The sequence below is a fragment of the Gemmatimonadaceae bacterium genome (assembly GCA_016720905.1).
Lineage (GTDB): Bacteria > Gemmatimonadota > Gemmatimonadetes > Gemmatimonadales > Gemmatimonadaceae > Gemmatimonas.
This window is the reverse complement of sequence record JADKJT010000012.1, coordinates 1-115343: the sequence shown is the minus strand read 5'-3', so window position 1 is coordinate 115343 and position 115343 is coordinate 1. Positions and strand designations below refer to the sequence as shown.

General features: G+C 65.0%; 111 protein-coding genes, 1 other RNA gene and 1 pseudogene (1 of these 113 running past the window's edge). 69 read left to right on the top strand and 44 right to left on the bottom strand.

Annotated elements, in window-relative coordinates:
* Positions 1-603, bottom strand: partial view of a hypothetical protein gene (locus IPP90_11900; GenBank protein MBL0171416.1) — the beginning only. 885 nt of this gene lie to the left of the window's left edge; 603 of the gene's 1488 nt are visible here — the first part of the coding sequence; its start codon is at positions 601-603; its stop codon lies off the left edge, out of view.
* A 242-nt stretch (positions 604-845) separates the two neighbouring features.
* Between IPP90_11900 and tal the strand changes: the two genes are divergently transcribed.
* The 20 genes from tal to IPP90_11800 all read left to right on the top strand — a co-directional run bounded on the left by tal (position 846) and on the right by IPP90_11800 (position 20437).
* Entirely contained in the window at positions 846-2003 is a 1158-nt protein-coding gene (tal, locus tag IPP90_11895; protein MBL0171415.1) for a transaldolase, read from the top strand.
* Positions 2004-2010: 7 nt separating this feature from the next.
* Positions 2011-3498, top strand: coding sequence for a pyruvate kinase (gene pyk / locus IPP90_11890; GenBank protein ID MBL0171414.1), 1488 nt, complete (start codon positions 2011-2013; stop codon positions 3496-3498).
* Positions 3499-3524: 26 nt separating this feature from the next.
* On the top strand, positions 3525-4319 hold the full coding sequence (locus tag IPP90_11885; GenBank protein MBL0171413.1) for an MBL fold metallo-hydrolase: 795 nt from the start codon (positions 3525-3527) through the stop codon (positions 4317-4319).
* Positions 4316-5704 (top strand): glucose-6-phosphate isomerase, encoded by a 1389-nt coding sequence (locus IPP90_11880; GenBank protein ID MBL0171412.1) that lies wholly within the window; start codon positions 4316-4318, stop codon positions 5702-5704. The genes IPP90_11885 and IPP90_11880 overlap by 4 nt, the downstream gene beginning before the upstream one ends.
* A 123-nt stretch (positions 5705-5827) precedes the next feature.
* Complete coding sequence (locus IPP90_11875; GenBank protein MBL0171411.1) at positions 5828-7246, top strand: class II fructose-bisphosphate aldolase; 1419 nt, start codon at positions 5828-5830, stop codon at positions 7244-7246.
* A gap of 172 nt (positions 7247-7418) precedes the next feature.
* Positions 7419-7955 carry a YtxH domain-containing protein gene (locus IPP90_11870; protein MBL0171410.1) on the top strand — a complete coding sequence of 179 codons (537 nt, stop codon included), beginning with the start codon at positions 7419-7421 and terminating at the stop codon, positions 7953-7955.
* Positions 7930-8907: a YihY/virulence factor BrkB family protein gene (locus IPP90_11865; protein ID MBL0171409.1), complete on the top strand. Its 978-nt coding sequence runs from the start codon at positions 7930-7932 to the stop codon at positions 8905-8907. Before IPP90_11870 ends, IPP90_11865 begins: the two co-directional genes overlap by 26 nt.
* A 56-nt stretch (positions 8908-8963) precedes the next feature.
* Positions 8964-10004 carry a threonine aldolase family protein gene (locus IPP90_11860; GenBank protein MBL0171408.1) on the top strand — a complete coding sequence of 347 codons (1041 nt, stop codon included), beginning with the start codon at positions 8964-8966 and terminating at the stop codon, positions 10002-10004.
* A 96-nt stretch (positions 10005-10100) separates the two neighbouring features.
* Positions 10101-10197, top strand: an RNA gene (gene ffs, locus IPP90_11855) — signal recognition particle sRNA small type.
* A 123-nt stretch (positions 10198-10320) separates the two neighbouring features.
* Entirely contained in the window at positions 10321-12114 is a 1794-nt protein-coding gene (gene dnaX / locus IPP90_11850; GenBank protein ID MBL0171407.1) for a DNA polymerase III subunit gamma/tau, read from the top strand.
* A gap of 127 nt (positions 12115-12241) precedes the next feature.
* Complete coding sequence (locus IPP90_11845; GenBank protein ID MBL0171406.1) at positions 12242-12556, top strand: YbaB/EbfC family nucleoid-associated protein; 315 nt, start codon at positions 12242-12244, stop codon at positions 12554-12556.
* Positions 12557-12576: 20 nt separating this feature from the next.
* Entirely contained in the window at positions 12577-13167 is a 591-nt protein-coding gene (recR, locus tag IPP90_11840) for a recombination protein RecR (GenBank protein ID MBL0171405.1), read from the top strand.
* Positions 13168-13565: 398 nt separating this feature from the next.
* Positions 13566-14054, top strand: coding sequence for a roadblock/LC7 domain-containing protein (locus IPP90_11835; GenBank protein ID MBL0171404.1), 489 nt, complete (start codon positions 13566-13568; stop codon positions 14052-14054).
* A gap of 12 nt (positions 14055-14066) precedes the next feature.
* The gene (locus tag IPP90_11830) at positions 14067-14744 is read left to right on the top strand and encodes a gliding-motility protein MglA (protein MBL0171403.1); all 678 of its coding nucleotides are present in this window, start codon (positions 14067-14069) and stop codon (positions 14742-14744) included.
* Between the two features lie 37 nt (positions 14745-14781).
* The gene (locus IPP90_11825) at positions 14782-15468 is read left to right on the top strand and encodes a CDP-alcohol phosphatidyltransferase family protein (GenBank protein ID MBL0171402.1); all 687 of its coding nucleotides are present in this window, start codon (positions 14782-14784) and stop codon (positions 15466-15468) included.
* A 37-nt stretch (positions 15469-15505) separates the two neighbouring features.
* A complete protein-coding gene (locus IPP90_11820) occupies positions 15506-16786 on the top strand; it encodes a competence/damage-inducible protein A (protein ID MBL0171401.1) in 1281 nt (426 codons plus the stop codon).
* 121 nt (positions 16787-16907) lie between these two features.
* Complete coding sequence (locus IPP90_11815; protein MBL0171400.1) at positions 16908-17465, top strand: nucleotide exchange factor GrpE; 558 nt, start codon at positions 16908-16910, stop codon at positions 17463-17465.
* Positions 17465-18598 carry a J domain-containing protein gene (locus tag IPP90_11810; GenBank protein ID MBL0171399.1) on the top strand — a complete coding sequence of 378 codons (1134 nt, stop codon included), beginning with the start codon at positions 17465-17467 and terminating at the stop codon, positions 18596-18598. Before IPP90_11815 ends, IPP90_11810 begins: the two co-directional genes overlap by 1 nt.
* Positions 18598-19137 carry a hypothetical protein gene (locus tag IPP90_11805; GenBank protein ID MBL0171398.1) on the top strand — a complete coding sequence of 180 codons (540 nt, stop codon included), beginning with the start codon at positions 18598-18600 and terminating at the stop codon, positions 19135-19137. The genes IPP90_11810 and IPP90_11805 overlap by 1 nt, the downstream gene beginning before the upstream one ends.
* 19 nt (positions 19138-19156) lie before the next feature.
* Entirely contained in the window at positions 19157-20437 is a 1281-nt protein-coding gene (locus IPP90_11800; GenBank protein MBL0171397.1) for a dicarboxylate/amino acid:cation symporter, read from the top strand.
* Positions 20438-20454: 17 nt separating this feature from the next.
* Here the strand turns inward: IPP90_11800 and mnmA are convergent, their stop codons facing one another.
* Positions 20455-21567 (bottom strand): tRNA 2-thiouridine(34) synthase MnmA, encoded by a 1113-nt coding sequence (gene mnmA / locus IPP90_11795; GenBank protein ID MBL0171396.1) that lies wholly within the window; start codon positions 21565-21567, stop codon positions 20455-20457.
* A 7-nt stretch (positions 21568-21574) separates the two neighbouring features.
* A complete protein-coding gene (locus IPP90_11790) occupies positions 21575-22738 on the bottom strand; it encodes a cysteine desulfurase (GenBank protein MBL0171395.1) in 1164 nt (387 codons plus the stop codon).
* A 61-nt stretch (positions 22739-22799) separates the two neighbouring features.
* Between IPP90_11790 and IPP90_11785 the strand changes: the two genes are divergently transcribed.
* Entirely contained in the window at positions 22800-23876 is a 1077-nt protein-coding gene (locus IPP90_11785) for a hypothetical protein (protein MBL0171394.1), read from the top strand.
* A 19-nt stretch (positions 23877-23895) separates the two neighbouring features.
* Here IPP90_11785 and IPP90_11780 read toward each other — a convergent pair whose 3' ends face one another.
* The 16 genes from IPP90_11780 to IPP90_11705 all read right to left on the bottom strand — a co-directional run bounded on the left by IPP90_11780 (position 23896) and on the right by IPP90_11705 (position 40776).
* A complete protein-coding gene (locus IPP90_11780) occupies positions 23896-24552 on the bottom strand; it encodes a cyclase family protein (GenBank protein MBL0171393.1) in 657 nt (218 codons plus the stop codon).
* Between the two features lie 61 nt (positions 24553-24613).
* Complete coding sequence (locus IPP90_11775; protein MBL0171392.1) at positions 24614-25390, bottom strand: tryptophan 2,3-dioxygenase; 777 nt, start codon at positions 25388-25390, stop codon at positions 24614-24616.
* 25 nt (positions 25391-25415) lie between these two features.
* Positions 25416-26138 (bottom strand): bacillithiol biosynthesis deacetylase BshB1, encoded by a 723-nt coding sequence (gene bshB1 / locus IPP90_11770; GenBank protein ID MBL0171391.1) that lies wholly within the window; start codon positions 26136-26138, stop codon positions 25416-25418.
* 63 nt (positions 26139-26201) lie between these two features.
* Positions 26202-26789, bottom strand: coding sequence for an FtsX-like permease family protein (locus IPP90_11765; GenBank protein ID MBL0171390.1), 588 nt, complete (start codon positions 26787-26789; stop codon positions 26202-26204).
* The gene (locus IPP90_11760; GenBank protein ID MBL0171389.1) at positions 26789-27454 is read right to left on the bottom strand and encodes an ABC transporter permease; all 666 of its coding nucleotides are present in this window, start codon (positions 27452-27454) and stop codon (positions 26789-26791) included. Before IPP90_11760 ends, IPP90_11765 begins: the two co-directional genes overlap by 1 nt.
* A gap of 1 nt (position 27455) precedes the next feature.
* Entirely contained in the window at positions 27456-28700 is a 1245-nt protein-coding gene (locus IPP90_11755; GenBank protein MBL0171388.1) for an ABC transporter permease, read from the bottom strand.
* A 10-nt stretch (positions 28701-28710) separates the two neighbouring features.
* Positions 28711-29955, bottom strand: a complete 1245-nt coding sequence (locus IPP90_11750; protein ID MBL0171387.1) for an ABC transporter permease — start codon at positions 29953-29955, stop codon at positions 28711-28713.
* An 18-nt stretch (positions 29956-29973) separates the two neighbouring features.
* Positions 29974-31215 carry an ABC transporter permease gene (locus IPP90_11745; protein ID MBL0171386.1) on the bottom strand — a complete coding sequence of 414 codons (1242 nt, stop codon included), beginning with the start codon at positions 31213-31215 and terminating at the stop codon, positions 29974-29976.
* 24 nt (positions 31216-31239) lie between these two features.
* Positions 31240-32487 (bottom strand): ABC transporter permease, encoded by a 1248-nt coding sequence (locus IPP90_11740; protein ID MBL0171385.1) that lies wholly within the window; start codon positions 32485-32487, stop codon positions 31240-31242.
* 27 nt (positions 32488-32514) lie between these two features.
* Positions 32515-33750 carry an ABC transporter permease gene (locus IPP90_11735; GenBank protein ID MBL0171384.1) on the bottom strand — a complete coding sequence of 412 codons (1236 nt, stop codon included), beginning with the start codon at positions 33748-33750 and terminating at the stop codon, positions 32515-32517.
* A gap of 1 nt (position 33751) precedes the next feature.
* Positions 33752-35005 (bottom strand): ABC transporter permease, encoded by a 1254-nt coding sequence (locus tag IPP90_11730; GenBank protein ID MBL0171383.1) that lies wholly within the window; start codon positions 35003-35005, stop codon positions 33752-33754.
* Between the two features lie 3 nt (positions 35006-35008).
* Positions 35009-36256: an ABC transporter permease gene (locus IPP90_11725; protein ID MBL0171382.1), complete on the bottom strand. Its 1248-nt coding sequence runs from the start codon at positions 36254-36256 to the stop codon at positions 35009-35011.
* 88 nt (positions 36257-36344) lie between these two features.
* Positions 36345-37022: an ABC transporter ATP-binding protein gene (locus IPP90_11720; GenBank protein ID MBL0171381.1), complete on the bottom strand. Its 678-nt coding sequence runs from the start codon at positions 37020-37022 to the stop codon at positions 36345-36347.
* A 125-nt stretch (positions 37023-37147) separates the two neighbouring features.
* On the bottom strand, positions 37148-38437 hold the full coding sequence (locus IPP90_11715; GenBank protein ID MBL0171380.1) for an efflux RND transporter periplasmic adaptor subunit: 1290 nt from the start codon (positions 38435-38437) through the stop codon (positions 37148-37150).
* A gap of 12 nt (positions 38438-38449) precedes the next feature.
* Entirely contained in the window at positions 38450-39961 is a 1512-nt protein-coding gene (locus tag IPP90_11710; GenBank protein MBL0171379.1) for a TolC family protein, read from the bottom strand.
* 53 nt (positions 39962-40014) lie between these two features.
* Positions 40015-40776, bottom strand: coding sequence for a hypothetical protein (locus IPP90_11705; GenBank protein ID MBL0171378.1), 762 nt, complete (start codon positions 40774-40776; stop codon positions 40015-40017).
* 68 nt (positions 40777-40844) lie between these two features.
* Between IPP90_11705 and IPP90_11700 the strand changes: the two genes are divergently transcribed.
* On the top strand, positions 40845-44930 hold the full coding sequence (locus IPP90_11700; protein MBL0171377.1) for a HAMP domain-containing protein: 4086 nt from the start codon (positions 40845-40847) through the stop codon (positions 44928-44930).
* Between the two features lie 89 nt (positions 44931-45019).
* Entirely contained in the window at positions 45020-46759 is a 1740-nt protein-coding gene (locus IPP90_11695) for a protein kinase (protein ID MBL0171376.1), read from the top strand.
* 19 nt (positions 46760-46778) lie between these two features.
* Here the strand turns inward: IPP90_11695 and IPP90_11690 are convergent, their stop codons facing one another.
* The 3 genes from IPP90_11690 to IPP90_11680 all read right to left on the bottom strand — a co-directional run bounded on the left by IPP90_11690 (position 46779) and on the right by IPP90_11680 (position 50269).
* The gene (locus IPP90_11690) at positions 46779-48116 is read right to left on the bottom strand and encodes a diguanylate cyclase (GenBank protein MBL0171375.1); all 1338 of its coding nucleotides are present in this window, start codon (positions 48114-48116) and stop codon (positions 46779-46781) included.
* A gap of 285 nt (positions 48117-48401) precedes the next feature.
* The gene (actP, locus tag IPP90_11685) at positions 48402-49940 is read right to left on the bottom strand and encodes a cation/acetate symporter ActP (protein ID MBL0171374.1); all 1539 of its coding nucleotides are present in this window, start codon (positions 49938-49940) and stop codon (positions 48402-48404) included.
* Positions 49940-50269: a DUF485 domain-containing protein gene (locus IPP90_11680; GenBank protein MBL0171373.1), complete on the bottom strand. Its 330-nt coding sequence runs from the start codon at positions 50267-50269 to the stop codon at positions 49940-49942. Before IPP90_11680 ends, actP begins: the two co-directional genes overlap by 1 nt.
* 103 nt (positions 50270-50372) lie before the next feature.
* Between IPP90_11680 and IPP90_11675 the strand changes: the two genes are divergently transcribed.
* Positions 50373-50816: a vitamin K epoxide reductase family protein gene (locus tag IPP90_11675; GenBank protein MBL0171372.1), complete on the top strand. Its 444-nt coding sequence runs from the start codon at positions 50373-50375 to the stop codon at positions 50814-50816.
* Between the two features lie 17 nt (positions 50817-50833).
* Here IPP90_11675 and IPP90_11670 read toward each other — a convergent pair whose 3' ends face one another.
* Positions 50834-51418, bottom strand: coding sequence for a hypothetical protein (locus tag IPP90_11670; protein MBL0171371.1), 585 nt, complete (start codon positions 51416-51418; stop codon positions 50834-50836).
* 59 nt (positions 51419-51477) lie between these two features.
* Between IPP90_11670 and IPP90_11665 the strand changes: the two genes are divergently transcribed.
* Positions 51478-52287, top strand: coding sequence for a ubiquinone/menaquinone biosynthesis methyltransferase (locus IPP90_11665; protein ID MBL0171370.1), 810 nt, complete (start codon positions 51478-51480; stop codon positions 52285-52287).
* Between the two features lie 7 nt (positions 52288-52294).
* Here the strand turns inward: IPP90_11665 and IPP90_11660 are convergent, their stop codons facing one another.
* On the bottom strand, positions 52295-53059 hold the full coding sequence (locus tag IPP90_11660) for a 4'-phosphopantetheinyl transferase superfamily protein (protein ID MBL0171369.1): 765 nt from the start codon (positions 53057-53059) through the stop codon (positions 52295-52297).
* Between the two features lie 106 nt (positions 53060-53165).
* On the opposite strand from IPP90_11660, the gene IPP90_11655 reads away from it, so the two are divergent.
* The gene (locus tag IPP90_11655; protein ID MBL0171368.1) at positions 53166-54557 is read left to right on the top strand and encodes an MFS transporter; all 1392 of its coding nucleotides are present in this window, start codon (positions 53166-53168) and stop codon (positions 54555-54557) included.
* Positions 54558-54564: 7 nt separating this feature from the next.
* Here the strand turns inward: IPP90_11655 and IPP90_11650 are convergent, their stop codons facing one another.
* Positions 54565-55905 (bottom strand): threonine/serine exporter family protein, encoded by a 1341-nt coding sequence (locus IPP90_11650; protein ID MBL0171367.1) that lies wholly within the window; start codon positions 55903-55905, stop codon positions 54565-54567.
* Between the two features lie 155 nt (positions 55906-56060).
* Here IPP90_11650 and IPP90_11645 point away from each other — a divergent pair, with 155 nt between their 5' ends.
* The 20 genes from IPP90_11645 (at position 56061) to IPP90_11550 (ending at position 77128) form a co-directional block, all read left to right on the top strand.
* Complete coding sequence (locus tag IPP90_11645) at positions 56061-56561, top strand: FKBP-type peptidyl-prolyl cis-trans isomerase (GenBank protein ID MBL0171366.1); 501 nt, start codon at positions 56061-56063, stop codon at positions 56559-56561.
* A 5-nt stretch (positions 56562-56566) separates the two neighbouring features.
* Positions 56567-58210, top strand: a complete 1644-nt coding sequence (locus tag IPP90_11640) for a D-aminoacylase (protein MBL0171365.1) — start codon at positions 56567-56569, stop codon at positions 58208-58210.
* Between the two features lie 147 nt (positions 58211-58357).
* Entirely contained in the window at positions 58358-58621 is a 264-nt protein-coding gene (locus IPP90_11635; GenBank protein ID MBL0171364.1) for an AbrB/MazE/SpoVT family DNA-binding domain-containing protein, read from the top strand.
* Positions 58608-58994, top strand: a complete 387-nt coding sequence (locus IPP90_11630) for a type II toxin-antitoxin system VapC family toxin (protein ID MBL0171363.1) — start codon at positions 58608-58610, stop codon at positions 58992-58994. Before IPP90_11635 ends, IPP90_11630 begins: the two co-directional genes overlap by 14 nt.
* 102 nt (positions 58995-59096) lie before the next feature.
* On the top strand, positions 59097-60674 hold the full coding sequence (locus tag IPP90_11625; protein ID MBL0171362.1) for a YifB family Mg chelatase-like AAA ATPase: 1578 nt from the start codon (positions 59097-59099) through the stop codon (positions 60672-60674).
* A 198-nt stretch (positions 60675-60872) separates the two neighbouring features.
* Positions 60873-61613 (top strand): hypothetical protein, encoded by a 741-nt coding sequence (locus IPP90_11620; protein MBL0171361.1) that lies wholly within the window; start codon positions 60873-60875, stop codon positions 61611-61613.
* Positions 61610-63004 carry a sigma-54-dependent Fis family transcriptional regulator gene (locus IPP90_11615; GenBank protein ID MBL0171360.1) on the top strand — a complete coding sequence of 465 codons (1395 nt, stop codon included), beginning with the start codon at positions 61610-61612 and terminating at the stop codon, positions 63002-63004. The genes IPP90_11620 and IPP90_11615 overlap by 4 nt, the downstream gene beginning before the upstream one ends.
* Positions 63001-63552, top strand: coding sequence for a hypothetical protein (locus IPP90_11610; GenBank protein MBL0171359.1), 552 nt, complete (start codon positions 63001-63003; stop codon positions 63550-63552). Before IPP90_11615 ends, IPP90_11610 begins: the two co-directional genes overlap by 4 nt.
* A gap of 18 nt (positions 63553-63570) precedes the next feature.
* Positions 63571-65058 carry an aldehyde dehydrogenase family protein gene (locus IPP90_11605; GenBank protein ID MBL0171358.1) on the top strand — a complete coding sequence of 496 codons (1488 nt, stop codon included), beginning with the start codon at positions 63571-63573 and terminating at the stop codon, positions 65056-65058.
* A 35-nt stretch (positions 65059-65093) separates the two neighbouring features.
* Positions 65094-65894 carry a signal peptidase I gene (lepB, locus tag IPP90_11600; protein MBL0171357.1) on the top strand — a complete coding sequence of 267 codons (801 nt, stop codon included), beginning with the start codon at positions 65094-65096 and terminating at the stop codon, positions 65892-65894.
* 87 nt (positions 65895-65981) lie between these two features.
* On the top strand, positions 65982-66842 hold the full coding sequence (locus tag IPP90_11595; GenBank protein ID MBL0171356.1) for an RNA polymerase sigma factor RpoD/SigA: 861 nt from the start codon (positions 65982-65984) through the stop codon (positions 66840-66842).
* Positions 66843-66844: 2 nt separating this feature from the next.
* Positions 66845-67345, top strand: a complete 501-nt coding sequence (locus IPP90_11590; GenBank protein MBL0171355.1) for a YajQ family cyclic di-GMP-binding protein — start codon at positions 66845-66847, stop codon at positions 67343-67345.
* Positions 67346-67368: 23 nt separating this feature from the next.
* Positions 67369-67818 carry an SET domain-containing protein-lysine N-methyltransferase gene (locus IPP90_11585; GenBank protein ID MBL0171354.1) on the top strand — a complete coding sequence of 150 codons (450 nt, stop codon included), beginning with the start codon at positions 67369-67371 and terminating at the stop codon, positions 67816-67818.
* 28 nt (positions 67819-67846) lie between these two features.
* On the top strand, positions 67847-69244 hold the full coding sequence (rimO, locus tag IPP90_11580; GenBank protein MBL0171353.1) for a 30S ribosomal protein S12 methylthiotransferase RimO: 1398 nt from the start codon (positions 67847-67849) through the stop codon (positions 69242-69244).
* A gap of 50 nt (positions 69245-69294) precedes the next feature.
* Positions 69295-70569, top strand: coding sequence for a SpoIID/LytB domain-containing protein (locus IPP90_11575; protein ID MBL0171352.1), 1275 nt, complete (start codon positions 69295-69297; stop codon positions 70567-70569).
* Between the two features lie 45 nt (positions 70570-70614).
* Positions 70615-71619, top strand: a complete 1005-nt coding sequence (locus IPP90_11570; GenBank protein MBL0171351.1) for a Gfo/Idh/MocA family oxidoreductase — start codon at positions 70615-70617, stop codon at positions 71617-71619.
* Positions 71619-72938, top strand: a complete 1320-nt coding sequence (locus IPP90_11565) for a DUF4105 domain-containing protein (protein ID MBL0171350.1) — start codon at positions 71619-71621, stop codon at positions 72936-72938. The genes IPP90_11570 and IPP90_11565 overlap by 1 nt, the downstream gene beginning before the upstream one ends.
* Positions 72935-74899, top strand: coding sequence for a hydantoinase/oxoprolinase family protein (locus IPP90_11560; GenBank protein MBL0171349.1), 1965 nt, complete (start codon positions 72935-72937; stop codon positions 74897-74899). The genes IPP90_11565 and IPP90_11560 overlap by 4 nt, the downstream gene beginning before the upstream one ends.
* Entirely contained in the window at positions 74896-75570 is a 675-nt protein-coding gene (locus IPP90_11555) for a hypothetical protein (GenBank protein ID MBL0171348.1), read from the top strand. Before IPP90_11560 ends, IPP90_11555 begins: the two co-directional genes overlap by 4 nt.
* Complete coding sequence (locus tag IPP90_11550) at positions 75563-77128, top strand: hydantoinase B/oxoprolinase family protein (GenBank protein MBL0171347.1); 1566 nt, start codon at positions 75563-75565, stop codon at positions 77126-77128. Before IPP90_11555 ends, IPP90_11550 begins: the two co-directional genes overlap by 8 nt.
* Positions 77129-77131: 3 nt before the next feature.
* Here the strand turns inward: IPP90_11550 and IPP90_11545 are convergent, their stop codons facing one another.
* Positions 77132-78280 (bottom strand): S9 family peptidase, encoded by a 1149-nt coding sequence (locus IPP90_11545; GenBank protein MBL0171346.1) that lies wholly within the window; start codon positions 78278-78280, stop codon positions 77132-77134.
* Between the two features lie 75 nt (positions 78281-78355).
* Positions 78356-78829: a tRNA (cytidine(34)-2'-O)-methyltransferase gene (locus tag IPP90_11540; protein MBL0171345.1), complete on the bottom strand. Its 474-nt coding sequence runs from the start codon at positions 78827-78829 to the stop codon at positions 78356-78358.
* Positions 78830-78953: 124 nt separating this feature from the next.
* Between IPP90_11540 and IPP90_11535 the strand changes: the two genes are divergently transcribed.
* The 4 genes and pseudogenes from IPP90_11535 (at position 78954) to IPP90_11520 (ending at position 83562) form a co-directional block, all read left to right on the top strand.
* Positions 78954-79922: an MBL fold metallo-hydrolase gene (locus IPP90_11535; protein MBL0171344.1), complete on the top strand. Its 969-nt coding sequence runs from the start codon at positions 78954-78956 to the stop codon at positions 79920-79922.
* A 119-nt stretch (positions 79923-80041) separates the two neighbouring features.
* Positions 80042-80433, top strand: a pseudogene (locus tag IPP90_11530) (RidA family protein).
* Between the two features lie 60 nt (positions 80434-80493).
* Positions 80494-82155: an FAD-dependent oxidoreductase gene (locus IPP90_11525; protein ID MBL0171343.1), complete on the top strand. Its 1662-nt coding sequence runs from the start codon at positions 80494-80496 to the stop codon at positions 82153-82155.
* Positions 82156-82158: 3 nt separating this feature from the next.
* Positions 82159-83562 carry a hypothetical protein gene (locus IPP90_11520; protein ID MBL0171342.1) on the top strand — a complete coding sequence of 468 codons (1404 nt, stop codon included), beginning with the start codon at positions 82159-82161 and terminating at the stop codon, positions 83560-83562.
* A gap of 30 nt (positions 83563-83592) precedes the next feature.
* On the opposite strand, the gene IPP90_11515 is transcribed toward IPP90_11520, so the two are convergent.
* Entirely contained in the window at positions 83593-85827 is a 2235-nt protein-coding gene (locus IPP90_11515; protein MBL0171341.1) for a hypothetical protein, read from the bottom strand.
* A 186-nt stretch (positions 85828-86013) separates the two neighbouring features.
* Here IPP90_11515 and IPP90_11510 point away from each other — a divergent pair, with 186 nt between their 5' ends.
* The gene (locus IPP90_11510; protein ID MBL0171340.1) at positions 86014-86463 is read left to right on the top strand and encodes a response regulator transcription factor; all 450 of its coding nucleotides are present in this window, start codon (positions 86014-86016) and stop codon (positions 86461-86463) included.
* Between the two features lie 113 nt (positions 86464-86576).
* Entirely contained in the window at positions 86577-87116 is a 540-nt protein-coding gene (locus tag IPP90_11505) for a DUF4199 domain-containing protein (protein MBL0171339.1), read from the top strand.
* Positions 87117-87139: 23 nt separating this feature from the next.
* Here the strand turns inward: IPP90_11505 and IPP90_11500 are convergent, their stop codons facing one another.
* From IPP90_11500 to IPP90_11470, 7 genes are all read right to left on the bottom strand, one after another.
* A complete protein-coding gene (locus IPP90_11500; protein ID MBL0171338.1) occupies positions 87140-88243 on the bottom strand; it encodes a hypothetical protein in 1104 nt (367 codons plus the stop codon).
* 139 nt (positions 88244-88382) lie between these two features.
* Complete coding sequence (locus IPP90_11495) at positions 88383-89111, bottom strand: hypothetical protein (protein MBL0171337.1); 729 nt, start codon at positions 89109-89111, stop codon at positions 88383-88385.
* Positions 89111-89326 carry a hypothetical protein gene (locus IPP90_11490; protein ID MBL0171336.1) on the bottom strand — a complete coding sequence of 72 codons (216 nt, stop codon included), beginning with the start codon at positions 89324-89326 and terminating at the stop codon, positions 89111-89113. Before IPP90_11490 ends, IPP90_11495 begins: the two co-directional genes overlap by 1 nt.
* Positions 89327-89331: 5 nt before the next feature.
* Positions 89332-90936, bottom strand: coding sequence for a hypothetical protein (locus IPP90_11485; GenBank protein MBL0171335.1), 1605 nt, complete (start codon positions 90934-90936; stop codon positions 89332-89334).
* A gap of 55 nt (positions 90937-90991) precedes the next feature.
* Entirely contained in the window at positions 90992-91210 is a 219-nt protein-coding gene (locus tag IPP90_11480; protein MBL0171334.1) for a hypothetical protein, read from the bottom strand.
* A gap of 120 nt (positions 91211-91330) precedes the next feature.
* Positions 91331-91921 carry a TetR family transcriptional regulator C-terminal domain-containing protein gene (locus IPP90_11475; GenBank protein ID MBL0171333.1) on the bottom strand — a complete coding sequence of 197 codons (591 nt, stop codon included), beginning with the start codon at positions 91919-91921 and terminating at the stop codon, positions 91331-91333.
* Positions 91918-92304 (bottom strand): cupin domain-containing protein, encoded by a 387-nt coding sequence (locus IPP90_11470; protein MBL0171332.1) that lies wholly within the window; start codon positions 92302-92304, stop codon positions 91918-91920. The genes IPP90_11475 and IPP90_11470 overlap by 4 nt, the downstream gene beginning before the upstream one ends.
* Positions 92305-92624: 320 nt before the next feature.
* Here IPP90_11470 and IPP90_11465 point away from each other — a divergent pair, with 320 nt between their 5' ends.
* The 9 genes from IPP90_11465 (at position 92625) to IPP90_11425 (ending at position 99737) form a co-directional block, all read left to right on the top strand.
* Positions 92625-93032: a VOC family protein gene (locus IPP90_11465; protein ID MBL0171331.1), complete on the top strand. Its 408-nt coding sequence runs from the start codon at positions 92625-92627 to the stop codon at positions 93030-93032.
* A gap of 138 nt (positions 93033-93170) precedes the next feature.
* Positions 93171-94976, top strand: coding sequence for an Ig-like domain-containing protein (locus IPP90_11460; GenBank protein MBL0171330.1), 1806 nt, complete (start codon positions 93171-93173; stop codon positions 94974-94976).
* 568 nt (positions 94977-95544) lie between these two features.
* Positions 95545-96618 (top strand): Ig-like domain-containing protein, encoded by a 1074-nt coding sequence (locus IPP90_11455; protein ID MBL0171329.1) that lies wholly within the window; start codon positions 95545-95547, stop codon positions 96616-96618.
* 6 nt (positions 96619-96624) lie between these two features.
* A complete protein-coding gene (locus tag IPP90_11450) occupies positions 96625-96900 on the top strand; it encodes a hypothetical protein (protein ID MBL0171328.1) in 276 nt (91 codons plus the stop codon).
* A gap of 567 nt (positions 96901-97467) precedes the next feature.
* Entirely contained in the window at positions 97468-97698 is a 231-nt protein-coding gene (locus IPP90_11445) for a hypothetical protein (GenBank protein MBL0171327.1), read from the top strand.
* A complete protein-coding gene (locus tag IPP90_11440; GenBank protein ID MBL0171326.1) occupies positions 97626-98351 on the top strand; it encodes a hypothetical protein in 726 nt (241 codons plus the stop codon). The genes IPP90_11445 and IPP90_11440 overlap by 73 nt, the downstream gene beginning before the upstream one ends.
* A complete protein-coding gene (locus IPP90_11435; GenBank protein ID MBL0171325.1) occupies positions 98348-98950 on the top strand; it encodes a DVUA0089 family protein in 603 nt (200 codons plus the stop codon). Before IPP90_11440 ends, IPP90_11435 begins: the two co-directional genes overlap by 4 nt.
* Before the next feature lie 63 nt (positions 98951-99013).
* Positions 99014-99349: a hypothetical protein gene (locus tag IPP90_11430; GenBank protein ID MBL0171324.1), complete on the top strand. Its 336-nt coding sequence runs from the start codon at positions 99014-99016 to the stop codon at positions 99347-99349.
* A 40-nt stretch (positions 99350-99389) separates the two neighbouring features.
* Positions 99390-99737 (top strand): hypothetical protein, encoded by a 348-nt coding sequence (locus IPP90_11425; GenBank protein ID MBL0171323.1) that lies wholly within the window; start codon positions 99390-99392, stop codon positions 99735-99737.
* Positions 99738-99748: 11 nt separating this feature from the next.
* Here the strand turns inward: IPP90_11425 and IPP90_11420 are convergent, their stop codons facing one another.
* The gene (locus tag IPP90_11420) at positions 99749-100165 is read right to left on the bottom strand and encodes a hypothetical protein (GenBank protein ID MBL0171322.1); all 417 of its coding nucleotides are present in this window, start codon (positions 100163-100165) and stop codon (positions 99749-99751) included.
* A gap of 48 nt (positions 100166-100213) precedes the next feature.
* Here IPP90_11420 and IPP90_11415 point away from each other — a divergent pair, with 48 nt between their 5' ends.
* The 5 genes from IPP90_11415 (at position 100214) to IPP90_11395 (ending at position 106494) form a co-directional block, all read left to right on the top strand.
* Positions 100214-102751, top strand: coding sequence for a glycoside hydrolase family 127 protein (locus tag IPP90_11415; protein MBL0171321.1), 2538 nt, complete (start codon positions 100214-100216; stop codon positions 102749-102751).
* A gap of 77 nt (positions 102752-102828) precedes the next feature.
* The gene (locus IPP90_11410; protein MBL0171320.1) at positions 102829-103287 is read left to right on the top strand and encodes a hypothetical protein; all 459 of its coding nucleotides are present in this window, start codon (positions 102829-102831) and stop codon (positions 103285-103287) included.
* Between the two features lie 166 nt (positions 103288-103453).
* On the top strand, positions 103454-103819 hold the full coding sequence (locus IPP90_11405; GenBank protein MBL0171319.1) for a BlaI/MecI/CopY family transcriptional regulator: 366 nt from the start codon (positions 103454-103456) through the stop codon (positions 103817-103819).
* The gene (locus IPP90_11400) at positions 103816-105477 is read left to right on the top strand and encodes a TonB family protein (GenBank protein MBL0171318.1); all 1662 of its coding nucleotides are present in this window, start codon (positions 103816-103818) and stop codon (positions 105475-105477) included. Before IPP90_11405 ends, IPP90_11400 begins: the two co-directional genes overlap by 4 nt.
* Before the next feature lie 27 nt (positions 105478-105504).
* Entirely contained in the window at positions 105505-106494 is a 990-nt protein-coding gene (locus tag IPP90_11395; protein ID MBL0171317.1) for an ankyrin repeat domain-containing protein, read from the top strand.
* Positions 106495-106516: 22 nt separating this feature from the next.
* Here the strand turns inward: IPP90_11395 and IPP90_11390 are convergent, their stop codons facing one another.
* Positions 106517-107059, bottom strand: coding sequence for a hypothetical protein (locus IPP90_11390; protein ID MBL0171316.1), 543 nt, complete (start codon positions 107057-107059; stop codon positions 106517-106519).
* Between the two features lie 27 nt (positions 107060-107086).
* Positions 107087-107527 carry a hypothetical protein gene (locus tag IPP90_11385; protein ID MBL0171315.1) on the bottom strand — a complete coding sequence of 147 codons (441 nt, stop codon included), beginning with the start codon at positions 107525-107527 and terminating at the stop codon, positions 107087-107089.
* Between the two features lie 39 nt (positions 107528-107566).
* Here IPP90_11385 and IPP90_11380 point away from each other — a divergent pair, with 39 nt between their 5' ends.
* Positions 107567-107713 carry a hypothetical protein gene (locus tag IPP90_11380; protein ID MBL0171314.1) on the top strand — a complete coding sequence of 49 codons (147 nt, stop codon included), beginning with the start codon at positions 107567-107569 and terminating at the stop codon, positions 107711-107713.
* 5 nt (positions 107714-107718) lie between these two features.
* Here the strand turns inward: IPP90_11380 and IPP90_11375 are convergent, their stop codons facing one another.
* The 6 genes from IPP90_11375 to IPP90_11350 all read right to left on the bottom strand — a co-directional run bounded on the left by IPP90_11375 (position 107719) and on the right by IPP90_11350 (position 114142).
* Positions 107719-109245 (bottom strand): hypothetical protein, encoded by a 1527-nt coding sequence (locus tag IPP90_11375; GenBank protein ID MBL0171313.1) that lies wholly within the window; start codon positions 109243-109245, stop codon positions 107719-107721.
* A gap of 386 nt (positions 109246-109631) precedes the next feature.
* Positions 109632-110072, bottom strand: coding sequence for a hypothetical protein (locus tag IPP90_11370; protein ID MBL0171312.1), 441 nt, complete (start codon positions 110070-110072; stop codon positions 109632-109634).
* 87 nt (positions 110073-110159) lie between these two features.
* Positions 110160-110777 carry a hypothetical protein gene (locus IPP90_11365; GenBank protein MBL0171311.1) on the bottom strand — a complete coding sequence of 206 codons (618 nt, stop codon included), beginning with the start codon at positions 110775-110777 and terminating at the stop codon, positions 110160-110162.
* A 579-nt stretch (positions 110778-111356) separates the two neighbouring features.
* Entirely contained in the window at positions 111357-111698 is a 342-nt protein-coding gene (locus IPP90_11360; protein ID MBL0171310.1) for a VOC family protein, read from the bottom strand.
* Between the two features lie 79 nt (positions 111699-111777).
* A complete protein-coding gene (locus IPP90_11355) occupies positions 111778-113049 on the bottom strand; it encodes a hypothetical protein (GenBank protein MBL0171309.1) in 1272 nt (423 codons plus the stop codon).
* A gap of 436 nt (positions 113050-113485) precedes the next feature.
* Positions 113486-114142, bottom strand: coding sequence for a membrane integrity-associated transporter subunit PqiC (locus IPP90_11350; GenBank protein ID MBL0171308.1), 657 nt, complete (start codon positions 114140-114142; stop codon positions 113486-113488).
* A 3-nt stretch (positions 114143-114145) separates the two neighbouring features.
* Here IPP90_11350 and IPP90_11345 point away from each other — a divergent pair, with 3 nt between their 5' ends.
* Both IPP90_11345 and IPP90_11340 read left to right on the top strand, forming a co-directional pair.
* Positions 114146-114352, top strand: coding sequence for a hypothetical protein (locus tag IPP90_11345; protein ID MBL0171307.1), 207 nt, complete (start codon positions 114146-114148; stop codon positions 114350-114352).
* Positions 114353-114592: 240 nt separating this feature from the next.
* Positions 114593-115343: Ig domain-containing protein (locus tag IPP90_11340; GenBank protein ID MBL0171306.1), on the top strand; the 751-nt coding region annotated here is incomplete at its 3' end.

Here is a 115343-nt window from a genome sequence, read left to right as displayed (position 1 = left end):
AACGGCCTCCAGGAGCCAACCCGGTCGGACGCCGGCCCGTGCGGCCGCGCTGGTGGCCGGTACCTGCGTTACCACGATCGAGCCGTCCAAGTAGCGCAAGACCGCCCCGGTGGTGCCATTCTGGTCGGTCGCCGGTCCGCTGGAACTGCCGGAGGAGGTGGCGTCGCTCACTTCACGGGGAATAATGGAGAAGTGCGACTGCTTGAGACTGCCCACCATTTCCGAGAGCACCCCGCGCAACTCGCCGGTGGTTTTCGCCGCGGCGGCCCGCGGGCGGAGCGAGTCGCGCAGGGCCTGCCAGTTCACCCCGTTGTAGGTGGTGTCCCAGTGGCTCCTGGCGATGATCGCCCACGCGGTATCAAAGGTGACCAGCGGTTCGGTGACCGTCGCACTGGCCAGAGACGTGCCTGGCGCGGCGGCCGGCACCGTGCAGGCCCCGGGAATCGAGCCTCCGACGACACCATGCGACGCAGAGGCCGGTTCGGCAGGGGTCGGACGCGCAACGGGTGATACCCGGACGCAGGCGGCCAGCCCCGACAGGCCCAATGCCAGCAGGGGCACGCGCCGACCAGCAGCCGAGAAAAACGACAATCCGATGCACATGCGCCAGGAACCCGAAAAAGGGGGGGGAACCGACAGCCCACAATCTACGGGCTTCACAGTAACCGGTTTCGAGACGCACGCGATGCCTGATTCGGAACAATTCGCCCACCGCAACCGGTTACGCCAACGTGCCAAGGACCGCGCGACGAATTACCATCCATCGTTGCGCCCGCAAGGCAGTTCCAACCCGGGCACGGCCATTCCGGTCCGCAGCGGCCGCGACCATCACGCTCTCTATCGCCATGTCCACGCGTCTTCATACCCTGCACGCCGCCGGCCAGTCGCTCTGGCTCGACTACATCGACCGCACCATGCTGGGCAACGGCGATCTGACCCGCCGCATCCGCGACGACGCGCTCACCGGCATGACGTCCAACCCCACCATCTTCGAGAAGGCGCTGGCCGACGGCGCCGCGTACGATGCGCAGCTGCGCACCGTGCCGGCCTCGGCCAGCGATCGCGAGGCCTTCGAAGCGGTGGCCACCACGGACGTGCGTGCCGCCTGTGACGCGTTTCGCGTGGTCTACAACGCCACTCAGGGTGCTGACGGCTTTGTGTCGCTGGAGGTTTCCCCCGACCTGGCGCGCGACACCGCCGGCACGGTGGCAGAGGCGCGCAGTCTGTGGAAACTGGTCGATCGGCCGAACCTGATGATCAAGGTGCCCGGCACCGTGGAAGGGGCCGACGCGGTGCGCCAGCTGGTCGCGGACGGCATCAACGTCAACGTGACGCTGCTGTTCGCCATCGACGCGCATGCGCGGGTCATCGAGGCGTACCTCGCCGGCCTTGAACAGCGTGCCGCGGCGGGGCTGCCCATCGATCGCATTGGATCAGTGGCCAGCTTCTTTGTCAGTCGGGTCGATTCGGCCATCGACAAGCAGTTGGAAACCATGGCCATCGCTGACGAGACGCACGCCAACAGGTATCGCGCCTTGCAGGGCAAGGCGGCGATCGCCAACGCCAAACTCGCCTATCAGCTGTTCCTGCAGTCCTTCAGCGGTGCCCGTTGGGCGGCGTTGGCCGGACGCGGCGCGCGCGTGCAGCGCCCGCTCTGGGCCAGCACGAGCACCAAAAACCCCGCGTATCGCGATGTCATTTACGTCGAGGAGCTGGTGGGGGCGGATACGGTCAACACCCTGCCGCCCGCGACCCTCGAGGCGTTCCGTGATCATGGCGAAGTGCGCCAGTCGGTCACGGCGGGCATCGACGACGCACAGCGCGCGTTGTCCGATCTCGAGTCTGCTGGCATTTCGCTGCGTGCCGTCACCGACCGCCTGCTCGAAGAAGGGCTGACGTCGTTCGAACAGTCGTTTGTGACGTTGCTGGCCGGTCTCGCGCGCAAGCGAGCGGCCCTCGCGTCCGCATCTCACGCCGGAGCACCCGTTGTTGTCAGCCAGTAATCCCGTCATGACGATTCCCCGCACCGGACCGGAGCGCGCCGCCGCCGCCGTCGACACCCTCGACAGCGGTGCGGCGGTCTTCCGTCGCGCCCATGTGCCGCGCACCAAGATCGTCGGCACGCTTGGCCCCGCCAGCAATACCGCGGACGCCATCCGTTCGTTGGTGGAAGCCGGTCTCGACGTGGCCCGCATCAACTTCTCGCACGGCACGCACGAACAGCATGCCCGAACCATCGCGACAGTTCGCGAAGTGTCGAGCGCGGTGGGCCGCCCCGTGGCGATCATGGGCGATCTGCAGGGACCGCGTATTCGCATCGGCGACCTGCCGGCCAAGCTGGAGCTTGAGGCGGGCGCGTCGCTGGTGCTGGTGCCCGAGCATCTGGCTGGCGAGGGCGAGATCCCCGTGACCTACGACGAGCTGTCGCATGACGTCGCGCCGGGCAATCGCATACTCATCAACGACGGACTGATCGAACTGCTGGTGACCGCGGTCAACGAGCCGCGGGTGACGGCCACCGTGGTGCATGGCGGCACGCTGTCCAGTCACAAGGGCATGAACCTGCCCGGGATCGCCGTGTCCGCGCCGTCGATCACCGACAAGGACAAGGCGGACATCGTCTTCGCGGTCGAGCACGATCTGGATGCGCTGGCATTGAGTTTCGTGCGACGCGCCGAGGATATCGAATCGCTGCGCGCCCTCATTCCGAAGTCCATCATCATCGTCGCTAAGATCGAGAAGGACGTGGCGCTGCAGAACATCGAGGAGATTCTGCGCGCATCCGACGCGGTCATGGTGGCGCGCGGCGACCTCGGGGTGGAATTGCCGTTCGAGGAAGTGCCCATCGCCCAGAAGAACATCATCGCGCTGGCCAACCGCATGGGGCGTCCGGTCATCACGGCCACGCAGATGTTGGAGTCGATGATCGAGAATCCGCGACCCACACGCGCGGAAGCCAGCGACGTGGCCAACGCCATCCTCGATGGCACCGACTGTGTGATGCTGTCAGCGGAGACGGCGGCGGGCGCCTACCCGCGCCTCGCCGTGGAAGCGATGCGACGGATCATCCATGAGATCGAGACGCATCCGTTGCCGCACTACTCGCTGCGCCCCGAACGGCGCATCCTGAGCGGGGTGAACACGGAAGAGGCCATCGCGGCCGCCACGGTGGCCGCAGTGCGCATGCTCGAGGCCCCGTTGGTGGTGGTGTTCACCAAGAGCGGATTCACGGCGCGCATTGTGGCGTCGCATCGTCCGTCGGTGCCGATACTCGCGCTCACCGACGAACCGCGCGTCTGTCGGCAGCTCTCGTTGGTATGGGGGGTGGTGCCACGTCTGGTGCCCACCGCACGCGGCTACGATCACATGGTGGCCATGGCGCTGCGCGAGGCCCTCGATCTCGGACTGGTCACCAAGGGCGATCGTGTGCTGGTGACGGCCGGCGTGCCCTTCGATGTGCCAGGCACCACCAATCTGCTGAAGGTCGAGACCGTGTGACACGAGGCGCAGCACGGAACGCGGCGGTGCGACTGCGATTTCTCGGGACGGGCACCAGCTTTGGTGTCCCCCAGATCGGCTGTTCGTGTGCGGTGTGCCGGTCACTCGACCCGCGCGACAAACGGACGCGCTGTGGGGCCGTCATCGAAACGGAAGACGGCACGCGGCTGCTCATCGACACGCCCCCGGAACTGCGGCTGCAACTGGTGGCGGCGGGCGTGACGGATGTCGATGCGGTGCTCTTCACGCACGAGCACGCCGATCACATTCACGGGATTGATGATTTGCGGGCGTTCACCATGCGGCGGCAGGAGCCGTTGATGCTGTACGGGGAAGCGCCGACCCTCGAGATCCTGCGCCAGCGGTTCCCCTATATCGTCGATGATCGGTTGCGCCCGCTGCCGGGAACCACCAAGCCGGAAGGGCGCCTCGTTCCGGTACAGGCGGGGGTCGCGTTTGCCGTGCGCGGTGTGTCCATCATGCCGATTGCCATACCACACGGACGCACGCCGGTGCTGGCGTATCGCGTGGGCGACATCGGCTACGTCACCGATGCGAAGTCCATCCCGGCGATGGCCCGCGAGGCCTTGAGCGGCGTGCGCGTGCTGGTCATCAACGCGCTGTTGCGGGGGCAGCACCCCACGCACTTGTCCATCGCGGAGGCGGTGCGCGTCGCGCAGGACATTGGCGCCGAGCGGACGTACCTGACGCACCTGACTCATGAAAACTCACACGCCGAACTGGCAGCCGAGCTGCCCGCCGGCATCACGCCCGCCTACGACGGATTGGTCGTGACACTCGACCCGGACCCTTCACCATGACACTGTCGATCGATTTCACGAACATGATGGCGGGCACGCTGCCTGACGGCCTCGGGATCACCGAGACCGAATGGGGCGATGCGCGCACCGCGTTCTCGGCCGCCCATGCATCGGTCGAGGCGCAGCGGGAGGGGCTGGGATTCCTCACGCTGCCCACCAACGAGGCGCTGCTGGCCGACACGCTGGCCGTGGCGGAGCAACTTCGCGGGCGCTTCACCGACGTCCTCCTGCTGGGCATCGGTGGATCAGCCCTGGGACCCATCGCGCTGCGCACGGCGTTGCGACCGCTGGCCTGGAACACCCTCGACTTGGCCGCGCGCGAGGGATATCCGCGCCTCCACGTGTTGGACAATGTCGATCCCGGAACCATCACCACGGTGCTCGCGCGGCTTGATCTCGCGCAAACCGTCGTGCTGGTGGTCTCCAAGTCGGGTGGCACGGTCGAGACGATGGCCCAGTACCTCATCGTGCGCGACGCGTTGGCGGGCGCGGTGGGGGAGGAACGCGCGCGCGAGCACCTGGTGTTTGTAACCGATCCTGACGTAGGGGCGTTGCGACGCATCGCGCGCGCCGAGGGCATCACGACGCTGGACATCCCGCCGAATGTCGGCGGCCGGTTCTCGGTGTTCTCGCCAGTGGGCATTCTCCCCGCCGCGCTGATCGGTATCGATGTGCGCGCATTGCTGGCGGGTGCGGCGGAGATCACGGCGCGGGCCGCCAGCAACGACCCGGCGGTCAATCCGGCGGGGGCATTCGCCGTGTTGCAGTGGCTTGCCGATACGCGCCACGGCCGTCACATCCAGGTGCTGATGCCCTACGCCGATCCGTTGCGCGACATCGCGCTGTGGTTCGTGCAGCTGTGGGCGGAGTCGTTGGGGAAGACCCGCGCCGACGGCGCATTCACGGGGCCGACCCCGCTGCCCGCGCTGGGGGCGACCGACCAGCATTCACAGGTGCAGCTGTTCATGGAGGGGCCGCGCGACAAGACGGTCACGTTCGTCACCGTCCGCGGCCGCGAAGCGGATGGGCCGATACCCGAACGACACGGCGACATTCCGGAGCTGTCGTACCTGCGCGGACACACGCTGGGCGAGTTGCTGGACATCGAACGACGGGCAACGGCCGGGGCGTTGGCCGTGCGCGGTCGGTTCAATGCCAACATCGGTATCGACGCCGTGGACGCCTGGCATGTCGGCGCGCTCCTGCAACTGTTCGCACTGGCAACCGCATATGCAGGTGCGCTGTACGGCGTGAACGCCTTCAATCAACCCGGGGTCGAACTGGGCAAGAACTTCGCCTACGCCATGCTCGGCAAGCCCGGCAGTGACGCCGCGCGTGCCGAATGGGAGGCGTTACCCAATCCCGATCCGCGCTGGACGGTTTGATTCGCGCTTTGTGGCCGTTCCCCTTGCCGGGAATGACCCGGTCATGGGAAGTTTGAATCAGGTTCGGAACTCCGTATTTGCTCGCGTCCAGTGTCGCGTCACCGTCCGCCATCCACATCGCCGATGACTCCTGAATCCTCGTCCACGACATTCCTTCTTGGTGGTGCCGTTACGGTCGAAGCCGGCCACGTGCATCTGCACGACGCCACCGCGCTGACGACCACCCACATGGACTCGCTCGTCTGGCAGGCGGTTTTCGCCGACGAAGCGGAACGCAATGCGGCACGCTGGTTATTGTGGGAGTTGGGGCAGATTGCGGGGGTGCGTCCCGCGTCCATCCATGATCTGTACATCGCGCGCGGCCAGGGGAAGTGCGGCGGATTCACGGTGCCGGCCATCAACGTGCGCGGCATGAGCTACGACACGGCGCGTTCGATCTTCCGCACCGCGAAGGCGATGGACGCCGGAGCCTTCATCCTCGAGATTGCCAGGTCGGAGATTGCCTATACCGAACAACGCCCGGCGGAGTACGTGTCGGTGATGCTGGCGGCGGCCATGCGTGAGGGATTCCGTGGGCCGCTGTTCATCCAGGGTGATCATTTCCAGGTCAACCACAAGAAATACGCCGTCGATCCGGGGCCCGAGGTGAACGCGGTCAAGGCCATCGTGAAGGAGGCGGTGGCGGCGGGCTTCTACAACATTGACGTCGACACGTCGACGCTGGTGGATCTGGCCAAGCCCACCCTCAGCGAGCAGCAGCGCCTCAACTATGAGGTCTGCGTGGATATCACGCGCGCGGTGCGTGCCGAAGAGCCGGCCGGTGTCACCATTTCAATTGGTGGCGAGATTGGCGAGGTGGGCACGGAAAACAGCACGCCGGCGGAACTTGAGGCCTTCATGGAGGGTTTCAACAGGACATTGGCGGCGCAAGCACCGGGTATGGCTGGTTTGTCAAAAATTTCCGTACAGTCGGGCACGTCCCATGGCGGCATCGTGCTCGCCGATGGATCGATTGCCGACGTCAAGCTCGATCTCGATACGTTGGCGACGCTCTCGAAGATCGCGCGCGATCGATATGCCATGTCGGGCGCCGTGCAGCATGGAGCCTCCACACTGCCGGACGGGGCCTTCAACAATTTTCCACGTACCGAGACGGCCGAGATTCATCTCGCGACGAACTTCCAGAACATGATGTACGATCACCTGCCGGCCGATCTCAAGGCCGACATCTATGCGTGGCTGACGGAGAACGCCAAGGACGAGCGCAAGGCTACCGACAGCGACGAGCAGTTCTTCTACAAGACGCGCAAGAAAGCGATCGGGCCGTTCAAGCGGCGGCTGTGGTCCCTACCCGCCGACATGCGCGCGAAGCTGGGAGCGGCGTACGACGAGAAGTTCACGTTTCTCTTCACGCAGCTCGCTATTGGTGGTACGCGGGAAACGGTGGCCACCTTCGTGAAGCCACCGGTGCAACATCGGTCGGCGCCGGACGGCGCGACGAAATTCGTCGCGGCACCGGACGACGCCGATCTGTCCGACTGACGGGAGGAGCTGAGTACTAGGTACCAAGTACCAAGTACCAAGTACCAAGTACCAAGTACTAAGTACCAAGTACTAAGTACCAAGTACTACGTACTAAGTACTACGTACTACGTACTACGTACTATGTCCTGAGTACTGGCTCCCCCTCCTACCTACTGATCCTGAGGTCCAAATGTCCCGACGTGACGAATACGACGACGAGCGCATTGTGGTGGTGGAGCAGGGCGGTGGCAACGGCATCGCCATGCTTTTGGTGGGCTTGGCCATTGGCGCCGGCGCCGCATTGCTGTTCGCACCGGCCAGCGGCGCGGAGACGCGCGAGCGCATTCAGCGGGAGGCGCGCCGGGCCGGTAAACGCGTGAAGGACCTCACTGGTGAGGCCAGCGAGGAACTGGCCGGTCGCGTCGGGCGCACGCGTGCGCGCTTTGACGAACGCGTCGATCGCGCGCGTGATGCCGTGCGATCGCGAACGCAGGCCGTGAGCGACGCGGTGGACGCGGGTCGTGAGGCGGCGGCGCAGGCGCGGGCGGAACTTGAGCGCGCCGTGGCCGATTCCAAGCGGGCCTACGCCGACAGCCGTCGAGCGTACCGTGAGGCGCGTCGGCACGAGAGCACCGAAGGGGATGTGCCGATGGCCGATGTTCCTCGCGGGGTCGCCTCTTCGGAGGCAGGACTGACGTCCGCTGACGGCACTGCGCGGGACGGCTGACGCCTGGTGGGACGTTGTCCGTCGCATCTGGAAACAGAGCGAAGAGGACAACGTCCTGTTTCTCGCGGGCGGGCTGGCCTTCAATGTCCTGCTCGCCCTTGTGCCGTTCGTGTTGCTGTTGATCTCCGGCATTGCGTTGCTGCTGGGGCGTGCACCCGACGACGCCGTGCACACGGTCACTGGGCTGCTGCAGGCGTTCCTGCCCAACAACACGCCGTCGGCCATCGATCTGCTCAACAGCATTGTGTCCGACGTGCTGCGCACCCGCGGCGCCGTCACGTTGTATGCCGCCATCGGCTTCGCCTGGTTTTCGACGCGGCTGTTCGGGTCGTTACGCAGCGTATTGGCGCTCATCTTCGATGGCACCGATCGCGGCATCGTGGTCGGCAAGCTGTTCGATTTCGGCGCCACCATCGTGGCCACCATGGCCGTGGTGGTGTACATCGCCATGTCGGCCTATCTCGACCTGGCCACCACCCAGGGCGTGCAGTTGCTCATGCGCATGGGGCTCCGTGAGTCGGCCATGGGCGAACTCACGTACGTGACGGGGCGGCTGATCGCGATCTCCATCGTCTTCAGCCTGTTCTATGCGATGTACCATGGATTGCCGCGCCGCCGACCGTTGGTGCGCACGGCGCTGACGGCCGCGGCAGCGGCCTCCCTGCTGTTTGAAATTGCGCGTCATGTGTTTGCCATTCTGGTGCGACAGTTCGATCCCAGTTCCCTGTACACGGGCACCATCGCCGTGATTGTCGCGGTTGTGTTCTGGACGTACTATGGCGCGCTGCTCTTTCTCATCGGCGGCGAGATTGCGCAGGCCGTTGAGCTGCGCCGCGTCGAATTGATCGCGCTCGACCGGAACGTCCCGCTGCCGACGGCGGGGAAGACGCCGGTCGCCAAGACCGCATCGTCGCGCACCCCGACACCACCACCGTCGCGCAAGTCGTCCTGACGCCACCTCGTCCCGACGCAACCGCCCTGACTGACGACGATTCTCCGACACCATATATGTCAGCCCCTGCCGAACGCCTGATCGATCTGCGCAGTGATACGGTGACCCGTCCAACGGCCGCGATGCGTCGGGCCATGGCGGACGCCGACGTTGGTGACGATGTGCTGGAGGGCGACCCCACCACCGGACTTCTGGAAGCGGTCGTTGCCGAAATGCTGGGCAAGGAGCGCGCGCTGTTCTTTCCTACCGGCACGATGGCCAATCAGGCGGCCATCTGGCTGCTCTCGAGGCCAGGAACCGACATCCTCGTGGACGGTGATGCCCACATCGTCACGTCGGAGATGTCGGCTGCCGCCGCGTTCTCGGGCGTGCAGGTGCGCGTGGTGCGCGCCGCCGGGAAGGTGATGAATGCCGCCGACGTCACGGTCGCGTTGCCGACAGCAGGCGACGCGCCGGAACAGGTGTTGCTATGCATCGAGAACACCCACAACAGCGCGGGTGGAGCCGTCACCACACTGGACGCGGTGCGCGCGATGCGGGAGGTGGCCGACCGCGCGGGGCTTGCCGTGCATCTCGACGGCGCCCGATTGTGGAATGCGTCCGCGGCCACCGGCACATCACTGGCCGATTTTGCCGCGTGCGCCGACACCGTCATGGTGTCGTTTTCCAAGGGACTTGGCGCCCCCGTCGGCGCGGCACTGGCCGGACCTGCGGATGTCATCGCGCGCGCCGTGCGCGTGCGTCGCCGTTTGGGCGGGGGCATGCGGCAGAGCGGCATTATTGCCGCCGGCGCGTTGCACGGTGTCCGGCATCACCTGTCGCGACTCGTCGACGATCATGCATCGGCCCGCTATCTGGCCCAGGCAATTGACGGCGTCGGTGGCGTCCGGGTCGTCCAGCCGGACACCAACATCGTCATGATCGACCTGCCGACGCCAAACGCCACCGCGGTGGTGGCGCGCGCGCGCGCGCATGGTGTCCTGATCTCACACTGGCACGCGTCGCGTGTCCGCGCCGTGACCCACCTGGATGCACCCGCTGAGGTGGTCGCCGACGCCGCGCAACGATTGATACGGGCATTGTCCGGCAATTCGTAAAATCTCCCGTCTCCTCTCCCGTCTCCCGTCTCCCGTCTCCCGTCTCCCGTCTGTAGTTCCCCCCCCCCCCCACCCCCCGATTAGACTTCCCCTCGCTCCGGGTCCCGGAGGGCGACAGCCCGCTAACTCCGTCAGGACCCCGAAGGTAGCAGCGGCATGTGGAATCTGACGTCGCTTCGTCAGGCCCGGAGCACTGCGCGCGGGAGGATTCGCTCCGATTCGGAGACGGACCTCCCGCGCGTTTTTTGTCCACCGGAGTGACGCACAACCGTCGGTTGCTCATCCCTCACGCAGTTCCGTAGATTGCCTTCCCTCTATGTCCCTCGCCCTCGCCCGCAAATATCGCCCGCGCAACTTCGCCTCGGTTGCGGTGCAGTCGCACGTGGCGAACACGCTCAAGGGTGCGATTGCGCGCGGACGGGTCGCTCACGGATATCTGTTGTGCGGCCCTCGCGGCACCGGCAAAACCACGCTGGCCCGCGTTTTGGCCATGGCGCTCAATTGCGAGCGACGCGGCGAGCCGGAACTGCAGGGGGAGCCCTGCGGATCGTGCACCAGTTGCCAGCGCATCTGGAGCGGGAGTGCCTCGCTGGATGTCGTGGAGATCGACGCGGCGTCCAACCGCGGGGTGGATGATGCCCGCGAACTCCGTGAGCGCGCGATGTACGCGCCGTCGGGTGACGATCGCTACAAGGTGTATATCGTCGACGAAGCGCACATGCTCACGCGCGAGGCCTGGAACGCGCTGCTCAAGATCCTCGAGGAACCGCCACCACGCGTCGTGTTCGTCTTTGCCACCACCGAGCCCCAGAAGATCGCGCAGATGGCGGCGCCGGTGCTGTCACGCCTGCAGCGCTTTGATCTCAAGCGCATCGGGCCCGCCGAGATTCGTGAACGGCTGGCCATCGTGCTGCTTGAAGAGGGCGTGGCATTCGAGGATGATGCGCTGGCGATGATCGCGCGTGCCGCTGATGGCGGGTTGCGCGATGCGCTGTCGCTCACCGACCAGGTGTTGTCACTGGGGGAAGCTGGCGCGGTGACGGCCGAACGCGTGCGGGTCGCGCTGGGGCTCATCCCTGACGACGAGTATCTGGCGTTGCTTGACCTCATTGCCGAACGCCGTGCGGCCGACCTGTTTCCCGCCGTACAACGTCTGGCCGATGCCGGCGTCGATTTCACGTTGGTGTTGTCGGGGCTGGGTGAACTCCTGCGCGCGCAACTGGCCATCGCGCTGGGCGGCACACCGGCCGATCTGCCTGAACGGCTGCGCACGGAGCTTGTCGCGCGCGCCGGTCGCGTGACCTCGGGCGATCTGCTGCGCATGCTGCACGCGCTGCTTGAGATGGAACCGGTGTTCCGCAAGAGTGGTCAGCCGCAGTTGCTGCTGGAAACGCTGCTGATTCGGTTCGCGCTGCTCGACCGCACGGTGGAACTGGAGGAAGTCCTCAAGGGTTTTGGCGACGGTGGCCGCGAGGATCCGCCGGTCCGTCGTGTGGCGGTCGATTCCCGCGTCGCGTCCGCCCATGCACTGCCGCCCACGCCGCCCGCCGTGAGTGCGCCCGCACTGGCGGTGCCGTCGCCAATGGTGCCGCCGATCCCGCGACCGGCCACGCAGCAGGTGGCGCAAGCCGCCGCAGCGGCACAGATGGCACCCCCGTCCCACGTCCCCCCTCGCGCCGAGCGATCTCATCGTGTCGCGGCACCTCCGTCGCTGGATACCGTGTTGGAGCGATGGAGCGATGTCGCGGAAATGATCAAGCGCAACGGCCGCGGCGCGGTGGCCCACGCCGTGCAATGGCTGCGCCCCATCGATGTCACGGCGGAAGGATCACTGGTGCTGGGATATGCGCCAACCGACGACACCTGGGCGCGTGCCGCCGAAAGCGCGCGCGGTGATGTGCTCGCGGCGGTCCAGGGTTGCTTTGAAGGCGTCACCAATTTCACCCTGCGCGCCCAGCATCCATCGGCCAATGCCACACCACCGGACACGAAGTCGTCGCGACGCATCACGGCGCACGACGTGAAGAAGGAACGAATGGAGTCACTCACCGCGCGCGACCCGGTGCTTGACGCCGCCGTGCGCGCGCTCGACCTGGAACTCAGAGATTAGTACTCAGTACCTAGTACTCAGTACTCAGTACCTAGTACTTAGTACTTGGTACTTGGTACTTGGTACTTGGTACTTGGTACTTGGTACTAGGTACTAGGTACTGAGTCCCCCCCTTCTACTTCCCACCATGGACATGTTCAAGATGCTCGACACCTTCCGGCAGATGCAGAGCCGGTTACAGGAGTCGCAGGATGCCCTCGCGCGTCAAACCTTCACCGGTGCGGCGGGTGGTGGCATGGTGACCGTCGAATGCGACGGCAAGTTGCAGCTCAAGCGCGTGAAGATCGAGCGCACGGTCGTGAACCCCGATGACATCGAAATGTTGGAAGACCTCATTGTCGTCGCCTCCGCGGAAGCGCAGAAAAAAGCGGCCGACGCCATGCAGGCCGAGATGGGCAAGGTGACCGGCGGCGTGGACCTGCCGTTCAAGCTGCCCTTCTAAGTCAGCGCGGGACGTCTCTCGTGTCGGTTATCGACGAACTCACCGGCGAACTCGCGCGGCTTCCCGGCATTGGCCGCAAGACGGCGCAGCGTCTGGTCTTTCATTTGCTGCGTCAGCCTCCCGACCAGAGTCGGCGACTGGCCGAATCGCTGGTCTCGCTCATCGAGCGGGTGCGGACCTGCGAGCGGTGTCGCAACCTCACCGAATCGCCGCTGTGCGCCATCTGCGCCGATCCCCGGCGCGATGGGCAGCTCATGTGCGTGGTCGAAGAGGCCTCGGACATTGCGTCGATCGAGCGCTCCAGCGAATTCCGCGGCGTGTATCATGTGCTGGGTGGTCGGCTGTCGCCGCTGGACGGAGTCGGTCCGGGTGACCTGGCCATCGGCGCCCTGATGGCGCGAATGGTCCCTGAGGGGATTCGCGAGGTGATCCTGGCCACCAACCCGTCGCTGGAAGGGGAGGCCACCGCCCTCTACCTCCAGCGACAACTGGAGACCTACGAGGTGCGCATCACCCGCATCGCCCGGGGTCTGCCGGTGGGGGGAGATCTCGAGTATGCCGATGGCGTGACGATCGCCCAGGCCCTCTCGGCCCGTCGGGAGATGCCCTGACGATGCCGCACGATCGGCCGTGGGTGCGGCGCGTACGGTCCGGGCCGAGGGTGGGCTGGGGCGACCTCGGCGTGGTCGTGCTGGGGGTGGCGGCAGGCCTCGTGGCCGGCTTTGCCACCTGGACCCAGCAGCAGTCCAGCCACCGTCAGTCGCTCTTCCATGCCAGCCCCCGCCGCCGGCTGGCCGCGCTCGGTTACCTTCGGGCGCATCCAAGCGTTGATAGTGCGCGACTCCTTCGCGACTATTTGCGCTGGGAGCCGTTGCCGTTACTGCGCCGCAGGGCCCGAGGGGTTCTGCGCCGGACCGAACGGCTGTTACGTTCGTAGAATCCCCCCGCGTGCCAGCCGCGTGACACCGCGCGCCGGACACGGGTGCCTCAGTCCCTCGTCCCCACGTTCATGCCTGTCGGCGCCGCCACCTGGTCGTTTACCGAGGACGACTTCGGGGCCATCACGATTACGCTGCAGCGCTTCCTCTACGACGCGAAAGCGCGCTGCGCGCTCCTCGTTGATCGCAGTGGCCAGTTGGTGGCCACGGTGGGTGAGCCACCCAACTTCGACGCCACCGCGTTTGCCACGCTGACGGCGGCCGACTTCAGCGCCAACGACCAGTTGGCGCGGCTCATCGGCGAAAGCGATTTCAACGTGCTGTTCCATCAGGGCGAACGCGAGTCGATGTATCTGGCCGACATTGCGCGTCGCGTCATCCTGGTCGTGTTATTCGACAACCGCACCACCCTTGGCCTGGTGCGCTTGCGCATGAAGGCGGCGGTGGACGAACTCACCCGCATCTTCGAAGGCGTCTTCTCGCGCGCCAGCTCGGAACATTCGGCGCCGCCGGGATTCCTCGCCGGGGCGGAAGACGAGATCGATCGGCTCTTTCAGTAACGGACGTACACGATGTCGATGATCAACTATGCGTCCCGTGAGATCAACTGCAAGATCGTGTATTACGGTCCGGGACTTGGCGGCAAGACGACGAATCTCGAATACGTCTACGGCAAGGTCTCGCCCAGCACGCGCGGCAAGCTGATTTCCCTGGCCACCGAAACCGAACGCACACTGTTCTTCGATTTCCTCCCGGTCGATCTGGGGACGATTCGCGGATTCCGCACGCGCTTCCATCTCTACACCGTCCCCGGACAGGTGTACTACAACGCCAGCCGGAAGCTCATTCTCAAAGGCGTCGACGGGGTCGTGTTCGTGGCCGATTCGCAGGCAGATCGTGCCGAGGCCAATATCGAATCGATGCAGAATCTGTACGACAACATGGCGGCGTACGGGTATGACCTGACGCGCATGCCGTTCATCGTGCAGTACAACAAGCGTGATTTGCCCAACGCGGCGCCGGTGGCCGAACTGCAGGAAATGCTCAATCCGGGGTGGGAAGTCACCGATCCGGCCCGGATGCGTCCACTGGCGGATCCCTTCCGCGCTGGCGAACTTCTGGTGACGCAGTTGCCCACCGGTGAGTGGGTTGAGCGAGCGCCGTACTTTGAGGCGGTGGGTGTTACCGGTGACGGCGTGTTCGATACCCTGAAAGCCGTGTCCAAACTGGTCCTCAAGACGCTCGCCTGACCTGAGTTCACCGTCCTCCCACCGGAGTCGTGTCCACGTGAACCTGCCCAACGCGATCACCGTCGGACGCATCGCCCTGACGCCGTTGATTGCCTGGCTGCCGTTCACGACGTCGTGGACGGCCAGACTCATCGCCTTCACGCTCTTTCTGGTCGCGGCCGTGAGCGACTACTGGGACGGCCATTTTGCCCGCCGCCGCAACCTGGTGACCGACATGGGCCGGTTGCTGGATCCGCTGGCCGACAAGCTGTTGCTGTTGGCCACGCTCGTTCCCATGTATTTCCTCCAACGCCACTACGCCTTTGTCGTAACCGAAGGGGGGATGCCCGACACCTCGCCGTTCCTGTTTGTCACGCCCTTCGGGCGCATTTCCCTGCCGCTCTGGATCGTGCTCGTGGTCTTGGGGCGTGAAGCATTCATGACGGTGTTCCGGCAGGTGGCCGTCCGTCGTGGCCTTGTCATTTCCGCCATTGGACCGGCCAAGTGGAAGACCGCGTTCCAGGGCATCTGGATGGGAGCCGCGTACTTCTGGTTCTTTGCCGCCACCCTGGCCGCTCGGCAAGGATGGCAGAATGAGTCGCTCTGGCGCGGCTGGGCCTACTTCAACGGGGCCGTTGGCGTGCTGGCCATGACCGGCGCCGTCGGACTGACGTTGTGGACCTTGTTCTTGTATATGCGGCGATATGGCTCGCGGGTGCTGTGGGGCTCGCTGTCCGCCGGATAGCAAGCCACACCGCGATGCAGCGGTGTAATCTTCCCGCATGAACATCGAAATCGTCACCATCGGCGACGAACTCCTGCTCGGCTTCACCATCGACACGAACGCCGCGCACCTCGCCCGTGAACTCGCGGCGTTGGGTATTCGCATCGCCCGCCGCACCACCGTTGGCGACGAGCCCGGTGGCATCACCACGGCCATTCGCGAGGCCCTGGAGCGCACCGGCGCGGTCATCACCACCGGCGGCCTCGGCCCCACGGCTGACGACCGCACCAAGCCCGCCATCGCCGAGATCTTCGGGCGCGGCATGGTGCTCGATCAGTCCATTCTCGAGAATCTCCAGCAGCGGTGGCTCAAGCGCTTTGGCGTCGAAATGCCCGACAGCAACCGGCAGCAGGCCATGGTGCCCGAGCGCGCCACCATTCTCGGCAACAAGCACGGTTCCGCGCCGGGCATCTGGTTGGAGGATTCACGCAACCGGTGGGTGGCCATGCTTCCGGGAGTCCCGCGCGAAATGCGTGGCATGTTGGCGGACACCCTGTTGCCGCGTATTCGCGATCGGGTCACCTCCGGCGGCGCCGTAGTCCGATCGCTGACGCTGCGCACCGCCAGCATTTCCGAATCGGCCATTGCCGACAAGCTGGGAGAACTCGGTCGCGGTGTGGACGGATTCTCCCTTGCCTTCCTGCCCGGTGTCGAGGGGGTCGATTTGCGACTGACCTCCACCGCCTATCCGGCCGAGGAAACCGACCGACGTCTGGCCGTCGCGGCGACGAAGTTGCGCGAGATCGTGGGACGCTTCGTGTACGGTGAAGGCGACGTCGATCTGGCGGCACTGATGATCGCCGAGTGCATCGAGCGACACGAGACCATTGCCGTCGCCGAGAGTTGCACGGGTGGATTGTTGGGCGCGCGTCTCACCGCAATTCCGGGGTCGAGCGCCGTGGTGCAGGGCGGAGTCATTGCCTATGCCAACGAGGTGAAGACCCGAGAATTGGGGGTGCCGTCTGACGTATTGGTGGCCGAAGGGGCGGTCAGTGAACCGGTGGCCCGCGCCATGGCCAGCGGTGTGCGCGTCAAATTCGGCACGACTATCGGTATCGGGATCACGGGTATCGCCGGTCCGTCCGGCGGGAGCCCGGAAAAGCCCGTGGGCACGGTCTGGATTGCCGTCGATGTGGCAGGGGACGTCCATGCGATTCGGGCGGTGATCCCCGGAGATCGCGCCGAAATCCGTCAGCGTGGCGCGCAGTTGGCGCTTGATAGATTGCGGCGCGCCTTCCTGCGCGACGCCGCCTCCGAAGGGTGGACCGTCCGCGCCTGACCTTATCGTTCCGCAAAACGGCTAGACTTCCTAAACTTTCAGGTTCCCGACGCGTACGGTGCAGACCGCCTTCCCGGGCGATTTCACGACCGGCGTGATGGCCAGGTGACACTCACAAACCATGACCGATCCCACGGATTCCATGACGGACGACCAGTCCGATGCTCAGTCTGCTCAAGGCGCGGCCGCAGTAGACGGCGATGCGATCGTTTCTCCTGAACAGCGTGAAATCCAGACGCTCAACGACCGCTATCTACGGCTGGCCGCGGAGTACGACAATTTCCGTCGACGCGCGGTGAAGGAGCGTCAGGAGTCCGGATGGCGCGCCCAGGGTGAACTGGTACGCGGCATCCTCGATGCCATCGACGACATCACGCGCTTTGCCCACGTCGATCCCGCGACCGTGGATGCGAAAACGGTGGTCGATGGGGTCCTGATGGTCGAGAGGAAGTTGTTCAAGTCGCTCTCCGGGCATGGCTTTGAAACCATCGATCCCACCGGGCACCCGTTTGATCCCGCGCAGCATGAGGCGGTGAGCACCGCGCCGGCATTCACGGCGGATGAAGATGGGGTGGTCGCGGCCACATTCCAGGTGGGCTACATCATCAACGGCCACGTGCTGCGTCCGGCACGCGTCGTTGTGAAGCAGTGGACAGGCACCGCGCCCCTCATGTCCTGATGGCGAACAGCAAGGACTTCTACGCGGTCCTCGGCGTCGCGTCGTCTGCGACGGCCGATGAGATCAAGAAACAGTATCGCCGGCTGGCCAAGAAGTACCATCCGGACGCCAATCAGAACGATCCGAAGGCGACGGAGCGCTTCAAGGAAATTTCCGAGGCGTACAACGTGCTGGGTGATGTCGAGCAGCGAAAGCAGTACGACGACATGCGACGTCTGGGCGCCTTCAGCGGCATGGGCTCGCGACCGTCGTCATCGCGCCCGTCCGGATTCGGCACGACTGGCCCGGGACAGTCAGGTGCCGGAACGTTCAGTGAGTTCGATGTAGGCGGCATTGGTGGGCTGGGCGATTTGTTCTCGTCGATGTTTGGGGGCGGTGCGGCCGGCGCGCGTTCGCGCACGCGCACGCCGGAGCGCGGCCAAACCGTCGAGAAGACGGTGGAAGTGCCGTTTCGTGTGGCGGCTGTTGGTGGAAAGGTGCCGGTGGAACTCGAAGTGAACGAAGAGTGCGTCACTTGTCGCGGCTCTGGTGCGGCGCCGGGCGCACAGCTCAAGGCCTGCGCCGAGTGCAGCGGGCGCGGGGTGATCTCGTTTGGCCAGGGCAGCTTTGCCGTCAATCGACCGTGCCCGGTGTGCATGGGACGCGGTCAGATTGCCAGCGAACGGTGCCCGACGTGCAACGGCGCTAGCGAAGTGCGCGTGAAACGGAAAGTGCTCATTGCGGTGCCGGCGGGAGCGGAAAGCGGAACGAAAGTGCGCATGAAAGGGCAGGGGGGAAAAGGCGCCTCCGGTGGACAGGCGGGGGACCTGGTCATCACGTTCGAAGTGCTATCTGATCGATTCTATCGACGCGATGGACTCGACCTCGTGGCGACCGTCCCCATCAATATTGCGCAGGCGACGCTCGGGTCGCGCGTGAGCGTGAAGACGCTTGACGGCAAGAAAGTGGCGCTGCGCATTCCCATGGGCACATCGTCGGGCAAACGCTTTCGCGTGGCCGGGCAGGGTATCGAGAAGGAAGGTCGGAAAGGCGATCTCCTGGTGGAAATCACGATCACCGTGCCGGAGACGTTGTCGGAAGCGCAGGAGAAGGCCATGCGCGAGTTTGCCGAATCGGCCGGGATGAAGTTCTGATGCGTGCCGGAACCGCAGTGGCGTGCGTGGTGATCGCGGGCGTCATGGCGGTGACACGCCTCGGCGCCCAGCCGGTCGCGCCGCGCGGGTTGGCCGCACGTCACGATGTCGTTCGGGAACCAGCGGAGCCCGAGGGGTGGCATCTCGAGCAATGCATGGCGGGCCTCACATACGGTGCCCCGCTCAAGTGGGCACTGTCGTATGGCGGAGGGTTGCTGCATGAATCGAATAGCGGTCCCGATGTGTGCACGCTGGCGGTGGCCAAGGTCGGTCTCGGTGGCGCGCAAATGAGTCTTGGCGCCGGAACCAGTTTCGCGCCGTGGGGCAGCGGCATCATGGTCACCGGCAACGTGCTGCGAACATTCGGGGCGCCGCTCAAGGCCACGCCACGACGCACGTACGTTGGCGCGTCGCTGCACATCTGGCCGGCGCTCGCCATTGGTGGCGAGCTGGGATACTACGTGCGACTCGGTGACGCCGCCGGGGCATCATCGTCGGGCAAGCGGCTCGTGGCGTGGTCTGTCGGTTTCGGGTTCTGACCGTGCGGCGCACCGCACGATGAACGGCGTGCTTTCGCGTACGTCGCCGTTTCGATCGCAGGCCGTTCAGGTGTCGATGGGCCTCGCCCTCGGTCTCGCGTTCGGCATGCTGCTGGCGCAGGATCTGCTTCCGCCGGCCATGGCGACGCGCATCGTGGCAATGCTCGAGCCGGTGGGCACGGCCTGGATCAACGCCGTGCGGATGACCGTTATCCCGCTGGTGGTGCCGCTGCTCATTATCGGTGTCGCGGGCGCGGATGATACCAGACACACTGGCGCGGTCGGTGCGCGCGCGTTCGCCTGGTTTCTGGCCCTGCTGTTCGTCTGCGCGGTGTTCTCGGCGCTGGTTTCCCCGTGGCTGTTTCAGTGGCTGAGTCTCGATCCCGACGCCACGACGCGCCTGCGCGAGTCCGCGAACATCGACTTGCCGCCGGCCGACGCGCTGTCGGTGCGCAGCTGGGTGCTGAGTCTCATTCCGCTCAATCCGGTACGCGCCGCGTCGGATGGCGCGCTGCTGCCGATGGTGCTGTTCACGCTGCTATACGCGTTTGCGTTGGGACGCATCGCCCCCGAGGCGCGCGCGACACAGGTGGCGTTCTTCAAGGGCATGGCCGACGCGATGCTGGTGGTGGTGCGTTGGATCCTGGCCATCGGCTGGTTGGGCATCTTTGCGCTGGCCGTTGCGTTGGGCCAGAAACTTGGCGCCTCCGCCATCGGCGCCATCGGGTTCTACGTGGCCGTGTTGATCGCACTGCACCTGATTTCAACCGTCGGCCTGTACGTGCTCATTGGCGTGACGCGTCGCGTGCCGTTGGCACTGTTCACACGGGCGCTGCTGCCCGGTCAGGTGGTTGGCTTTGGCGCACGCAGCTCGCTGGCCGCGCTACCCGCGTTGGTGAAAGGCGCCACCGACGTGTTGAAGCTGCCCACCACCGCCACCGGATTTGTCCTGCCACTTGGCGTGTCGGTGTTCAAGCTCACCAGCGCGTTGTACTGGGTGGTGGGTGCGCTGTTCATTGCGAAATTGTATGGGATCGTGCTCCCCGCGTCGTCCATCGCGCTGGTAGCCGCGTCCTCGGTGGTGCTGAGCTTCAGCACGCCCGGAATCCCCAGCGGTGGCATGCTGCTGCAGGCGCCGCTGTACACGGCAATCGGCCTGCCGGTGGAAGGCATCGGTATCATGATCGCGCTGGACACGATCCCCGACATGTTCAAGACACTGTTGAACGTGACCGCGGACATGGCCGTGGCAGTGATGACGACGGGAATGCAATACCAAGTACCAAGTACCAAGTACTAAGTACCAAGTACTAGGTACTAAGTACCAAGTACTGAGTTCTCAATCACCCCGCCGCCCAGCACGATCTCTCCGTCATACACCACCAGCGACTGGCCCGGCGAGATCGCCAGGACGGGTTCATCAAGTGCCAATTCGATGGACGTGGCATCGATGCGCCGCACCGTGGCCGCGGCCGCCTTGGCCCGGTTGCGCACCTGCACCTGCACGGTCGCACCAACGGTCGGTGGTTCGGCCAGCCAGTTGAGCTCCCGCGCTTCCACGTCGCGGCCCACGAGCGCCTCACGCGGACCGATGACCACCGCTCGTTCGCCGGGCACGATGCTCACCACGAACATCGGTTCCGCGAATCCGCCGGGCAGACCCTTGCGCTGGCCGACCGTGAACCGCGCGAAGCCTTCATGCTCACCAACTACTTCGCCGCTCACCAGTCGAAATGGTCCGGCCGACAGCGATGGGGCATTCGCCCCGAGGTGTTCTCGCAGGACGCGCACATGATCGCCGTCGGGCACGAAACAGATATCCTGACTCTCCGGCTTCTCTGCGGTGCGCAAGCCAAACCGTCGTGCCATGTCGCGCGTCTCCGGTTTGGTTTGCGAGCCAATGGGCAACACCAGGCGGTCCAGGACCGGCCGGGCGATGCCCCAGAGGAAGTAGCTCTGGTCTTTTGACGCGTCGAGGCCGCGGCGCATGACGCGCACGCCGTCGACACTCCCCATGCGGGCATAGTGACCCGTCGCCAGCCAATGCGCGTCAACCGCGTCAGCCTTGTGCAACAGGTCGCGGAACTTCGTGAACGTGTTGCAGCGCACGCACGGAATCGGTGTACGTCCGCGCGCGTATTCGCGGACGAAATCGTCCACCACATCCTGCCCGAAGTGATCGATCAGGTTGGTGACGTAGTGCGGGATCCCCAGCTTCTCGCACACACGGCGGGCGTCACTGGTGGCGTCGAGTGAGCAGCAGGGCCGATCGGGCACATCGCTCCCATCGGCATGCAGCTTCATCGTCATGCCGACCACATCGCAGCCCGCGTCAACCAGCAAGGCGGCCGCGACCGACGAGTCCACGCCGCCCGACATCGCCACCAGCACGCGCTCGCCCTTGGCGGGACCCACCGCGTCCATCAGCATGGGCGCATCAATCGAATGCGGGAAACGCGCCGCGGGCCTTGCCGGCGAGTGTCGCCAACACGATCACCACGCGTTCCACCGATGTGGCATCGCTGAGGGCACCCAGCGACATGCGGATCGCGGCGCCGGCCACGGCCGGTGGCACGCCCATGGCACTCAATACGTGCGAGGCCGAGACGCTGCCGCTCTGACACGCCGACCCGCCGCTGCAGGCAATGCCGCGCATGTCGAGCGCCATCAGCATCGACTCGCTGTCCGTGCCGGGAATGGACACGTTGGAGATGTGCGACGCGCGCGGTGCGCCGGCACCGTGAATCACGAGATCGGGAATGCATTCGCGCAACCGGGCTTCCAACGTGTCGCGCAGGGTGCGCACACGCGCACCTTCAGTGGCCTGTTCAGCGATGATCAGTTCAGCCGCCGTCGCCAGGCCAATGGCGAAGGCCACGTTCTCGGTACCGGGTCGTCGACCGCGATCTTGCGAGCCACCGTGCAACATCGGCGCCAGTGGGGTGTCCCGACGAATGAACAGCGCGCCGATGCCCTTGGGTGCGCCGATCTTGTGTCCGGAAATCGTGAGCAGGTCAAAGGGCGTGGCCTTCGCGTTGATGTCCACCTTGCCGAACGCCTGTACGGCATCGGTATGGAAGACCACGCCGGCGGCCTTCGCGTCCGCGGCAAGTGCAGGGACGTCCTGCACCACACCCGTCTCGTTGTTCACCCACATCACGCTGACAATGGCCGCGCGCGCGTCGAGGCGGTGTGCATAGTCCTCGCGGTCCACGATCCCGTCGGCGGTGACGCGGAGCAGGCGCTCCTCGCCGCCTTCACGCGTCACCTGGTGCACCGCTTCGAGAACGGCCTTGTGCTCAACGGGCGTCGTGATGGCCACGGTACGCCCGATGGCGCGCAGGGTGCGGGACACCCCCAGCACCGCCAGATTGTCGCCTTCGGTGCCACCCGACGTGAAGCACACCTCGTCGTGGTGCGCGCCGAGACAGTCGGCCAGCCGTTCTCGAGCCTCGTCCAGCGCCACACGCGCTTCACGCCCCCAGCGATGCACGCTGGAGGGGTTGCCGAATTGCGGACCGAAGAAGGGCGCCATGGCAGCCATGACCTCGTCGCGGACGGGAGTCGTCGCGGCGTGGTCCAGATAGACGAGCGGGTTCATCCCCTAAATTACCGGGTATCAGGATCCATGGCACCCTTCGGTTGTCCTCCGATCACCCTCCGTGTTCACGACCTGTATTCACTGCACCACCGACCTCGGTAGGAACGAGGCCTTTGAGGCCTTTCCGGTGGGTACGCGTCTGGCGTTTGATGCCGCCCGTGGTCGACTGTGGGTGGTGTGTCGGCAGTGTGACCGCTGGAACCTGTCACCGCTCGAGGAGCGATGGGAGGCGGTCGAACAGGCAGAACGCCGGTTCCGTGACAGCCGGTTGAGGGTGAGCACCGACAACATCGGTCTCGCGCGACTGCGCGAGGGAGTCGATCTCATTCGCATCGGGGCGCCCCAGCGGCCGGAGATGGCCGCCTGGCGATACGGCGATCAGTTCGGCCGACGTCGCAAACGGCAGATGCTGGTGACCGGTGCGGTGCTGGGCAGTGCGACGGCAATCGTTGGCGGCGTGCTGTGGGTTGGCGCGAGTTTTGGCAGTTTCGCCGGCGTCTACGCCAATGGCGGTCTGTGGGACTCGCTCATCAATGGCCGGCCGGGCAAGTCCATCGGGCGCATAGCGCTCGCCGATGGGCGATTGGTGGACGTACAGCGGCGACATGCACGCATGAGTGCCATCGAGCGCAGTGACACCCCCGGTCAGATGCAATTACGACTTGAATCGGTGGCCGGCACGCATATTCTCACCGGCGACGCGGCCATGCGTGCCGCGGCCCGCCTCATGCCAACCGTCAATCGATTCGGTGGCACACGCACTGACGTGCGCGATGCGGTATCACTGCTTGAGGAAGCGGGCGACCCGCTGCGCGTGCTGGCCAACGTGCAGGAACGACACGGCGCACGCGCCAACCAGGAACGCTGGAAGCGAAAGCCCGGAGGTTGGAGCGGCGATGGTCGCGTGAGAAAGTTACCGGGTGCTTTGCATACGCTACCGACCAACTACCGACTGGCGCTGGAAATGGCCCTGCATGAGGAATCCGAGCGGCGCGCGATGGACGGCGAGTTGGCCGATCTCGAGCGCGCATGGCGTGAAGCCGAGGAAATTGCCAAGATCGCTGACGACATGTTCGTGCTGCCGTCCGTGGATGCCGAGATCGAACGGTTGCACCGCCAACGCGAAGCGGATACCTGACGCGCTCGGCAACCCGATGTTACCGATGGTCGGAGCGCGCCCGAAGCATCGCCCGCACCGGCGCGGCATCGGCACCATGCACCGCCAACGGTGGTGCCAGCAACTCGTAGCCGCCCGGCGTGACGTGCGCCAACGCCAGATTCTCCAGCACATACGCGCCGCCCGCAAACAGCGCGTGATGCACAGGAAGCGTTTGACTGGCGCGTCGATCGGCACTCGGCGCATCGCTGCCCCACAACCGCACACCGCGATCCAGCAACCACCGCACGGCCTCAGGGCTCAGCGCGGGCCAATCGTCGGGGAACGTACCCTGCGCAATCGAATAGCCAGTACGGACCAGCAGTCGCATCGTGCGCCGGTCACCAAGCAGCGCGGAAAGCGTCGCGACACTGACGTCGTCCGACACGGGATGGTTGTCCGGCAGTGCGACCACCAGGCACTCGCCAACGAAGATCTCCGCCGGCAATGACTCGCTGGCGGCCCACGCGGACTCCACATGCATTGGCGCATCCGCGTGCGTCCCCACGTGCGGACTGGTCGTGATGACGCCAAGGTTGACACTCTCACCCGCCTCCCGCCGACACGTCCATCCGCACGAGAACGGCACGTCACCCGGCCAGGGCGGCGTGGCGGCAGATAGCGGTATCGAGATATCGATCAGAGTAGCGTCAGTCATCGAATGGGAGATGGAGTACTTGGTACTTGGTACTTGGTACTTGGTACTTGGTACTTGGTACTTAGTACTGAGTACTTCCCCTCCCATAGAACTCACTGCGCACCGCCCACAACGACGGGAAGAAACGTTGCGAGACGGTCCGGGCGAGGTACTTCGCGCCCAGCGTGCCACCCGTGCCGCCGGTGCCCGGTCCGATGATGCGCTCCACCAATTGCACATGCAGGAACCGCCAGCGGGCAAAGCGTTGCTCAAACTCCAGCAGGCCTTCCACCACCAGAAAGAGCGGCGTGGGCCCGGGGCCGGTATACAGCGACTCCAGCGTGACGCCCTCGTGCGCGATGAGGGCTTCCGCGAGCGCCTGCAGTGTGGGTCGCTCGAGGGCGGCCTTGACCGCCGGTGGCGGATCGCCGTGTTCAGTGATCGCCGCCATGAAATGCGGGTCGCGCAAACCGGCGGTCGCTTCGATGGCCCGGAACTGCACGCTCTGCGAACCGCTGGACGAACCCAGATAGCCACGAAACTGCGCGAAGCGTTGCGGCGGCAGGGTGTCCAGGGACGACAATTGCTGCGCGATGATCTCGGTCAGCACATTCACGCGCTGGATGGCCAGCAGCGCCCGCATCGTGTCGAACTGCTGCAGCGCCCCCACCAGCGTGGACAATTCATGCAGCAGCACCTTGAACCACAATTCGCTCGCTTGATGGACGACGATGAACAGCAGTTCGTCGGGGTGTTCCGGCGACGATTGCGGCGTTTGCAGCGCCAGCAGTTCCTCCAATTGCAGGTAACGGCCGTAATCCATGCCGCTTGTGGCGCCGGCGTGTTTCGATTCGCTCATAGGGGAGGCTGCGCGTGGCAGGAGGTCAGAACGTGGAGACACCGAGTGCGGTGACGTCGTCAACGCGCATCGTTTCCTCGGTGAAAAAAGGCTCGCCGTAGCGTACGCGGATGCGTGACCCGTAGTGGGCCGCGTGATGCGTGACCACGTCGTACAGCGATTCGCCATTCGGATAGACCTCCCCGGCCTGCGTCGCCCCGTCGAACTGCGAGGCGTAGCAGCGTATCGCGTCCATCTTGCGCGTGAACTGCTCGCTGATGTCAACAATGAACGTCGGCTTCAGCGCGTCTTCCCGATAGGTGATGACGTGCAGCAGCTTGAACGGCCGGAATGCCGGTGCGTCACCGGGCGCAAACTTCGCCAGCCCCGCCAGAAAGCAGGCGTCCCGCACCAACTCGGTCGCCCGTCGATGATCGGGGTGGCGACCAGTCGGGGCGGGCGCAATCACCACGCGCGGGCGCAACCGCCGGATGGCCTGCGCCAGCAACGCGCGGGTGTCGTCGTCGTTGCGAATGCCCGCATCGGGCAACGCCAGATTCTCCCGCACGGTCAGCCCCATGACGCGCGCCGCCGCGTCGGCCTCTGCCGCGCGCAGTGCGGCCGACCCACGCGTTCCCATCTCGCCCTGCGTCAGGTCCAGCACGCCAACCGCATGCCCGGCATCAACGGCCCGAATCAGTGTGCCGCCGCAGGTCAGTTCCGCATCATCGCGATGTGGCGCGATGGCCAGCAGGTCAAGGTCAGCCATGAGGGAGAGTACGGGCGATGGGGAACGGCGACAAGGTCGGGTGGGGCGAGACGTCGGCAAGCACTACTCGTGGCGCAGCGCCTCGATGGGATCCAGCCGCGAGGCGCGTTGCGCCGGGATCATGCCGAACACGATCCCGATCCCCACGGAGACGGCCACCGCGAGAATGGTAAACGTCAGCGGAACCGGTGCGTCGACATCGAGGGCAAGCGAGGCCACGCGTCCCATCGACAGCCCCACCACAATCCCGATCGCGCCGCCGATCCCGGTGAGGGTCGCTGCCTCGATCAAGAACTGCTGGAGGATATCGCGCCGCGAGGCACCGAGCGCCTTCCGGAGGCCGATCTCGCGCGTGCGACTGGTGACCGACACGGTCATGATGGCCATCACGCCAATGCCGCCAACCAACAGGGCTACGCTCGACAGCACGATCATCACCAGAAAGAAGACCCCGGTAATGCCATTGAAGGTGTCCAACACCTGATCCTGCGTGATCAGGTCGAACGTATTGCCGTCGCGCGGGCGAAGACCGCGCATCTCGCGAAGCTTCATGGTCACCGCACTCTGCGCGTCCGATACGCTCACCCCGTCACGGGGTTTGACCGGAATCCACAAGGCGTTGGTGCGGTCAATCTGGAACTGGTGATCCATCAGCCGATACGGCACCACCGCCCCCACCGATTGGCCGGGGGCGCGAACACGTTGGCCGGTTCCTGCCACAGTCCGATCACTTCCAGCGGCCGGCCGCCTACCCGGACCCAGCGGCCAAGACTCGCTTCCTGTCCGAACAGGCGACGAGCGGTTTCATCCTGCAGCACCACGACCGGTGAACCGGCCAGCAATTCGGTCCGTGAAAACCACCGGCCGCTCAACAATTCGCCATTTTGAATGCGCGTGAAGCCGTCGTCCGCGCCGAAAATCGCCATGGCTTGGGTGCGCGCGCCGTCGGCCTCGATGCGCGCCAGCGTCTGCGCCCAGAGCGATGCGTAGCCGATTTCCGGCAACCGCCGAAGCTGCCCGGCTTCGTCGTCCGAGAGGTCCGGACGAATGCGGACGTCTTTGGGCAGGTTGTCCGGATTGAGCGGTGTCTGCGAGAACTTCTTCATCACGTAGAACGTCGTGGGGCCGGCCACTTCAATCGTCCGGACGATTGAATCGCGAATGCCCTGCACGATGGCCGCCATCGCCATCACGGTGGCGACGCCGATGACGACACCCAGAATGGTCAGCGACGATCGCAACTTGCTCACGCGAAGCGCATCGAAGGCAATGCGAATGTTCTCGCCGAACGCGTCGACGCGCAGGAGTGGCGTCACGTCATGTCTCGGCGCGCATGGCGGTAATCGGGTCCAGTTGCGCCGCGCGCGAGGCCGGGTAGACACCAAACAGGATGCCGATGCCGGCGCCAAGCGTGAGCGACAGCACCACCGACCAGAGACTCACGCGGGCCGGAAGCGGCGACACGGCGGCGATGACGGTGGCCAGTCCCCAGCCCGACGCCACACCCAGCGCGCCGCCCAATACGGCCAGCGTGACGGCTTCGGCCAGAAACTGCTTGCGCACGTCGGCGGAGGTTGCGCCCACGGCCTTTCGTAAACCAATTTCGTGCGTGCGCTCGGTGACGGCCATGAGCATGATGTTCATGATCACGATGCCGCCCACCAGAATGCCGATGGCCACCACGGCGGGCACGACGGCGAACAGCACCTTGGTGAGTTGCTTCCAGAAGTCCACCAAGGCATCGGCGGTGCCGACGTCGAAATTGTCGGCCTCGATCGGACGGAGGCCGCGCGACACCCGCATGGCCTCCTGCGCCCGCGCCATCGCGGGAGCGACATCAGCCGCGTCGCGCATCTTCACGGAAATGGTGGTGGTCTGTCGGCGGCCGTAGATCGCTTCGAAGGCGGAAATCGGCAGCAGGGCAAACCCGTCAAACGACTGCCCCAGTACACGTCCCTTGCGCCCCACCACGCCGATCACGGTGAATCGCTGCCCCATCAACCGAACTTCCTGATCAACGGCCACACCGTCGTCGAACAGCTTGCTGGCCACGTCGGCGCCGATGACGACGACGCGGCGCCGCTCACTCACGTCCGTGTCGCTCAACGGACGACCCGCCGTGAATTTGTAGTCCTGCACAATCTGGAAGCCCGGCGTCACGCCAAACACCTGCACGCTGCCCAGGGTGCGATTCCGCCAGCTCATGTCCGCCTGCGGTGTCGGCCAGCCGGATTGCAGGCTGATGGCGTCAGCGTCGGGCAACGCCGCCCGCACCGCGTCCGCGTCGCGTTCGTCCACGCGAGGGCGTCGCCGCAGCAGGCGGAATTCGTCGTCGTTGAAAAACCCCAGGCTGATGGGAAGACGACGCACCTGAAACGTGTTCATGCCGATCATCGCATCGGCGATGTTCTCCTTCACGTACGCGTTCATCCCCTGGATGATCGCCACCACCGCCACCAGGAACCCCACGGACACCACGATGCCCAGCAGCGTGAAGGCCGTGCGCAGCGGATTGACGCGCAGCTGCTGCAACGACAGCCGGATGACGTCAACGAAGCGCATCGCCGAACCGCTACTCGTGCCGGAGCGCTTCGATCGGATCGAGTTGCGACGCGCGGATGGCGGGGAGCATGCCGAACGCCACGCCCGTGATCGCGCTGGCGATCAGCGCGGTGGCGACGATACTGACCGGCAAGGTGGCTGGGATGGAGCTGTTGCTGCGAATGGCCCAGGCCAGGAGGGCGCCGATCCCGAGACCGATGAGCGCCCCGATACTGGTGAGCGTGGCGGCCTCCACCAGGAACTGCCAGCGAATCGTGCCCGCGGTCGCCCCCAGCGCCTTGCGCACGCCGATCTCACGCGTGCGTTCCGTGACGGAAATCATCATGATGGCCACGACACCCACACCGCCCACCAACAACGCCACCGCCGACAACGCGAGTCCAACGGCGAAGATCGCGCCGAAGAGCTGATCAAACGTCTCCTTGATGCGATCCTGCTCCACTAGATAAAACGTGGCACGCATGCCCGGTTTGAGGCCGCGCCGCGCACGCATGGCCGCCATCACTTCATCCATCACCTGGCTCTGCGTCGCCGTCGCGAATGGACGGACCAGCAGGGTCAGTCCCCCCTTCCAGACATCCAGCGTGCGCACGGAGGCCTGCAGCGGCACAATGGCGCGCGGCGTGTCCGGTCCCTTGCCCTCAAGTGACTTGAGGAATCCCGCCTTGGGTTGATAAATCCCGATCACCGTGAACTGCCGACCGCTGATCATGATCTGCTTGCCGATCGGTTCCGATTCGCCGAACAGCTGCGCTTTGAGCGTGTCGTTCAGCAGCACCACAGGTTGTCCGGCGTCGTACTCGGTGCGCGTGAAGTTGCGTCCCGGGTTGATGTCCGAGGCGTCCACTTCGGGCCACTCCGGACTGTAGGCGTCATAGCCCACGTTGTCGAGACGCACGTTCTTGTAGGCGAAATTACCACTGCCTCCCAGCACACCGATGACATTGGCAATGCCAGGCAGCCGTCCGATCATGTCCCATTCGGCGAACGAAATGGGAGGATTCCGACGGTCCGGACACTTCTCATCCGTGCCATCACAGGCACTGATGCCGCTGCCGCGTCGTTGCACGATGAATGTGGTGGCGCCAATTTCGTCGAGATCCTTCTGGAAGGATTGGCGAATGCCGTTCACCACGGCGCCCATGGCCACGACCACGAACACGCCGATCGCCACACCCGCAATAGTCAGTGCCGCACGCACCTTGTTGGATCGGATCGCGTCAATCGCCATCCCAACACCCTCGAACACCAGCAGCAGTCGATTCATACGGGGCTATTCCTGGCGCAGGGCGGCAATGGGGTCGAGTTGCGACGCGCGACTGGCGGGATACAGTCCGGCCGCAATGCCGACGCCGGCCCCGGTGATGATGGCCGCGGCGATCGACCACGGCGCAACCGCCGCCGGCAACGGCGTTAACGCGGCAATGAGTTCGGCCAGACCCAGACCCAGCCCGATGCCGATCAGCGCGCCAAGGGTGCTGAGCGTTGCCGCTTCCACGAGAAACTGCGACATGATGTCACTGCGCTTGGCCCCCAGCGCCTTGCGCACGCCGATCTCGCGGGTGCGTTCGGCCACGGCCACCAGCATGATGTTCATGATCACCATCGCGCCGACAATCAGGCTGATGGCCGGCAGCGCCGTGCCGAACAGAATGAGTCGTCCTTTCAGCTGATTGATGAAGCCGAAGGCCGCGTCCTGTGTCACGAGCCCGAAGTTGTCCGGCTCGCTGGCGCGCAGTCCCCGGATCGCCCGCAGGGCCCCGCGCGCCGCCTCCACGCCGTCTGCCAGGTCCTCCTGGCGCGGTGCCTGCACGATGAGTGACGAGATATCCCGCTGGGGACGAATGATCCGCCCCATCGGCGACGTATAGGGGGCGATGGCCAGTCGATCGAGCGAGAACCCGAACACCGATCCCTGCTTCTCGACGACGCCGATGACCGTGAAGGGCACACCCGCCACGCGCAACTGACGTCCCTCGGGATTGAGCCCGGGAAAGAAGTGCTCGGCAACCTCGACGCCAATGACGATGACCGTGGCCCCGGCGCGGACTTCCTGATCACTGAACGCGCGCCCCTTTTCCACCGCAAACGTCTTGATCTGGAAATAGTTCGCATCGGTCGCCACCGCCTGCACCTGACGCGGGCGTGACCCCGGCGACGAGGCGTACTTGAACGTCTCGTTGGCGATGCTGGAATTCATGTTGGCCGGGATCGCTGCACGCACCGCATCGATATCGGTCATACGCAGCAGCGGGTTGCGCTGTGCCGTGCGCGCGTCGAATCCCCGGTTGCCGCCGGGTCCCACGTTGTTGAACCGCCGCAACGTGAACGTGTTCTTGCCGATCAGCCGGCCGGCAAAATCCTCTTCGACATAACGACCCATACCCTCCACGATCGACACGACGGCGATGAGGAACATCACGCCAATCGTGACGCCGAGCAGGGTGAAGGCGCTCTTCAGCTTCTGGACACGAAGCTGGGACAGGGCAAGACCGACTGCATCACGGGTTTTCACCCCTCAAAAATAACCCGGCGCGCACTACTCGTGTCGCAACGCCTCGACCGGATCGAGTCGGGCGGCTCGCATCGCGGGGAGCATGCCAAAAACGATACCGGTACCGATGCTGGCCAGAATCGCCGTGACGATTGCCGACGCCGGGATCGATGTCGGCACCGGGGTGTTGGTGCGGACAATCCAGGCCAGTACGGCACCGATGACCAGACCCACTGACGCGCCCACCGAGGTGAGGGTCGCGGCCTCCACCAGGAATTGCCAGAGAATCGTGGCCCTGGTGGCCCCCAGTGCCTTGCGAACCCCGATCTCGCGCGTCCGCTCGGTCACCGAAATCATCATGATGGCTATCACGCCGACGCCACCGACCAGGAGTCCGACCGCAGAGAGGGCCAGGCCGACCATGAAAATGGCCCCGAACAACTGGTCGAATGTCTCCATCATGCGATCCTGCGCGACGAGGGCAAAATTGTTCGGCACACCCGGCTTCAGCCCACGTCGGCCACGCAGGAGCTCGGTGATCGCGTCCATGACCTCCGCCTGCGGGGCGTCCGCCTGCGGCTTCACCATGATCAGCAAACCACGCCGCCACACGTCCAAATGCCGGTATGCCGTCATCATGGGGAGAATCGCGCGCGGCTTGTCTGGCCCGCGACCGTCCATGGTCTTGAGAAATCCCGCCTTCGTATGAAACACGCCGATGACGAGAAACTGTTTGCCTTCAACGGCAATCGCTTTGCCGATAGGATCGGAATCGCCGAACAATCGATTCTTCAGCGTGTCATTGATGACCACCACCTGGGCGCCGGCGTCGTGCTCCGATTGCGAAAAACTTCGTCCGGGTGAGATATCGGCAACATCTGTCTTGATCCAGTCGGTGCTTTGTGCGTCGTAGCCGACATTCGTGACGTGGCGATCCTTGTAGTCGAAATTGGCCTGTCCCGACAACCACGCCGTTGCGGTTTCGACCGTGGACAACTGCTTGATCGATGTCCACTCGGCCAACGTGATTCCGGGATTCTTGCGTTCGGGACAGGTATCGTCAGTTCCGTCGCAATTGTTCATGCCAACGCCGCGACGCCGCACCTGAAAAGACGTGGCCCCGAATTCATCCAGATCCGACTGAAAGCTCTTTCGAATGCCGTGCACGGTGGCCCCCATCGCCACGACCACGAATACCCCAATGGCGACCCCGGCAATCGTGAGGAGCGCCCGTACCTTGTTCGCGCGCATGGCATCGAAGGCCATGCCGATGCCTTCGAATGCCATCAACAATCGATCGATCAGTCGCATGCGCCGCTCCTATTCCTGCCGCAACGCGGCGATCGGATCGAGCCGCGCGGCGCGACTGGCCGGATAAATGCCTGCGGCCACGCCAACGCCGGCACCAACCGAGAGTGCGGCGACAATGGACCAGGGGGCCACGGCGGCCGGCAACGGCGTCGTGGCCGCAATGATCGCCGCCAAGGCAATGCCCAATCCAATGCCGATTGCCGCGCCGACGACGCTGAGCGTCGCGGCTTCCACCAGGAACTGGGACATGATGTCGCGCCGCCGAGCGCCCAGCGCTTTCCGCACGCCAATTTCCCTCGTGCGTTCGGCGACGGCGACGAGCATGATGTTCATGATCACCATCGCGCCGACCACGAGGCCAATCGCCGGCAACGCCGTACCGAAGATCACCATCTTCGACTTGAGTCCGTCGAAGAACGCCATGGCTTCGTCCTGCGTCTCAAGCGCGAAATTGTCGGGCTTCCCCGGCGGCATGCGCCGCGAGGCGCGCATGACTTCGCGCGCCGCATCCATGCCATCGACCACCAAATCGGCGGTGGGCGCCTGCACGATCAGACTTTCGATGTCACCACTCGGGCGAATCGCTCGTGACAAGGGGCTGGTATACGGTGCGATGGCGAGACGGTCGAGAGAGAAACCGAAAATGGCGCCCTGCTTCTCAATGACGCCGATCACCTCATACGGCACGCCCGCCAGGCGAATCTCCCGCCCAATCGGGTCCAACCCGGCGAAGAAATGCGAAGCGACCTCAACGCCAATCACCACGACCCGCGACCCCGCGGCGACTTCCTGCGGTCCGAACGCGCGCCCGGTGGTGACGTTGAATTTCTTGATCGTGAAGTAGGCCGCTTCCGTGGCCACCGCCTGCACGTCGCGTGGCCGATTGTTTGGCGAGTCGGCCTTCATGAACGTCTCGCTCGTGATCGCGGACTGCGAACCCGGGGGCAGCGCACCACGCACCATCCGCGCATCGGTGGGATAGAGCCGCGGTCGTCGCATGATCTCGCGCCAGTCGAGATTGTCGTCGGTGTTGAAGTCGTTCCAGCGACGCAGGGTGAACGTGTTTACCCCGAACAGCTTGCCGGCGAAGTCGTTCTCCACGTACCGGCTCATCCCCTCGACGATGGACACCACCGCAATCAGGAACATCACCCCGATGGTGACGCCGATGAGCGTGAAGAAGCTCTTCAGTTTCTGGACACGAATGGTGTTGAGTGCGAGGCGAACCGCTTCCAGGAATGGCATGCTATTCGTACCGGAGCGCGTCGACGGGATCGAGTCGCGCGGCGCGCGACGCGGGGAGCAGGCCAAACAAGACACCCGTGATGGCGCTGGCTCCCAGCGCCACCACCACGGCCCACGGCGGAATGGAAGCCTCGATGGGTGAGTAACTGCGAATGCCGACGGCGGCCAGCCATCCCACGAACAGACCGATGGCCCCGCCGATGCCGGTCAGCGTCGCCGCCTCCACCAGGAACTGCCACAGGATGGTGCCGCGCGTGGCGCCCAGGGCCTTGCGCACGCCGATCTCCCGCGTGCGCTCGGTGACCGAAATCATCATGATGGCCACCACGCCCACGCCGCCGACAATCAGCCCCACACCGGACAACGCGATCATCACCAGGAAGAACAAGCCGAAGATCTGGTTGTACGTGTCGAGCAACTTGTCCTGCGTGATGATGGCGAATGACGACTCCTGCGAGGGACGCAATCCGCGCTGGCCGCGCATGGAGGCCGTCACGTCGTCCACCACCTCGTCGCGCGTGACATCGGCCCGCGGCAGGACAGCCAGCCCAATGCCACTCGCGCGGGCGCCGAGATAGCGGATCAGGGCCTGGACGGGGACGACGGCCTTGGGGCGTTCGCCGCCGGACAGAAAACTGGCGTTGTCCTTGTACACCCCGATGACTTCGAACGGCACGCCGTTGAGCATGATGCTCTTGCCGATCGGGTCGAGATCGCCCAGCAATCGCTCGACCATCAGCGTGGACAGCACTGCCACCCGCGCCCCGGTGCGCGCCTCGGCCGCGGTGAACGCGCGGCCCGGAAAAATGTCCGGCGCGCCAATGGTGGTCCACTCGGCGGAATATCCCTCGATACTGGTCTGCGACAGTGCGCGATCGCGATAGCGCGCCGCCGCCGACCAGTCCAGGCGTTCGCCAACCGCTTCAATCGTGCTCAGTCGACGCAGCGTTTCCACTTCGTTGGAGCGAATGGGCGGATTGCGCAGCCACGCGCAGGTGTCGTCCGACCCATCGCATCCCTCGAACGAGATGGGATAGCGACTCACGAAGAATGTGGTGGGACCCGTGCTGGCAAAGTCGCGCGCAACCGACTGGTTGATGCCGTGAATGGCCGCCGAAATCGCCACCACCACGAACACGCCCACCGCGATGCCAAGAATGGTGAGGCCGGCGCGCATCTTGTTGGCACGGCACGCGTCGATGGCAATGCGGACGCCTTCAGTGACGGCGAAGAGCCGGAACGATCCGAGGGCCATGCGTTACTCCTGACGCAGGGCGTCGATGGGATCCAGCCGCGACGCTCGGCTGGCGGGATAGACCCCCGAGACGATACCGACGCCCGCGCCCAGCGCGATGCCCACCACGATGGACCATGGTGCCACACTGGCCGGCAATGGCGTCAATGCCGCCAGCAACTCGGCCAGACCAATACCGAGCCCCACACCGATGGCAGACCCCACCGTCCCCAGCGTCGACGCTTCGATGAGGAACTGCGCCATGATATCGCGCCGCCGCGCGCCCAACGCCTTGCGAATGCCGATCTCGCGCGTGCGCTCGGACACGGCCACCAGCATGATGTTCATGATCACGATGGCGCCCACCACCAGTCCAATCGCCGGCAGGGCAATGCCGGCCAGCACGAGGTACCGCTTGATCTTGTTCCAGAATTCCAGCGCCGAATCGGCCGTTTGCAGCGAGAAGTCATCCTTCTGGCCGGGGCGCAATTGATGGACGCCGCGCATGGTCGCCCGCACGAGCTCCATCGTTTCCTTCATCGCCACATCACTGGGCGATTGAATCGCCACGGCATCGACAATGTTGGGGCGGCTGTTCAGCAACCGGCGAATGGGCGATCGCCACGAGGCCACGAGGAAATTGTCGAAGGACATGCCGAACACCTTGCCCTGCGATTCGGCAATCCCAACGACCTTGTACGTCACGCCACCCATCCTGATGTCGCGCCCGAGGGGGTCCAGCCCCGGGAACAGTCGTTCGGCGGCGTCCAAACCCAACACGACGGCCTTCTCACCGCGCGCCAGCTCCTGTTCGGACAGGGCTCGGCCGGCGGTGACGCCGAGTTTCTTGACCTCGAAGTACTGGCCATCGACGGCGAGCACGCGCACCTGTCGCGGCTTGCTGCTGACGGATGAGGTGGCGGAGACCTGGTCTTCACTCGAGAGGTACCACTTCACGTCGGCGGGCAGGTCGCGCACCACGGGCGGCACATCGGTGATGTCGAGTCGCGGGCGTTTGCGCAGTTCTTCCCACTGCGCTTCGTCGACATCGCCGATGTTGATGTTCGGGCGACTCCGCAATTCGAACGTGTTGACGCCAATCAGTTTGCCGATCAGGTCCTCCTCCAGGTACTTCCCCATCCCTTCAACGATGGAGACCACGGAGATGAGGAACATCACGCCGATGCAGACACCGAGCAGCGTGAACGCACTCTTGAGTTTCTGGACGCGGATGGTGGTCAGCGCCAACCGGACTGCTTCGAAAAAGTGCATCTACGCGCCTCGCGCCGCTGGGGTCTGCGAGGAGATACGGCGCCCGGCGCGCAGAGTTTCGCGCCGGGGATGCACCACGACGTGGCGCCTAGTGCACGCGCTCGCTGCCGATCTTCAGGGCGTACTGCGCGCTGCTTTCGTCACTGGAAATGACGCCGTCGCGTAACACAATGACACGTTTGGCATGCACGGCAATGTCCGGTTCGTGCGTGACCATCACCACCGTCTGTCCGTTGCTGGCCAACTCCTCGAAGACCCGCATGATCTCCTCGGAGGTCTGCGAGTCGAGGTTACCGGTGGGTTCGTCTGCCAGCAGGATGGACGGACGATTGACCAGGGCGCGCGCGATGGCGACACGTTGACGCTGACCGCCGGAGAGTTCGTTGGGACGGTGGCTGATACGACTGCCCAATTGCACCCGCTCCAACGCTTCCGTCGCGCGCTTCTTGCGCTCGTCGGACGACACACCGGCATACACCAGTGGCAACTCTACATTCTGGAGCGCGGTGGCACGGGGGAGCAGGTTGAACGTCTGGAAGACGAATCCGATTTCCTTGTTGCGCACGCGGGCGAGCGCATCGTCGGACATCGTGGACACGAGCATGCCGTTCAGCCAGTACTCACCCTCATTCGGCGTATCGAGGCAGCCGATGAGATTCATGAGTGTGGACTTGCCGGAACCCGACGGACCCATGATGGCGACGTACTCGTTCCGCCGAATCGCGAGGTCGACGCCGCGCAGCGCGCGCACGATTTCACCACCCATGTCGTACTGCCGCTTGAGCCCGCGCGTCACGATGACCCAGTCCTTGTCCGGAGTGGCGCCGGTGGTCGAGACGACCGCGCGACGTTCCCCGGTGGTGCTGAGACCGATGTCGTCGAGTGTATTGCTCACGATTTCTTTCCGGTGGCCGGTGTTTTCTTGTCTTCAGGCTTGGCGGTGCGAATCAAGGCACCGTCCTTAAGCTCCCGGATGGCCTGATACGTTCCCGCGACGATGGTTTCGCCGGCCTTGAGCCCTTCCAGCACTTCGAAGTGGCGCTCGCCGGCGATACCCACCTTTACGGTCCGGAAGCTCACTTTGTTGTCCGCCCCCACCACGAAGACCCCTTCCACGTCCCGCTTGCCTACTTCCTTGGCCGGCTGGGCACGGCCAACCGTCACCGCCGTGTCGGCGTTGGGCAGCTTTTCGTTCTCGCGCACCGTGAGGGCGATGATCGGAATGGACAGCACCTTGGTGCGGCTGGCCGTGACGATCTTGGCCGTAGCCGAGAAGTCCGGACGCGTGTCCACCGGCGGATTGAGGAGTTGAACGCGCACCTCGTAGTCGATGGCCTGGTCGCCCGTGTTGGTCGCGGCGGACTTGGTCACTGAACTGTTGGAAATCTCCACCACGTGCCCGATAAAGGTGGTGTCGGGGAAGGCGTCGATCTGGATCAGGGCCGAGTCGCCGACGCTGATGCGCGCCACGTCGGTTTCATCGACCTTCACCTTGGTTTCCAGCACACTCATGTCGCTGATCGTCAGCAATGTCGCGGCATCTTTGTTGAGCGTGCCCATGATGGCCGTTTCACCCTCTTCCACGTTCAGTCGCGTGACCTTGCCGCTCATCGGGGCGATGATGGTCGTCCGGCTGAGTGCCTGCTTGGCGTCACGCACCGATGCGACCGCCTGCTCGACACCAAACGTCGCCGCTTCGAACTGGGCCTTGTTGACGTCGGCCTGGGTACGCAACTGCTCGAGCTGATCATCGCTCACCAACGTGGGCGACTGTTTCCTGATGTTTTCCGACCGCTCAAAGTTCTTCTGTGACTGGATCAGATTGGCCCGCGCCTGCGCCGCCTGTGCGCGCGTGGATGCCAACCCAGCCTCAACGCACTGCAACACGGCGGTCACTTGCTCAAGATCGATCTGTAGCAGGAACTGGCCCTTCTTGACCAAGTCGCCTTCCTTCACCGACAGGCGCACGATCTTGCCGGTGACGTCGGCGCTGACGTCAACCTTCGTGCGCGGCTGGATCTGGCCGCTGGCCGTCACCGACGCGACGAGATCACGCGCTTCCACCGCTTCGGTGCGTACCTCAACCGCGGTGGTCTGTCCCTTCTTCCAACTCATGTAGCCCAGGCCGCCCACGGCCCCGACGACAACGACTGCGATGGCGATTTTTGCCGTATTGGTCATGAACTATTCCGGTTAACGAAGAGGACGGCCCACGGCCGCTTCGAGCGTCGTGAACGCCCGTTGAACATCGTAGACAGCGGTGATGCGATCGGTTTCCGCGCGCTCGTAGTCGCCACGCGCCTGCTGCAGGTCGACAATGCTGGCCAGCCCCACTCTGTAACGCTCGGAGGCCAGCGCCAGTGCCGTCCGGGCCGTGCGCACATTTTGCTCCTGCAGCGTCACGGTTTGCTGGGCCGCGGTCAGCGTCATGAATGCGGCGGTGACATCTGCCACGACGCGCAGCTCCTGTCCGCGCAGGTCGTTCTGTGCATTGCGGCGTGACACGCCGGCCTGCTCGATCTGCTGTTCTCGCCGGAACCCGTTGAAAATGGGCAGTGAGAACGAGGCGGACAGGCTGTACGGGTTGCGCGTGAAATCGAACGGGTACTTGGACTGGCCATCGCGAATGGCCTGTTCGGAGGCCGGCGTGAAGGCGATGGCGTTGCAAGCCGTGAGATTGTTGGCCAGTCCCACGGCGGCGCGCACTTCTTCCGAGCGGATGCAGCTGGATTTCGACGATAGCGCACTGGCTTGCCCCTGTGAAATCAGCAGGCCGGTGTTGGTGTACCGATTGGTAAACGCCGACAAGCTGGCGTTCAACGACAGCGAGGGGAAATACGCGCTACGCGCCGACGCGACATTGCGCGCGGCCACCTCTTCGCGGGCCCGCAGCGCTTCGATCTGCGGATTGGACTTGCGGGCCCGCTCGAGGATGGAGGCCATGTCCAGCGCCGGTGTGGCCGGCAAGTTGGGATCGAGCGTGGCGCCGGCCACGGGGTCGATACCGATCTGCTGGAACAGTCGCACAATCTCGATGGCAGCCTGATTCCGCTGGTTGAGCGCGGCCACGCGCTGCTGTCCGTTGGCCACTTCGGCCCGCTGCACATCGAGTTGCGTACCCGAACCAACCTGCAGTCGCGCCTGCGCCAGTTGCAGCTGGACGGCCGTGGTGGCCACCAGCGTGTCCTGCAGCGCCGCGCGGGCCTGCGCCTGCAATGCCGTCAGATACTGTGTGGTGACGTCGTTCTTCACCCGTTGTTCGGCCGCCGCAATATCCGCTTCGGTGGCTTCCTGTCCGGCCTTCGCGGCCCGTCGATCCTGCAGACTCGCCATGGACAGGTTCATCGAGGCCGATCCGCTGACGTCGCTGGTCAGCTGGTCGTTGGTGGCACCGAATGCCTGGCCGCCGAAGAACTGCTGGCGGCCTTCACGATAGCCGGCACCAAAGCTCGTGTTGACGTTGGGCAGGAACGCGCCGTTGGCGGCCCGCACCTGAGCGGCCGCGTTCTGCCGCGCGGTCACCGAGTTCTGGAATGTCGGGTTGTTCTTGCGTGCCAGGGCTATGGCGTCAGCGAGCGTCAGCACACCGCCCGCAGTGGGAGCGGCCTGCGCTTGCAGGGGCGCAGTGGCCAGAATGCCAACACAGGAAGCCAGCGCGATCGCGAGGGCGTGAATACGCATGAGTACGGGGCGAGAGGAGGTCATGGACAGGGGGCCGTACGATCTTGTTGTTGGGACGGTTTCAAGCCGCTGGCCACTTATCGTGGCACATCGTCGCGCAAGGCGTTGAAGCCTCGCGAGGGGATTTGGACACGCAGTAATCGTCCCTCGGCATCCGCCCAAATAAAGCGGGCCTCGCCGAGGCTGGTGGTTGCTTGCCAACGCTGCGCCACCCGGCGTGAGCCGGCGATGACCACAGTATCGCTGGCGTCCAGCAACGTCAGGCGCACCGTTCCCTGGCGATTCGCAATAGGTGTAAGCACCGGGATGATGATGGAGTCGTGGATCGCGAGCGGTCCGCGCCGCACCAGCAGGGCGTATTGCAGCACCCCATCGTCCTCAAGCACGAGGGCGCCCGGCGCGAGGAGATACTCGCGAGCCGCCTCGCCACTGGTCCCTCGCGCCAAGGTGGCAAATCGCCCTCGCACACGCTGCCCGCCCAGCCGCAGGGTCACGGTGGCCCCGGTCCGCTCTTCCACGGAGTATCGAAAGGGGGTGCCGACCGAATCGGTTTCCAGACGGACTGCGGCGCGTCGGTCACCAATGGCCGACTCGGCCCGCAATTCCAGCGTTGGTCCGTCGGCGGCGGCGACGCGTTGCATGGAGAACTGCTCGCGACCGGCCCGCTGCCCGTTGATGAACAGGGTGAAACTCCCGACGTCCAGTCGCTCGGACTGCTGCCCGGCAAGCGGCAGGACGGGCGCCAGCCATGTAGAAGGCCGAGTCGACGGCAGAACGCCGACCGCGATCCAGGAGAGGATCGGGAGGCAGGCGAGACCGAAGCAGGGGGTCGGGGGCATCATGAAAAGATAACCGAAGTCCGCTGGCCCCTTCGCCTTCGCCGTCCACGCGGGGTATTGTGGGGACCATGACTGCCCAGACCGCGGACCCTGAACCACCAGCCAGCGAATGGTCGCCGCTTGACCGCGTGGATCATTGGCCGCTGGCTTGGGTGGCCAGTGTCTCTGTGGCCGTCCTGACGCTCGCCGCGTGGCAGCGAAGCCCCGGTTGGACGACGCTGGCCATCGCCGCGGTGGCCACGACGGCAGCGGGGGTGTGGACCCGAACTCTGCGGCATCCGCGCATCTGGGCGGTCGGTGCCATCCTGCTGTTGGCCATGGCGGTGTCGCTGGCCATCCGCGATACGCTGACCTTGCAGACCGCGTCGCGCGACTGGGCCGAGTGGTCGAAAGTCGAACGCGAGACCCGGGCGACGCGCGTTGCTGATGCCCTGACGACAGTGGCCCGACGACTGACCGATGCCGCGGATCGTGTGGCCGCTGATGAGTCGCTTCTCGCGCGACTGGTGGCCTCCGGGACGTCAGCCGGCGGCCTCTTGTCCCCCCCACTTGATGCCACCATCGAATCGGCGCTGCTCGTGTTTCGCGGTTCGCGACTGGTGGCGCGCACCGGACAAACGCGAACAATCGTGTCGCCAACCGGCCCCCGCGGCATTCAGCTGATCGATGGATCGTTCTACTCGTCGCTGGTGGCACGCGCCACCACCCCGGATGGCGCGCTGCAGGTTGTGGCCGTGGCGCTCATCTCCGCTATCCCACCGGCCGATCGATTCGCGCGCGCGCTCACGCAGTCCTCGGATCGCGCGTCGGATGTGGCGCGCACCATTGTGGAATCGCCCGACTCGTCCCGCGTGGAGGAAGGTACCACCGTGATTGTGGTGCCCGATGGGACGCGACGATTGGCGCGTGTCCGCGCCCTCGCCCGCACCGAGGGCGAAACACGATTGGCGCTGTTGCAGCGCGCCCGCGCACGAATGGCTGTGCCGCTGGTGCTCGCCGTGCTGCTCATCCTGATCACCGGCTGGCGACGTCCGGCCCGCACGGTGCACCGCCTGGCAATGGCGATGGTCCTGTTGCTGGCGATCGCCGTCGCGCCACTGAGCGCGCTGTCAAACGTGTCACCGTTGTTTGACGCCTCGAGTTACTACGCCGCGATGGGCGGGCCGTGGACGGCGAACGTGGCATCCTTGCTGTTCACCACCGCCCTCGGACTGGCCCTGCTGTTCCTCGCGCTGCGGAGCGGGCGCGTGGTGCGACTGACCAGTTCGCGCGTGCTGGCCAGCGCATTGGTGTTGATCAGCGCGACGCTCGGACCATTCGTGTTGCGCGATCTCGCACGGGGCATCGCGCTGCCCGCCAATGGCGTGAGCGTGGTGCTGTGGTTGGCCTGGCAACTGGCGATCGCCCTCGCCGGCGCATCCATTCTGCAGGCGGGGGCGGCGGCCGGTCGGACGATATTGGGGAATCGCCGCGGGTTGCCGCCGATGACGGCCCCGTCCCTGGCGATTGTGGCGGCCGTCCTGGCACCGATGCTCTGGCGCGCGCCGGGAGCGTGGCCGGGGTGGTATCCCGTGCTGTGGGGGGTCGCCATCGGGGCCCTGGCGTTGACGCGACGCGGCGTCGCGCTCGTGACTGGCGCCGCCGTGATCGCCGGCGCCGGCGCCGTGACGTTGACGTGGGGCGCGACCGTGCGCGCGCGCATGAACCTCGCCCAGTATGATCTCGCGCGGTTGTCTGCCGTGGACGACAATGCCTTCCGGTTGCTCGAACGATTTGCGTCCGCCCTGTCAACCGATCGCGGCAACGTGAACAGTAGTGAAGCGCTGCTGCGACGCTACGCCGCCAGTGAGCTTGCGCAAGCGGGATATCCGGCGCGACTCGCGCGCTGGGACACGCTGACGCCGGGGGTTCCGGCCATCGATCTCCGTCTGGCGCCGGTGGCGGATTCCATCGGTGCGCAGGTGAGCATCGCGGCCATGGCGCGCAACAGTCGCGCCATCGAAATCCGTGCCGTGGAAGACGGACCGACCACGATGCTGATCGCGGCGGTGCCGACGGCCGACGGGAGCGTGACGACGATTGCGGTGCCACCGCGCACCCGTCTGCTGCCGATGGATCCGCTGGCGGCGTTGACCGGCATTGCCAGCACACCTTCCGGCGAACCGCCGTATCGTCTGACGCTGGCCGCCGCCCCGTCCGACGACGTCGCCGTGCGCACATTGCAGTGGCGGCGTCGCGGCGATGTGATGCATGGCGATGGCGTCGCCACCGGTGGCGGTGAGTCTCGACTGGTGCATGTCGAGGTGGACTTGCGAGGCCTCGACGCGCTGTTGCCGCGCGGGGCGCTGCTCGTGCTGCTGGATGTGGCCGTCGTGCTGCTGCTGTGGGGGGCGAGCGCGACCGCCGACGGCGCATTCGGGCGGTGGCTGCGCGTGCGCCGCGCGCGCGTGCGACGTTCATATCGCGTACGACTCAGTGCGACGCTGTTGGCATTCTTCGTCGCTCCGGCCGCGCTGTTTGCCGGCAACGCCTGGTACCGATTGCAGGATGACGATCGGGCCGCACGCGAACTGCTGGTGCGTGAAGCACTGCGCACGGCGGCCAGTGACGTTACGCGTCGCGATCTGGCGGCGACCGCCGCCAGCGTCGGGTCACCGATCTTCCTGTATCACGCCGCCCAACTCGACGCCTCCAGCGACACGTTGTTGCAGGCCCTGGCGCCCCTGGGTCGGCTGTTGCCGGTCTCGTTGGATGATTCGGATTTCGGTGCCGACGACATCTTCACCACCCGACGCATTCCGGTCGGCGCGACCCAGGCGCTGGTGGGCTTTCGTCGGGTCGCCTCGGGCCCCGATGAATCGGTGGTGGTCACACCGGCACGCGGCGATGAGTTCGCCCTCGACGCGCGACGCGAGGATCTGGGCATCCTGCTGTTGTTCACAGCCGCGCTGGGTGCCTTGGCGGCGGTGTGGTCCAGCGGCATTGCCGCGCGCACGCTCTCGCGACCGGTCGGGACGCTGCGTGAGGCCGCGCTGGCCATCGCGGCCGGGCGTGAGGCGCCGGCGCTGGGCAGTGCACCCGCGGCGGAGTTTGCACCAGTGTATCGCGCGTTCGAACGCATGTCGGAGGATCTTTCCACCAGTCGCGCGGCACTCGAAGCCGCGCAACGTCGAACGGCTGCCGTGTTGCAGCACGTCGCCAGCGGCGTGGTGGCCATGCGCACCGATGGCGCGATTCTGATTGCCAATCCACGCGCCGAACAGCTGTTGCAGGCTCCGCTTCGCCAACCGTATGCGTCCATCGCGGAACTGCCACTCGCGCTGGCCTTGCTGGCCAACCAGTGTCTGGCGTTCCTGGCCAGCGACGCCGATGACGAAGCGTTCGATCAGTTCGTGTCCGGTCGCCAATTGCGTGGACGGTTGACCAGGCTACCGGCGGGTGCGGTGCTCACGGTGGATGACATCACCGAACTCGCCTCGGCGCAGCGCGTGCTGGCGTGGGGGGAGATGGCCAGGCAGGTGGCGCACGAAATCAAGAATCCGCTGACCCCGATTCGTCTGGGCGTGCAGCATCTGCGGCGCGCGTATCGCGACGGGCGCGGCGACTTCGGCACGATTCTCGACTCGAACGTGACTCGCATTCTCGCCGAGATCGATCACCTGGACGAAATCGCGCGCGCCTTCAGTCGGTATGGCATGGCGCCTGATCAGCGGGAGCCCGCCATTGCCGTCGACATTCGCGCTGTGGTGCACGATGTGATGGCGCTGGAGCAACTGGGGGACAGCGAGGTGCAATGGACGCTGAACGAGGCGTCTGGCCCTCACCCCATCATGGTGTACGGGCAGTACGACGAGCTCAAGGAAGTGGTGCTCAATCTGCTGGAGAATGCGCGACTCGCGCAGTCTCGGCGGGTCACCGTCAGGATCGAGGTCGTTGCCGACGGTGTGGCCATTGACGTGACGGATGACGGGCAGGGCATTCCCTCCGAGGTCCTGCCGCAGGTGTTCGAGCCGCATTTCTCCACGCGCACCAGCGGGAGCGGTCTTGGCCTGGCCATCAGCCGCCGACTTATCGAAGGCTGGGGGGGCCGCATTGCGGTGGAGAGCACGGTCGGGGTGGGCACCGTGGTCCATGTGCTGCTTCGCCAGGCCTGAGACCCACGCGACCGCAAATCTCTTCGATCACCCTGTTAAAGTTCAGAATGTCTTCGGATTCCCCCCTGGAAGCCCATCGCGAAACCCCCATGCCGCCACCGCACCTGGCGTCATGGATCCTTCCGCCCGGATGGGCGTGGGGAAGCGAAGGGTTGTTTCGGCAACATCGGCACTACCAGGAACTGGTCGACGCCCTGGGTCGCTCGTTGTCATTGGTCAGTGCGCCCGATCCCGAACACGGTGAATGGCTGCAGCGAGAAGCGCGTGCGCTGGCCCATCGCAGTCATCCTTCGGTACCCACGACGTACCACTACTGGGCGTCGTACCAGGAAAGTCGTCGCGGGCCGGGATATCTGCGGCGCTGGATCAGCGGCGAAACCGTCCGCTCTCGGGTTAGCCGTCTTGGTCCGGAGGAAATTCCGTTCGCAATGCAAGTGCTGCGCGAAGCGGGAAGCACGCTGGCGTACCTGCATGATACCGGTGTCGCGCACGGGGCGATCTCGGCTGACACTGTTTGGCTGACACCGGGCGGACGTCTGTGGCTGATGGGGTGGGAGTGGGTGTTGCCCAAAGAGCAGTTGCCGCACGCCCTGCGTCCGGACTCGGCGCACAGTGCCACGCCGCCGGAATGGACGGACGGGCTGTGGCATCCCACGGCCTTTTCGGACCAATGGCAACTGGCCGCCATGCTCTTCACCATGCTCACGGGTGAAACGCCGCCACAGAGTGGTGCGCCGCCCCTCTCGCTGTTGCGTGCCGATTGCCCGCAGGCGCTGGCTGCGGTGGTTGAGCGCGCGCTGCTGGTGGATCCGGCCGAACGCTACCCGTCCATCACCGCCTTGCTGCGCGATATGGATCGGCATGTTTCCGTACGCCCGGTGTATATCGCGCCCGAAGGGACCGAACTGCCACCGGCGCTGGACTCGCCGGAAGCGCGCCTTCGGTGGGCGACCGGCGACGACTACGAGATTCTCGCTCCCTTGGGTCGCGGGATGTTCGGCAGTGTGTGGCGTGCGCGCGACCTGTCATTGTCGCGCGAGGTGGCCATCAAGGTGCTGCATCCGCACATTGCCAAGGACGACGTGGCGGTCGCGCGCTTCCGGCGCGAAGCACGGCTGGCGGCGCAGTTGGCCCACCCGGCCATCGTGCCTATCTATGACAGCGACAGTCGTGGCGACGTGGCCTGGTACACCATGGAACTGGCTGAAGGCGGCTCGGTGGCCAGCCTGATTGCCCGCAATGGTCCGCGTCCAATCGAAGAGATCGCGCAGCCGGTCGATGAAGTGCTCGAAGCGCTGATCGCCGCGCATTCGAGTGGCATCATTCATCGCGATCTCAAGCCGGAAAACATCCTCATCGATCGCTATCGACGCTGGCGCATCGGGGATTTCGGTATCGCCTACGCGCTCGGTGACGAACGTGCGGGTTCATCGGGGACGCCATCGTTCGCCGCGCCCGAGCAATTGCTTGGCGAGGCGCAGGGGCCGGCCACCGACTGCTATGCGCTGGCCAGCATTGTGTACTTCGTACTCACCGGGAAGCCGCCGTTTGGCGAAGGCACCGGCGAGGCCATCCTGGCGCAGCAGCTTTCGGACACGCTCCCGGCACGCCTGCTGGCGGACGGGTTTGCCGAAGCGTTGGCGGACTGGTTTCGTCGCGGTCTGGCTCCGCGCGTGGAGGACCGATTTGGCGACGCCATCGAAATGCGTATCGCGTGGCGTCAACTGGTGCGCACGCTGCGTCGCGCCGAAGACGTGCGTCCGTGGTGGCGGCGACTGATCGAAGGGGCGCCGGAGGATGGAGAATCCGCGCCGTCTTCTGACTGGTGAACTCGCAACCCCGATTGAACTAGGCCACGCGAGTGGGCGCGTAGCCAGTGGACCCAGTCGATGACGGAATGCGCGCGGCGGCGGCCACCGCCGTGGCGCGCGCAATGGCGGCAACGTCCGGTGGCACCACGAATGCCGGGGCGGCGACAGGCCCACGATCGGGCACCGCGCGCGGGCGACCGCGTGATGCGGTATGCGCCGCGACCGCTGCGGTGAGCTTGCGGCGCTTCTTTCGCGCGTACAGCAGGGCATCCGCCCGCGCCAGCAGTTCGGTGAGCGGCGCGTGATCGGACGGTCGCACTCGCGTGTGACCAATGGTGAGCGACAACGGCGCGGCCAGCTCCTGCGACGCGTTCAGGAGCGCGACGCGCTCTTCGATGCGTCGCTGAATAATGCGGGCCGATGCGCGATCGGCGTCGAGCGCCATGATGGTGAACTCGTCGCCTCCCAGACGGGCGACCACATCGCAGTCGCGAACCGACCGACGGAGCAGGCGTCCCACGGCCGCCAGGGCTCGGTCACCTTCGGCATGCCCGTACTGGTCGTTGAGTTCTTTGAACTCGTCCATGTCGACATACATGAGGACCGCATCCTTGTCCTGTCGACGGGCAATGCGGAGTTGCTGGTCGGCCAGCGTGAGGAACCCCCGTCGGTTGTACAGGCGGGTGAGGTCGTCGGTGAGCGATGCTCGGCGCAGTCGGATCTCCTCGCGCTTGCGCTGCGAGATGTCGCGCAGCGTGACCGCCACGCCATCGCCGGTTGGTACGGCCTGGTGATACAACCACCCGCCGGCAAACTGCCGCCGATTGACGCGCACCTCCTCCATGAGCGGCGTGTGCGAGGCAACCGCCTCGACGTAACGGTCAAAGACGCCCTCGTGCCATGCGGCGGGGAAGTCCCGACGGAGTCGACGTCCCACGAGGTCGACCTGCCCGGCGCGAATCATCTTTGTGCCACTGGGATTCACGTCGCGGATTTCAAAGTCGCCAATGGCTCCCGAGGCGTCGCGAATTGCGCCGAGGAGGAACACGCCCTCCGCGTTGCTGTGCATCGCGATCTGCAACTGGCGCACACGATCGTGCGCGTCCTTATGGCCATGTCCGCTGGCAAGCGGCGTGGCGGCGCGGTGCAGCAGGCGCCAGCCGGCGATGGCGATAGCGAAAGCTGCCAGTGAAAGGAACGGCGCGGCGTCGGCGAATGAAGGCAGTATTCCGCCCGTCTGCACTGCAGGAATCGTCACGCCAAGCGCGGACAACGCCGACGGATAATCGGCGCCCACGGACAGGAGTCCGCCGACGGCAGCGAAGATCGCAAGCGCGCTCCAGAACAGGGCGCGCGTGGCGAGACGATCGAGCATAACCAAGTGAGGGTTGGCGCATTGCGAGGACCGCGGGCAGCCGACATCGGCTCTGCGTGAACGACAGTCGCTGCGCCGGCGAATGTCGGGAGCTTGAAAAGCAACTGACGTGCCATTCGTTTCGGTGGCTCCTGCGGGCCCCGAAATAGAATGTCAAAATGTCGCGTAATGCATTGTGAATAAATCGGTTACACGTTATTTGATGGGGCCGAACCAGAGTCTGCTCCCGCCACCAGGTTTCCTCGCCGCTCGGCAAAAGCTGCCGGGAGGCGAGGGCTCAGACTGTCAGTCTGCGCCCAGCAGCAGACGCCGCTCCATCGCCGCGTATCTGGCTGGGCCATCCGCGTCCGGCTTGACCAATGACACCACAATCCCGGTCAGGAAGGACAGAGGAATGGTGACCAGTGCAGGATTCTTGAGCGGGAAGATCGCCGACGTGTGGTGGAGCAGGTCGATCTGCACGGCGGGCGACAGCGCGATGAGCGTCAGCGTGGACAGGGCGCCAACTGCCATGCTGGTGGCGGCACCGGCCGTGCTGGTGCGGCGCCAGAAAATGCTCAGCACAAGGGCCGGAAAATTGGCGCTGGCCGCAATGGCGAACGCGAGACCAACCATGAAGGCGACATTCTGTCCCTTGAAGGCCACGCCAAGGATGATCGCGATGCCCGCCAACACAATCGTTGCCACGCGTGCGACGCGCAGTTCCTCGCCGGGCTTCGGGTGTCCCTTGCGCACCACACTGGCCCACAGATCGTGCGAAATGGTGGCCGCGCCAGAGAGGGCAAGGCCGGCGACCACCGCCAGAATGGTGGCAAACGCGACCGCGGCAATGAAACCCAGAAACGGACGGCCGCCGAGCAATTCGGCCAGCATTGGTGCGGCCATATTGCCACCGGCATCGACCCCCTTGATGGCGTCGGGTCCGACCAGCACCATGGCACCGAATCCGAGGATGAACGTCATCAGGTAGAAGACCCCAATGAGTCCCGTGGCGATGAACACGGATTTGCGCGCGGCGCGCGCATCGGGCACCGTGTAGAAGCGCATGAGAATGTGCGGCAGTCCCGCCGTGCCGAACATCAGGGCAAGTCCCAGCGAAATCGCATCCAGCGGATTTGACACGAGTTTGCCAGGGGCCAACACGCCGGCGCCGTACTTGGCGGCCGCCGCGGCGAAAAGCACTCGCGGATCGAACCCAAATCGGGAGAGCACCAGCATGGCGAGCGTCGCCGCGCCGCCCAACAGGAGAAACGCCTTCACGATCTGCACCCACGTGGTGGCCAGCATCCCGCCGAACAGCACGTAGGCCATCATCGCCACGCCAACGATGACGACTGCCGTTTCGTAGGGAATGCCGAACAGCAGTCGAATCAGCCCGCCCGCCCCCACCATTTGCGCAATGAGATAGAACGCTATGGTGGCAAGTGTGCCGCAGGCGGCCGCGATGCGGACCGGCACCGGATTGAGGCGCGCGGCGACGACATCGGCGAACGTGTATCGCCCCAGATTGCGCAGCGGTTCGGCGATGAGGAACAGCACCACCGGCCAGCCCACCAGCCAGCCAGTGGAGTAGATGAGGCCATCAAAGCCACTGGTCGAAACCAATCCGGCAATTCCCAGAAACGACGCGGCACTCATGTAGTCACCGGCCAACGCAAAGCCGTTCTGGCCCGCCGTAACCGTGCGACCAGCGGCGTAGAAGTGCTCGGTGGTGCTGGTGCGACGTGCCGCCCAGTAGGTGATGGCCAGCGTCAGCGCGATGAAGCCGCCGAAGAAGGCGATGGCGACCCGATCGGGCGAACCCAGAGCAGTGGCCTGCGACATCACTGGCCCCTCGTGGCGGCCGCGGTGGCGTCGTCAGCGTCGTGATGTACGCGGAGCGCTGCGAGGGCCGGATCATAGACGCGATTGGCCCACGACACGTACACGTAGGTGAGCGACCACGCGGCCACAATCACCAGGGCGCCAAGCAGGATGCCCAGCGACAGCCCCTCATGAAGCAGGGTGGCCAGCAGGTCCCGCTTATACGCCACCAGCGCGATGAACCCGAAGTAGACGCAGACCATGCAGACGGTCAGCATCGCGGCGATACGCCAGCGCCGAGCCGCCAGCGCGCGGGTGGCCTCAACGGCCGTTTGGGAGGGAGAGACCATAACGCGCGAAGGTACCGGCTGCGCGCAGGGTGGCAAGGGTCTGTGAGCCGACTCGGACCCTGTATATTGGCCTGAACACTCTCACCCTTTCGAATCCAGTCACGTGACCAAGCGCATGGCCATCGCGATGGCGAGCCTCATCTCGGGGATCGTCGCGCTGTATCTGCATCTGTGGAAGCTCGGACTGACCGGCACATTGGCCTGCAGTGGCGGCGGCGGCTGCGCCTACGTGCAGGGCAGCCGTTACGGCTGGTTCCTGGGCGTCGATGTGGCGCTCATTGGCACGGTGGGCTACACCATGCTGTTCCTGACCGCCGTGGTGAGCACGATGCCGCGCTTCGAAGACGCGAAGTGGCCGAACACGCTGATGCAACTGATGATCTGGCCCGCCGTGCTGTTCACGATTCGCCTCAAGTATGGCGAGTTCATCGTGCTCAAGAGTTTCTGCGAGTGGTGCGCGGTGTCGGCGACGGTGATCACGCTGTGCGCCATTCTGGTGACACTCGATCGTCGTCGACTGGCGCGACTCGCCAACCACGCGCCGTAGCGGCGGCGACGCGACCGTTACGGCAGGTCGCTATCGCCTACCATCACCGCATACCACGTCTTCAGCACTTCACGCATCGGATAGCCGGGCATCGTGGCCACCACCCGACCATTCCGATCGATGGCCACAAACGTTGGTGTGCCACGGAATCGGAACGTCATCAGTACCTGATCGTTGCCGCCGATCGGTCCGATGAGCTGCGCGCCGGTGATGCGTTCCTTGGAGACCATCGGCACACCGCCCGCGGCGCCTTCCAGTGTCAGCAGCTTGAGGCGAGGCAGCGGTCGACCGGCCGAGAGTTCGCCCAGGTCCTTGAGTGTGCGCTTGCACCAGCTGCACGTCACCGAGCTGATCATGATGATCGCCGGTTCACCCTTGGTGACCAGGGGCACCACGGCGCCACGAATATTTCGCACCGTGAGCGCACCGATGGCCTGCTCGGCGGTGGGGGCCTTCTGCGGCGCGGTATCGGAGCCGGCAACAACCGTTGCGTTGACGGCTAGATTGGGCGACTCAGGTTGCAGGCTGTCGCTGGAGTGCTTGGCGAACAACACGGTACCGCCGACGCCTACCAGCAACCAGCCGAGGCTGCCGAGGCTCACGGCCCCGCGTCGAGTGCGCTGAACACGCTGTAGAAACATCATCCGGGAAAGATCGCCTGATGGCTCTCGTTGCGAAACCCGGAGATCCGGGTCCGAACGCCGACCGGACACCGGTTCCCAGGCTGGGAGACCGGGATCTCGAGGCGCACCTGCGCGATCCGGCCCGAAAGCAGTCCTTCGTGACGCCGATGTTTGATGTGATTGCGCCACGCTATGACGCGTTCACCCGGCTGTTTTCGTTTGGCATGGACGCGGGGTGGAAGCGGGCAGCGATCGCCGCCGCGGCGCAGCAGACAACGACCCGCACGGTGCTGGATCTGGCGTCGGGGACGGGCGATCTGGCCGTGGGCATCGCTCGCGCGCTGCCGACCGCGCAGGTGACGGCGCTCGATGCCTCGACGCGGATGATCGACATGGCGAATGCTCGGCTGGCTACCCGCGATGCGGACGTCGCGTCACGGGTACGCACCATGGTGGGTGACATGACGGCGCTGGCGTTTCCCGATGCGTCAATCGATCTGGTCACCGCTGGTTACGGTGTGCGCAATGTGCCGGATGCCGCTCGGGCGCTTGGTGAGATCCGCCGCGTGTTGCGCCCCGGCGGGCGGGTCGTGCTGCTGGATTTCTATCGTCCCGAGCCGGCGCTGTGGCGCGCGCTGTTTCTGACGTACCTGCAGGTGGCCGGCAACATCGTGGGCTGGTGGTGGCACCGCGATCCGGTGGTGTATGGATACATCGCGCGCAGCATCGATCACTTCATGAGTTGGCAACAGTGCAGCGCGCTGTTGTCGCAGAACGGTTTTCGCGTGGTGCGAGTGACGCGGCATCTGGGCGGCGGCGTGGCGCGGCATGAGGCCGTCGCCGTGTGACGGTGTGTTACAGTGGGTGATGGCTCTGCGCCAGAGCGATGATCCACCGTCCGTCGAATCGCCACTGCGCATCGATGCGCACATCACGCATGATCGGTTCGGGCAGCAACAGCCTCACCTGCGCGGTTCCGTGGGCGCCAATCTCGAGTTCCACCTCGGTGAACCGCACGTACCGCTGCACGTACGGATCGATTGCTTTGTAAACGGCTTCCTTGAGCGCAAAATGCACCAGGGTGGCTTCGCGATGTGCGAGCGCGTCGAGTCCCTCAATCCGTGCACGCTCGATGTCGGTGAGGATGCGCGTGGCAATCGAAGGACGCGTCAGGTCCACGTCCAGCGGGCGCTCCTCCAGATCGACACCCAACACCGTGCCCGCTGACGGCGCGGCCACGGCGATCGCCCGAGCGCGTTTGTGACTGATTGAGCCGGTGAGGCCAAAGGGGAGCGTGGGCGCGCCACGAGCGGTACGCAGCAACGGCCCGATGACCTCATTCGGCGCGACCTGCTGCAGCGCCGCGCGCAACGCCCGTCGTCCTGCCACGAAACCGGCACTCAGCAGCGACGGCAACGACTCGGCGAGCGCGCGTTCAGCCTCGTGCAGCCCATGCGCGTCAATCGGCGCGCGCGTGTTACCGTGCTCGGCCGTGATGCTGCCGATCTCGATCGATGCGAACACGCCTGACGGGACGAACGGCTCGGCCGTGAGCGCGACAGCATCGCCTGCCGCCCCGTGGGGTGAAACGGGCGCGCCGGGCGCGGGAGGTATGACCATCTCGCAATCTCTCCCGGGGCGTACCGCGAGGCCAGCCGACCAGGGCTCACCCAATTCCGGCGCATGGGGTGCGCGATGGCGTGCAGGCTGTCAGCTTGATGCGCATATGGCCTCCACAGATACGGCATTCGGGAGCGGCGACAACCCCCAAGTCGAGGACCGCGGCTTCCGCGGCGGTCTCAGCGCCGGGCAGGCGTGGTATGCCGTCGCGATCCTGACGCTGGCGAATGTGTCGGGCGCCATCGACCGCCAGATCTTTGCATCGCTCGCCGAGCCGGTGAAGCGCGACCTGGGTTTGTCCGATACGCAGGTGAGCCTGCTGAGCGGTTGCGGTTTTGCCGTGTTGTTCTCGGTATTCGGGCTGGCCATCGGTCGCCTGGTGGATCGTCGCCGACGCACGCACATCGTGGCCGTCGGCGCGGCACTCTGGAGTTTCCTGACCGCCATCACCGGCATCACCCGCAACTACGGTCAACTGTTGCTGGCCCGCGTTGGGGTGGGCGTCGGCGAGGCGACACTGGGACCGTCCGCTGTCTCGATCATCGCCGACGCATTTCCCCGTGGTCGTCTCGGTACCGCGATGAGCGTGTACATGCTGGGGACGTTCTTCGGTTCCGGTGTGTCGTACGCACTGGGGGCGTGGATTGTGAGCGCCATTGACGCGCCGGGTTTTGTCTCGATGCCGATCGTCGGTGCGATTCATCCGTGGCAAACGGTGTTTTTCATCATCGGGTTGCCGGGGCTGCTCGTGGCGTTGCTCATGCTGACGGTGCGCGAGCCCACGCGCGCCGCCGGTGCACGGGCCACCGAACAGGTTCCCATGAGTCAGGTCATCGCCTATTTGCGCCGCAATGCGCGCACGATGATTTCCCTCTGCGTGGGATTCACCTGTTCGGCCTCCGTGAACTGGGGAATCGGCATGTGGTTGCAGGCATTCTTTGTTCGCACGCATGGATGGTCGGTGGCCCAGGCCGGCGCACTGCAGGGCGCGTTAACCATGGGAATCGGTCCGGTGGGAACGCTGCTGGGCGGATGGATGGTCGATCGCTATGCCCGGCGCGGGATCGCTGATGCACCGTTGCGCGTCGGCATGCTGGGGGCGGCCGGCATGATGGTCTTCGCGGGACTGTATCCGATCGTGCCGTCGGCGTCGCTGGCCGCAGCGCTGCTGGTGCCGGTGAATCTGTTTGCCGCATTACCCTGGGGCGCAGCCAACGCGGCCATTGCCGAAGCGATGCCCTCGCGCATGCGTGGCCAAGGGAGCGCCATCTTCCAACTGATGGTGGGCCTCGCCGGCGGCATTGGCCCGACGGCGGTAGCGCTTGTGACGGATCGTGTCTATCACAACGACGCGTCGCTGCGCTGGTCATTGGCACTGTGCACCGTCGTGGGCATGTCGCTCACGCTGGCGATCCTGGCGTGGGGACGTCCGGCGTATCGGGCCACGGTGGCTCGACGTGATGAATCGCGGGAACGGGCGATCGCGAACGCGCAGTAGGCCAGCGTCAGCCGCGCCGCGATGCGCGGTTGCGCACTGCGCGTTCGCGGGATGCGCGTTCGCGCAGGGCACTGGTGGCCACATTGCCGGCAAGGATTCCAGCGGCCAGTGAAATTCCGATAAGCCCCACGCGAAAGGCGGTGGCCACGCCGACGTCATATTGGTCGCCAACCAGTGACGTCATGCTCCGGAATCCGATGGAGCCGGGCACGAGTATCAACAGACCTGGCACGGCGGTCACCATCGATGTGCGCCGAAACACGCGCTCCACGACATTGCTGCCGGCGCTCACCACAAACGCGCCGAGGAAGGCCGCGAAGACCTCGCCCATGCTGGCACCCACAAAACGCGACGTGAGGTACGCACCGACGCAGGCCAGCACGATCCATCCGGCGTCGCGCGCCGACGCATTCAGCAGTACGGTAAAGGCCAGGGGCGCGACGATCAGGGCCACCCATTCCGTCCACCGCGGAAGCGGCGCGCGCGACAGCCAAGCGGCACCGTCGCTGCCCAGTACGTCGCGCAACTCCAGGCCGATCTGTCCACCGAGCCTGGCGCCAAGCGCCAGACCAAAGCCGAGTCCAAGGAAGACCACGATGGCACCGCTCAAGCGCGCGGTCCCTGACGACAGATGACGGGTGGAGAGTTCGGTGAGGGCCACGGTCAATGTGAGCCCGGGGAGCAACACAATCAGGCCGGCGAGCGAGGTGGCGTAGCCCGTGCCTGTTCGCGCATACACGTCCAGCGCCAGCGCCAACGTCGTCACCACAAACGCCGCCACGGGCTCCGTCACCGGGCGCCACGTGACCGACGTGGACGTTCCCAGCGCGATGGCGCCGGTAATCAGTCCGAGCACCGATGCGATCGCCACGTCGCCGACTTTCACGCGGAGAAAGCACGCTACCGCGGCTGACGACAACACAAACGCCAGCAGCACCAGCCAGACGGGCCACCGAGGTGGCTGCGCCTTGAGCACGTGGAGCCGTTGCAGTCCATCAGCGGGGGACACCGTGCCGTCCACCACATCGCGCACGATGTCGCTGACTTGCGCGAGATGGCCCAGGTTGGGCTCCCCGGGTTCGACGCGCAGCAAATGCACGCGTTGATCGACCAGGTCACCGAAGCCCACCATGATGCTGGTGGGCGTGGAGAAGAATTCAGCGGTCAGCCCCAGCCGCGTCGCCACCGTGTACAGCGCCGCTTCCAGACGATGCGAGGGAGTGCCGTACTGGTGCAGGGCGCGGGCCAGTTCGAGCACAAAGCCCGTCCGGGCCGCCGCCCGGAGTTCGCCGGTGGCGGTCATCATCGGCGAATCGGACGCCGGGTCGGGCACGAGAGCAGTGTTCACCCTGTCAGCGTATCCGGCGCACCGGCTGGCCGCAATCGGACTTGTGTATGACTGAGGGTGGAGCGGTGAGGGGCCGGAGGGATTTCTGCGAGACCACGCTATTTTCCTGAACGCCGGTGAGACGTCCGGCGACCACGACCGACCCCTTGGCAACCATGATCCCTACCTCCATCCGTTCTTTCGTTCGCGCGCTGTCTGTGCTGGCCTGTTCGGCGGTCGCGGCCTGCAGTGAGTCGCTGTCGCCAGGCTCCGGCGTCGTCGGCACGCCGTCGGACCCGGCCACCGACACGTTTGCGGCGGCGCTGGGAGTCGACCTGACGGCGATGACCAAGAAGAGCGCCGTGCTGTATGTGCAGGACCTGACGGTTGGCACCGGTGCGGAAGCGGTCACCGGCCGCGTACTGGGCATGGTGTATACCGGGTGGCTGGCCAACGGCACCAAGTTCGATTCCAATGTGGGCAGTCAGAACTTCACGTTCACACTGGGCGCCGGACAGGTGATCGCGGGCTGGGACCAGGGTATCGTGGGCATGAAAGTAGGTGGCAAGCGTCGCATCATCATGGGATCGGCGCTGGGGTACGGTGCCAACGGCAGCGGCCCAATTCCCGGCAACGCCACGCTGGTGTTCGACGTGGAACTCAAGACGCTGCAATAACCGCCATGCGCCAGCCCCGAGTCCATTGGCGCCGGCACGTGGCGCTGCGCGCCATCATCCTTGGCGCGTGCCTGACGGCTGTGGCGACGCGACCGGTGACTGCGCAACGGGTCGCCGATACGTCGCGCGTCGACGTGCTCATCGCCGGCGGCCTGGTGATCGATGGTACGGGACGTACGCCGCAGCGCCTTGATATCGGCATTCGCGGCGATCGCATCGTGGTGATGGCGGCGTCGATCGCGCGTTCGCGTGCCACCACCGTGATCAATGCGGCGGGCCGCATGGTCACGCCGGGATTCATCGACCTGCATGCGCATCTCGAGCCGTTGCTGCAATTGCCGTTGGCCGAGAGTGCGCTGCGGCAGGGTGTCACCTTGGCGCTCGGTGGTCCGGATGGTGGATCGCCGTTGCCATTGGCCCCGTATCTCGATTCCGTGCAGATGGCCACGGTGGGCATCAATGTCGCGTATCTCGTGGGCCACAACGATGTGCGGCGCACGGTGATGGGGATGTCCGACAAGGCGCCCACGGCGGCGCAACTGGCCAGCATGCAGCAACTCGTGCGGCAAGGCATGCGCGACGGGGCGTTCGGATTGAGCACCGGGCTCCTGTATCTCCCCGGCACGTACTCGAACGTTGACGAAGTGGTGGCGCTGGCCACGGTGGCCGCGCAGGCCGGCGGCATCTACACGTCACATCTGCGCAAGGAAGGCCGTGGTTTGCTGGATGGTGTGGGTGAAGCGATGGAGATCGGCCGGCGCGCGAAGATTCCCGTGGTGCTCACACACCACAAAGCGGTGGGACAGCTGATGTGGGGCAAGAGTGTGGTGACGCTGGCGATGGTGGACAGCGCGCGTAAAGCCGGCACCGACGTGATGATGGACCAGTATCCGTACACGGCGACGCATACGGGCATTGGCGTGCTGGTGCCGTCGTGGGCGATGGCCGGTGGCGACGCCGAATTCACGAAGCGTCTGGCCAATCCCGTGCTGAAAGACAGCATGGTGCGCGGCATCGTGGACAACATCATGAACGATCGCGGTGGTGGCGATCTGGCGCGTGTGCAATTTTCGCGCGTGTCGTGGGACACAACCCTTGAGGGGAAGACGCTCAAGGACTGGGCCACGCGCCGCAACCTGTCACCCACGCCGGCCAACGGGGCACTGCTGGTGATCGAGGCCATGCAGAAGGGCGGCGCAAACGCCATCTACCATGTGCTCGACGAAGGCGACGTGCGGCGCATCATGGTGCATCCGCAAACCATGATCGCCAGCGATGGCCGCCTGTCACAGCCGGGCGACGGCCATCCGCATCCACGCGCCTACGGCACATTCCCGCGGGTGCTGGGCGAGTACGTGCGCGTGCAGCACCTCATGCCGCTGGAAACCGCCATCCACAAGATGACGGGGATGCCGGCACAGCGACTCGGCCTGACCGATCGCGGCGTGTTGCGGGTTGGCGCGATGGCCGACGTGGTGGTGTTCGACGCGCGCACGGTGAAAGATCAGTCCACATTCGCCGAGCCACATCAGTATCCGGTGGGCATTGAAACAGTGATCGTGAATGGCAAGGTGGCGGTGCAGGGTGGCAAGACGACGGGCGTGAAGGCGGGGCGGGTGGTGCGGCATGCGATGGTTGGTACGCCGTAAGGCGATTCCGACGCATCGTGGCGGGTCCCCCGGCGGGAAATCGGTGACGACGGTTTCGCGCGTCGGTGTTACGGTGACCCCAATGCCTGCGCCCGCTCCATCGTTTCTCGCCCTTTCCAGATATACATTACTATGGTAATGTTCATCATGAAACTCGCCCAATCCCGCCTCACCTCGCAGGGTCAGGTGTCGGTGCCCGCGGAAGTGCGGAGGCGTCTCGGATTGTCACCTGGATCGGTCCTTGAATGGGAGGCCGACGGTGAGCACATCGTGGTGCGTCGCAGCCAAAAGCACTCGTCGGCCGACGTGCACGCGACGCTGTTCCCCGACGGCGTGGCGGCCGCCCATAGCCTTCAGGACTTGAAGGAGGGGATCCGACGCGACCTCGCCCGCCGCCATGCGCGCCGTTGACACCAACGTGCTCGTCCGGCTGCTGACGCGCGATGAAGTGAAACAGACAGCGGCGGCGGAGCTTTTCATCGCCAAGGGCGCGTGGATCTCGCACGTGGTGTTGGTGGAAACCACGTGGGTGCTGGCATCCGTGTACGCCAGAACCGCACTACAGATTGCAGACGCCATCGCCATGCTGCTCGAACACGAGGCCCTGGCGCTGCAGGATCCAGACGTGGTGGCGTTGGCGTTGGCGCAACTCCGCCGCAGGCCCGCCATCGGGTTTTCCGACTGCCTTATCGTCGAGATCGCGCGCAAAGCGGGACACCTGCCGCTGGGATCATTCGACCGTACCCTTGGTCGCGTGGACGGAGCGCAGCTACTGAAGAGCTGATTGCACCGACGCGCCGAGTGCGTTGGACACCGTGCGGTGCGGAACACCGCGCCGCAACAAATCGGTGAAGAATCTCGATACCAGCGGCGTTACACTGGCCCCATGCTCGCCGCCGCTCACTCCGCCGCCGTCCTCGGCATCGACGCCCTCGATATCACCATCGAGGTGCATGTAGCCAACGGGCTACCACAGTGGACGCTTGTCGGTTTGGCCGCGACGGCGGTGAAGGAGAGCCGAGACCGCGTCGGAGCGGCTCTGGCCAACTCGGGGTTTACCATTCCGCCCAGGCGGATCACGGTCAATCTCCAGCCTGCCGACATACCCAAAACGGGCACAGCGTACGATTTGCCCATCGCCCTCGCGCTGTTGGCGGCCAGTGGGCAGCTGCCAGTGGACGCATTGCAGGGCGTGTGCGCGATTGGTGAATTGGGTCTTGATGGTCAACTGCGCGCGGTGCGCGGTGTGCTGGCTGTGGCGCGGCATGTGTCCGCGACCAGCAGCGCACTGCTCATCGTGCCGCCGGACAATCTGGCTGAGGCGTTGCGCGTACCCAACGCGCGCGCCGCCGCGCCGCGCACCTTGAGCGATGTAGTGGCGGCGTTGCGCGAGGGATCCATGCAACCCGCCTCGCGATCACGCGACGTGGCCGGACCACCCGACGACGTACCGGATCTGGGCGATGTCGTTGGTCAGGACATGGCCGTACGCGCCCTGGAAATTGCCGCCGCGGGAGCCCACAACCTGCTGTTGGTGGGACCGCCCGGCGCGGGGAAAACCATGCTCGCGCGCCGACTCCCCGGCATCCTGCCACCGCTCGATGACGACGAAGTGCTGGAAGTGATGGCCATTCATTCGGTGGCCGGACTGCTGCGTGATGTGCGTGCTGGCGACATGCTGCACGCCGTGCGCCCTTTTCGCGCCCCGCATCATTCGATTTCCACCGCTGGACTGGTTGGCGGCGGCGGATGGCCACGCCCCGGGGAAGTGAGTTTGGCCCATCGCGGCGTCTTGTTTCTTGACGAGCTGTCGCTGTTTCCGCGCAGCACGCTGGAGGCCCTGCGACAACCGTTGGAGGATGGTGTGGTGGTGGTGGCACGCGCCGCGCAGGCCTTGCGTTTCCCATCGCGCTTCTCGTTGGTGGCCGCCAGCAATCCGTGTCCGTGCGGCTACGCCGGCAGCAGTGACCGCCACTGCCGATGCTCGGTGGCCGACATCGATCGCCATCGCTCACGCCTGTCGGGGCCGCTGGCCGATCGCATCGATTTGCACGTGACGGTGCAACGCGTGCCCCCGGAAGCGTTGGCCACCCATCAACCGGCCGAACGCTCCACCATTGTGCGACAGCGGGTCCTCCATGCCCGACGGCGACAGCAACAACGCTATGCCCTCACTCGGCTCGGTGCGTCGACCGTCGACCGTAGCGCCATCACCAACGCGTCGGCGCCCACACGCCTGCTGGCCCCCGTCGCTCGGCTGGATAGTGACGCCCGCGCCATGCTGGTCCGCGCGGCCGACAAGCTGGCGCTGTCAGCCCGCGCCTATCATCGCGTGCTGCGGGTGTCGCGCACCATTGCCGACCTCGACGACGTCGATGCGGTCTCGCGCGACCACATCGCGGAAGCCCTGCGCTTTCGGCCGGCGGTCGATGCGGACGCGGCCGCCATTGCTGAGGCCTCATGATGTGCCGTCGACGTATGGCCGGGCGCGTTCCGCGACCGGCCCGATCACTTCTTGGGCAAAGGGGTATCCCTTCGACGTACCGCTTCCAGCCCACTGGCGCGTATGTTCCGTACCAGCGCCGGTCATCGACGACGTCCGTCAGCGATTGGCGACGCTGTTGTGAGGTGTCGACCAAAACTCTATCCCGAACGCCGCGACATGGGCTGTCTCTCCCGCATCGGATGTCTGGTCGTAGTCGTGGGCGCCGGCGCCGTCGGATACTGGCTCTACGGCGATCGTCTGCCGTCCGAGCTGTCGCGTGCGGCGGGAAAGGCGGTGGACAAGGTCAGCGAAGCCACCGGTGGCCGCAGCACAGGCACGCCGTCGTCGCGACGGGACTCAGCGATCAATCCGGAACGGGCCATCACCTGGGCCACCATCGAACCGTCAGGGCCCCGCAACAGCAGTACCAAAGTGGCCGCAGCGCTGGGCGCGCGTGATGGCCCTGCGTTTGTCACACTAGGCGCGGGAGACCTCGCGGCGCTGCTGTCCAGCGAGCTGCCGTCCCAACTGCCGAAATCGGCATCGAATCTGCAGGTGGCACTGGAGGGCGACCAACTATTGGTGCGCGCCGCCATTGACGTCACCGAGATTGCCGGCGACGGCACCCTTGGGCGACTGTTGGGTACGGCCCTGTCTGGGCGGGATTCCGTGCAGTTCGCCGGCACCATCGAGCCGCTGCGTCCAGGGTTCGCCCAGTTTCGCGTGGACGCGCTGCGCCTCAAGGGCATCAATGTGCCGCCCAGACTGATTCCCACATTCATTGGCGCGATCCGACGCGGGCCCCGTGCTGCAGGGCTTGCCGACAACGCGCTGGCCCTTCCGTTGCCGCGAACCGTTGCCGATTTGCGAATCGCGAACGGGCGACTGACCCTCTACAAGGCCGTTCCGAATCCATGAGCGCACGTCGCATTCTCGTTGTTGACGATGAAAAGGGCATTCGCCAGGCCCTCAGCCAGCTCCTCGAGTATGAGGGCTACGAGGTTCGCTCGGCATCCGGCGGCACGGAGGGCATCGGCGAGTACGAGAAATTCAAGCCGCATCTGGTATTTCTCGACGTCAAGATGGCGGGGCTGGACGGACTCGAGGTGCTCAAGCGCATCCGGCAGATTGACGGCAACGCCCTGGTGGTGATGATCAGCGGGCATGCCACCATCCAGACGGCCGTGGAAGCCACGCAGCTTGGCGCCTACGACATCCTCGAAAAGCCGCTCGACACCGATCGCGTGCTGGTGCTGCTGCGCAATGCGTTCGAGCATCGGCTGCTGAGCGATGAGAACGAGCGGCTGCGACAGACCATCGAATCACGCTACGAGATTGTCGGTCGCACCTACGTCATTCGCGCGCTGCTGGAACGCATTGAAAAGGTGGCGGGAACGCCCGCACGGGTGCTGATCACCGGCGAGAATGGCACCGGCAAGGAGCTGGTGGCGCGGGCCATTCATCGCGGATCGCCGCGGGCCAAGAAACCGTTTGTCGAGGTGAATTGCGCCGCCATTCCGTCGGAGCTCATCGAGAGCGAGCTGTTCGGCCATATGAAAGGCTCGTTCACGGGCGCCATCAGTGATCGCGCCGGCAAGTTTGAGCAGGCCGACCATGGCACGCTGTTCCTTGACGAAATCGGCGACATGTCGCTGGCCGCCCAGGCAAAGGTATTGCGCGTGCTGCAGGACGGTGTCGTGACGCGCATTGGCGGCAACAAGCCCGTTCAGGTGGACGTGCGCGTGTTGGCCGCCACCAACAAGGATGTCGAAGCGGAAATCGCCGCGGGGCGATTTCGCGAGGACTTGTACTATCGCCTGAACGTGGTGCCCATCACCGTGCCGCCGCTGCGTGAGCGGCGTGAAGATATCGAACAGTTGGTCATTCACTTCCTGCGCCAGTTTGCGGCGCGCGATGGATTGCCGGCGCGTGATATCACCGATGACGCGCTGCGTCGGCTGTCGGAACTGGACTGGCCCGGGAACGTGCGCGAGCTGCGCAACACCATTGAGCGGCTGGTGATCCTGGCCAACGCGGCCACTATTGGCGCGGCAGACGTCGACCGTTTGGTCGGGCGCCGTACGGCCGAGCCCACGGGCCTGGGCAACCTGGTGGACTGCGTCACGTTCGAAGAGTTCAAGCAGTCTGCCGAGCGCGCATTTCTGGTGGCCAAGCTTCGGGCGTTCGACTGGAACGTGTCGGAAACGGCGCGTGCGCTCGATATGCCGCGGTCGAATCTCTACAAGAAGATCGAGCGTTATGGTTTGACGAGAGAAATCACGCCTGACCCTCTATCGACGGTTCGATGAGCGATCGCAATTGGGAAGCCGAGATGGCGAAGATCGACAAACAGCTGGCGTCCGTTTCGGACGAGCAGTTGCTGGCCGATCGCAAGGCGCTGCAGGCGCCTCCGGGGGCAGCCGGCCGGGCACCGGCCGGGAAGGCGGCCGCTCCGGCGGCACCGTCGCGGGCGGCGTCGCCCGCCGAGGGGGGCACCTGGTTGGCGTGGCTCAAGGTGAGCCTTGCCGTGGCCGCGGCGGCAGGGCTCATGTATTGGCCGTGGCCGGCCCGTTGTGGTTTGCCCCTGGTGGGATTCACTGCCGCCACCGGTGGTGTGGCCCTGCTTGGCGTATGGAGCGCCGTGGGTTCATGGCGCCACCGTCTGGGACTGGCCCACGTCGCATCGCTGCTGGTGACCATTTGGGGCGTGGCGTTGGGGGCCCGCGAAGTGCTGCCGCGCGTGGGATACGCCATTGCGTCGGTTGAACGTCCCGGCCAATGGAGTTGCGAAGGATTGCCGGCCGCGCCGACGCCGAACGCACCAATCGCACCCACCACCAGTCCCCCGGTGCGGTGATTTCGCTAGGTTTGAGGGATGTCCAACACCTTCAAGAATTTCATCGGCGGCCAGTGGGTCGCGCCGTCCACCGGCAACTATTTCGAGAATCGCAATCCGGCTGACCAGAGAGACCTGATCGGCCGTTTCCCGCAATCGGGCGTGGAGGATGTGCACGCCGCCATCGACAGCGCCCGACGCGGCTTCGAGGGGTGGAAGCGCACGCCGGCTCCGGCGCGGGGCGATGTGCTGCGACGCGTTGGCGACCTGATGGCGGCGCGCAAGGAAGAGATCGCGAATCTCATGACGCGCGAAATGGGGAAGCCGCTGGCGGAAACGCGTGGCGACGTGCAGGAAGGCATCGACACGGCCTACTACGCAGCCACGGAAGGTCGGCGCCTGTTTGGCCACACCGTGCCCAGCGAACTGGCCAACAAGTGGGCCATGAGCATGCGCCGCCCCATCGGGGTGTGCGGGCTCATCACCCCGTTCAACTTCCCGATGGCCATTCCCACCTGGAAGACGTTTCCCGCGCTGTTGTGCGGCAACTCGGTGGTGCTCAAGCCGGCCGAAGACGTGCCGCACACGGCGACCGCACTGGTGGAAATCCTGCTGGCCGCGGGACTGCCGCCGGAAGTGATTCAACTGGTGTACGGGAAGGGCAGCGTCATTGGCAAGGCGATGGTCGAGCATCCGCACGTGCCGGTGATTTCGTTCACCGGCTCAACGGAGACTGGCAGCCTGGTTGGTGAGACATGCGGCCGCCTGCACAAGCGTCTCTCTCTGGAAATGGGTGGCAAGAACGCGCAGATCGTGCTCAACGATGCCGATCTCGATCTCGCGCTGGACGGCGTGCTGTGGGGCGCGTTTGGCACCACGGGTCAGCGCTGCACCGCCACCAGCCGACTGGTGTTGCAGGCCGGTATTCATGACCAGTTCGTGGAGCGTCTGGCCAAACGCGCGTCGGCCTTGCGACTGGGCGATGGTCGCGAAGCCGGCACGGACGTGGGGCCGTTGGTGAATGCCGCGGCGCGCGCCAAGGTTGAGGAGTACATCGAGATTGGTCGCGCGCAGGGGGCGACGCTGGTGTGCGGCGGACAGCGGGCAACGGGCGGCACGCTCGACAACGGTTTCTTCTTCCAGCCCACGATTTTTGCCGGCGTCACGGCCGGATCGCGCCTGGAGCAGGAAGAGATTTTTGGTCCGGTGCTTTCGGTCATCAAGGTCGACGACGTCGAAGAGGCCTTCACGGTGAACAATGACGTCCGGTACGGACTGTCGTCTTCGGTGTATACGTCCAACGTGAACGTGGCTTTCCGCGCCATGCAGGATCTGGACAACGGCATCACCTACGTGAACGCGCCCACCATTGGCGCCGAAGCGCACCTGCCGTTTGGCGGGGTGAAGCAAACCGGCAACGGGCATCGCGAAGGCGGCTGGGAAGTGTACGAGTTCTATTCGGAAACGAAGGTGGGGTACGTGGACTACTCCGGCGCGCTGCAACGCGCGCAGATCGACAACTACTAGCACTCACGACGCCTTTACCGGTTGCCGCCCACGTCATGACGTCCGTACCAGGATCACCTCCAGACGCCGAGTTGCGCGCGAGCGCGTTGCGCGCGGCGAACGGTCGCACGCGCGCACCGCGCGCGTTGCGACTGTCCTGGCTGTGGGAGTGGGCCAAGGTGTTTCCGGCCGCCGTGCTGCTCTTTCTGGTGTTGCACACGTTCTTCGTAGAAGCCTACAAAATCCCGTCCGGCAGCATGGAACGGACGTTGCTGGTGGGTGATTTCCTGCTGGTCAACAAGTTGGTGTATGGGGCGGAGATCCCGTTTTCCGGACGGCGGTTGCCGGCCATCCGGACGCCGCAGCCCGGTGACGTGGTGGTGTTCGAGTTCCCGGTCGATCCCAGCAAGAACTTCGTGAAGCGCCTGGTGGGTGTGGCGGGCGACACGCTCTCCATGCACGACGGCACCCTCGTGCGCAACGGGCTTCCGCAAGACGAGCGGTACGTGGTGCACACGGAGCCGGGCGTCGATCCGGTCAATGACGAGTTTCGCTGGCAGAGCAGCCATCTGGTCAAGACGGCCGTGGCCGCCGATGCCGACATCTACACCGCCGGACTCGGCTACCGGCCCTCCCGGAACAACTGGGGACCGTTGGTGGTGCCCATGCACCACTTCTTCGTGCTCGGGGACAATCGCGACAACTCGCTGGACAGTCGGTATTGGGGCTTCGTGCCCGACAGTCTGCTGCGCGGAACACCATTGTTCGTCTACTACAGCTTTTCGCCAGACTCCACGGTGTCGGCACCGTGGCTGACCAGAATTCGCTGGGCCCGCGTGGGGACGGTCGTGCATTGAGGTGACGACTTGCGAAAGTCGCTCCACCCAGATGAATGTTCAGTTCCTCGTCGCTCGATTTCCCCGCCTCACCGAGCCGCTGTTGCCATGGCAGTAACGCCCACCAAAAAGAAGGCGCAGTACGAGGAAGGGTCGTTGGACCAGTATCTGCGCGACATCAGCGTGTATCCCCTGATCTCGCGCGAAGAAGAAGCCGAGTTGGCACGACGCATCCGCGTCAGTGATCAGGAGGCACTCGACAAGCTGGTGCGATCGAACCTGCGGTTCGTGGTGTCGGTGGCCAAGAAGTACCAGAATCAGGGCGTGTCGCTGTCCGACCTGATCAACGAGGGCAACCTTGGTCTGATTCGCGCGGCGCACAAGTTCGATGAGACGAAGGGGATCAAGTTCATCTCCTATGCCGTGTGGTGGATCCGGCAGGCCATCCTGCAGGCGTTGGCTGAGCAGTCGCGCATTGTGCGTGTGCCGCTCAATCGGGCGGGGACGCTCCACCGCATTGGCAAGCGGGCGAACGCGCTGTTGCAGGAACTGGGTCGCGAGGCCACGCACGCCGAGATCGCGGAGGGGATGGACATCACCGAGGAGGAGGTCGCCAAGACCATGTCCATCTCCCAGGTGCATCTCTCGCTCGATGCCCCTCTGACGCCGGGTGAGGACAATCGCCTGCTGGACTATCTGGCGGACACGGTGAATCCGACGCCGGATGAGCAGACGTTTGAGAAGGCGCTGACCGAGGCGATCGAGGATTCGCTGGGCAGCCTCAAGGAGCGCGAGGCCAAGATCCTGCGATTGTACTTCGGCATCGACGGTTCCGATCCGATGACGCTGGAAGAGATTGGCGCGATGCTGGGCATCACGCGTGAGCGTGTGCGACAGATCAAGGAAAAGGCGCTCTCGCGGTTGCGACACGTCTCGCGCGCCAAGGCCCTGGAAAGTTTTCTCGGATAAACATGGCATCGACCTATTCGTTCGACGTGACGACCAGCGTGGACCTGCAGGAAGTCGACAACGCGGTCAATCAAGCGCAGAAGGAAGTCAGCCAGCGGTTCGACTTCAAGGGCGCGCTGGTGACCATCGAGTTCAAGCGCTCGGAAAGCCTTGTCCAGTTGGCCACCGACAGCGACATGCGCATGGAAGCGCTGTTCGACATGCTGCAGGCCAAGTTCATCAAGCGCGGCGTGCCGGTGAAGAATCTGGACATCGGCGACGTGAAGCCGGGTGGCGGCGACGTGCTGCGTCGCGAGATCAAGCTCAAGATGGCGCTGGACAGCGACACCGCGAAGAAAGTCTCGGCGTGCATCAAGGAGGCCAAGCTGAAAAAGGTGCAGGCCTCCATTCAGGGGGACCAGGTGCGCGTGACATCGCCCAGCAAGGATGACCTGCAGGACGCCATGGCCGTGTTGCGCAAGGGCGATTTCGGAGTGGAGCTGCAGTTCGGCAACTTCCGATAGCGGCGGACCGTCTGCCCGTCGACATGGATTTTGCCGTCGGGCACCGCGGGGACCTTGGGCAGCGCTGCGTCCGCATCCTTGTTGACCGGCCGGCGGGAACGGTGCTGGTCAGCTTTGCCGACAGTCCCCGGTTGGCGGAGCCGTCCTATCTGACCGTCCAATTGGACGCGGATACGCACATTCGCCCGTCGCCCGCGTTTCTGGAGTGTGTGAACCACTCGTGCACGCCCAATGTGGCGTTCGACATGGAGCAGCTGGCGCTGGTTGCAGTACGTGACCTCGGGGCGGGTGACGAACTGGTGTACTTCTATCCAAGCACCGAATGGCAGATGGCGCAGGCGTTCACCTGTGCCTGCGGTGCGGCGGGGTGCCTGGGGGTGATCGACGGTGCCTCGCATCTGAGTGAGGCGCTGCTGGCGCCGTACACCCTCTCGCCCTTCATTCGGGCGCAACTGGCGATTCGCGCGCCCTGACGGCGACCGGCGGCGCTATCTTTCACTAATGCTCAAGTTCGGATTGGTCACCCTCGGGTGCGACAAAAACACGGTGGATTCCGAGCGGTATCTGGCCGACCTCGTGGCCCACGGGGGCGAGCAGGTGACCGATCTGCGCGACGCCGAGGTGGTGGTGGTGAACACGTGCGGGTTCATCGATGCGGCCAAGCAGGAGTCGATTGATGCCATTCTTGACGCGACCCGCCTGAAAGAGGATGGTGCGTGCCGCGCGGTCTTCGCGATCGGCTGCATGATCGAACGGCACAAGGACGAACTGATCGAGGCGCTGCCCGAGGTCGATGTGTTCCTTGGCACGTCGGAAACCGATCGACTGTTGCCCGAACTCATCGAACGCGGCCTGATTGGCGGCGAGCTGTTGGAGCATCCGGGCGTGCGCGTGTTTGGCGGCGACGCCGCGCATGTGCGCTATCTCAAGGTGAGCGAAGGCTGCGATCATGGTTGCGCGTTTTGCGCCATTCCGCTGATGCGCGGGAAGCATCGCTCGTTTGCCCTGGATGAGTTGGTGCGCGAAGCGCAGTTGCTGGAGGTGCAGGGCGCACGGGAGATCAACCTCGTGGCGCAGGATCTCGCGCACTATGGTCGCGATCGGCGCGACGGATTCGCCCTGCCCGAGTTGCTCGAAGCCCTTGTGCGCGAGACCAGCATTCCGTGGATTCGTAATCTTTACCTGTACAGCGCCGGCATCACGCCGCGGCTGCTGGAGGTGATTGCGGCGAATCCGCGCATCGTGCGCTACCTGGACACGCCCATGCAGCATGGCGCCGACGCCGTGCTGGCGCGCATGCGGCGCCCCGAACGGCAGAAGTCCATTCGCGAGCGACTGACGCGCTATCGCGACATCGTCCCAGACCTGACAGTGCGCACGACGGTCATTGTGGGGTTTCCGGGCGAGACCGAGGACGATTTCCAGGTGCTGTGCGACTTCCTGGAAGAGATGCAGTTTGATCGCGTCGGGTGCTTCACGTATTCGCCGCAGGAGGGGACGCGCGCGTACGACCTTGACGATGACGTGCCGGATTCCATCAAACGCGAGCGCAAGGAACGCATCGAGGAATTGCAGCGCGCCATCACCGGCGAACGCTATGAGCGATTCCTGGGGCGCGACACGCGGGTGCTGATCGACAGAGCGGGTGACGTGCCGGGCCAGTTGATTGCGCGCGCGCCGTGGCAGGCTGACGACATCGACGGGGTGGTGTATCTGTCGGGGAATGCCCCGCCGGGCGCGATGGTTGACGTGCGCATCGATTCGGTGGTGGACGACTACGATTTCCGCGCGACGTGGCACGCGTTGGTGGATGCGCCGGCGGCGCCGGTGCATCGCCCGTCCCGGCAGTTGCCCATGGCCGGCGCGCTGTCGTCCACCGTGGGCAGCTACGGTCGATGACCGGCGCGGTCTCTCGTCGAACGCTCGCGGGTTCCATCAGCGGAGGTCTGATGATTGGGGCGTTCGCAGCGAGCGCCTGCGCACCGCGTGGAACCGAGAGGCGTCCGGCGGCGCCCGTTGTCTCCAGCGAGGAACTGCACGGTCGTCTGGATCTGACAGACCGTCAGGCCAGAATCGCGTTGTCCGGCGGCGTCGTCCGTGCCCTGGTGTCGGCCACCACGCCTTGGCGCATCGACGAGCAGGGCGGCCGACAGTCGCTGGTGCGGGGCGCGGGAGGTGAAGGCTGGCGCGTGGAACAGCGCAGCGGACTCCTGCGCGTGGCGGGCGAAGGCGACGATGCCACGCCATGGCGCACGGGTCCATTCGTAGCCCGCCCAACTGCCTCCGGTTTCCTGACGTACAACGGCAAGCGCTATCGCGGAGAACTGTGGTTTTCGGCGACGGACTCGGGCGTGCAGGTGGTCAATCGTCTGCCGGTGGAAGACTACCTGCGGGGAGTGGTGCCGTTGGAACTGGGCACGCGCCAACCCGCCGACCGTCCCGCCCTGGAAGCACAGGTGATTGCCGCGCGCAGCTATGCATACGTGCGCGTACCGGCAGAGGGCGCGCCGCAACCGGCCAGTGGGTGGCACATGGTGGCGACGGTCAACAATCAGGTGTATGGCGGCGTCGAGGTGGAGCATCCGCTGGTGAATCAGGCGATTGACGCCACCGCTGGCCTGGTGTTGCGCTATGCCGGTCGTACGGTGGACGCCCCGTACTACTCGGCGTGCGGTGGACGCACCGCGACACCGCGCGATGCGTGGCGTGACGCCCGGGAAGAACCGTACCTGCAGTCGGTGGATGACATCGACCTCTCGACCGGGCGTCCGTACTGTGACATCAATCCGCGCAATCACTGGGTTGAGGAATTGGGCGAACAGCAGCTCAGCGAGGCGGTGCGCCGCGCCATCGAACTGCAGGGCAGTCAGCAGCCACAGGCGACCGGGGTCCGTGAACTGCAGGTCGCCGAGCGGAGTGCGTCGGGGCGGGTGGCGGTGTTGCAGTTTCGGACCGATCGCGGGGATATCACCGTTCGCGCGCGCGATGTGCGAGCGGTTTTGCGTGATGCGCGTGGCGCGAACCTGTCCAGCACGTATTTTTCTGTGGAGCGCGAGGCGCGAAACGGTGGACGCCTGACCGGCGTGACGTTACGCGGCAACGGCAATGGGCATGGGGTGGGACTGTGTCAGTGGGGTGCGATCGGGCGCGCGCGGGCGGGCCAGAGTGCGCGGATGATCCTGCAGCACTACTACCCCGGCACCGTGGTGGGCTTCGCTGATTGACCGGCATCATGGGATCCCTGTGATGCGATTCTTCCTGGAGGCGGCATGAAGGACGGCGTGCGGATCGCCGTGGTTGGCACGGGTGCGATTGCCCAGTTGACGCACATTCCCGTGTTGTCCAAGCTGCGTGGGGCGTCACTGGTGGCCCTGTGCGACAACGATGGGGCCAAGGCCCGTGCATTGGCCGACCGTTTCGGTGTGCCGGATGTCTTCACCGACTTCGAGGAACTGCTGGACTCGGACGAGTTGGACGCGGTGGTGATCACCACGCCCAATCACCTGCACGAGCCGCATGTGCTGAGCGCGCTGCGGGCCAAGCTGCACGTGCTGTGTGAACGCCCGCTGTCACTCACGTCACGCGGTGTGGAACGGTGCATTGCGGCGGCCAACAAGGTGGATCGCCGACTGGTGGTGGGGACCAACCTGCGTTTCCGCGCCGACGTGCAGGCGATGGATCAGTTCCTCCGCAACGGCGAACTGGGTCAGGTCACGTCCATCCGGACGGGCGCACTGATGGTCCAGCGCGGCGCCGAAGGTTGGCGGCATCGGCGCGCCGAGGCGGGTGGCGGTGCCTTCCTCGAGCAGGGCTTCCCGCTGCTCGACCTCGCGCTGTGGCTGGCCGACTTCAAGGCGCCCGTGCGGGTTTCGGCCGTCATGCGCCGAGGCCGCGCCGCGTCGGCGGTGGAAGACGCCATGCAGGTCTTCCTGGAGTGCGAGGGCGGGTTGGTCATGGCCTTCGACATCTCCTGGTCGTATGTCGGTGACGAAGAGCGCTGGTGGTTTGAAGTGCATGCCTCACGCGGCTCGGCCCGATTGGCACCGTTGCGCGTGACCAAGGAACTCAACGGGCGGGGCGTCGACGTGTCTCCGTCGGGAGCGGCGGCACGCGAGAGTCCGTTCCTGCAGAGCTACCGCGCCGAGATTGCGCACTTCCTGGCGGTCATTCGCGACGAGGCGCCGTACGAGCCGCCCAATGATCAGGTGCTCGTGCATCGCGTGCTCGAGGCGATCTATCGCGCGGCCGACGACGGAAAAGAGTTTCGCTTCTGATGCGGTGGTCCTGGCGGCGCGCGCTGGTTGCCGTGACGGTGACGATGGTGGGCGCCGGCGACGCCATCGCGCAGGCGTCACCCATCGGAACGAACTCGTCGGACATGCCATCGCTGCCCGGTGCGTCGGCCGTGGTGGACAGCCTGCGCGCCATTCGCGGTGCGTCGCTGACCGTGTCGCTGTACACGTACGGCCCCTCGGATGTGTTCTTCGAGCGGTTCGGACATGCGGCGCTGGGGGTGCGGGACAGCCTCACCGGTGACGACGTGGCGTACAACTGGGGCATCTTCGACTTCGACCAGCCGAACTTCCTGGGGCGATTCCTGACTGGCGACACGAAGTATTCCATGGCGGGGTATCCCACCCAGCTGTTCAACGACGTGTATAAAGCGGACAATCGCACCATTCGACAACAGGTGCTGGCGCTGTCGCCGGTTGAACGCGCGGCACTGTTCGAGTTCCTGCAATGGAATTCGCGTGAAGCGAACAAGTACTATCGCTACGACTACTATCGTGAGAATTGTGCGACCAAGCTGCGTGACGCGCTGGATCGCGTGCTGGGCGGGCGCCTGCATCCGGCGTTGAATGGACCAGGTACCGGACGCACCTGGCGCGGTGAGACCGCCCGACTGTTGGGATCGATGCTGCCGATGTATGCCGGGATCGAGGTGGCACTTGGTCGCCGTGCGGACCAGACGTTGTCCCAGTGGGATGAGGAATTTCTGCCCGAACATATGGCGACGCACTACGCCGCGTTGGTGTTGAGCGATGCCAGCGGGAAACGCATTCGGCTGGTACAGCGTGATACCACACTCTTCACGGCTGATCGCGTGCCGTTGCCGGACGAGGCCCCCGATCGACTGGCGATGTCATTGCTCCTTGGCCTCTCGCTGGCCGGACTGGTGGCGGTGATGGCCGACGCGCGCGCACGCGCGATTCGTGTGCTGCTGGGCATGGCCGTTTCCATCTGGTATGTCGTGGGCGGACTGCTGGGCACCGGTTTGCTGCTGGCGGCCACAGTTACCAGGCACGCGCCGTACATGGGCGCGAACACCACGTTGCTGTCGCTGCACCCGTTGTTGCTGGTTGCAGCGGTCATGGTCCCGCTCTCCATCGCCCGCGGTGTGCCCACCCGCGCGGCCCGCGGCGTGAGCGTGGTGATCGCCCTCCTCGCCCTGTGTGGTGCGGCGCTGCAGGCGATGCCGGCGTTCGCGCAAGTCAGTGGCGTGGTGCTCGCGGTGGTGGTGCCGGTGCATGTGGCGATTGCGCTGGCGATGTGGCGCCTCGGTCACGATCGATCGCGGCTGGCCCGCCCGTGAACGGACCTCGTGACAGTACCCTGACCGTTGCTGCCGGTGTCGATGTTGGCGGCACATTCACCGATCTGGCAGCCATCGCGCCCGATGGCACGTTGCAGACCGCGAAAGTACTCAGCGATCCGGATGATCGCGCGACCGGTGTGCTGGCGGCGCTGCAGGCCTCAGGCATTGCACCGTCATTGCTGGCCTACATTGCGCACGGCACCACGGTGGTCACCAACCTGTTGCTGGAACGGCGCGGGGCGCGTGTGGTGGCGTGCGCCACCGCCGGTTTCACCGACCTGTTGGAGTTGCGGCGACAGGAGCGCGCGGCGCTGTACGACCTCACCCGTCATCATCCGGCGCCGTTGGTGGACGCCAGCGATGTCATTCCGGTGCGCGAACGTGTGGTGCCGGACGGTGTGCTGGTCGCGCTTGATGATGCGGCCATTGCCGATGTCGTAATCGAGGTGATCGCCCGGGCGCCCGATACGGTGGCCATCACGTTGTTGCATGCGTACGCTGACCATACGCACGAAGCGCGTTTGGCCGATGCCCTGCGCCAGGCCCTGGCCACCGTGTTGCCGCACTGTGACGTCATTTGCTCGCATGCGGTGTTGCCGGAGATTCGCGAATACGAGCGCATGGCCACCACGGTGGCCGAGGCCTATGCGCGTCCGGCGGTGCGGCGGTACCTGAGCGGGTTGGGCGACCGCCTGCAGGCCAACGGTTTTCCGGTGCCGCGGGTGATGACCTCGGCTGGCGGCACGCTCACGGCGGGCGATGCGGCTGAACACGCGGCCTCACTGGCGCTGTCCGGCCCCGCCGGTGGCGTTACTGGCGCGGCCGCCGTCGCGCGCGCGTTGGGCATTTCGCGCGCACTCACCATCGACATTGGGGGTACGAGCGCCGACGTCGGGTTGATTGACGACGGGGAGCCTTTGGTTGAACGCGGCGGCGATGTGGCTGGAGTGCCCATCGCGCTGCCACGCGTGCTGGTGGAAGCGGTGGCGGCAGGCGGCGGCAGTATCGGCTGGATTGATGCCGGCGGTGCGCTGCGTGCCGGCCCGGAAAGCGCGGGTGCTATGCCGGGGCCGGCCGCGTATGGGCGCGGGGGCCTGCGTCCAACCGTGACCGATGCGCACGTGGTGCTTGGGCACATCGCGGAAGGGATGTGGAGTGGTGGCGTCACCATCAGTGCGGCGCGTGCGCGGGAAGCGATGGCGCATTTGGCGACCCCGTTGGGGGTGACTATCGAGCGTGCCGCCGAGGCACTGCTGGCCACTGCCGACGCCACGATGGCGCGCGCGCTTCGACGCGTGTCGGTGGAACGTGGTATCGATCCGCGTGACGCGGTGTTGATTGCCTTTGGGGGCGGCGGACCACTGCATGCGTGTGGACTTGCCGAGCGATTGGGGATGCGCCGCATTGTGATTCCGCCGCACGCCGGTGTGCTGAGTGCCATCGGGTTGGCGCTGGCGCCTGAGCGTCGTGAGGGCGTGGCCAGTCTCGTGATGCGCGCCGATGCCATTGACGCACCGTGGCTGGCCGAACGTCTGCGGAGTGAATCGGAACGCCTGGGCGCCAGCGATTCGAATGCCGCGATGGCACGGTGGTGGATTCGCACACGCTACGAGGGTCAGGGGTATGAACTCGATGTGGCCGTCAAACCGGGTGACACGGGTGTCATGATCGCCGAGCGATTTGTCGAACGTCACGTGGCGCGCACCGGTTTTGCATTGGATCGCGCCGTGGAGTGCATCAGTCTGCGCTCGGCGGTTGGGGGTGCGCCGTGGCCGGTGCAGTTTGCCCGTCCAGTCCGAGACGGAATGTTGCCCGATGACGTGGATGACGGCCGCGCGATGACGCGGATGCTGGAGGGCAACTGTGTGGTGCGTTTGGCGGACGCGACCATGCGCGTGGCGCCGGGCTGGGTGGCGCGCGCGCTGCCCATCGGTGGTTGGATGATGGAGTTGACATGACATCGGCCACGCGTGGTGCGGCGGCGGTGCGTATTGTCGGCGAGCCGGTGCCGCCTCTGCTGCCCGACCGCGGTCCGGTGTACGTGTTGCTGGTTGGTGAAGCGCCCGGGCCGCGGGGTGCCGACAAGAGCGGATTCCCGTTCTTTGGCGACGCCGCTGGTCGACACCTGTATCAGGCACTGTCGCGCCTGGGGGCGGTGTCACTGCCGCCGGCCATTGAGACGCTGCCGTGGGATGGCGCGCGATTCCGTGCTGCTGCGCTTCGTCCGGTGGCGCGCGGTGTGGCACTGGGAAACGCCTTCGACCGGTGTCCAACCGACGACGGCCTGTCATTTCGTGCGCCAACGCGCAGCGAACTTGAGGGCCCCGAGAACGTGGCGCGATTGAACGCCGAGCTGATGGCGTTGCAGGCGCGTGGATTGCGCGGCGTGGTGACGCTGGGCCGGGTGGCCACGCGCACCATGGACGTGGTGCTCGCGCACGCCCCTCTGCCGACGCTGGTGATGCGCGCCGTGCCACACCCGTCGGCGCAAGGGCTGTTGTCGATGGCGCCCGATCGCGGGAAGGGGGCGCGGATGGCCGATCTGCAGGAGGCGTGGATGGTCCGCTGTCGCGATCTCATCTTCGAAGCGGGATATCCACGCGAGCACGCGGGAGCGGGCGATGAGTGATCCACGCACGCCGTTCGATGCGCTGGAGTTGACGGTGTTTGCGCAGAGCGTGGCCATGTTGGCTGAGGAGATGGGCACGCTGCTGGAGCGCAGTGCGATTTCGCCGAACATCCGGGAGCGACGTGATGCCTCGTGCGCGCTGTTCGATGCGGACGGGCGCATGGTGGCGCAGGCGGCGCACATTCCCGTGCATCTGGGCGCGATGCCGGAGTCGGTGGCTGCGGTACGCGCCGTCGGTGCGGCGCCCGGCGATTGCTTCCTGCTCAACGATCCTTCGCACGGCGGTTCGCACCTCCCCGATCTCACGATGGTGGAGGTGATTGCCGACCGTGCCGACGCGTCGCGGATCATCGGCTATGCCGCGGTGCGGGCGCATCATGCCGATGTGGGGGGATTGAGCCCCGGCAGCATGCCGTTCGGCGCCACCGAGCTGTTTCAGGAAGGCATCATTGTGCCGCCGGTGCGCATTGAACGGAACGGCGTGGCGCAGGACGACGTGATGCGGCTGGTGCTGGCCAATGTGCGGACACCGTCGGAACGGGAGGGGGATCTGCGTGCGCAGCGGGCTGCCTGCAAGTCGGGCCGCGAAGGATGGCAGGCACTGTATGCCCGAATGGGCGCGGAACGACTGGGGCAGGCCGTGGATGCGCTGCTGGACTACACCGAGCGCCGGGTACGTGCCCGCCTGGCACAACTGAACGGCGCACGCGGACATGCAGCCGACGCACTGGAAGGCGACGGTGTGAGCGACGCGCCGATTCCCGTGGTGATTACGGCACGCATCGACCACTCGACCTTGTTCCTTGATTTGACAGGCACGTCACCGGCGGTACGCGGCAACGTGAATGCGCCGCCGGCGGTGGCGCGCGCGGCGGCGGTCTTCGTGTTGCGCGTATTGTGCGACGACGATGTGCCGGTGAACGACGGCGTGGCGCGCGCACTGCAACTGACCATTCCAGACGACTGCGTGGCGAACGCCAAGCGGCCCAGCGCCGTAGCGGCTGGGAACGTGGAGTTGTCGCAGCGTATCACCGATGTGTGCTTTGCCGCACTCTCCGATGCGGCAGCGGCGGTGGGCATGTTCGATCTGCCCATTCCGGCGTGCGGACAGGGCACCATGAACAACGTGACCATGGGCGCGCCGGGCTGGAGTTTCTATGAAACGCTGGGCGGCGGTCAGGGCGCCAGCGTGCGTGGCAATGGTCCGGACGCGGTGCATGTGGGCATGAGCAACACGCGCAACACGCCGGTGGAATCGCTGGAGCGGGCGTATCCCTTGCGGGTGGTGGAGTATTCCGTGCGGCGCGGCAGCGGCGGCATGGGGGTGCACCGCGGCGGCGACGGCGTGGTGCGTCGCTATCAGGCGCTCGTCGAATGCACGGCTACGTTGCTGACCGAACGCCGACGCATGTCGCCACCCGGCGCGAGTGGTGGTGGCGCCGGGCAGGCGGGTGTGAATCGGTTGAACGGCGTGCCGCTGCCGGCCAAGTGCCGGATGACCATGCAGCCCGGCGACGTGCTGACGATTGAAACGCCGGGCGGTGGTGGGTGGGGGTAGACCTTACTGTGGCGGCGGCACGCGAGGACTCGCGACGCGCGGGTCCTTCTTCCACTCCTGATTGTCTTTTCGAATCTCGCTGAGTGGCCGCAGGTTCCACTCGAAGAACGTCCACGTCCGGTTCCACGAGTCAATCTGCTCCGGTGAATCGTCGCGCGCCGTGCTGGTGGCATTCACGCGCCGGCTGAATGTGTGTCCGCACCCCCCGGCGCCCTGCGGCGGATTGATGTAGATCTTGGTTTCCGCCAGATCAGGCTTGAGCGCGCGCAGGGTGTACACGAACTGCTGATCCTCGCGGAAGAACACATCGCAATCGTTGGTGGCCACGTGCACCAGCATCGGCACCTTCAGGTTCTCCGCCTGGAATACCGGCGACCGCTTGATGTACTCCTCGACGTTTTCGAAGGGCAACCCCTGAATGCCCTCTTCGGCAGCGTAGTCGCGCGCATACGACGGGCCGTGGTCCGACAACCGGAAGATGAGATTCGTCACCGGCACAATCGCGGCACCGGCCCGGAACGGTTGTCCGTCGCGGAAGAGATTGTGCGCCGTGATGAAACCGCCGTGACTCCATCCCATCATCCCCAGACGATCCATGTCGACGTAACTCACCGTCTTCAGGTAGTCCACCGCCGACAGGGCGTCGTCCACTTCCATCCCGCCGTAGTCGATCTTCTTGTGAAAGACGTCGCCGTACCCGGTGCTGCCGCGGTAGTTCGGTGTGATCACCACATAGCCACGGTCCACGGCATCCTTCACGAAGGGCCACATCGACAGCCCCCAGTTGGAATGCACGCCGCCGTGCACCCAGACCAGCGCCGCGTGTCCCGTGGATTTCCTGACCAGTGGCGAGAACAGGTATGCGGGAATCTCCAGACCATCCACGCGACTCTTGTAGGTCACTTTCCGGAATTCCATCACGCCCTTGGCACGCGCTTCGTAGGCACTGTCGGTCTGCACGCGCTGGCGAATATTGGCGTCGCAATTCGTGCCGCACCCGGCGAGATCGGCCGGAGACTTGCTCACGAACAGCGCGCGGGCGCGGGCGGTGTCGGTGATGACCACCGGGCGCCGTCCGCCGCGGGCCGCGGCGGTATCTTGTGCCGTCAGGGGCGCCGCGACCAACAGGGCAGCGATGACCAGGCGTTTCATGCGTGTCCTCACGTCAGGTGGTGGTGAATCGCAATGGTATCAGGTCGGCGGGTTGTCGGCTAGGCTCGCGCGGCCTCATCCGGCGCCGCTGCGCCGCTGCCGCAACACCTCGTACACCGCGATCGCCACGCTCGACGACAGGTTGAGGGAGCGTACCCGGGGAGACGCAATGGGCAAACCCACGAATCGATCGCGATACCGTTCGTGCGGATCGGCGGGCAGTCCACCGGTCTCGCGCCCGAAAATGAGCACGACCCCGGATGCCGACGCGAGTGGGGCGTCCCACAGCAGCCGCGTGGCCTTGGTGGAGAGAAAGTACGGTTCACCCAGCGACGGCAACGCGCGCTCGAACGAGTCCCAGTCGGGCCACACCCGGATCTCCACGTGCTCCCAGTAGTCAAGGCCCGCGCGCTTCACCTCGCGTTCGTCGAGCGAAAAGCCCAATGGCTCGATCAGATGCAAGGTGGCCCCGGCAGCGAGGCAGGTGCGCCCCGCATTCCCGGTGTTCCAGTGGATCTCAGGGTGCACCAGCACGACGTGGAGGGACAACGATCACCGATCCGGGAGAGCAGAGTGTGCGTCCATCATTTGATAAACTCGCGCGCCGAGCGCATTTTGTCGACGTTCTTCGAGGGCGGTGACTGCCGTCTGACGGTTTCCTACTGGAGTGCCTATGTCGCGTCGTATCACGTTGAGTCACCTGCTCGTGGTCCCGTTCCTGTTGGGCGCGCCGGCCGCCGCACAGCCCGCGCGATCGACCCCAGCGCCCGCTCAGGCGGCGCTGCGCAAGGGTGAGATTCGCCTGACGTACCTGGGGAACGCCGGGTTCGAGATCACCGACGGCAACAAGGTGATTCTGGTGGACCCGTTCCTCACCCAGTTCGCGCGGTGGACGCCCACCGGTCCGGCGCCGGAGGTGGGGCCCAATGCGTTCTATCCGCCGGACACGGTGCTGATCAACCAGCACGTGAAGAAGGCGGACTATATCCTGATCACGCACGGCCACCCCGATCATGCGCTCGATGCGGGATATATCTCGCGCAAGACGGGCGCCATCATCATCGGGCACGAAACGGCGGCCAATCTGGCGCGCGCCTATGACGTGCCCGATACCTCGCTCATCACGGTGATTGGCGGCGAAGACTACGAATTCGGTGACTTCTCATTGCGCGTGATTCCCAACATTCACAGCGCACTCGATCACAAGCAGTACTACAACAATGGCCGCGGCATCGTCGGCACCGCGCCACGAGGACTGCGCGCGCCGTTACGTCGCAAGGACTACGTGGAGGGTGGAAACATCGCGTATCTGCTGCGTATGGCCGGTCATGAAGTGCTCATCATGGGTTCCATGAATTACATCGAGCGCGAGATGGAGGGGCTGCGGCCGGACATCGCGTTGGTTGGCGCGAACAGCCAGCGACTCGAGATTCATGATTTCACCGGGCGCCTGATGCGCGCACTCGGCAAGCCGGCGCTCGTCATCGCCTCGCACGCAGACGCCTACGGCAATCCCAACCCCGCGCCGGCGGCACTGGCTGACCGGAAGCGCTTCCAGCAGGAGGTTGCCGCTGCGTCGCCGACCAGCCGGTACATCTTCCCGACGTGGTTTGAACCGATCATCGTGCCGGGGCGCAAGTGAACCACCACACCGCCCACCGGCTTTTCACGCCCCCTCACGCCCGGTATTCCGCTTTCATGCGCCTCAATCGTTTTGCGACGTTCGTCGCTACGCTGTCGCTGGCCGCCTGCGCGCCCGCCATGCACCGTCAGGTGGTGAATCCTCCCGGCATCTCGCCGCTGGTGCCGGCGTACTCCGTCGCGATTCGCGACGGCGGCCAGGTATTCGTGTCGGGCATGACCGGGATCAAGCCCGGCACTCAGGACATCATCGATGGCGGGGTGGCCGTGCAAACGCGTCAGACCATGGAAAACATCCGCACGTCGTTGATGGCCGCGGGCGCGACGATGGCCGATGTCGCGGAGTGCACGGTGTTTCTCGTGGACATGGCCGACTACGCCGCGATGAACGGCGCCTACATCGAGTTTTTCGCGTCGATCCTCCGGCGCGCGCCACGCTGGCCGTCAGTGCGCTGCCACGACCGGCCGCGCGCGTTGAAATCAAGTGCAGCGCGGTGATACATCGTCGCTGACCGCCTGCGGGCCCTCACCGTTGCTCTCTCTTGACCGGCGTCAAACTCATGGAACCGCGCGTGACCAAACCTGTCATCCTTTCCGTCGACGATGATCCGTCGGTCCTGGCGGCGATTGAGCGCGACCTGCGACATCGCTATCGCGCCGACTACCGCATCATGAAAGCCGGATCGCCGGCGGAAGGACTTGAGGCGGCCCGTGAACTCGCCGCGCGCAACACCCCGGTGGCGCTCTTTCTGGTGGACCAGCGCATGCCCGGCATGTCAGGCATCGAGCTGCTGCGCGAGGTGATGAAGCTGCACCCGACCGCTCGTCGCGTGCTGCTCACCGCGTACGCGGACACCGAGGTGGCAATTGCCGGCATCAATGACATTGCGCTCGATCACTACCTCATGAAGCCGTGGGATCCGCCGGAGCACCGTTTGTATCCCGTGCTTGATGATCTCCTCGCCGAGTGGCGCGCGCGTGTGATTCCGTCGTTCGAAGGCATCCGTCTGCTGGGTTCGCAGTGGTCGCCGCAGTCATTCACGGCCAAGGAATTTCTCTCGCGCAACCGCGTGCCGTACGAATGGGTTGACCTCGATCAGGACGCCACGGCGCGCGCGCTGGCCGAATCCATCGCCGGTGATCTGACCCGCTTGCCGGTGGTGCTGTTCCCGGATGGAACGCATCTCATTGCGCCGTCCCAGGTGGACCTGGCGACAAAGGCCGGTATGCAGACGCACGCCAATCGCCCGTTCTACGACGTGGTCATCGTCGGCGGAGGGCCGGCTGGCTTGGCGCACGCGGTGTATGCCGCATCGGAAGGGCTGCGCACGGTGATTGTCGAAGCGGAGGCGCCAGGCGGTCAGGCGGGCACCAGCTCAATGATCGAGAACTATCTGGGTTTCCCTGCCGGAGTCACCGGCGCGGACCTCGCACAGCGCGCCAGTTCACAGGCCCGACGCTTCGGCGCAGAAGTGCTCACCGGGCAGGAGGTGGTTGGCCTTCGTCGCGACGACCCCTATCGGGTGGTGGTGCTCGCCGATGGCACGGAACTCACCACCTACACGGTGATCATCACCACCGGCATGAGCGCGAAGATGTTGACTGTTCCTGGCCTCGAGTCGCTGCAAGGCGTTGGGGTGTATTATGGCGCGGCCATGACGGAAGCCGCGCGCTACCGCGACCGTGACATCTGCGTGATTGGAGGAGCCAATTCGGCGGGTCAGGGTGCGCTGTTCTTCTCGCGATACGCGCGCAAGGTCACCATGATCATCCGCGCCCCCGATCTCGCGCCGGTGATGTCCAATTACCTCGTGGAGCGTATCCGTGCGACACCGAACATCGACGTGGTGGCCGAAGTGGAGGTGGACGGCGTGCAGGGCGACACCGAGCTCAAGGCCGTCGTCCTGAAAAGCGTCAAGACCAATGAACTTCGCACGATACCGCTCTCGGCCATGTTCATCTTCATCGGTGTACAACCACACACGGATGCCTTTGTCGATGTGCTGGAATGTGACGATGCGGGATTCGTGATCACGGGCACCGACTTGCCGATGGAGCATGGCAGGCCGCGCGGATGGCCACTGGCCCGCACGCCGTACGCATTCGAGACGAGCATCCCGGGCGTGTTCGCCGCAGGCGACGTGCGCTCGGGGGCCAATCGACGCGTGGCTGCGGCGGTGGGCGAAGGTTCCGCCGCCGTCTATTCCGTGCATCGCTACCTGCGGACGGTCTAGTCGATGTTCACGGAGGCAGAGAAAGCGGACCTGATGACTCGGCTGGCGCAACACCGGGCCTTGGGCGCAGCGCCTGCCAGCGAGCATGCCTGGCTGATTGCGCATGCGACGATACGCCGTCTTGCCGTCGGCGAAGCGTTCTTGAAGCGTGGTGTCGGTGCGCAATCGCTGAATGTCGTGCTCACCGGACACCTCGCCATTCGCGTGGATCGCGGTGCCGGGTCTCACAAGATCATCGAGTGGGGAGCCGGAGACGTCAGCGGGCTGCTGCCGTTTTCACGAGGCACCAACCCGCCCGGCGATGTAGTGGCGGAGGAAGCGACGGAGCAGCTGGAAGTAGCGCGTGAACATTTCCCCGAGATGATTCGCGAGTGCCCCGCCATGACGGCGGTCATGGTGCATGCCATGCTCGATCGCGCGCGGCAATTCACCTCCAGCGATCTGCGTGACGAAAAGCTGGTGTCGCTGGGCAAGCTCGCGGCCGGTCTCGCGCACGAGTTGAACAATCCGGCGTCGGCGGTGGTGCGTGGCGCAAAACTGCTCACGGAAAGCCTTGACGCCTCGGAGACAGCGGCGCGACAGCTTGGCGCGGCGCGCCTGTCCAACGAGCAATTGGCGACCATCGACGAGATTCGCGCCATGTGCCTGCGATCGGCGCCCACCGCCATGCGTTCCACGATGGGCCGGTCTGATCGCGAGGACGAGTTCGCGGATTGGTTGGCCGACCACGATGCGGATGAACGCTGCGCGAGTGTGCTGGCCGAGACCGGCGTGACCATCGATGCAATCGACACATTGGCGGCGACGGTCGACCCCGGCGTGCTCAATGCAGCGCTCAAGTGGATGGCCGCTGGCTGCAGCGTGCGCACATTGGCCGGCGATATCGAAGCGGCGGCGACGCGCATTCACGACCTGGTGGGATCCGTGAAGGGCTTCACCTACATGGATCATGCGCCCACGCCCGAGCCGGTGGATATTCGTCAGGGTATCGCGGATACCCTCATCATGCTGGGTGCGAAGACCCGCACGAAGAACGCCCAGATTGCGCTATCGCTTCCCGATGACCTGCCGCGCGCCTACGCGGTAGGCGCAGAGCTCAACCAGGTGTGGATGAACCTGATTGAGAATGCGCTGGACGCCGTGGCGGCCAGCGGTCATGTGGCGGTGACGGCCGAACGCGATCTGGATTGGGTCGTGGTACGCGTTGTCGACGACGGCCCGGGTATTCCGGCCGACATCGTCGGACGAATCTTTGATCCGTTCTTCACCACCAAGGGAGTGGGGAAGGGGACCGGGCTGGGCCTTGATATCGTGCGTCGGCTGCTGAAGAAACAGGAAGGTGAGATTGCGGTGGACTCCGCGCCGGGGCGAACTGTGTTTCAAGTGCGATTGCCGAGGGCGCCGTAATCGCCCCCTCGGCACGTCCGCCGCACCGTCTTACGGCACCGGTCCAAATCGTGACCAGCTTCTGGTGATCACGCCATCCGCGAGTGGCGCGCTGATACCGCCGGCGGCGCTCCATCCGCTGGCCGTGACCAGATAGTTGGCGGGGAGATTCGTGCGTGGTTCCCACAGCGCATCGAAACCCGAGGCATTGGTGAAGTTCGGGGCCGTGAGGCTGGCATTCGTGCCCCGATTGCCTGTGGTGATGGGCGTCATGGCTTCGGTGGCCGTGATCACGAATTCACGACGGGTGTTCCCGGACTGCTGGAACCATCCGGCGGTGAACAGTCGCAGGTAGTCGTTGTTGAAGGGAATCAACGACTGATATCGTGCACGATTGTTGGTGTTATCGAGCACAAAGACGAACGGCTCGCCAAGGGCCGCGCCAAGGGTGACGGCCGTGGCCGCTGGTGACGACAGGGTGTGCGTGACGCTACGCGTGGTGGTGTATCCGCCACCGGTGAGCGTGGCGGACGCTTGCACGGTGTGAAAGTCTCCCGTTTGCAGTTGTGACGCTGCAAGATGTCGATACGGCCCGCTGTTGCCGCTGCTGATCAGCGCCGATCCCAGGGAAATCGAAGCACCATTGGCGGTACGCAGGGACGCCGACGCCAGCAATTGCTCACCGCCCACGGCGCCCTGAATGGTGAGCGTCTTGCTTTCGGGCACGCTGGCATTGGCCAGGTCGATGGTGCCCACCGAACCACCGTTGGCCGGATTGACCGCGCGTTGCACGAACACGCGATTCACCACCAGGGCGCTGGACTCAATGGATGAACGCGTCGCGAGCAGATCCATCGCGCCGTCAGGCAATGCGGTGAAGCTGAAGTTCGCTGTGGCGAAGGTGGGCGCTGCGGTGGGCGCGCGCGGTCCGAGAATGACCTGCGCCACATCGGCCACACCAATGCCCGTGGCCGTGCCAGTGGCGGTGCGATTGGATGGCGACGGGCACTGCGATGCGGTCAGGACCGCCAACTCGTCGCGCAAACCGGCAAACACGGTGATGCGGAAGTCGTCGGCACCACGCTGGTTGACCCAGGCGACGGAACCCTGCGTGCCAAGATCGTACGAGAACGTGTTGTTGGCACCGATGACCACACGCACCCACGAGTTGCCCACGCTGTATCCCAACCAGATGGGAATGTCTTCGGCCGCGCCACAGAAACGGATGGAGAAATTGCCGCCGGTGCCAACCGCCGTGATGATCAGGGTCATGCTGACCGACGCCGTGGGCACGCCGGGCGTCGACGCAGACACCGTGAGTGGGTAGCTCCCGGGCACGACCGCAGCGCCTACGGTGAAGTTGAGTGTGGTGCTGTTTGACGCGGTGGGGTTGTTCTCGAACGTACCCGTCACGCCCGCCGGCAGTCCGACCACGGCCAGCGTAACCGCCGTGGTGAAATTCGTGCGGGCGATAGTGACCGACGTCAGTCCGCTGCCATTCTGCGGCGTGGAGACGGTCGGGCGACTGACGCTCACGGTCATCGACGCCGTGCCCACCACCGTGAACGGCACGGACAACGTCGCCGCGGTAATGCCGGTGCCAGTGCCGCGCAGTTCGGCGGTATACGAACCAGCTACCGCGTTGGCGGCGTACGTGAGGGTCACGACAACCGAGTTGCCGGTGGTGGGCGACGGGGCAAAGGTGGCCGTCACGCCGGCCGGCAGGCTGGACGCGAGTTCAAGCGTCACGGCCCCCAGATACTCGATGCGATTGAGAATGACTGTGAAGTTGATGGCCGGTCCGCCGGCATTCCCGGTGATGGCGCCGGTATTGGCGCGCGTCATCGTCACGGAAGCGGGTCGTGTGACCACCACCAGCGTCAACGTCGTCGTTTGTGTCGCCGGCCCCGATGCGGTACCACGAATGGTGAGCGGATAGGAGCCCGCCGGTACCGTCAATGCCACGTCGATGGTGAGCGACGCGGTGGTGCTGCCACTGGCTACCGAGATCGTGGCCGGCGTCACCGTCACGCCGGAGGGCGCTCCTTCCACGGCGAGCGAAACGGCGCCCGTGAAGCCACCCGAGCGAGCGACGGTGACCGTGGCGCTGCCACTGGCCGATTGCGCGATTGCCGCCGGCGTAGTGCCACCAACACTGAGCGAGAATGCCGGCGTGGGCGCCGGAGTGGTGGGCGCATCACTCCCCCCGCCACCGCAGGCCGACAGGACCACCACACCCAGCAGCAGCGACACACGGAACCTGGCCGGCAATACGCGCACAGTCACGATAGCCTCGATGAAGTAGGGGCTCTTCTCGGATACGGCGTCAATTTGCAGCCAAGGTGGACAGGTGTCGAGCACAGCCAAGGCTGCCCGCGGTCTTTGGCTCGGCTGGTCCGCCTTGCACGAGCGCCGGGGCCGTGACATTCTCCGCCGACCAAAATGGATAGCCCTTCTTTCGGCAACCGCGGCATGAAGCGATATGTCCTCCTGTATGGCATGCTTGGCGGCCTGCTGGTCGTCCTGCTGCGCTACATCGAGTATCGCTACATCGTCATCGAACATTCCATTGAGATCTACGGCGGCTTGATCGCCGTCGTGTTCGTATTGCTGGGGCTGGCCCTCGGCACGCGGATCACCGGCCGCCCAAGGTCGGTGGCGCAACCTCAGCCCGTCGCGCCGGTCCCGATGTCCGATGTCCCTCCCGACGGAGCGGCGCGCGAGGCGCACCGCATTACCAAGCGCGAACTCGAGATTCTCGCGCTGATCGCGGCCGGCCTGACGAACCGCGAAATCGCCGATCGCCTCTTCGTCAGCGAAAACACCGTCAAGACCCACTCCAGCCGGTTGTTCGAAAAGCTGAGTGTCAATCGACGCACGCAGGCGGTGCAGGTGGGTCAACGCCTGGGACTCATCCCGTAGGGTCACCCGTTCGCATGATTTTCGTGCATTTCGGTCAAAATCACCCGATCGGGTGACGGAATTCCCGGACGTGTGGCGCTAGTCTCGCGCCACCCCTTCACTCGGAGTCCATCATGAAGAAGACAGTCTGGACGTACGGCCTGATCGCTGGCGGAATATTCGCGGTCCTGATGCTCACCACTGCCGTCTTCCAGGATCGCATCGGCTTTGAAGCCGGCGAGATCCTGGGCTTCACCACCATGATCGCCGCCTTCCTCATGGTGTTCTTTGGCATTCGGTCGTATCGCGATCAGGTCCTGGACGGCACCATCGCCTTCGGCCGGGCGTTCAAGGTGGGCCTGCTCATCACCCTCATTGCCTGTGTCTGTTACGTGGCCACCTGGGAGGTGGTGTACTACAACTTCATGCCGGACTTCGCCGAGAAGTACGCGGCGCAGGTGGTGGACAAGGCGAAGGCGTCGGGCAAATCCGACGCCGAAATTGCCGAACAGACCCGCAAGATGGAAACGTTCAAGGAGCAGTACAAGAATCCGCTCGTGAACATCTCGTACACGTTTGTTGAGGTCTTTCCGGTGGGTCTGGTGGTGGTGCTGGTCAGCGCGGGGATTCTGTCACGCCGCAAGCGCGTTCTCACGGGGCGTGTCGTGGCATAGCGCCGCTTGATGCGCGTTGTTGCTCACGGGCGATACAGCCAGGCCGACGCCTGAGGCCCCCGATCTGATCCGTACCCGCCCGTGATCAGCACCTGGCCGGTTCCCAGTGGTGCCACTGCCGAGAACTGGCCAGTGAGTTTCGCGTCGCCTGGCACTGCGGCAAACGTGCGACTGCGCGGATCGAATGTCTCCGCATGCGACGCACCGCCGGCCAGCAGCACCAGGCCGTTGGGCAGCAGTACCGAGCTCCCGTTGTGCTTGTACCGTCCGCGAGTCATCAGCGGACCCGCGGCAAACGATCCGGTGGTCGCGTCGAACAACTCAGTGGAGTTGTAGACGCCGTCGCTGTCACGTTCATCGGAGCCGCCGGTAATCAGCACGCGACCATCACGCAACATGACGGCGTCGTGCTTGTGACGGCGCACCCGCATGTCTCCCACGGCGCTGAACGTTCCCGAAGCGGGGTTGTACGTTTCCGCCGACGCATACAAGATGATGTCGGCACGGCGGCCCCGGTGGCCACCGGCAATCAGCACACGACCGTCCTGCAGGCGCACCGCGATGTGGCTCTCGCGGGCCACCGTCAGAGATCCTGTTGGTGAGAAGCGTCCGGTGGCCGGATCGTACAGCTCGGCGCTGGACAGGAACGTCCACGACGGTCCCACACCACCCGCAATGAGCACCTTGCCGTTGCCAAGCAGTACGGCCACATGGCCGGCCCGCGCCGCCACGAGCGACCCCGTGGGCGCGAACGTGTTGGTCGTTGGATCAAACAGTTCGGCCGCGCCGGTGGTGCCCGACCCCGACGCGTAGCCACCGACAATCAACACCTTGCCGTTGGGTAACACGGTGGCGGTATGGCTGTGGCGTACCGTGAGCATGCGTGGCAAGCGCGTGAAGCGACTGGTGGCAGGGTCGAACAACTCGGCGCTGCGTGCGGCGTCGGCTTCATCGGTGAACCCACCGGCCACCAGCACACGACCGTCCCGCAGTGTGGTGGCCGTGTGCGCCATTCGCACCGCGCTCATGGTTGCGGTGGGTACAACGTCGCCCGATGGCGCGGCACTCAGGAGGGTCAGCGACAGCAGGCCAACCGACAGGCGTCGGGCGTATGGAGCGATGGGCATGGGCAGAGTCTGGAGACAGCAAGGTGGTTGGGTGGAACACGTATCGCTTTGATGCCGCCCGCCTGTGGATTGTTTATCGCGCCGCGCTGGCGCTTGCGGACGCGATCCGCAAAGGAGACGGGTGTTGTTGGGTGTGGCGTCAGCTACACGGCGGATCGGCCGGCGTTGCCGGATGTCCCTGCACGGCTACGTCCGCGACGCCAAAAACCAGCGTGTCCTCGATGGACCGCGCGGTCACGATGAGGTTCCCGCTGCGGGATCGACAGCGGTATCGCACGGTGCCGGTCGCGGCATCAAAGTCGACGGAACCGGTGTCGCCCGATATGCGCCAGAGGACATCGCGCGACAAACCCACGTTGGCATCCACATACGCCGTGAATGTACCAACGCCTTGCCACGGCGGACGATCGAGCAGAATGTGCGGTGGCAGCAAAGAGACCGATCGCACCGGTGGCGCACCGGCTGCCAAGGTGAGCACCACCGGCACCGTGATCGTCACGGGCTCTTCCTCGTGACCGGTGACGCATCCGCCGCCCGGCGCGCGCACGCCCCGCACCCAGCGTTCGTTGTAGTGTGACTTCGTAACCTGAATATCATACCGTCGCCCGCCGCGATCCGCCGCCGCGTACACGTTGAGCGGATCATATTGCGTGCCGGCTCGCTCGAGATACGCTCCGTCATGCAGCGTGACCGTCGCACCAATCGCTATCGGATTCCCCTGCTGGTCCCGAATGGTCACATGGACCGCGTGGTAGCCGACGCCGGCGCAGCCGCCGGCCCAGTTGCAGCTCGCGACTGCCAGCGACGACACCAGCAACGCCAGCGCCACAGGCAGCGTTCGCACCCCGGTGCTCTGGAACGGCCGCATCAGGGCGCCGCCAGTCTGATGGACTGTTTCCGACACGTTGGATCGCACGTTGGGCCATTGGGATAGTACAGCGTCACCAGCGGCGTCACGATGTGGCGTGTCGAGCGCGCGCCGATGGTGATCGCAATCGTGACGGGCGATGGATAGAACCCCTGAATGTTTGCCACGTCGCATCGCGCATCAGTGGCGCAGGTGAATCGGGTCATGGTGTGCACGGGCACTATTCCTCCTTGACCGATCTGGCCGCCAGAATGTCCAATCGCATGGACGCTTCACGCCACCGAAAGGCGCGCCAGTCAAAACGAGGAAAGTCACGTCGAATCGACTCGCCCGGCATCGGTGGGACGCCACACGCAAGGGTTGACCAGACCACCAGCACATTGGGTCGCACACCGGCGGCAATCGCGCCAACGGCGCACGATACATCGACCGTGGTCGGAATGCGAAGCCCCTGCGAGCTCGCGGCCATGGTGAGCCGAGGCGCAAACCGGGCACGCGGATCAAAAACGGTTTCCGGGCCAACCACCAGGACGGAATCGACGCCTTGCCGATTCGCCAGGCGCGCGATCAGATCGCCCGTGACCACCTGTGTGGCCTGAATGCGCCGCGCGCTCGATAAGGCATCCGGTATCGCGTACGTCAACACCAGGCACCACGCGACACACGCGCCGACACCAGCGATACGGCCGAGTCGCTCCAACTGGCTGATCGCGACAGCGACCATCGCGGCCTCGCCGAAAAGAAACGGGAGCGCGTACACCATTTGGAAGTGGGGCCAGGGGAGGTACGCCAGGCCGCACGCGAGGGGCAGGATCGCGGCCAAAGACAGCAGCGTGGTTGTATGAGAGCGCTCATCCGACGCGGTCAGTGCGAGCGGCAGACCGGCGAGTAACAGTCCGGCGTACGCCACTCCGACCAGCAGCACTCCAACGTCGCCGGTGGTCGGCACGAATGGCAGCAGCGCGGCCAGCGCTACGCCCAGCCCATCAAGCACCGACGGAGCCGCAGAACCGAACAGCTTTCCGTACGATGCCTTCGGCGCGCTGACAAACGCCCAAATCGACGGGGTGATACTTGCACCCAACACAAGGACCGCCAATCCGACTGTCGTCAGTCTGCCATCGGAAAGGCGCGGTGCACCAAGGCGTCCGGACGGACGCACGGTCAACACCACGAATATCGGAAGCAGGAACGCGACGGCGAGCATCTCCTTGGTCAATACCACGAGGGCGCCCAGCACGGCGATCGACAGGACCGCGCCGAGTCGGTGCCGCGTTTCCTGAATGCGCGTGGCCATGAGCGTGGCGACAAGCACCAGGAGCGTCGCCAGCGGTTCGGCAGAGGATAGTCGAATCCATCCACGCACGGCCGGGGGCGCAATGATGAACACCGTTGCACCGCCCAGAGCGCCCAACGCCGAGATGCCTAGTCGTCGAAGCAGCGCGTACGCGAGCAGCACGATGGTGCTCATGGTGGCAAAGCGCATCAACTGCCAACCGGGTGTCCACCAGCCGAACATCTTCCACTTCAACACCACACTCAGGTACATCATCGGGTTGAAGCGCGCCTCGCGCCAATACGACGACGTGAACGCAGAGAACTGCGCAAGGACCGAGTCGTGGCGCTTCAGAATGAGGATCGACTCCGGGAAATCGATGAAATCGAACGGACGCTGTACCTCAGGCCGATACACCGCCCAGGCGCCGACCAGCAATCCGAGCAGCACAAGCGCGATGCGCCCCGAACGCCCACGAGGCAGTGACCGTCCACGGGGGGCTTCCGAGTGAGCGCGCGCCTCGCGCATTCGTCCCTGGAACATGGGCATGGTGCCCTCCTGTCAGTTGGAACTCACCGATGGTTGTCGTGATCGTGACAGCGCGTCACGGATTCCGGGTGCGGAGCCAGCGCACCAGGTCCTCGGCGGTCTTGGCAGACACTTTCCGGCGGTCACGAATGGCGGCGGCCAGTTCGCGTTCGCGCGGCGTGAGTGGTGATTGGTCCGAATCGTCGAATTGCCGGGGATTGGGCTTGTCCGACAGGGACTCAAATGCGTGGCCGATCAACTCAAGTGCACCGGCGATAATGTCACCGTCAATCATAGGTCAGGGGTATCGCGTGAGGCCGTGGAGTTCGTGCGTCCATGCTTCCAGTATCCGGTAGAGTCGTCCGGCCAACCCGTTGCCGCTACTGCGTCGCGATCCTGTCCATGGTGAGTCGCCTCAGAACGCACGTCCCGCGACCTCAGCCGAACGAAAAAAGAAGTCGAGCATGGCGGTGAGCGAGGACGGCTCACCGCGAAGTCGACTGCGCAGCGCGGCACCTTCCCAGCAATCCACGAGGAGGCTTGCCATTCGCGTGGTGTCCGTGTTCGCCGGAATCTCACCAGCGCGACGCGCCTCCTCGAGACATGCACCGGTCCGCTCGGCGATCTGCGAGAGGCACTGCTCGATACGGACGCGAAAGACCTCGTTGGCTCCCGAGAGCTCCTGCCCGAGGCCGCCGAGCAGGCAGCCCAGGTACCCTTCTCGCTCATAGGCCTGCTGCGTCATCTCGAAGAAAAGGCGCACCCGCGCCAATGGCGGCCGATCAGTCGATCCGAGACAGGCGTCGAGCCCCGCGTGCACCCCCACCATGTACTGGTCGATGACGTGGAGGGCAAAGTCCTCTTTGTCGGCAAAGTGGTGATAGAACGAACCCTTGGGCGCACGCGCGGCCTCCAGCACGGCCTGGATACCCAGGCCGTGGTACCCATGCTCAAGGAGCATGGCGAGGCCAACGTCGAGCAAGCGCTGCTTGGTGGCGTTCGTCAGGTGGAGACCTTCGCAATCATGTGGTCAATTACCTGACTGTGCTCATGTTCCGGGCTGAACATCACGATCTCCGCGTCGGCGTCCACGCGAACGTTGTGTCCGGCCGGCCAATGGAACAAGTCGTTCATGCGCACAGTCTCCTCAACGCCATGCTCGTCAGTGGTGGTGAGCGCTCCCGACAGCACATAACCCCAGTGCGGGCACTGGCAGAGATCATGTTTAAGCCCCTTGAACAGCTCCGTGGTGTCCACGCCCGCCGCGAGCGAGAAGTATTCGGCACTGATCCGGTCGAATCCGCGCACATTGCCAAAATTCTTCTGTTGACGGATCACGACGCCGGGGATTGCCATCCGTACGTCCACCTGCTCTCGGGCTACTCGCATCGCGCACCTTTGGAATGATGAGTACGAAAACAAACTAGACCGTTCGGTCTAGTGGTGAATAGTATGGAGGCGTCGTGGCCCGTCAAGCGTGGAACGCGTCGCCGACGGCGGTGCTCCAGTGCGCTTACCGGACACTTGCCATACGGGAGCGGCTCGATGATGCAAGTGGTGGCCTCTGTGCTGAACGGCGCCGCGACTCCCCATCCCACAAGGTCCTGCTCACGCATGGTGGCAGGCGCTCGTGTTCCCCGGTTATCTTGCCCGCCACCCGTGCTGTTCGATCGTTTGGCGGCACACGCTCACCCTTCCCCGAGATAGCGATGACCAATTCCGCCAAGCTCAACGCGACTACACTGGGCTGCTCAATCACTTGCAAGGATCTCCAGGCCTCCCTCCGCTGGTATAGCGATGCCATCGGTTTTGCCGTGGACCAATCGTTCGAGTACGAAGGCAAGGTTGTCGCCGCCGTCATCAGCGCGGGCGATATCCGCATTGTCCTCAATCAGGACGATGGCAAGCTCGGCTGGGACCGCGTCAAAGGGCAGGGGTTCTACCTGCAGATCAATGTGCCGACGCCCGCCGATGTCGACGCGACCGCCGCTCGGATCACCGCGTCCGGCTGGACGCTCCTCAGTGAGCCGGCCGACCGTCCCTGGGGCGCGCGGATGTTCCAGTTCAACGATCCGGACGGGTTCAAGCTGGGTGTGTCAACGCCGCTCCATGGGTAAGGCGCGCATCGGCTGATTTCCTTCGCCCCCTGGGTCGAACTCCTATTGACGGGGCCCGGGGGCGTCGTATTGATGAAGCAGTAGTCGCAAAACGCGCTCCCGTGATCCGCGGGAGCAACCCTTTGCGCTACAAATGGTATGACCAACACCGTATGCGACGTGCGTCGACTCCGTCTGCTTGCCACCCTTGTGCTAACCGCATGTGGCGGCGGCGGGACGGTTGACGCGCCACCGTCTTCACCGCCACCGGTTGCCAGTGTCTCGGTGACGCCGGGAACCGCGAACCTGGTTCCCCTTGAGACCACCCAGCTCACCGCTGCGGTGACGGACACAAAGGGCGGGACCGTGACGCGGGCCGTGAGCTGGAGCTCAAGCAGCCAGACCGTGGCCACGGTGAGCGCGAACGGATTGGTGAGCGCCGTCGCGCCCGGTCAGTCTACCATTACTGCTACGCTTGATGGCCAGAGCGGCACCGCAGTCGTCACGGTGGCCGAAGGCGGCTCGGTAAGTCCAGCCGGCGGCACGATTGTCGCCGCCGGCGGTGCCATCACGTTGGTGATACCAGCCGGCGCCGTTCCGGCGAAGGTGGCCGTGTCGGTGAACCCAATCAGTGATGCGGTCGCCGATCCGGAGGGCTACTGGCTGGCGGGTGGCGTGCGGTATCAGCTTGGTCCAAACGGCACCCAGTTCGCGCAGCCTGTGACGGTCACCATCCGTTACGATCAGACGGCACTCCCACCATGGGCGCTGCCCGGCGACCTGACCATCCAGCGGTGGAACGGCACCCAATGGCAGCCGTTGAGCAACACCCCCGGCGACCTTGACGCCGGGTCAGGGCAGCGTGAATCAGGGGCGTCGTTCGGTGGTATTCGCCGCCACGATTCCCGGGAGCAATCGACCCTCCAACACGCTGCAATACGTCTGGACCACGACCGGGTCGAACGGTGGCCTTGGCGCACAGTTGGACAACACGATTCAATACACGGCGTCCGTGCCGATTCTTCCCGCGGGCGACCTCGATTTCGTGCGCGTCGAGATACAAGGTCGTCGCGTTCCCAACGGACCGTTGGTGGGGCTGGCATCAGCCATTACCAGTGTGAAGGCGGATTTGAATCTCACGGTCGAGTTGCAGCCGTCGTCGTCGCTGGTGCAGTACAGCGGTTCGGTTCCGCTGTCCGCCGTGATCTTCGATCGTGCCGGCAATCTCGCCCAGGTGTACGGGAGCCCAGAGCTCTACTTCGAGTGGACAGCGACACAAAATGCGGGCACCGTCTCGCTGGGAACGCAACGCACGCAGTCGAAGGCCATTTCGTACACGGCGTTTCCACCCTCGCAGCAATCGGCGGTATTCCCCAAAGGCGACAAGATCACGGTGAAGGCGCTTGTTCGTGTGCCGGAGTACGAACAAGCGAAATACGATCCCATCCTGGGCAAGCTCATCTCAAGGGTTATCGGGGAGACGTTCACACCCATTGGACAGGCGGACGCAATCATCGAGGTCATTCCCCGCTATGTGGTGAAGCTCGTTCCGGCATCGACCGACTTGGTTGGCGGCCAGCAAGTGGGACTCCGCGTAGAGTTGGAGCCGGCGTGGCAGGGCACGGAGAGCCTGTCCTTCCGCTGGCGCAACACCGCGAACTACGGAGATCTTTCGGTGCCACTCGGGACGCTTACCCAGCAAGGGACAGCGAACTATCTGGCGAGGAGCGGACAGGGCGGCGGCTCCGATCTTGTCGAGGTGGACGTCCACGTCGGCATCATTCCCCGGCTTCAGCTTGGCACCGCGCAAGCGGTCGTGCAGGTGGGCCCCCGTGTCACCGCCATGTGGCGAATCGAATCGGCCACCGTGACCCGTGCCGGTACGCTCAACGACCCGGACGTGGACCTGCTCTACTACAACTACGTGGTGAACGGGATGAATGCGCTCGCCGCCCGCTTCGGTGACAACCACATCTACGTGAGTGCCGGCGAGGCCAGACTGCAGCAAGTTCCCGCGGGTCAGGGTGCGAACGTGCGAGGCATCGTCGAGCCTCCGCGGGCGATCCACTATGGGCTGGCCGACGACAAGCGCTTCTCCTTGGGACCACTCGGAGGCGGTGGGCTTTCCGGTGAATACTGGATTGGTACCGATGAACTGGACCCAACCTCGTACGTCATGAAGAACACCATCAATACCACCATGACGCCCGGGGTGCTGCAGGGCAGTTTCACCGTCATGGCGTGGCCGGGGGTGGTGTACACAGTGACCTTCCGGGCGCTGCAGATTATTCCTGACGCGATGGAGAACGGTCGTGGGTAATGGGCGTGGCCTCCGCACAAAAAGGGAGAATGAGCCGTCTCGCGATCGCGCGTTCTACAATAACCGGTCTCGCACGCGGCCCCCGACAGGCGCGCCGCTGCCCGCGCAACCATGCGGCCCGGATGCTTCGATGATTCGCCGACGGATTGCGGTGCTCGCGCTGGTTGTGCTCGGCGGCTGTGGAGGCGTGACGGTCCCACCGGTCCGGCCAGCGTGACATCGATTGCGATCGCCGCGCCCTCGCAGTTGCTCTCGGCCATCGGCGAGACCATCACGATGAGTGCCACCGGCAAGACGGCCAAGGGCGCCGCGGTTGGCAATCTCACGTTCACCTGGAGCTCATCCAACCCCGGAGTCGCGACCGTCGCCAACGGACTGGCACTGCGATCGGGAACGGCAGCACCCGATCAGCGCCGCCGTGGGCGGCGCGACGGGCAGTGTGCGGTGTCGGTTCGGCAAACCGCGTCGCAGGTGACCGTCACGTTCGCCACGGACACCATTCGCGCCATCGGTGATACCGCGCGTGCGATCGCCGCAGCGCGAGACTCGCGCGGCAATCCGATCACGGGGCGGACCGTTACGTGGACGTCGGGAAATCCCGCAGTCGTCACGGTTGACGGCAACGGGCTGATGACCGCAATCGCCGAAGGATCGGCGATCGTCCGCGGGGTCAGCGGGTCCGCGCAGGGCGAACGCACCATGCAAGTACGGCAGCGTGCCGCACGCTTGATATTTCTGCGACAACCGTCGCCCGCGCGCGCCGGTGTTGCGTTCACCATTCAGCCGCAGGGCGAGTTGCAGGATGCGCGGGGCAATCGCGTGAGCACCGACAATGCGACCGTCGTGACCGCAAGTGTCGGGGGCACAGGCGGTGGTGGCACGGTGGTGTCCGGCGCCACCGCAACGGCCAATGGTGGCGTCGTGACGTTTACGGTGCTCGCCATCGGAGGCCCGGTTGGCCTGAAAGTGCTGCGGTTGCAGGCTCCGTCCACGTCGACGGCAAGCAGCGAAGCGTTCGCGCTGAGCGCGGGCAATCCGTCCACGGTGATTGCGGCGTCCGGCAACGCGCAGAACGGTCTGGCGGGGAATGCGCTGCCGCAACCGCTGGTTGCGGGTGTGCGCGACGCGTTCGGCAACCCCGTGGCCGGCGTCGACATGAACTTCACCGTCACGCAGGGAACAGGAACGGTGAATCCGGCGCAAGCAGTGACCGATGCCAATGGCAACGCGGCCACGGACCACACGCTGTCGCGCTATGCGGGTAACAGCACTGTCACCGGCGCGTAGGCGACGGTGCCGTCGGCGCAGGCGCAGTTCACGGCGGTCGGTGCGCCGAACGGGGTCATTCGTGGAACCATCACCGGTAGCGGTGCCGCCCTCGTGACCGTCGCGGATGCGGCGGTGCGCGGCGGCGGCGTGCATCGTCGGCTTACCGGCTATGCGGCCAACATCCAGCCACCGGCAGCCGTGCGCACCAAGCCGGCGCGCGCGCCGCTCCCCCGCGGCGACCGCCGACGTCTGCGACGGCCACTCCGACCGACCCGTACGTGCCCGGCGAATTGCTGGTGACGTATCGGCGAACGGTATTGGTGCTCCGGCAATGGGTGCGCAAGCGTATCGACAGGCCACCGCAGTGGCGCGGTGCGGATGGCAATTGAAGCCCGCGTTGCGCCGACCGTTGGCGAGGGGACGTCACCACGTTTCCGTCTCGTAAGCGCGCTGACCGCTCGCCTCAGGCTCGTGCCGGGCGCGGATGAGACGCGGTGTCGAGTCGCTTCGTCGCGATGCGCGCGTGCAGGCGGTAGAGCGCAACTACATCATGACCACGCATCGGGTCCGCCGACCGCCATGCGGAATTCCTGATTGCGCGAGGCCGGTCGGTCCGCCCCGGTTTCGCTGCAATCCTTGTTGACCGTACCATTCGCGCTGGCGGCCTGATCAACACGTATCCCGGCGGCGGCGTGGTATCCGGGTAACTCGCGATACGTGGAGCAGTCGTGGCACTATAACATCATACAGTTGCCGTTGGCCTGGACGGTCACGACCGGCAGTCCGAGCGTACTCATCGCTGTGGTCGACGACGGCATACGCTTCGACCCCCGGCCATGGTCGGCGTGCTCACGTGGCTTTGACTTCGTGTCCTCGTCCAGCGCGCCACTGTGCGCGGGCGGTTCCATAGATGTCACCGGCGACGGCGACGGTTACGACAGCAATCCCACCCAGCCGTCAAGCCGCGCCAGTGGCATTGCACGTGGTGTGATGCGCGGAATCACGGACTCCACGTATCCGGCACGTTGGGGCGATCCGCAACAACTCCAGCGGCGTGGTGGGCGTCAATTGTCGAGCGCATCCGACCGGTGCGTGTGATGAGCATCGCCGGTGGTGGCACCAGCTACGACATCGCGCAGGGTGTCCTGTACGCGGCTGGCTGCCCGTCGACAATGGCATTGGTGGCACAGTCCCGCGGCGGGCGGTCCGGCACGCGTCATCAACATGAGTCTCGGAGGCTCGAGCCCCAGTGTGGTGATGGCGAACGCCGTCAGGCCGCCTTCATCAATGGCTCCCTGATCATCGCCTCGGCCGGGAACAGCAACAACGCCACGCCGCAACTATCCCGCGTCGTATCCGGAACCGGTGTCGGTTGCGGCTGTCGCGCCCTCCCGGCCCGCGCGTCGTATTCGTCCTACGGTGCCAATGTGGACATTGCCGCCCCGGGTGGAGACGTCAGTTTCGGCGCGACGCATGGCGTGTACTCCTCCACGGAACTTCCAGAACGGCACTCCGATCGTGGATTCGTGGCAGGGGACGTCCATGGCCGCGCCGCACGTGCCGGGATGGCCGCACCCTGCTTTCACGTGAACCGGGCCTCACGCCCGCACAGCTCAAGGCGCGTCTCATCAACTATACGATTGACCTTGGTGCACCCGGATGGGACCAGTTCTTCGGCACCGGCCGGTGAACATGGTGAATATTCGCGGCCACCACAGTGCCGCCGCGCACGTTGTTCGTACGACTTGTGAACGCCACGACCGGCGCGACCGTGCAAACGGTGACGGCCGGAGTTGGTGGGACGTTCGGGTTCACAGGACTTCCCGACGGTCCATACTGGGTGTTCGCAGGCGTCGACGAGTACAGCGACGGAATTTTCGGGGTGCCAATGCGACCGTGGGGAGCACTGGGTTCTGCTGCAGCGCCGACATCGGTGGTGGTGGATGGTGCAGGACTGTATGCGGCCAACTTCGCCCTGGCTGGCGCCTCGGAATTGGAGCCCAACGACACGCCGGAAGGTTCCGACGAGTTGCTCCCGGATGGTTACATGATCGGAACGTTTTCGGGTGCGAACGATGTCGACTTCTTTCGGTTGCGTATTCGCGTGGTCAGCAACTACCTCATTGAAGCGGTCGGGCATGTCGGCGCCTGTGGCTGGGCGGTGGAGGCCGATCCCATCCTGACACTCTTCACGGCGGGCGGCACACAGTTGAGTTCGAACGATGACATCGATTACGACAACAACGACTATTGCTCTCGCCTCTCAGGAACGTTGCCTGTCGGTGACTATCTGGTGCGACTGAGCGGCTACGGGTCCGGTCGCTATGCGGTGAGTGTGCGACGGCAGTAGGCAACGCCCAGGCGCCCCAGTCACGCGAGCGATACGACGGTCGCCTCGATATGCAGTAGCGCCATGAGGAACGTTCTCGTGGCGCGACTGTGGACGGTGCCGTCGACACTACTGCAGGTGCGGCAGCTGGGTGACCGTCGCATACTCGAGGCGTTCACACTGACCGGCAGCCCCAGCGACGACGAGGCTGGTTGGCCGACATCGGATCACCGGCCCGTCGGCGTCGCGCCTGCGCTTTGGCGACGGCGACTCGCGGCGCTGCTGCTCCTCACTGGACGCGAAGTACTGATTGTCAGCGCGCCGACCGCCTCCGGGGCGGGCGTGCCGCCGCGATTGCCCGCGATTGCCCCCTTTGCCGCTGCGTGCGCCGGGCGCCTTGCCGCAGGCGACCATCGATGACGCATACCCCCGCGTCGACACGCCAGACGACCGTGCACACGTGCAGCAGCCGTTTGTTGTTGATGCGTCAGTCGTGGACGGCGGCTTCGTGGTGCTGCTCGGCGTTGTGTCCGACCGACAGGGACGTATGCTCGACTACTACGACGAACGCGGTCAGTATATCCAGAGCGCCATGTTGCCCTTCACGGCATCGGCAATGACCGGCGCCGGACCACGGTTTCTGGTGCTGCATCAGGACGAGAAATTTCGCTGGTGGTTGTCATCATGGATCACCCCGATGGCCGCACACGGCGCGACGCCACCGCCCGCACCCCGGCGCGTCGATCAGGCGCCAAACAAACGGCTGTTCGAGCCGCCGAGTGTGCCGACATCGCGCCCTCGTCCGTAAACGTGCTCATGTCATGGTCTCGAGATCACGAACGTGTACCTGTCGACGCCACCATCGGGGAACCGGATTTCCGCGCGTCCCTTGCCGGTAGTGGTGGAACCAGCGTCCAAGGTGAATTCGAAGACCTGCCAATCCTGTTCATCCCACGACAGGCGCATGCGCCCGGCCGTGCAGGCGCCCGCCCGTAGCCGGCAGCCAAACTGTCCGTTCGGACCATCCGATCGCATGGCACCACCCAGCGTGCTGTCCACTTGCACAACCGTGGCGGTGAAGGTGATCCACGGCGTGGGTTTGGCAGTGAGTTCGCCCGAATTGCCTTGCGAGGTAAACGCGAGTTTCCACTCGCCGGCATACAGGGTGTGCGACTGCGCCCGCGCGACGCCGGCGAACAGCAGGGTACCGAGTACCGAAAGAATAATCCGTTTCATGATGCCCCAAAGGTTGACGCCCCGTCGCCACGCCCGTAAGTCAACGATATGAGCAACCACGACTCTGGCAAGGATCTCACCCGGCGCGAGCTCCTGCAACGGTTCACGGCCAGTGTGCTGGTGACCGTGAGCGCGACGCCGATCGGTCAGGCGTTTGCGTTGACGTCACACGCCGAGCCGGAAGTTACCAGACTGGTCAACACCGAGCCGGTCAACGCGGTTGCCGGTGTCGATCGGGTGGTGATGAAACACGGAAAAACCTACTTGAACGGATGGGCAGGGTACGGTACACCGCCAAGGCCGGGGCGTGGACGACGAGGTGCCGCCGCGTCCGCCCCCACGGGTCCGGCGCCACGAACCACATGGAGCAAAGTGTCAGGTCCGGGCACGGTCACCTTTGCCGACCCGAACGCCGCCAGCACCACGGCGACCTTCTCGGCGGCCGGCGACTACGTGTTGCGAGTGACCGCCAACAATGGCGACACGACGGCCGAGTCGACACTCACGGTGAAGGTGGAACTACCGCCACCGGTCAAGCAGCTGTCGCCGGTGGTGACCACGCGTCACACGATCACGAGCCCGCTGTGGAGCGCGCGCACAAAAATCCTCATCACGAAATGGATTCCGCACTGCATCGAGCAGTGCACGCGCACGGATATTCCCGCCGGTCGCGGCGACGGCGGCCTGGACAACTTCATCGAAGCGGCCAAGGCGCTGCGCGGCGAACCGCATGCGGCGCACCGCGGGTATGTGTTTTCGAACGCGTGGGTGCACCAAACCGTGGAGTCGATGAGTCTGGCGTTGATGGTGGATCCGCAGGGTGACACCGAGATCGTCGCCGCGCAGAATCACATGCGCACCACGCTCAACGAATGGATTCCCATCATTCTCGCCGCGCAGCATCCCGATGGGTATCTGCACACGGCCCTCACGCTCCGCGATGTGCCGCGACCGGATGGGCCTGGAATTCCGGGTGGCTCGTCACAACCCTGGACGCAGCGCTGGAGTGCGTCGGCGCGAGCCAACCATGAGGGATACGTGGCGGGCTATTTCATCGAGTCGGCAATCAACCACTACTCGATGACCGACCGTAAGGATGACCGACTGTACACGGCCGCGAAGAGGCTCTGTGACTGCTGGGCCGACCACATCGGCCCCGCTCCCAAGCAGGAATGGTTTGACGGGCATCAGGAGATGGAGCAGGCGCTCGTGCGTTTCGGCCGTTTTGTGAACGAAGTGGAAGGCGGTGGCAAAGGTGATCGGTACGTTGCCCTGGCCAAGTTCCTGCTGGATTGTCGTGGCAACGGATCGGAGTACGACCAGAGTCATGTACCGGTGACACAGCAGTACGAAGCCGTGGGCCATGCGGTGCGCGCCGTGTACAACTATTCGGCGATGGCCGATGTGGCCGTCGAAACGCACGACGTCGACTACCAAAGCGCCGTCAAGTCGCTCTGGGACAACATCACCCACAAGAAGTACTACCTCACCGGTGGTGTCGGGAGCGGAGAAACATCAGAAGGATTCGGGCCCAACTATTCGCTCCGCAATAATGCCTACTGCGAAGCCTGTTCCAGTTGCGGCGAGATCTTCTTTCAGTGGAAGCTGCATCTCGCGTACCATGACGCGAAATATGCCGACCTCTTCGAGCAGACGCTCTACAACGCGTTGCTGGGGGCACTCGACCTGGAGGGCACCGCATTTTTCTATACCAATCCGCTGGCACAGACGGGCCCACGCTCGGCCTGGCATGGGGTTCCGTGCTGCACCGGCAACATTCCGCGCACGCTGCTCATGCTGCCCACGTGGATGTATTCGAAAGATACGCAGGCGATCCACGTCAACTTGTTTGCGGGAAGCAGAGTCCTTGTGGACAAGGTGGCGGGTACCGATGTCGAAATGGTGCAGGACACGAACTACCCCTGGAGCGGCAACGTCGCGATCACGGTGAATCCCACGGTGCCCGCGCGGTTTTCGATCAACATCCGCATGCCGACGCGCGATGCGAGCGCGTTGTATGCGGCCACGCCGAAAGCAGACGGGATCTCGTCGCTCAAGGTGAATGGTCGCGCCGAGCGGATGAATGTGGTGAACGGGTATGCGGTGGTGACGCGCAGGTGGAGCGCGGGCGACACGATCGAGTTGGCGCTGCCCATGACGGTGCAGCGCGTGCGGGCCGACGCCAGGATCGAGGCGGACGTCGGCCGCGTGGCGCTCCGGTACGGACCGCTCGTGTATAACATCGAGAAGGTGGATCAGGACATTGACGGGGTGCTGGCGCCCGACGCACCACTCACCACAGAGTGGCGCGGTGATCTGCTGGGTGGGGTGACGGTTATTACCGGTGCGTTCGCGAACGGAGCGCCCATGACGGCCATTCCGCACTACGCCCGGTTCAATCGGAATCCGGCACCGCCGCCGCCACCGCCACGGCCAGACTCGGCGACGGCGGCCGCGAACGCGGCGGCCAATGCCATCGAGGTCGCGACGGCGGCCGCCACCGCCATCGCGGCCGGCAAACCGCTACCACGTCCTGCCGGGCCGACGGCGAGTTCAATTGTGTGGATTCGTGAGCGACCGGCGTGACGCGTGCTTGCTCCCGGTGGTTATGAATTGCAGCGCACCGACGAGCATCGGGTCCACGACATCAGGAGTATCCGCGCGTGCATTCAAACCGTACTAGTCGCGCCCGGTGGGCGATCTCCGCGACGTTGCTGCTCGCGTCGGTTGCGTGCCACGACGCCACCGGACCGGACAACCCAGCCGATGGTGCGGCACTCTTGGCACCGATGTTCTCCAGTCTGTCGCTCATCGAGTTGTCACCGACGCAACTGCGCGCAGGGCAGCCGTTCGAGCTCACGGTGAACACGTTCGGCGCGGACGGCTGCTGGGGTCGTGAGCGCACCGACGTGTCAGTCGGTCGACGCGGAATCACCGTGACGCCGTACAATCGGGCGCTGGCCGTCACCAATGTGGGATGCACGCAAGCGTTGTCACGTATCCCGCACCGGGTGACACTGCTCCTCGCCACGCCAGGCGAACATCGCCTGACCGTGCGCGGCACGGACTTTGAGAGTCGGAAGCCGTTAGTTGTGATTATCACGCTCACGGTGCTGCCGTGACCTTGCCTCGAATGCACGACGCATCGGGACCGCCGTCCAACGCCGTCTCCCGCGCCCCGTCGGCGGCATGGCCCGCATGACCTACTATCGGCATAGTTGACAAACCCGGTCCGTCGGTGGTATCTACTATCAGGCTAGTAGGAAGACCACTGAGCGCGGGGGAGTCATGGTCAATGCGACGTTGGGTGAGCGCGAACTTGAAGTGATGGCCGTACTGTGGGAAATCGGTTCGGGGACGGTCGCGGAGGTGCGCGAGCGACTCGACGCCGGACTTGCGTACACCACGGTGCTGACCATCATGCGCAACCTCGAAGCCAAGCGGTTCGTGCGGCGCGAGGAGGAAGGGCGCGGGCATCGCTACTTCCCCCGTGTCCAGCAGCACACCGCGCAACGCACAGCGCTCACGCGCCTGGTGTCGGAGTTCTTCGATGGATCTCCGCAGGCACTCCTCGCGCAACTGGTTGACCAGCACGGGGTCTCGGCCGAGGAGCTCCAACAGCTGGCGCGTGTAATCCGGGAGCGTGCCAAGTGATCGCGCGCTGGATGCTGGGTGCCCTGGTGTTCTCCGGGCTCGTGTCGCTGGCCGCGCTTGCCGCCGAACATCTGCTGCGCCTCGCACGCGGGGCGCGCCGAACGCCGTGGATGCTGGCCATCCTCGCGTGTGTGGGGTGGCCGATGCTCGCGCCGTTCTTCGTGCAGTCTGCGCCACCTACCGGTGCGGTGGGCGAGGTGGTCCAGGGACTGGGCAACACTGTCGTGCCGATCGCTCACGCGCCATCGTTTGACTGGACCGCGGCGATGGGACGTCTGGACCCGGTGCTGCTCACCTTGTGGGTGGTCGCGTCGGCCACGTTGCTGTGGCAGCTCGTGCGCGCGGCATTCATGCTGCGCCGCGTGCAACGTGAGGCGCGCCGCGCCGACATTGACGGGGCGCCGGTGTTGGTGCACGATGCCCTTGGACCTGCGGCCATCGGTGTTATCACGCCACGGGTGATTGTCCCGACGTGGCTGCTTGAGCTTGACCCATCGCTGAGGGCGCTGGTGCTCACGCACGAACAGGAGCATTGTCGCGCCGGCGATTCGCGCGTGGTGTGGCTGGGTGTGTTGTCAACGGCTCTGATGCCGTGGAATACCGCCCTCTGGTGGTTGGCCTCGCGCTTTCGTCTCGCCATGGAAATTGACTGCGATACCCGCACGCTCAGGGGTGCCGATCCCGCGCCCTACGCCCGACTGCTCCTGCTCATTGCGCACCGCCACGGCACCGCGCGTTACGTACCCACACTTTCACCGACCGCCGCCCAACTTCAGCGGAGAATTCAAGCCATGCAGACCACTGTGATTCGTTTCCGTGTATGGCACGCCCTCGCGGCCGCCGCCACTGGTACGCTTGCCATTGCCGCGGCGTGTTCGCCGCGCGTGTCTTCGAACCTGACGGCGCCGTCGCCGGTTGAACCACCGACCACGGCCCGCGTTGCCACAACGCCGACGTCGTCGGCCGCCACCGCGACGGTGACGCCGGAAGCCGACCAGCGACAGGAGGCCGTGTTGCTGCCGGGGAGTCGCGGCCCGCGCTACCCCGAGTCCATGCGCGCGGCCGGCGTCACGGCGAACGTGTTTGCGCAGTTTGTCGTGAACGCCGATGGCACGGTGGATACGGCGACACTGAAGATTGTGCGTGTGACCACCAGCGAAGGGGCGGACCAGACGGAGGCACGCGCAGCGTTCGGCGCCGCCGTAAAAGCGTCGCTGGCCGAGATGCGCTACACCGCCGCACGCGTGAATGGGCGCGATGTCCGCCAACTGGTGTCCATGCCGTTCGCATTTTCACTTGCCGGACCGACGCCTGCCAACGAGTCAACGGTCAAGCCAATTCCCACGAATTCGTCGCTGCCATACTTCGATTTTCAGGTCGAGAAGCCCGCGCAAGCGCGACCGGGCGTGAAAGGACCGCGATATCCGGAGGAGCTGCGCAACAGCAAGATCGAAGGTCGTGTGCTCGCGCAGTTTGTCGTTGATGCTGACGGCGTGCCGGACATGTCCACGTTCAAGGCCGTCAAATCGGATCATCAGGGCTTCACCGACGCCGTGCGCGCGGCGCTCGCCGACATGCGCTTTGAGCCGGCCATGATTGGTGGCAAACGGGTGAAACAACTGATGCAAGCCCCGTTCGAATTCTCGCTTTCGCGCTGAACCGCCAACCGTTTTCCCCGAACGCCCATGAGTCCTGCCAAAATCGTCGCCGTCCTCAATTGGGTGGCCGTCGGAATCATCTGCCTGGTTGCGGGCGCCGAGGCCCTGTCCCCTGCGAAAGGTGGCGATGCGGCAACCCGGGGGTTTGGGCAAGCCTTCTTTGTGTTGGCGTTCATTGCGGTGGTCGTGTTGGTCGGGCTGAACGTCTTGCCCTTCAATTGGACGAAGTACGTGGCGTTGGGGTTGGTCGCCCTGCCAATTCTGTTCTTTCAGATCTGGCCAGTGTGGCAAGAGAAGCAGCGTATTGCGCGGAATGAGGCGCGGTACAAGATGGAAGATGCCCAGCCCATTTTCGAAGATCAGCAGCGGGACCAAATTGCCCGGGCCATTCGTGGAGGCGACTTGGACAAGCTCAAAGTCCTGCTGCAATCGCCTGTCGAACGGCTCAATGAGCGGGGCGCGTTGCTGGCCAACGCGATTTCAGAGGCGTCCTATGCCGGCTATCGGGATGAGGAGAAGCTTGAAGGCGTCCGACTGCTGCTGGCCGCTGGAGCAAAATTCGATAGCACAAAGGCCCTGGACGTCCCGCCGCACTTCAGCGCCGCACAGGGCGGTCGTGTGGAGCTGCTGCGCTTGCTCCTGGAGCAAGGCGCCGATGCCAATGCGTACCAGGTGCACCTGGAATACTCGATTCTTTTTGAGGCCGTCGCCGCCACCGGAACACCCGAAGCAGCGGTGCGAGCGTTGCTGGAGTTCGGTGCAGACCCCAATGCGACGGCCGTGTTTGATAAGGCCGTTGGTCCGATGACACCGCTATGGAGGGCAGCACGATTGAATCGTTGGGGCGTGTGTGCGGCGCTGCTTGAACACGGTGCCGATCCCAACTTCAAACTCGCTGGCGGGCCATCGTTCCGGGATTATGTACAAGAAGCCGAAAAGGGGCTCTCCCAAAGTGACGTTGAGCGAAGGGCGGACTTTGACCGGATGAAGAAGGTGTTGGATCGTGTGAAAAGGTAGACGGTGGCGGGAGGGCCCTCCATCACGAGATCCATTGCATCGTGCACGAGGTGATCTCCCAGCTCTGATCACTGCGCCGCCGCCCCTTGCAGACCCAACTGGCGGCCGACAGCCCGTGCTGGTAGTACCCGGTCGCAACCGTGAAGCTCCCATCCGTTGCAAACGACGGTTCGCCGACGGACACGGAGATACCTCGCTTGCCTGTCAGGGTGTCGACGACCAGCGACGTCCCGCGCGGCGCGGCGCCCAGCAGCATAACCTTGCAAGCGGACATTGGCCGAAGGAGCATTGCGCGACCCTGCTGTAGCGCATCGATAACCACACGCGGCGGATCGACGCCAGGATCTGGCCCCTGAACGCAGACCAGTTCCGGCTGGGTTGCGGCATGAGCCGTTTGAGTCCCGTTGGTGAACGCGACGCCGTAGATCGTGATTGCCAGGGCCATACTGTCGGCCATCGTGGTCGGCCCCTGCGCCCGCACCGTGGCGGACATGCACGACGCCAGCCCGATGGCCACGGCCATGGCCGTACCGCGTGGATGCGCCCGCAAGCGATGCTTCATCATGATGACAACGGTCCGAGGGGCTGACAGCTACAACTCTCCGTGCACATGTGGCGCTGGAGTGGTCAAAGGCGTATGCCTGTCATCGCGGCGCGCTCCGAGCAGGACGACGGCAATAATCGCGAAGGGGAGAATAGTGCCGATCAGCCACGCAGCTTCGCCGGTGTTGCGCCTCCACGCCGCGGGCGTCCCGGCCAGGAGCAGGATCGCGGCGTAGGCGGCGGCAACCTGACCGAGAAACAGACCGATGACGAAAAGGGGTCGATAGTGTGGACGGTCTTCGATGAGGGGAAACGTGAGCACGAGCGCACCAAGCAGCGGCGCGGCCATAAAGAAGGGCACAATGGGCATCAGCAATAGCCCAGCAAAGCCGCACAGCAAGACCGCTGGAATTGCGAGCAGCCACACGCCAACGATGTAAAGGTGTCGGAAGGGCCTGTGTCTCATTTCAGGATCCATGAATACCGTCATGTGTCAATGATACGTTGATCGATCCGCTTCCCAAAGCGCGTGAAAGCTGGCCAGGCCGAGATCAACGGCATCAAGTTCCAATCGCTCGCCTGGCCGCAGGACCTCAGCCGCAAGGTGGCCGAGGTGCGCGGGACGGCCACGATCAACGCCATCAACGCCTACCGCGCGACGCTGCCGACAGAGTAGGGCCCTCAGAATTCCTCAACCTCCATCGCCGCCAGGACCGCCTCCACGTCGTCCGACGCATCAAACGTCTCAAGCGGCGCTCCGGCGGCAAGCAGCAGCCTTGCCACCTGCGCGAATTCGCCGTTTGGCGGACCGTTCAACGATCCATGACAGCACCAGCCAAGTGGCGTGCTCTGATGATTCGCCTCGCGACGGTTGATGAGCGCCTGTCCGGCGGCCGTGGCGAGGAGTGCCGCGACGGTTGACGCGGACCCCTGCCACGATGCACAGTGCAACGCGGTTCCCTGATCCTGACCGGGCGTTGCAGGATCGAAACCGAGTTCCAGCATCAACGCCACGGCTGGCGCATTCCCGTCCCAGGCGGCGTCGGTGATCGCGCGCTGATCATCAGCACCGAGCGACGAGACCAGCTGTGGGTATTCGCGCAGCAGATCACGCGCGCTGTCGGCATCCGCGCGACGACATGCCAGACGCAGTCGGTGCACGGGTGTCGCAAAGGGCAGCATCGCGTCGAGGGTATTGTCGTGCCCGAACTGCGCGGCGACGTCCAGTGGTGAGCGGTTGCTCCCGATGGTCCAGAGATAGATGTGCGAACTGCTCGGTGGCACGTCTCCGTACCGACCACGACCGGTGTGCTCCTCGAGCAGCGCGGGGTTGTCTCGCACCATCGCGCTGGCGACGTCAGTAAGCCCCAGCGCTGCGGCGAGGAAGACGTCAACGGACGCGCCGCGTTGCACGAGATAGCGCGCCAGCGCATAACGTCCCGCACCGCGCGCCCGGTCAAGCATCCATTCCGCCGCAGTGGCCCGATGATCGACGTCGCGCGCATCAATATCGGCCCCTGCGTCGAGCAGCAGATCGACGGCACGCTGCGATTGCGCGAAATGCAGCGGTGTCTGCCCATCACCGCCACGCTCGGCGACGCGTTGCGGGTCGGATGCGAGCATCGACGCCAGCAGCTCGACGTCGTCCAGGTGCGCGGCGGCGCAGGCGTCAGGAATTGCGCCGGCGGCGAGCAGGCGTTCAGCCGCCGCGCCGGTTGCCACATGCAGCGCGTGGAACGGACCAGCCCACCACTCGCTGCGTCGGTTCGGGTCGGCACCGAACTCAAGCAGCACGTCCACCATCGCGACGTCGGATGCACACGCGACGATGGCGGGCGCGTTGAAGGAGAATAGCGGCGCGTTGATGAGCGGTCGGAACGGCGCGTGCTGCGACAGCAGGCGTCTCACCGCGGCGGCGTCATGATGACGCATCGCGTCGTGCATCTGCTGGTGCGGGGGCCGCGCCTCTGCCATGCGCTGCTCGATGTCGCGCTTGAGGGCGCCCCAGTCGTGAAAGCCATACTCGCGCGCCAACACAAACTGCACGTCAGCGAGCACGATACGCGGTTTGTCTGGGAGCACGTCGCGAACGCGCGCCACTGCCTCAGGATGGTCGCGGGCAAACGCGCGCAGCATCTCTTTCGCCAGCGTCTTCTGCTGCGCGAGGTTGGCGCGCTCGGGGAGCGCGCGTCGGAACGGTGATGCCATGGGACGCCTCCTTCGTGATGGCCGGCGTCCGCACCATCGGCCCGAAGAGGGCGCATGGGAACTGACACTGCACAGGTGGGCGCTGCCCTTTCCGCGGACCGGAGGTGTCCCGTGACACCGACGCCAAATATCCCGGCGCGTGCGTCACGCCGCAAGCGCGCGGGTTGGGTTTGGATTGACCCCGCCGCCGGTCATATTGTGTCAATGCGGACTGGTTGGCCCACGATTGCCGTTTGCTGGGCAGACACGTTGGAACCCTGGCGTTGAGATCAATCCGAATCGTCAATGCCAATGCGCATCCGAGAGGGGCACCACACGCATCCCCGAACCTCAGGACAAGGTGCATCATGATAAGCACACAAGATGAGCCTGCGGGCCTCGGAAACCTACTCGTTGCGGGTGTGAAAAAAGGCCAGGACGTACCCGTCGGCATCAGTCACTTCGAAGCCCCAGAGACCGCTGTCGATGAACGACAACTCCTTCACGAATGACGCACCGCGCTGCCTGAACTCGTGGAACAGTGTGTCGGGATCCAGGGTGTAGATGTACGCCTCCCAGCGCGCCCATTCGTGGCGTGTGTGGTTGGGACAAGGACGCACGTCAGGACCGATCGCCTTGAGCATGATGCTGATGCCATCTCGGCTTACCTGGCCATAGTAGATGTCGTCGGGAGGTCCCTGGAAATCCAGTGCGAATCCGAAGCGTTCGATGTAGTGCGAAATCGAGGCCTGCAGGTCTTTCACGATGAAGAACGGAGTGATGGAAGCAAGGTTCCGTTCCTCTCCGTCACTTCCTGCGCGTTGTGCCGCGCGCCCGTCTGCGTCCATGACATGGTACTCCTGTTGCTTTGAACGGTAAGGTGACGCGGGTGGATGCTTGATCTCCCGAATCTGGTGCCGCCGGCGTGTCCTCCCTCATCCGGGGCATCGCGTGGACAACCACGCGACCAGCACGCGTACCTGAGCCTGACCCGATGCGTCCAGCTCCAACTGGTGCGACGTCTGTTTGGCGCTCTCACGCATCCGTCGCAACGAGGCCGAGTCGAACGAACGCAATCCGGTATCCGACATCTGGATTTCCGTGCGCATCACGACCCCTACTACGCGCCCGTCCGCGCGCAGGGACGCGATGATTGACTCACCGGCGCTGGCGAACCGTCCGGTTGACACATTGACCCTCTCGTTGAAACCGATCACCGCCCCGGTGGAGTCACGCACGAGAGACATTTCCCTCCGCGCGTCCGGCATACGACTCGATATCACCAGCCGAGGTGCCGACCGGCGCCGGGTGGTGATATCGGGATTCAAGGCCGGCTCGAGACAGGTGCCGACGGTGGAAGGCGGGACGGTGAGCGCCTTGAAGTAGGCGGGCGCCTGAGCTCGCAGCGGTGCAGGCCACCACGCGGTAAGCGCGCAGATGCCCAGTAACGTGGCGACGCCGACAATGGAGCGCGTGCCGCTCGGTGGCACCATGATGAGGTAGTTGTGCAGGTGGTACTCCTGGCGCAGGATCTTGTGCGCTGCCTGCTTCATGATGCGGTTCAACGCACCCGAATGCTACGGGCCCTTTACCGAGGCATAGCGCTAGCTTGGAGCGCCGGTGGCGGAGCATGCGGAGCGGACGCCAAGGTACCCGAAGCGAGAAACATCCATCCGAAGAAGAGCTCCTGAACCGCGAAATCCGTCAGATGTCGAGAGAGCGGCAGCCATGGTTCGTCATTCGGCACCGGCGTGGTGGCGAATGTGAGCTTGGGGAACAGCGGGCGTAGAAACGGATTCAGCACCCAACCGAATCGACCTCGGGAGGTCTTGGCGCAGAAGCACACGATTCGCGCCCCCGCACCACGACAGCGGCACGCGGAACGGCAAGGTGCTCTCGACCGACTGCTGCATCACCTTCACGCTCCGGAACGGCCGGGTTGTCGAAGGCACGGAGCACTTCAAGGACCAGGCGAACTGGGACGCGTTCTGGGTGTAGGGCTTCCCGCCGCCGTTCGGGAAGCTCCTCGGTCGCGCGGTCCGCGAATGTCCTGATCACGCCGAAGTGCACCGCGTCACGTGACACGAGTCAATCGCCGCCGGACCGCTTAACGCCCGCTGGCCGGCAGATGGCTATGCGCCGTCCGCCTGCATCGCAGCCAGTTCGTTCCCACTGGGGTCCACGAAGTGAAATCGCCGGCCGCCTGGAAAGCTGAAGATCGGTACAATGATGCGCGCGCCGGTGGCCACCACCGCGGCGAGTGTGGCTTCGAGATCATCGACCTGGATCACCGGCAAGGGTGCCCGCGTGGCTTCGGTGGGATCTGCTTGGAGGCCAAGGTCGACGTCCCCCGTCAGCGTGCAGGCGTACGTGGGGCCGAATGGCGTCATCTGCATGGCGAACACTGCTGCGTAGAAGGCCCGCGTCGCGGGCAGATCGCGGGTGGGTAGCTCGATGAAGTTGATGCGGGGCATCGCGAGTCGGGGTGAACAGTGAACAGGTAGTGAGCCATAACGCCGGAGCGCAACCAAAGGCCGCCCTGCGGGCTTGCCATCAGCCGCCCATCGGCCCCGCCTGCTTGCCCGCCTTGATCTTTGCGCTGAACTGCAGGTCGTAGTTGTTCGGTGTGGTAGTGTGAAAACTCCGGTATGCGGCGGTGTGAATATCCTTTTCCCTATCCGGCGATGACGCGATCGCGCCGGTGTCGACACGCGCGCGCAGGCCGCGCTTGCACAACTCCGCGTTCAGTTGGTCTGCATCAAACGGTGTGATACCGAACGAGACGTGATTCATCACGGCGCGGCGCTCTGTCGGCATCTGGAACGTTGGACTCAGTGCGTTACCACCGCGAATGAGGAGTCCACCGATGCCGGGCGCAATCTCGGTTTCATTCTGGCTTCCCTCGTCGCCCAAGCCCTTCCATCCCAGCAGTGCTTCGTAGAATGCGACCGTTTCCTTGTAACTCGTGCACTGGAACGAGATGTGGTCGAGGTAGACCGTCTTGAATCCCATCGGTTCAAAGGGCAGTGGCGCGTTGAGTGTGCCATTGGGCTTTGTCGTGCGACGATTCTTCTTCGTGCCGTTCGAGATCTGGACGTCCAGTCCATCGGGATCCTTCACATGGAAGCTGAAGAAGTCTGCCTTGGGATTGTGGTCGGCAACCGGATTGAGTCCGCGTTCCCTGAGCGCGGCTTCAACCTTCTTGGTGTCCCACGGTGCGATGCCCCAGCAGTATCCGTCCCACAGTGCCCCAGCGCCCTGAATCAGTTCAAACCGTGGTGTGGTGCAGGCAGGCATGTTGCTCGGATTGTTGTTCACCGGTGCGCCACCAGCGCCACCGGGCGCGCCGGCACCGCGTCCAGCACCGCCGCCGCGGCCACCAGCGCTATCGGCGCCACCGCGTCCGCCACCGCCACCAGCCCCAGCGTTGCCGCGACCACCGCCGCGCGAGGGCGGCGTGTAACCGCCCTTGATGATGACGCCGCCAAGGTCACCGATATCCATGTAAATGCCGTTCTCGTCATTGCTGCGCACCTTCCAACCCATGAACGCGGCGTAGAACGCGGCTTCCTTTTCGGCGTCGGTCACCTTCATCGAAAAGTGATCGAGCAACACCGTCTTCCACCCGGTTGGCGCAAACGGCGCCTTGAGCGGGGTCTTGATGCAACTGGCGGTTGTGTCAGCGGCACGACCGGCACATTGACCTTGCCCCATCGCGCGCGAGAAGGGCAGCGAGACCGCTGCGAGACCAAGTGCCTGAAGCAGCGTGCGGCGTGAGATCGCGCCACGGTCGAAGTCGGCGAAGAGACGATTGATGTCGGTCACGGTCTGGGACGAGGAAGGTTGGCAGGGCGGCCTAACGGAGAGTATGCGACGCGCGATGGCCACCAGCAAGACCGGCGTAGGCGGTTTGACGGCGTTGACGATTGCCGCGGCGCGCCAGGAGGTCAATGCGTGGCGTACGCACGGGGCGCTTGGACCGACGACGCCCGCCTCGCACCATCGCGAGTCACCGCGACCGTACCCGTCGCGCCTGCCAGGGCCGGAGTACTCGGGCCCCTCTGGCTTCTGCAGCGGGCGATCAAATGAAACCGGGGACATAGGTCATAGTTCGTCGCGCAAGACCCGTCCTCCCGACCGGCTTGAGCCAGCGTGGCTCCGAATATCAGACGTGCTGACGAACCCTGTGCGCCGATGCGGAGACCGCGGGCTTCGTTGTTCCTGGCTTGCGATTTCGTACGGCGCTCACGCAGTGGCGGTGTCAGAGCAACGACGGAGTCGGCATCACCCACACCCGTGACACGCGCGTGTCAGCAGCTCGGCGGCGGCAGTGAGTCGGAACGGAACCGGCCCAGGCAGGCGCGAATGTCGCTGGCGACGCGAACGAGGGCGGTGTTGAGTTGCTCACGAGTGATTCGTAGTCGCCCATCGTGAAGCGGCCGTCCTGATAGTCGGTGATGCCGCGCACAAGCACCGCGCCGTCGAATGGACGGATGATGTCCCATGTGGTGCGCACATGGACCGTGCCCGTCGTCGCGGCAGATTCCGCAACTCCTTCAAAGCGGGTCACGTGCAACGGCAGCAGGAAGTTGTGCTGCGATCGCGCCGCCCACGGGGCGACGTTCACCGCCTTCACGGGCGGCGCGTTGGTCAGGTGCGCGGCCACGGTGTGGTTGATGCCCTCGCCGAGATCTTCGCCCCAGCGGTGAAACTGCGAGGTGACGATCTCATGCGCGCCGCGACGCACGACGATGGCCGGCATGGCGAGATATGGCACCAGATCGATGCGCCGAATGCCGATGGTGAGTCCGTCCGTGTCAGCCGACGCCGGCGCGGCGATAGGGATGCGCGCCCCACTGAGCACGTACTGCTGTTGCGCTGGCGAGTTGCGCGAGAGTTTGAAGCAACCCGAGAGCATGCCATGCTTGAGTCCGCCGACGCGGGATACCACAGCGAAGCGAATCCGCAGTACCTGGCGACACGCGGTGTCCCGGCCCTCATCGCCGATAACGAGATGTGGTACCCGGCGGATACCGCCGCGACCGTCGCCGTTGGCCTGTATCCGGCAGTGTCGGTCACGCCGAGGCCGGGGTTCGCAAAAGGGATTGATCTCTTTGATGCCGGCTGACCGGTTGAAGAACGGCGAGTCGGCGCCCAGCCTGCACGCGTCCATCAACGTGCGCGCATCGCGACGCAGCGCATCGAAACGCGATTCGGAAAGCCGGGCATTCATCGTTGGGCCCGATTCTTCCCGTTCGGCGAACAGGGCGAGACTCCTGTGAGCCGTGGAGGCCAATTCCTGCGCATTCATACCTAGTATCGCTCCATCACAACGGGGAGCGCCGGCCGAACGCCTTAGGAGAACTCCATGTATCACATCGCGGCGACTCCACGCAGTGCATCACTGGCTATCCTCATTTTCCTCTCCTCATGCGGTGGCGGCGGAGGCGATGGGACGACCGTCCCGGCGATTCCGGCTGTATCCACCATCGAGGTGTCGCCGTCGGCCGTGTCCCTCACACCGAACGAGACACGACAGCTCACTGCGACGCTCAAGGACGCGACGGGTCAAGCGCTCTCCGGGAAGACGGTAACGTGGACATCGTCCGCTCCCTCACTGGCGACGGTGAGCAACTCGGGGCTGGTCACCGCGGTGTCTGGCGGAACGGCGACCATCACCGCGACCAGTGAAGGAAAGAGCGGGACGGCGTTGATCACCGTCACGGTGCCTGTTGCGACCGTCTCGGTGTCGGCGCCATCGCCGTCAATGGTCGCCGAGGAGACCTTGCAGCTTTCCGCGGTTACGAGAGATGCCGGTGGCACTGCGCTGACGGGGCGCTCGATCACCTGGACGTCGTCCCAGATAAACGTCGCAACCGTGAATGGTTCTGGTTTGGTTACTGGGATCGCGCCGGGCACCACCACGCTGACCGCAACGAGTGAGGGGAAGAGCGGCACCGTGGGATTGGCGGTTGTAGCCGGCGTTCTGATTGGTACGGCGGGTCGGACGGTCACCTCGGATAACGGCAACATCGAGATTCTCTTCCCGGCGGGTGCGGTGGCGTCACCCACCGCCATTACTGTCACAAAGATCGCTCAACTCCCCACCGCGCTCCCGG

Bases quoted from the DNA above. Each gene is read 5' to 3' on its own strand.
- tal (MBL0171415.1), top strand. From the start codon at position 846: ATGTCCACGCGTCTTCATACCCTGCACGCCGCCGGCCAGTCGCTCTGG.
- pyk (MBL0171414.1), top strand. From the start codon at position 2,011: ATGACGATTCCCCGCACCGGACCGGAGCGCGCCGCCGCCGCCGTCGAC.
- IPP90_11880 (MBL0171412.1), top strand. From the start codon at position 4,316: ATGACACTGTCGATCGATTTCACGAACATGATGGCGGGCACGCTGCCT.
- IPP90_11875 (MBL0171411.1), top strand. From the start codon at position 5,828: ATGACTCCTGAATCCTCGTCCACGACATTCCTTCTTGGTGGTGCCGTT.
- IPP90_11870 (MBL0171410.1), top strand. From the start codon at position 7,419: ATGTCCCGACGTGACGAATACGACGACGAGCGCATTGTGGTGGTGGAG.
- IPP90_11860 (MBL0171408.1), top strand. From the start codon at position 8,964: ATGTCAGCCCCTGCCGAACGCCTGATCGATCTGCGCAGTGATACGGTG.
- dnaX (MBL0171407.1), top strand. From the start codon at position 10,321: ATGTCCCTCGCCCTCGCCCGCAAATATCGCCCGCGCAACTTCGCCTCG.
- IPP90_11845 (MBL0171406.1), top strand. From the start codon at position 12,242: ATGGACATGTTCAAGATGCTCGACACCTTCCGGCAGATGCAGAGCCGG.
- IPP90_11835 (MBL0171404.1), top strand. From the start codon at position 13,566: ATGCCTGTCGGCGCCGCCACCTGGTCGTTTACCGAGGACGACTTCGGG.
- IPP90_11830 (MBL0171403.1), top strand. From the start codon at position 14,067: ATGTCGATGATCAACTATGCGTCCCGTGAGATCAACTGCAAGATCGTG.
- IPP90_11820 (MBL0171401.1), top strand. From the start codon at position 15,506: ATGAACATCGAAATCGTCACCATCGGCGACGAACTCCTGCTCGGCTTC.
- IPP90_11815 (MBL0171400.1), top strand. From the start codon at position 16,908: ATGACCGATCCCACGGATTCCATGACGGACGACCAGTCCGATGCTCAG.
- IPP90_11810 (MBL0171399.1), top strand. From the start codon at position 17,465: ATGGCGAACAGCAAGGACTTCTACGCGGTCCTCGGCGTCGCGTCGTCT.
- IPP90_11805 (MBL0171398.1), top strand. From the start codon at position 18,598: ATGCGTGCCGGAACCGCAGTGGCGTGCGTGGTGATCGCGGGCGTCATG.
- IPP90_11800 (MBL0171397.1), top strand. From the start codon at position 19,157: ATGAACGGCGTGCTTTCGCGTACGTCGCCGTTTCGATCGCAGGCCGTT.
- mnmA (MBL0171396.1), bottom strand. From the start codon at position 21,567: ATGCTGATGGACGCGGTGGGTCCCGCCAAGGGCGAGCGCGTGCTGGTG.
- IPP90_11790 (MBL0171395.1), bottom strand. From the start codon at position 22,738: ATGAACCCGCTCGTCTATCTGGACCACGCCGCGACGACTCCCGTCCGC.
- IPP90_11780 (MBL0171393.1), bottom strand. From the start codon at position 24,552: ATGACTGACGCTACTCTGATCGATATCTCGATACCGCTATCTGCCGCC.
- IPP90_11775 (MBL0171392.1), bottom strand. From the start codon at position 25,390: ATGAGCGAATCGAAACACGCCGGCGCCACAAGCGGCATGGATTACGGC.
- bshB1 (MBL0171391.1), bottom strand. From the start codon at position 26,138: ATGGCTGACCTTGACCTGCTGGCCATCGCGCCACATCGCGATGATGCG.
- IPP90_11765 (MBL0171390.1), bottom strand. From the start codon at position 26,789: ATGGATCACCAGTTCCAGATTGACCGCACCAACGCCTTGTGGATTCCG.
- IPP90_11755 (MBL0171388.1), bottom strand. From the start codon at position 28,700: ATGCGCTTCGTTGACGTCATCCGGCTGTCGTTGCAGCAGCTGCGCGTC.
- IPP90_11735 (MBL0171384.1), bottom strand. From the start codon at position 33,750: ATGCCATTCCTGGAAGCGGTTCGCCTCGCACTCAACACCATTCGTGTC.
- IPP90_11730 (MBL0171383.1), bottom strand. From the start codon at position 35,005: ATGGCCCTCGGATCGTTCCGGCTCTTCGCCGTCACTGAAGGCGTCCGC.
- IPP90_11725 (MBL0171382.1), bottom strand. From the start codon at position 36,256: ATGCACTTTTTCGAAGCAGTCCGGTTGGCGCTGACCACCATCCGCGTC.
- IPP90_11720 (MBL0171381.1), bottom strand. From the start codon at position 37,022: ATGGGTGGTGAAATCGTGCGCGCGCTGCGCGGCGTCGACCTCGCGATT.
- IPP90_11715 (MBL0171380.1), bottom strand. From the start codon at position 38,437: ATGACCAATACGGCAAAAATCGCCATCGCAGTCGTTGTCGTCGGGGCC.
- IPP90_11710 (MBL0171379.1), bottom strand. From the start codon at position 39,961: ATGACCTCCTCTCGCCCCGTACTCATGCGTATTCACGCCCTCGCGATC.
- IPP90_11705 (MBL0171378.1), bottom strand. From the start codon at position 40,776: ATGCCCCCGACCCCCTGCTTCGGTCTCGCCTGCCTCCCGATCCTCTCC.
- IPP90_11700 (MBL0171377.1), top strand. From the start codon at position 40,845: ATGACTGCCCAGACCGCGGACCCTGAACCACCAGCCAGCGAATGGTCG.
- IPP90_11695 (MBL0171376.1), top strand. From the start codon at position 45,020: ATGCCGCCACCGCACCTGGCGTCATGGATCCTTCCGCCCGGATGGGCG.
- IPP90_11690 (MBL0171375.1), bottom strand. From the start codon at position 48,116: ATGCTCGATCGTCTCGCCACGCGCGCCCTGTTCTGGAGCGCGCTTGCG.
- actP (MBL0171374.1), bottom strand. From the start codon at position 49,940: ATGTCGCAGGCCACTGCTCTGGGTTCGCCCGATCGGGTCGCCATCGCC.
- IPP90_11680 (MBL0171373.1), bottom strand. From the start codon at position 50,269: ATGGTCTCTCCCTCCCAAACGGCCGTTGAGGCCACCCGCGCGCTGGCG.
- IPP90_11665 (MBL0171370.1), top strand. From the start codon at position 51,478: ATGGCTCTCGTTGCGAAACCCGGAGATCCGGGTCCGAACGCCGACCGG.
- IPP90_11660 (MBL0171369.1), bottom strand. From the start codon at position 53,059: ATGGTCATACCTCCCGCGCCCGGCGCGCCCGTTTCACCCCACGGGGCG.
- IPP90_11655 (MBL0171368.1), top strand. From the start codon at position 53,166: ATGGCCTCCACAGATACGGCATTCGGGAGCGGCGACAACCCCCAAGTC.
- IPP90_11645 (MBL0171366.1), top strand. From the start codon at position 56,061: ATGATCCCTACCTCCATCCGTTCTTTCGTTCGCGCGCTGTCTGTGCTG.
- IPP90_11640 (MBL0171365.1), top strand. From the start codon at position 56,567: ATGCGCCAGCCCCGAGTCCATTGGCGCCGGCACGTGGCGCTGCGCGCC.
- IPP90_11635 (MBL0171364.1), top strand. From the start codon at position 58,358: ATGAAACTCGCCCAATCCCGCCTCACCTCGCAGGGTCAGGTGTCGGTG.
- IPP90_11630 (MBL0171363.1), top strand. From the start codon at position 58,608: ATGCGCGCCGTTGACACCAACGTGCTCGTCCGGCTGCTGACGCGCGAT.
- IPP90_11625 (MBL0171362.1), top strand. From the start codon at position 59,097: ATGCTCGCCGCCGCTCACTCCGCCGCCGTCCTCGGCATCGACGCCCTC.
- IPP90_11620 (MBL0171361.1), top strand. From the start codon at position 60,873: ATGGGCTGTCTCTCCCGCATCGGATGTCTGGTCGTAGTCGTGGGCGCC.
- IPP90_11615 (MBL0171360.1), top strand. From the start codon at position 61,610: ATGAGCGCACGTCGCATTCTCGTTGTTGACGATGAAAAGGGCATTCGC.
- IPP90_11610 (MBL0171359.1), top strand. From the start codon at position 63,001: ATGAGCGATCGCAATTGGGAAGCCGAGATGGCGAAGATCGACAAACAG.
- IPP90_11605 (MBL0171358.1), top strand. From the start codon at position 63,571: ATGTCCAACACCTTCAAGAATTTCATCGGCGGCCAGTGGGTCGCGCCG.
- lepB (MBL0171357.1), top strand. From the start codon at position 65,094: ATGACGTCCGTACCAGGATCACCTCCAGACGCCGAGTTGCGCGCGAGC.
- IPP90_11595 (MBL0171356.1), top strand. From the start codon at position 65,982: ATGGCAGTAACGCCCACCAAAAAGAAGGCGCAGTACGAGGAAGGGTCG.
- IPP90_11590 (MBL0171355.1), top strand. From the start codon at position 66,845: ATGGCATCGACCTATTCGTTCGACGTGACGACCAGCGTGGACCTGCAG.
- IPP90_11585 (MBL0171354.1), top strand. From the start codon at position 67,369: ATGGATTTTGCCGTCGGGCACCGCGGGGACCTTGGGCAGCGCTGCGTC.
- rimO (MBL0171353.1), top strand. From the start codon at position 67,847: ATGCTCAAGTTCGGATTGGTCACCCTCGGGTGCGACAAAAACACGGTG.
- IPP90_11575 (MBL0171352.1), top strand. From the start codon at position 69,295: ATGATTGGGGCGTTCGCAGCGAGCGCCTGCGCACCGCGTGGAACCGAG.
- IPP90_11570 (MBL0171351.1), top strand. From the start codon at position 70,615: ATGAAGGACGGCGTGCGGATCGCCGTGGTTGGCACGGGTGCGATTGCC.
- IPP90_11565 (MBL0171350.1), top strand. From the start codon at position 71,619: ATGCGGTGGTCCTGGCGGCGCGCGCTGGTTGCCGTGACGGTGACGATG.
- IPP90_11555 (MBL0171348.1), top strand. From the start codon at position 74,896: ATGACATCGGCCACGCGTGGTGCGGCGGCGGTGCGTATTGTCGGCGAG.
- IPP90_11550 (MBL0171347.1), top strand. From the start codon at position 75,563: ATGAGTGATCCACGCACGCCGTTCGATGCGCTGGAGTTGACGGTGTTT.
- IPP90_11545 (MBL0171346.1), bottom strand. From the start codon at position 78,280: ATGAAACGCCTGGTCATCGCTGCCCTGTTGGTCGCGGCGCCCCTGACG.
- IPP90_11535 (MBL0171344.1), top strand. From the start codon at position 78,954: ATGTCGCGTCGTATCACGTTGAGTCACCTGCTCGTGGTCCCGTTCCTG.
- IPP90_11520 (MBL0171342.1), top strand. From the start codon at position 82,159: ATGTTCACGGAGGCAGAGAAAGCGGACCTGATGACTCGGCTGGCGCAA.
- IPP90_11510 (MBL0171340.1), top strand. From the start codon at position 86,014: ATGAAGCGATATGTCCTCCTGTATGGCATGCTTGGCGGCCTGCTGGTC.
- IPP90_11505 (MBL0171339.1), top strand. From the start codon at position 86,577: ATGAAGAAGACAGTCTGGACGTACGGCCTGATCGCTGGCGGAATATTC.
- IPP90_11500 (MBL0171338.1), bottom strand. From the start codon at position 88,243: ATGCCCATCGCTCCATACGCCCGACGCCTGTCGGTTGGCCTGCTGTCG.
- IPP90_11495 (MBL0171337.1), bottom strand. From the start codon at position 89,111: ATGCGGCCGTTCCAGAGCACCGGGGTGCGAACGCTGCCTGTGGCGCTG.
- IPP90_11485 (MBL0171335.1), bottom strand. From the start codon at position 90,936: ATGCCCATGTTCCAGGGACGAATGCGCGAGGCGCGCGCTCACTCGGAA.
- IPP90_11480 (MBL0171334.1), bottom strand. From the start codon at position 91,210: ATGATTGACGGTGACATTATCGCCGGTGCACTTGAGTTGATCGGCCAC.
- IPP90_11470 (MBL0171332.1), bottom strand. From the start codon at position 92,304: ATGCGAGTAGCCCGAGAGCAGGTGGACGTACGGATGGCAATCCCCGGC.
- IPP90_11465 (MBL0171331.1), top strand. From the start codon at position 92,625: ATGACCAATTCCGCCAAGCTCAACGCGACTACACTGGGCTGCTCAATC.
- IPP90_11460 (MBL0171330.1), top strand. From the start codon at position 93,171: ATGACCAACACCGTATGCGACGTGCGTCGACTCCGTCTGCTTGCCACC.
- IPP90_11430 (MBL0171324.1), top strand. From the start codon at position 99,014: ATGAGGAACGTTCTCGTGGCGCGACTGTGGACGGTGCCGTCGACACTA.
- IPP90_11420 (MBL0171322.1), bottom strand. From the start codon at position 100,165: ATGAAACGGATTATTCTTTCGGTACTCGGTACCCTGCTGTTCGCCGGC.
- IPP90_11415 (MBL0171321.1), top strand. From the start codon at position 100,214: ATGAGCAACCACGACTCTGGCAAGGATCTCACCCGGCGCGAGCTCCTG.
- IPP90_11405 (MBL0171319.1), top strand. From the start codon at position 103,454: ATGGTCAATGCGACGTTGGGTGAGCGCGAACTTGAAGTGATGGCCGTA.
- IPP90_11395 (MBL0171317.1), top strand. From the start codon at position 105,505: ATGAGTCCTGCCAAAATCGTCGCCGTCCTCAATTGGGTGGCCGTCGGA.
- IPP90_11390 (MBL0171316.1), bottom strand. From the start codon at position 107,059: ATGATGAAGCATCGCTTGCGGGCGCATCCACGCGGTACGGCCATGGCC.
- IPP90_11385 (MBL0171315.1), bottom strand. From the start codon at position 107,527: ATGACGGTATTCATGGATCCTGAAATGAGACACAGGCCCTTCCGACAC.
- IPP90_11375 (MBL0171313.1), bottom strand. From the start codon at position 109,245: ATGGCATCACCGTTCCGACGCGCGCTCCCCGAGCGCGCCAACCTCGCG.
- IPP90_11370 (MBL0171312.1), bottom strand. From the start codon at position 110,072: ATGGACGCAGACGGGCGCGCGGCACAACGCGCAGGAAGTGACGGAGAG.
- IPP90_11365 (MBL0171311.1), bottom strand. From the start codon at position 110,777: ATGAAGCAGGCAGCGCACAAGATCCTGCGCCAGGAGTACCACCTGCAC.
- IPP90_11360 (MBL0171310.1), bottom strand. From the start codon at position 111,698: ATGCCCCGCATCAACTTCATCGAGCTACCCACCCGCGATCTGCCCGCG.
- IPP90_11350 (MBL0171308.1), bottom strand. From the start codon at position 114,142: ATGCTCTCGGGTTGCTTCAAACTCTCGCGCAACTCGCCAGCGCAACAG.
- IPP90_11345 (MBL0171307.1), top strand. From the start codon at position 114,146: ATGCTTGAGTCCGCCGACGCGGGATACCACAGCGAAGCGAATCCGCAG.